Origin of the sequence: Bacteroides ovatus (assembly GCF_001314995.1) — a bacterium.
In the GTDB taxonomy this organism is placed as follows: Bacteria; Bacteroidota; Bacteroidia; order Bacteroidales; family Bacteroidaceae; genus Bacteroides; species Bacteroides ovatus.
This window is the reverse complement of record NZ_CP012938.1, coordinates 5,013,843-5,129,185: the sequence shown is the minus strand read 5'-3', so window position 1 is coordinate 5,129,185 and position 115,343 is coordinate 5,013,843. Positions and strand designations below refer to the sequence as shown.

67 protein-coding genes, 3 tRNA genes and 1 rRNA gene (1 of these 71 only partly in view) are annotated in these 115,343 nt (G+C 42.7%); 20 read left to right on the top strand and 51 right to left on the bottom strand.

What is annotated here, in order from left to right:
• Positions 1–53 precede the first annotated feature (53 nt).
• From Bovatus_RS19300 to Bovatus_RS19290, 3 genes are all read right to left on the bottom strand, one after another.
• Positions 54–127, bottom strand: a tRNA-Ala gene (locus tag Bovatus_RS19300).
• Between the two features lie 63 nt (positions 128–190).
• Positions 191–267, bottom strand: a tRNA-Ile gene (locus Bovatus_RS19295).
• Positions 268–452: 185 nt separating this feature from the next.
• Positions 453–1,981, bottom strand: a 16S ribosomal RNA gene (locus Bovatus_RS19290).
• Positions 1,982–3,312: 1,331 nt separating this feature from the next.
• Between Bovatus_RS19290 and Bovatus_RS19280 the strand changes: the two genes are divergently transcribed.
• From Bovatus_RS19280 to gldH, 5 genes are all read left to right on the top strand, one after another.
• Positions 3,313–3,825, top strand: coding sequence for a ferritin-like domain-containing protein (locus Bovatus_RS19280; RefSeq protein ID WP_004299950.1), 513 nt, complete (start codon positions 3,313–3,315; stop codon positions 3,823–3,825).
• Between the two features lie 187 nt (positions 3,826–4,012).
• Complete coding sequence (gene metF, locus Bovatus_RS19275) at positions 4,013–4,966, top strand: methylenetetrahydrofolate reductase [NAD(P)H] (protein WP_004299949.1); 954 nt, start codon at positions 4,013–4,015, stop codon at positions 4,964–4,966.
• Between the two features lies 1 nt (position 4,967).
• Positions 4,968–6,092, top strand: coding sequence for a DNA polymerase III subunit (locus Bovatus_RS19270; protein WP_004299948.1), 1,125 nt, complete (start codon positions 4,968–4,970; stop codon positions 6,090–6,092).
• 15 nt (positions 6,093–6,107) lie between these two features.
• On the top strand, positions 6,108–7,640 hold the full coding sequence (locus Bovatus_RS19265) for a PSP1 domain-containing protein (RefSeq protein ID WP_004299947.1): 1,533 nt from the start codon (positions 6,108–6,110) through the stop codon (positions 7,638–7,640).
• Positions 7,618–8,091: a gliding motility lipoprotein GldH gene (gene gldH, locus Bovatus_RS19260; protein ID WP_004299946.1), complete on the top strand. Its 474-nt coding sequence runs from the start codon at positions 7,618–7,620 to the stop codon at positions 8,089–8,091. The genes Bovatus_RS19265 and gldH overlap by 23 nt, the downstream gene beginning before the upstream one ends.
• A gap of 2 nt (positions 8,092–8,093) precedes the next feature.
• Here gldH and rodA read toward each other — a convergent pair whose 3' ends face one another.
• The 15 genes from rodA to Bovatus_RS19185 all read right to left on the bottom strand — a co-directional run bounded on the left by rodA (position 8,094) and on the right by Bovatus_RS19185 (position 33,823).
• Positions 8,094–9,551, bottom strand: a complete 1,458-nt coding sequence (gene rodA / locus Bovatus_RS19255; RefSeq protein WP_004299945.1) for a rod shape-determining protein RodA — start codon at positions 9,549–9,551, stop codon at positions 8,094–8,096.
• Complete coding sequence (gene mrdA, locus Bovatus_RS19250; protein WP_004299944.1) at positions 9,532–11,394, bottom strand: penicillin-binding protein 2; 1,863 nt, start codon at positions 11,392–11,394, stop codon at positions 9,532–9,534. Before mrdA ends, rodA begins: the two co-directional genes overlap by 20 nt.
• Before the next feature lie 2 nt (positions 11,395–11,396).
• On the bottom strand, positions 11,397–11,894 hold the full coding sequence (gene mreD, locus Bovatus_RS19245) for a rod shape-determining protein MreD (RefSeq protein ID WP_004299943.1): 498 nt from the start codon (positions 11,892–11,894) through the stop codon (positions 11,397–11,399).
• Positions 11,891–12,736 carry a rod shape-determining protein MreC gene (gene mreC, locus Bovatus_RS19240; RefSeq protein ID WP_004299942.1) on the bottom strand — a complete coding sequence of 282 codons (846 nt, stop codon included), beginning with the start codon at positions 12,734–12,736 and terminating at the stop codon, positions 11,891–11,893. Before mreC ends, mreD begins: the two co-directional genes overlap by 4 nt.
• Positions 12,737–12,743: 7 nt before the next feature.
• Positions 12,744–13,766 (bottom strand): rod shape-determining protein, encoded by a 1,023-nt coding sequence (locus Bovatus_RS19235; protein ID WP_004299941.1) that lies wholly within the window; start codon positions 13,764–13,766, stop codon positions 12,744–12,746.
• A gap of 126 nt (positions 13,767–13,892) precedes the next feature.
• On the bottom strand, positions 13,893–15,416 hold the full coding sequence (gene purH, locus Bovatus_RS19230) for a bifunctional phosphoribosylaminoimidazolecarboxamide formyltransferase/IMP cyclohydrolase (RefSeq protein ID WP_004299940.1): 1,524 nt from the start codon (positions 15,414–15,416) through the stop codon (positions 13,893–13,895).
• A gap of 151 nt (positions 15,417–15,567) precedes the next feature.
• On the bottom strand, positions 15,568–17,604 hold the full coding sequence (locus Bovatus_RS19225) for a M13 family metallopeptidase (protein WP_004299939.1): 2,037 nt from the start codon (positions 17,602–17,604) through the stop codon (positions 15,568–15,570).
• Between the two features lie 209 nt (positions 17,605–17,813).
• Positions 17,814–19,769, bottom strand: a complete 1,956-nt coding sequence (locus Bovatus_RS19220; RefSeq protein ID WP_004299938.1) for an ABC-F family ATP-binding cassette domain-containing protein — start codon at positions 19,767–19,769, stop codon at positions 17,814–17,816.
• Between the two features lie 142 nt (positions 19,770–19,911).
• On the bottom strand, positions 19,912–20,823 hold the full coding sequence (locus Bovatus_RS19215) for a nucleotidyltransferase family protein (RefSeq protein ID WP_004299937.1): 912 nt from the start codon (positions 20,821–20,823) through the stop codon (positions 19,912–19,914).
• 128 nt (positions 20,824–20,951) lie between these two features.
• Entirely contained in the window at positions 20,952–23,294 is a 2,343-nt protein-coding gene (gene tamL, locus Bovatus_RS19210) for a translocation and assembly module lipoprotein TamL (protein ID WP_004299936.1), read from the bottom strand.
• A 2-nt stretch (positions 23,295–23,296) separates the two neighbouring features.
• Positions 23,297–27,808, bottom strand: a complete 4,512-nt coding sequence (locus Bovatus_RS19205; protein WP_004299935.1) for a translocation/assembly module TamB domain-containing protein — start codon at positions 27,806–27,808, stop codon at positions 23,297–23,299.
• 114 nt (positions 27,809–27,922) lie between these two features.
• A complete protein-coding gene (locus Bovatus_RS19200) occupies positions 27,923–30,256 on the bottom strand; it encodes an ATP-binding response regulator (protein WP_004299934.1) in 2,334 nt (777 codons plus the stop codon).
• A gap of 40 nt (positions 30,257–30,296) precedes the next feature.
• Positions 30,297–31,655 (bottom strand): MATE family efflux transporter, encoded by a 1,359-nt coding sequence (locus tag Bovatus_RS19195; protein ID WP_004299933.1) that lies wholly within the window; start codon positions 31,653–31,655, stop codon positions 30,297–30,299.
• Between the two features lie 84 nt (positions 31,656–31,739).
• Positions 31,740–32,978: a M16 family metallopeptidase gene (locus Bovatus_RS19190; RefSeq protein WP_004299932.1), complete on the bottom strand. Its 1,239-nt coding sequence runs from the start codon at positions 32,976–32,978 to the stop codon at positions 31,740–31,742.
• A 5-nt stretch (positions 32,979–32,983) separates the two neighbouring features.
• Positions 32,984–33,823, bottom strand: coding sequence for a peptidylprolyl isomerase (locus tag Bovatus_RS19185; protein ID WP_004299931.1), 840 nt, complete (start codon positions 33,821–33,823; stop codon positions 32,984–32,986).
• Positions 33,824–33,910: 87 nt separating this feature from the next.
• Between Bovatus_RS19185 and Bovatus_RS19180 the strand changes: the two genes are divergently transcribed.
• Positions 33,911–35,284: a sigma-54-dependent transcriptional regulator gene (locus tag Bovatus_RS19180; protein ID WP_004299930.1), complete on the top strand. Its 1,374-nt coding sequence runs from the start codon at positions 33,911–33,913 to the stop codon at positions 35,282–35,284.
• Positions 35,285–35,971: 687 nt separating this feature from the next.
• Here Bovatus_RS19180 and Bovatus_RS19175 read toward each other — a convergent pair.
• A complete protein-coding gene (locus tag Bovatus_RS19175; RefSeq protein WP_004299929.1) occupies positions 35,972–40,078 on the bottom strand; it encodes a hybrid sensor histidine kinase/response regulator transcription factor in 4,107 nt (1,368 codons plus the stop codon).
• Between the two features lie 181 nt (positions 40,079–40,259).
• On the opposite strand from Bovatus_RS19175, the gene Bovatus_RS19170 reads away from it, so the two are divergent.
• The 3 genes from Bovatus_RS19170 to Bovatus_RS19160 are packed head-to-tail and all read left to right on the top strand — an operon-like array spanning position 40,260 to position 47,201.
• The gene (locus tag Bovatus_RS19170; RefSeq protein WP_004299928.1) at positions 40,260–41,966 is read left to right on the top strand and encodes a hypothetical protein; all 1,707 of its coding nucleotides are present in this window, start codon (positions 40,260–40,262) and stop codon (positions 41,964–41,966) included.
• A 41-nt stretch (positions 41,967–42,007) separates the two neighbouring features.
• Positions 42,008–45,268, top strand: coding sequence for a SusC/RagA family TonB-linked outer membrane protein (locus tag Bovatus_RS19165; RefSeq protein ID WP_004299927.1), 3,261 nt, complete (start codon positions 42,008–42,010; stop codon positions 45,266–45,268).
• A gap of 19 nt (positions 45,269–45,287) precedes the next feature.
• Positions 45,288–47,201: a RagB/SusD family nutrient uptake outer membrane protein gene (locus tag Bovatus_RS19160; protein WP_004299926.1), complete on the top strand. Its 1,914-nt coding sequence runs from the start codon at positions 45,288–45,290 to the stop codon at positions 47,199–47,201.
• A gap of 17 nt (positions 47,202–47,218) precedes the next feature.
• On the opposite strand, the gene Bovatus_RS25735 is transcribed toward Bovatus_RS19160, so the two are convergent.
• Positions 47,219–47,356 (bottom strand): hypothetical protein, encoded by a 138-nt coding sequence (locus Bovatus_RS25735; protein ID WP_224440872.1) that lies wholly within the window; start codon positions 47,354–47,356, stop codon positions 47,219–47,221.
• On the opposite strand from Bovatus_RS25735, the gene Bovatus_RS19155 reads away from it, so the two are divergent.
• The 5 genes from Bovatus_RS19155 (at position 47,301) to Bovatus_RS19135 (ending at position 54,297) form a co-directional block, all read left to right on the top strand.
• Complete coding sequence (locus Bovatus_RS19155) at positions 47,301–48,704, top strand: sulfatase family protein (RefSeq protein ID WP_224440868.1); 1,404 nt, start codon at positions 47,301–47,303, stop codon at positions 48,702–48,704. The genes Bovatus_RS25735 and Bovatus_RS19155 overlap by 56 nt on opposite strands.
• 12 nt (positions 48,705–48,716) lie before the next feature.
• Positions 48,717–50,099, top strand: coding sequence for an alpha-L-fucosidase (locus tag Bovatus_RS19150; RefSeq protein ID WP_004299923.1), 1,383 nt, complete (start codon positions 48,717–48,719; stop codon positions 50,097–50,099).
• A gap of 9 nt (positions 50,100–50,108) precedes the next feature.
• Positions 50,109–52,181 (top strand): Sip1-related alpha-galactosidase, encoded by a 2,073-nt coding sequence (locus Bovatus_RS19145; protein ID WP_004321038.1) that lies wholly within the window; start codon positions 50,109–50,111, stop codon positions 52,179–52,181.
• An 18-nt stretch (positions 52,182–52,199) separates the two neighbouring features.
• Positions 52,200–53,756, top strand: coding sequence for a sulfatase (locus Bovatus_RS19140; protein ID WP_004299921.1), 1,557 nt, complete (start codon positions 52,200–52,202; stop codon positions 53,754–53,756).
• 274 nt (positions 53,757–54,030) lie between these two features.
• The gene (locus Bovatus_RS19135) at positions 54,031–54,297 is read left to right on the top strand and encodes a hypothetical protein (RefSeq protein ID WP_004299920.1); all 267 of its coding nucleotides are present in this window, start codon (positions 54,031–54,033) and stop codon (positions 54,295–54,297) included.
• A 119-nt stretch (positions 54,298–54,416) separates the two neighbouring features.
• Here Bovatus_RS19135 and Bovatus_RS19130 read toward each other — a convergent pair whose 3' ends face one another.
• The 7 genes from Bovatus_RS19130 to Bovatus_RS19100 form a co-directional block, all read right to left on the bottom strand.
• Positions 54,417–55,982, bottom strand: coding sequence for a LamG domain-containing protein (locus tag Bovatus_RS19130; protein WP_004321034.1), 1,566 nt, complete (start codon positions 55,980–55,982; stop codon positions 54,417–54,419).
• A 36-nt stretch (positions 55,983–56,018) separates the two neighbouring features.
• Entirely contained in the window at positions 56,019–57,947 is a 1,929-nt protein-coding gene (locus Bovatus_RS19125) for a RagB/SusD family nutrient uptake outer membrane protein (RefSeq protein WP_004299918.1), read from the bottom strand.
• Positions 57,948–57,960: 13 nt separating this feature from the next.
• Positions 57,961–61,206: a SusC/RagA family TonB-linked outer membrane protein gene (locus Bovatus_RS19120; protein ID WP_004299917.1), complete on the bottom strand. Its 3,246-nt coding sequence runs from the start codon at positions 61,204–61,206 to the stop codon at positions 57,961–57,963.
• A gap of 36 nt (positions 61,207–61,242) precedes the next feature.
• A complete protein-coding gene (locus Bovatus_RS19115; RefSeq protein WP_004299916.1) occupies positions 61,243–62,634 on the bottom strand; it encodes a glycoside hydrolase family 76 protein in 1,392 nt (463 codons plus the stop codon).
• Between the two features lie 14 nt (positions 62,635–62,648).
• Positions 62,649–63,896, bottom strand: a complete 1,248-nt coding sequence (locus tag Bovatus_RS19110; RefSeq protein ID WP_004299915.1) for a SusE domain-containing protein — start codon at positions 63,894–63,896, stop codon at positions 62,649–62,651.
• An 18-nt stretch (positions 63,897–63,914) separates the two neighbouring features.
• On the bottom strand, positions 63,915–65,096 hold the full coding sequence (locus Bovatus_RS19105) for a LamG-like jellyroll fold domain-containing protein (RefSeq protein WP_004299914.1): 1,182 nt from the start codon (positions 65,094–65,096) through the stop codon (positions 63,915–63,917).
• Positions 65,097–65,284: 188 nt separating this feature from the next.
• Entirely contained in the window at positions 65,285–69,325 is a 4,041-nt protein-coding gene (locus Bovatus_RS19100) for a hybrid sensor histidine kinase/response regulator transcription factor (RefSeq protein ID WP_004299913.1), read from the bottom strand.
• 210 nt (positions 69,326–69,535) lie between these two features.
• Between Bovatus_RS19100 and Bovatus_RS19090 the strand changes: the two genes are divergently transcribed.
• The 5 genes from Bovatus_RS19090 to Bovatus_RS19070 all read left to right on the top strand — a co-directional run bounded on the left by Bovatus_RS19090 (position 69,536) and on the right by Bovatus_RS19070 (position 77,193).
• Positions 69,536–71,818, top strand: coding sequence for a GH92 family glycosyl hydrolase (locus Bovatus_RS19090; RefSeq protein ID WP_004299912.1), 2,283 nt, complete (start codon positions 69,536–69,538; stop codon positions 71,816–71,818).
• Positions 71,819–71,871: 53 nt separating this feature from the next.
• A complete protein-coding gene (locus Bovatus_RS19085; RefSeq protein ID WP_004299911.1) occupies positions 71,872–72,822 on the top strand; it encodes an endonuclease/exonuclease/phosphatase family protein in 951 nt (316 codons plus the stop codon).
• Between the two features lie 52 nt (positions 72,823–72,874).
• Positions 72,875–74,032 carry a glycoside hydrolase family 76 protein gene (locus Bovatus_RS19080; protein ID WP_052587971.1) on the top strand — a complete coding sequence of 386 codons (1,158 nt, stop codon included), beginning with the start codon at positions 72,875–72,877 and terminating at the stop codon, positions 74,030–74,032.
• A gap of 59 nt (positions 74,033–74,091) precedes the next feature.
• On the top strand, positions 74,092–75,537 hold the full coding sequence (locus tag Bovatus_RS19075) for a glycoside hydrolase family 125 protein (protein WP_004299909.1): 1,446 nt from the start codon (positions 74,092–74,094) through the stop codon (positions 75,535–75,537).
• 495 nt (positions 75,538–76,032) lie between these two features.
• Positions 76,033–77,193: a glycoside hydrolase family 130 protein gene (locus tag Bovatus_RS19070; RefSeq protein WP_004299907.1), complete on the top strand. Its 1,161-nt coding sequence runs from the start codon at positions 76,033–76,035 to the stop codon at positions 77,191–77,193.
• 301 nt (positions 77,194–77,494) lie between these two features.
• Here Bovatus_RS19070 and Bovatus_RS19065 read toward each other — a convergent pair whose 3' ends face one another.
• From Bovatus_RS19065 to Bovatus_RS19050, 4 genes are all read right to left on the bottom strand, one after another.
• Positions 77,495–79,765: a GH92 family glycosyl hydrolase gene (locus Bovatus_RS19065; RefSeq protein WP_004299906.1), complete on the bottom strand. Its 2,271-nt coding sequence runs from the start codon at positions 79,763–79,765 to the stop codon at positions 77,495–77,497.
• 219 nt (positions 79,766–79,984) lie between these two features.
• Positions 79,985–80,656 (bottom strand): RluA family pseudouridine synthase, encoded by a 672-nt coding sequence (locus Bovatus_RS19060; protein ID WP_004299905.1) that lies wholly within the window; start codon positions 80,654–80,656, stop codon positions 79,985–79,987.
• A gap of 9 nt (positions 80,657–80,665) precedes the next feature.
• The gene (gene fabG, locus Bovatus_RS19055; protein WP_004299904.1) at positions 80,666–81,412 is read right to left on the bottom strand and encodes a 3-oxoacyl-[acyl-carrier-protein] reductase; all 747 of its coding nucleotides are present in this window, start codon (positions 81,410–81,412) and stop codon (positions 80,666–80,668) included.
• A 16-nt stretch (positions 81,413–81,428) separates the two neighbouring features.
• A complete protein-coding gene (locus Bovatus_RS19050; protein ID WP_004299903.1) occupies positions 81,429–82,019 on the bottom strand; it encodes a TetR/AcrR family transcriptional regulator in 591 nt (196 codons plus the stop codon).
• 237 nt (positions 82,020–82,256) lie between these two features.
• On the opposite strand from Bovatus_RS19050, the gene Bovatus_RS19045 reads away from it, so the two are divergent.
• A tRNA-Met gene (locus Bovatus_RS19045) sits at positions 82,257–82,329 on the top strand.
• Positions 82,330–82,589: 260 nt separating this feature from the next.
• Here Bovatus_RS19045 and Bovatus_RS19040 read toward each other — a convergent pair.
• The 20 genes from Bovatus_RS19040 to Bovatus_RS18945 form a co-directional block, all read right to left on the bottom strand.
• Positions 82,590–83,387 (bottom strand): sialate O-acetylesterase, encoded by a 798-nt coding sequence (locus Bovatus_RS19040; protein ID WP_004299902.1) that lies wholly within the window; start codon positions 83,385–83,387, stop codon positions 82,590–82,592.
• Positions 83,388–83,404: 17 nt separating this feature from the next.
• Positions 83,405–86,080: a glycoside hydrolase family 2 TIM barrel-domain containing protein gene (locus tag Bovatus_RS19035; protein WP_004299901.1), complete on the bottom strand. Its 2,676-nt coding sequence runs from the start codon at positions 86,078–86,080 to the stop codon at positions 83,405–83,407.
• Positions 86,081–86,099: 19 nt separating this feature from the next.
• Entirely contained in the window at positions 86,100–88,457 is a 2,358-nt protein-coding gene (locus Bovatus_RS19030) for a glycoside hydrolase family 31 protein (protein ID WP_004322157.1), read from the bottom strand.
• Positions 88,458–88,465: 8 nt separating this feature from the next.
• A complete protein-coding gene (locus Bovatus_RS19025; protein ID WP_004299899.1) occupies positions 88,466–90,259 on the bottom strand; it encodes a glycoside hydrolase family 71/99-like protein in 1,794 nt (597 codons plus the stop codon).
• Between the two features lie 56 nt (positions 90,260–90,315).
• The gene (locus tag Bovatus_RS19020) at positions 90,316–91,329 is read right to left on the bottom strand and encodes a DUF6528 family protein (protein WP_004322159.1); all 1,014 of its coding nucleotides are present in this window, start codon (positions 91,327–91,329) and stop codon (positions 90,316–90,318) included.
• 57 nt (positions 91,330–91,386) lie between these two features.
• On the bottom strand, positions 91,387–92,514 hold the full coding sequence (locus tag Bovatus_RS19015) for a hypothetical protein (protein ID WP_004299897.1): 1,128 nt from the start codon (positions 92,512–92,514) through the stop codon (positions 91,387–91,389).
• 389 nt (positions 92,515–92,903) lie between these two features.
• On the bottom strand, positions 92,904–94,442 hold the full coding sequence (locus Bovatus_RS19010; RefSeq protein WP_004299895.1) for a hypothetical protein: 1,539 nt from the start codon (positions 94,440–94,442) through the stop codon (positions 92,904–92,906).
• A gap of 28 nt (positions 94,443–94,470) precedes the next feature.
• Positions 94,471–95,082 (bottom strand): fasciclin domain-containing protein, encoded by a 612-nt coding sequence (locus Bovatus_RS19005; protein ID WP_004310456.1) that lies wholly within the window; start codon positions 95,080–95,082, stop codon positions 94,471–94,473.
• 13 nt (positions 95,083–95,095) lie between these two features.
• The gene (locus tag Bovatus_RS19000) at positions 95,096–96,565 is read right to left on the bottom strand and encodes a RagB/SusD family nutrient uptake outer membrane protein (RefSeq protein ID WP_004299892.1); all 1,470 of its coding nucleotides are present in this window, start codon (positions 96,563–96,565) and stop codon (positions 95,096–95,098) included.
• Positions 96,566–96,578: 13 nt separating this feature from the next.
• The gene (locus tag Bovatus_RS18995; protein WP_004322162.1) at positions 96,579–99,716 is read right to left on the bottom strand and encodes a SusC/RagA family TonB-linked outer membrane protein; all 3,138 of its coding nucleotides are present in this window, start codon (positions 99,714–99,716) and stop codon (positions 96,579–96,581) included.
• 335 nt (positions 99,717–100,051) lie between these two features.
• Entirely contained in the window at positions 100,052–104,077 is a 4,026-nt protein-coding gene (locus Bovatus_RS18990; RefSeq protein ID WP_004299888.1) for a hybrid sensor histidine kinase/response regulator transcription factor, read from the bottom strand.
• A 108-nt stretch (positions 104,078–104,185) separates the two neighbouring features.
• A complete protein-coding gene (locus Bovatus_RS18985) occupies positions 104,186–105,085 on the bottom strand; it encodes an AraC family transcriptional regulator (RefSeq protein WP_004299886.1) in 900 nt (299 codons plus the stop codon).
• A 215-nt stretch (positions 105,086–105,300) separates the two neighbouring features.
• The gene (fucO, locus tag Bovatus_RS18980; protein ID WP_004299884.1) at positions 105,301–106,455 is read right to left on the bottom strand and encodes a lactaldehyde reductase; all 1,155 of its coding nucleotides are present in this window, start codon (positions 106,453–106,455) and stop codon (positions 105,301–105,303) included.
• Positions 106,456–106,474: 19 nt separating this feature from the next.
• Positions 106,475–107,284, bottom strand: coding sequence for a rhamnulose-1-phosphate aldolase (gene rhaD / locus Bovatus_RS18975; protein ID WP_004299882.1), 810 nt, complete (start codon positions 107,282–107,284; stop codon positions 106,475–106,477).
• A 92-nt stretch (positions 107,285–107,376) separates the two neighbouring features.
• Positions 107,377–108,396: an L-rhamnose/proton symporter RhaT gene (gene rhaT, locus Bovatus_RS18970; protein ID WP_004299877.1), complete on the bottom strand. Its 1,020-nt coding sequence runs from the start codon at positions 108,394–108,396 to the stop codon at positions 107,377–107,379.
• Positions 108,397–108,399: 3 nt separating this feature from the next.
• Positions 108,400–109,656: an L-rhamnose isomerase gene (locus tag Bovatus_RS18965; protein WP_004299875.1), complete on the bottom strand. Its 1,257-nt coding sequence runs from the start codon at positions 109,654–109,656 to the stop codon at positions 108,400–108,402.
• Positions 109,657–109,702: 46 nt separating this feature from the next.
• A complete protein-coding gene (gene rhaB, locus Bovatus_RS18960; protein WP_004299869.1) occupies positions 109,703–111,163 on the bottom strand; it encodes a rhamnulokinase in 1,461 nt (486 codons plus the stop codon).
• A 271-nt stretch (positions 111,164–111,434) separates the two neighbouring features.
• Positions 111,435–112,454, bottom strand: a complete 1,020-nt coding sequence (locus Bovatus_RS18955; RefSeq protein ID WP_004322169.1) for a phosphodiester glycosidase family protein — start codon at positions 112,452–112,454, stop codon at positions 111,435–111,437.
• Positions 112,455–112,498: 44 nt separating this feature from the next.
• On the bottom strand, positions 112,499–114,346 hold the full coding sequence (locus Bovatus_RS18950) for a phosphodiester glycosidase family protein (protein ID WP_224440823.1): 1,848 nt from the start codon (positions 114,344–114,346) through the stop codon (positions 112,499–112,501).
• Positions 114,347–114,370: 24 nt separating this feature from the next.
• On the bottom strand, positions 114,371–115,343 hold the 3' portion of the coding sequence (locus tag Bovatus_RS18945; protein WP_004299862.1) for a RagB/SusD family nutrient uptake outer membrane protein. It continues 779 nt past the right edge of the window; the window shows 973 of its 1,752 coding nt (coding positions 780–1,752); its start codon lies beyond the right edge, outside the window — the gene reads right to left on this strand; its stop codon occupies positions 114,371–114,373.

The following is a 115,343-nucleotide window of genomic DNA, read 5'->3' as shown; positions in this document are numbered from 1 at the left end:
AATTTTACTTTTTGTACATCATGTCAAAGATCGTTTCTCTTTTTCAGAGATAGTGGAGAATAACGGATTCGAACCGTTGACCCTCTGCGTGCAAGGCAGATGCTCTAGCCAGCTGAGCTAATCCCCCAAGAGGTTATTCAAGAATTTTGTTTTTTAGCTTTTAGCTTTCCCTGTTCCTCATTCTTGAGCTTGGTAGTCCCAGGCAGAGTTGAACTGCCGACCTCTACATTATCAGTGTAGCGCTCTAACCAACTGAGCTATAGGACTAGTTCAACCTTGTCTACCTTTCGTCTAGACTCGGCTTCTTTTTTCTCTTGTTTATCTCTATCTATACTTCTATAGATGGTTGATCTATATGTTATAAATAAACAAGTACCAGTAGTACAAAAAACAGAACCTTTAAAGTCTTTTAGTGGCTGCCACGTTTTGTGACAGTTACGGCATCGCTCCAGAAAGGAGGTGTTCCAGCCGCACCTTCCGGTACGGCTACCTTGTTACGACTTAGCCCCAATTACCAGTTTTACCCTAGGACGCTCCTTGCGGTTACGTACTTCAGGTACCCCCGGCTTTCATGGCTTGACGGGCGGTGTGTACAAGGCCCGGGAACGTATTCACCGCGCCATGGCTGATGCGCGATTACTAGCGAATCCAGCTTCACGAAGTCGGGTTGCAGACTTCGATCCGAACTGAGAGAGGTTTTTGGGATTAGCATCCTGTCACCAGGTAGCCGCCTTCTGTACCCCCCATTGTAACACGTGTGTAGCCCCGGACGTAAGGGCCGTGCTGATTTGACGTCATCCCCACCTTCCTCACATCTTACGACGGCAGTCTCTCTAGAGTCCTCAGCATAACCTGTTAGTAACTAAAGATAAGGGTTGCGCTCGTTATGGCACTTAAGCCGACACCTCACGGCACGAGCTGACGACAACCATGCAGCACCTTCACAACAGCCTTACGGCTATACTGTTTCCAATATATTCTGTTGCAATTTAAGCCCGGGTAAGGTTCCTCGCGTATCATCGAATTAAACCACATGTTCCTCCGCTTGTGCGGGCCCCCGTCAATTCCTTTGAGTTTCACCGTTGCCGGCGTACTCCCCAGGTGGAATACTTAATGCTTTCGCTTGGCCGCTTACTGTATATCGCAAACAGCGAGTATTCATCGTTTACTGTGTGGACTACCAGGGTATCTAATCCTGTTTGATACCCACACTTTCGAGCATCAGTGTCAGTAACAGTCTAGTGAGCTGCCTTCGCAATCGGAGTTCTTCGTGATATCTAAGCATTTCACCGCTACACCACGAATTCCGCCCACCTCTACTGTACTCAAGACTGCCAGTTTCAACTGCAATTTTACGGTTGAGCCGCAAACTTTCACAACTGACTTAACAATCCACCTACGCTCCCTTTAAACCCAATAAATCCGGATAACGCTCGGATCCTCCGTATTACCGCGGCTGCTGGCACGGAGTTAGCCGATCCTTATTCATATGGTACATACAAAATTCCACACGTGGAAAACTTTATTCCCATATAAAAGAAGTTTACGACCCATAGAGCCTTCATCCTTCACGCTACTTGGCTGGTTCAGGCTCTCGCCCATTGACCAATATTCCTCACTGCTGCCTCCCGTAGGAGTTTGGACCGTGTCTCAGTTCCAATGTGGGGGACCTTCCTCTCAGAACCCCTATCCATCGTAGTCTTGGTGGGCCGTTACCCCGCCAACAAACTAATGGAACGCATCCCCATCGATAACCGAAATTCTTTAATAAAAATATCATGCGATATTCGTATGCTATCCGGTATTAATCTTTCTTTCGAAAGGCTATTCCGGAGTTATCGGCAGGTTGGATACGTGTTACTCACCCGTGCGCCGGTCGCCATCTTCAGTTTGCAAGCAAACTAAAATGCTGCCCCTCGACTTGCATGTGTTAAGCCTGTAGCTAGCGTTCATCCTGAGCCAGGATCAAACTCTTCATTGTAAAAGTATTTTTTATCATCGGTTAAGATGACTTTTTTTGCTCTGTTCAGGACGCCGTAATTTTATTGACCTTATTCAAATACCTATTAGTCTTAATTGTATCACTACTTCATAAGACAAGTATTGACGGTTCTATTTTTTACTTGTACTACTTGTATTGTTTATCAATATTTCAAAGAACTAACGTGGCTTCCGCCGCGCCTGCTTTCTTTGCGAAAGCGGATGCAAAGATAAGGACTTTTTCAGATAACCTCCAAACTTTTTTCAAAGTTTTTTTGTTTTTATTTTCTGTGGCCTTCATCTTATAGCAGAATGTCAATCATTAGGCTCTGTCTCTCTAGCAAAGCGGGTGCAAAAGTAGACAACTTATCTATAACATCCAAATATATCTGACTATTTTTTCTAATTATTTTTTAGATATCCGCCCTAACTTACTGAATCATAACGATGTTGTAGAACATATTTTTCTTCATATATGTTACATCTATATGAAAACAGGCCGGAAATGGTACATTATTATATTACATACGCGCGTGTAGAGCAAATAACAAAAAGATATTCGCAAAGAGAGGGTAAAAAGAGAAGTACTCTTAAAGAAACAAACTAAAAAATAGATTTCTACAGGACAAGAACACATAAAAAAGTGAGAATAGCTATCTGTTATCACTCTACTTTAGTTTATAATTCGCTCCTACTAATCAATAAATAAATTACTATCCTAATTTCAGCATACAGGTATCTTTCTTTATAAGATATGCCACTTCATAGGCTTTCTTCTTATGTTCAATATCCATTTGCTTAGTAGTTGGCAAGGGCTCACTGCAGTGAACAAATAAGCTATCAGATGTAAACAAATAAGCTAACGATAGTAAACAAATTCGTTCACTGCAGTGAGCCGTTAAAAGACATTAGGGCTTATCAGAAGAATCACGAGGGATAAACATCTATTATATAAGGCATTGACGTCTATTGTATAGGAGAGTATAAGATAAAAGCGAATAGACAAGACACTTATTATAAACTGTTTAAGATAGAATCAGGACAAGACAGGGTGAGGGTAAAAAGTTACCCTCACCCTACTACCGCACTTACCCTCACACGTTGTAACCACGATGAATAAAGGAATTGAGCGAAGGTGTGAGGATGTGAGGGTAAAAGTGATACAAAAATTTAGTTGAAATGAAATATTAAAAGCATCCATGTTCTATTAAAAAAGAAGGAGCTGCACAGTGCAATGCATTCTTTCTGTTAAAACCTCCGGGATACTCAAACAAAAAGAACCTCCGTCTGTTACATTAGCGATTTAAACATAGTAACCTAAACTTTAAAATTATGGCTAGAGAAAGTGTAAAAATCCTACAAGGTAAATTAGATGTAGAAAGTTTAATTTCACAGTTGAACGCAGCATTGGCTGAAGAGTGGTTGGCATATTACCAATATTGGGTAGGTGCATTAGTAGTGGAAGGCGCCATGCGTGCCGACGTACAAGGTGAGTTCGAGGAACATGCCGAAGAAGAACGTAGACATGCACAGCTGCTTGCCGACCGTATCATCGAGCTGGAAGGGGTTCCGGTACTTGATCCGAAACAATGGTTCGAACTGGCAAGATGCAAATATGATGCTCCGCAAGGCTTCGATTCAGTCAGTTTGCTGAAGGATAATGTTGCTTCCGAACGCTGTGCCATTCTCCGTTATCAGGAAATTGCCGACTTTACTAACGGGAAAGATTTCACCACTTGTGATATCGCCAAACATATTCTTGCCGAAGAGGAAGAACATGAACAAGATTTACAAGATTATCTGACTGACATTGCCAGAATGAAGAAATCATTTCTCGAAAAGTAAATTCTAATTTAATAATGATTAGGTGAGAGAGGGTGCATCCGAAATACAGGATATGCCCTCTTTTATGTAATAGTACGATAAAAACCAAACTATTTTCAAACAAATCAAGAAGAAATCTTTCTTTTTTCGTATTTTTGTCCCAATATGCATGTTTAATCCAAGTAGATAACAACATCAACGAAAAGGAATGAAAGTAATTGATTTAATAAATAACAGTAAAGGTACAGCTTTTTCTTTCGAAATTCTCCCTCCTTTGAAGGGAACCGGAATCGAAAAGCTCTATCAGACAATCGACACTCTTCGAGAATTTGATCCGAAATATATCAATATCACCACGCATCGCAGCGAATATGTCTACAAAGATCTCGGCAACGGGCTCTTTCAGAGAAACCGCCTGAGAAGGCGTCCGGGAACAGTCGCTGTGGCGGCAGCCATTCAGAATAAATATAATATTACTGTGGTTCCTCATATCCTGTGCAGTGGTTTCACGCGTGAGGAGACCGAATATGTATTGCTGGATTTGCAATTTCTGAATATAACAGATTTGCTGGTACTCCGTGGAGACAAGGCTAAACATGAATCGGTATTTACTCCCGAAGGAGACGGATATCATCATGCGATTGAATTGCAGGAGCAGATTAATAATTTCAATAAGGGAATCTTCGTTGACGGTTCGGAGATGAAAGTCACCGCCAGTCCTTTCTCGTATGGTGTGGCGTGTTATCCGGAAAAGCATGAAGAATCTCCTAACATAGAGACAGATCTTTACTGGCTGAAAAAGAAGGTAGAAACTGGTGCAGAGTATGCTGTGACACAATTATTCTACGATAATAAGAAATATTTCGATTTTGTGGAGCAGGCTAAGGCAGCAGGTATCAACATTCCTATCATTCCGGGAATCAAGCCTTTCAAGAAAATCTCCCAACTAAGCATGATCCCCAAAACATTCAAGGTGGATTTACCGGAAGATCTGGTGAAAGAAGCATTGAAATGCAAGAATGATGCGGAAGCCGAACAGGTGGGTGTTGAATGGTGCGTGGCTCAATGCAAGGAGTTGATGGAACACGGAGTTCCGAGCATCCATTTCTATTCTATCGGAGCAGTAGACAGTATCAAGGAAATAGCCAAAATCATTTATTGATATGTTTTTCAGAGACGTAATCGGACAAGAAGAAATCAAGCAACGACTCATTCAGGAAGTGAACGAGGGGCGTATTCCACATGCCCAACTCATTTGCGGTCCCGAGGGAGTTGGTAAAATGCCATTGGCTATCGCATACGCACGCTACATCAGTTGCACCAATCGGGGCGAGGAAGATGCTTGCGGTGTCTGTCCGTCTTGTGTGAAATTCAATAAGCTGGTACATCCGGATGTGCATTTCGTATTCCCCATCGTGAAAAGTGCGAAAGGAAAGAAAGAAGTGTGCGATGATTATATTGCCGATTGGCGGCCATTCGTTATTAACAATCCTTATTTTAACCTCAACCATTGGTTGGGTGAAATGGACGCGGAGAACTCGCAAGCGCTGATTTATGCCAAAGAGAGCGATGAGATCCTGAAGAAGCTCAGTCTGAAATCCAGTGAAGGTGGATTTAAGATTACGATTGTATGGTTGCCGGAGAAAATGCACCCGGTATGCGCCAATAAGTTGCTGAAACTGCTTGAGGAGCCACCCGAAAAGACGATTTTTCTGTTGGTATCCGAAGCTCCGGACATGATTCTGCCTACCATTTTGAGCCGTACTCAACGTATGAATGTGCGGAAAATTGACGAAGCCAGCATCGACCGGGTATTGCAGAGTAAATATCATGTTCAGCCTGCGGATAGCATTTCGATTGCCCATCTGGCAAACGGAAATTTCGTCAAGGCACTCGAAACGATTCATCTGAATGAGGAAAATCAGTTATTCTTCGAGCTCTTCGTCAACCTGATGCGCTTGTCCTATCAACGGAAAATAAAGGAGATGAAGATGTGGAGCGAACAGGTGGCCAGCATGGGACGCGAACGCCAGAAAAACTTTCTGGAATATTGCCAGCGCATGATCCGCGAAAACTTTGTCTTTAACCTGCACCAGCGCAACCTAACGTATATGACCATTAATGAACAGAATTTTGCAACCCGCTTTGCGCCTTTTGTCAACGAACGTAACGTGATGGGCATCATGGACGAATTAAGCGAAGCGCAACTACATATAGAACAGAATGTAAATGCTAAAATGGTATTCTTCGACTTCTCGCTAAAGATGATTGTACTGTTGAAGCAATAATAAATATATAAACTTATGGAATATAAACTTCATAATGGAAGCGGTGGTCTTTGCTGCAAAGGATGCTCCCGACAAGATAAAAAGCTGAACACCTACGATTGGCTGGCGGACATTCCGGGCAATGCAGAAGAGAGTGACATGGTGGAAGTGCAATTCAAAAATACCCGGAAGGGATATTTTCGGAACAGCAACAAGATTAAACTGGAAAAAGGAGATGTAGTTGCCGTTGAAGCGGCTCCCGGCCATGACATCGGCGTGGTTACATTGACCGGCCGGCTCGTTCCCCTGCAAATGAAGAAAGCAAACTTCAAAGCAGATACGGAAATCAAGCGTGTCTATCGGAAAGCCAAGCCGGTAGATATGGAAAAGTTCAACGAAGCCAAAGCCAAAGAACACGCTACGATGATTCGTGCACGTCAGATTGCGTTGAATCTCAATCTGGATATGAAAATCGGAGACGTGGAGTATCAGGGGGATGGCAACAAAGCTATTTTCTACTATATTGCCGATGAGCGGGTAGACTTCCGGCAGCTGATTAAAGTATTGGCCGAAGCATTCCGCGTACGTATCGAAATGAAACAAATCGGTGCCCGTCAGGAAGCAGGACGCATCGGCGGAATCGGTCCTTGCGGACGCGAACTTTGCTGCGCTACATGGATGACGAGCTTCGTCTCTGTTTCTACCAGTGCAGCCCGTTTTCAGGATATCTCATTGAATCCGCAGAAACTTGCCGGACAGTGCGCTAAGCTGAAATGCTGTCTGAACTACGAGGTGGACTGTTATGTGGAAGCTCAAAAACGTCTCCCTTCAAGAGAGATAGAGTTGGAAACGAAAGATGGCACTTTCTATTTCTTCAAAGCGGATATTCTAAGCAATCAGGTTTCTTATTCTACGGATAAAAACTTCCCAGCCAATCTGGTCACTATCAGCGGCAAACGTGCGTTTGAAGTAATCTCCATGAATAAGAAAGGGATGAAACCGGACAGCTTGCTCGAAGAAGAAAAGAAACCGGAACCAAGAAAACCAGTTGATTTGCTGGAACAGGAAAGTGTTACCCGTTTCGACCGCAGCCGGAATAATAAAGAGAGCGGCAATAACGCTAACCGGAATAATAAAAAGAAGAAAAAAGGAAACAATAATAACGGAAACCGCCCGCAGCAGCAAGCAGAAGGCGGCAATCGTCCGCAACAACCTCAACGGGAGAATGAAAACCGCCCGCAACAGTCAGAAAACGGCAACAGAGGGGAAAGAGACAACCGCCCGAGAAATAACAATAACAACAACCGGAACAGAGGACAGAACCAGGGACGGAACAACGAAAACAGACGTCCGGAAAGAGGATCAAATCAGGAACGTCCACAAGGACAGGAACGGTCGAATCAGGAACGTCTGCAAGGTCAAGAACGTCCACAACAACAAGACCGTCAACGGGAACAGCAAGGACAGGAACGTCAAGAACGTCGTCCCAACCACGAGCGTCCTTCCAGACCGGAAAGAAATCAGAATCAGGAGAAACAGTCAACTAATGAAAAGCCTACTCAAGAATAGTATATTGAGTCTATTCAGCGCTTGCTTACTGACAGCCTGCAATGAACATACAGTGTATCACTCTTATCAATCCCTTCCCAACAAGGGATGGGGAAAGAGTGATACACTCTCTTTTCAGATTCCCATAACTGACAGCGTTCCCACTACTCTCCGGCTTTTTGCGGAAGTCCGCAACAGTATCGAATATCCTTATCATGACCTCCATTTATTTATCAGTCAGAATCTACAGGATTCTACGGTATGGCGCACTGATACCATTGCTTTCTGCCTGGCTGACTCTACCGGAAGATGGACGGGACACGGATGGGGAAGCATTTACCAATCGGAAACTTTTATTACATCTGTTCGCCCTTTACATCCTGCAAATTATACTATTAAAATTATGAGCGGAATGAAAGATGAAAAGTTACAAGGATTGAGCGATGTAGGTATCCGTATTGAGAAGCAGTAAGATTAGAGTCTTCTGCCACGTCCTGCATCAATGCGCAGGAAGATAAACAGCAATATCGTAAATCCCCATAAAGAAGAACCTCCATAGCTGAAGAAAGGCAATGGAATACCGATAACCGGAGTTAACCCCAGCACCATACCGATATTAATAAATAAGTGGAAAAGGAAAATACTGACAACCGAATATCCATAAACCCGCCCAAAGTTGGAAGTCTGCCGTTCGGACAGGAAGATTAATCGTAAGATCAAAATAAGGAAAGCCAACAGGACAGCAGCCGAACCGACAAATCCTTGCTCCTCACCCACTGTACAGAATATAAAGTCGGTATCCTGTTCGGGCACGTACTTTAATTTTGTTTGCGTACCATTCAGGAATCCTTTTCCTGTCAACCCACCGGAACCGATGGCAATCTTGGACTGATTCACGTTGTATCCGGCACCGGTCAAATCTTCTTCCAAACCGAGCACTACTTTGATACGGACTTGCTGGTGAGGTTCGAGCACATTATCAAATACATAGTTACTGGAATACAGGAAGCCGACAGAACCGATTGTAAACAGGGCAATCAGGAAATAAGTACGCTGCCGCTCACTTAATGCCAAATAAATCAGATAGCCTATCACCACAATACAAAGCGCCCATTGCACCCAAACGAGGCTAAAATGTACCCAATATTCGGATATTAAATAAGCAATCAATAATATAGCCAAACTTCCACCAATGATATTGCGGGTAGCAGACCATTTCTTGCGATATACCCACACCATACCACCGGCAAATAATAAGATCAATAGTAATACGATAAATTCTCCCAGTGGTGTAGGAGTATCGGCGATAAAGACTTCATCAAAACGGATGCCGACCACAAAGTAGATTACCGCACATACGCCCACAAAAAGCACTACTCCCGGCATTCCTTCACGATAAAGAACCAGAAAAAAAGCAAGATAAACCAATGCAGATCCTGTCTCCCGCTGCCCGATAATCAATAACATCGGGAGAAGAATGATGAATCCCAGAATAAAGGCACACTTTTCTTTCTTGATACTGAATGAATAAGAATTCATGTATTTAGCCAACGCCAAGGCCGTAGCGAACTTGGCAAACTCGGCGGGTTGCAGGCTCACAGGCCCCATGACAAGCCAAGAGCGTGATCCTTTGGTGTCCGGTGCTATGAAGATGGTAACAATGAGCAAGAGAATCATCCCCACATATATAATGTACGCGAACATATCATACATACGGTCTTCCAGCATCAACAGCACGAATCCGAGTCCGAAGGAACAGATAATCCACACGAACTGCTTGCCGGCACGGGTTGAGAAGTCGAGGAAGTCGCGTTCGCCATAGTCATAGCTGGCTCCGCAGACGCTAAACCATCCGCCAACAATCAGGAGCAGGTAAATAAAAATCGTTACCCAGTCCAGCGTTTTCCACAAACTATCGTTCCTCGTTACCATATAATATCACTCTGTTACTAAATTCTTCCGCCCTCAACTCGTTTTCCGGCGAGAGCTTGCCTTTCAAATACTGTTCCATCATCAGTGCGCCGAAAGGAACTCCATAAGTAGCCCCCCATCCGCCGTTCTCTACATAGACGGCAATAGCTATCTTCGGTTTGTTCATCGGCGCAAAGCCCATAAATACCGAGTGGTCGTGTCCGCGGTTCTGCGCAGTACCCGTTTTTCCACAGGCTTCCAAATCCGGAACCATCACTGACAGCATACGACAAGTTCCTCCGGTAGCTGCGCCACGCATCCCTTCTACGACTGATTCATAATGTCTTTTCTCAATAGTGGTATAGCGTGGTACGCGATAGATGCTGTCCAACTGATTATCTTGGATTTCCTTTACAATATGCGGTGTCACAAAGTATCCTCTGTTAGCTATGGTTGCTCCCAGGTTAGCAATCTGAAGGGGAGTGGATAGAATTTCCCCCTGTCCGATAGAGATACTGATTACTGTCAGTCCGTTCCAATGTCCGCGATAAGCTTTATCGTAGAACTGCGCATTCGGAATCAAGCCCCGTTTCTCTCCCGGCAAATCAACTCCCAGTTTGTAGCCAAATCCTTGCGAAACCATGTGGTCTTTCCAGACCGTAATGGCGTTTTGCGGCGAACCGTATTTACGATCGCCAAACATACGGAACAATCCCCAACAGAAATAGGAGTTGCACGATGTAGCAATAGCCGGAATCAATGGAATGGGAGATCCGTGAGAGTGGCAGCCTACTGTCAATCTTCCGTAATGGAACCCATGTGAACAAGGGAATGCCGGACTTTGTTCAGTGATAATTCCTTCTTGCAGGAACGTCAGTCCTTGCGCTGTCTTGAACGTAGATCCCGGAGGATACACTCCCATCAGGGCACGATTCAAAAGCGGTTTGGTCATATCACGTTGCAAGGCCAGATGATTCTTACCACGCTGGCGGCCAATCATCAAATGCGGGTCATAATTGGGAGAGGATACCAGACAAAGGATTTCTCCGGTTTCCGGTTCGATAGCCACAATACTTCCAATCTTATTCTTTAATAAACGTTCACCCAGCATCTGTAAGTCAATATCCAGACTCAATGTCAGGTTCTTGCCGGGAACGGAAGGACGGTCATATTCACCATCCATATAATGCCCTTGGATACGACCGTGTGCATCACGAAGCAGAATCTCAATTCCTTTCTCGCCACGAAGGTACTTTTCATACGATTTCTCGACTCCTAACTTGCCGACATAATCCCCACGGATGTAGTATCCTTCTTCATCCGCTTCCATTTCTTTTGCGGAGACTTCTCCTATATCTCCCAAAGCATGGGCGGCAGCATTGTACGAATATTGACGAATGGTACGCCGTTGGATATAAAAGCCACGAAACTTAAACAGCTTTTCCTGAAAGACACCACATTCTTCCGCCGAAAGTTGCGACATAAACAACTGGTTGGTATAGCGGGAATACCCCGGATTGCGGCGACGGTCTTTCATGTCGCTCATTATTTTGAGAAACTGCGCACGGGTGATATTCAGCGATTGGCATAAATCGAGTGTGTCCAGATTCTCTATTTCCTTTGGCACGATCGTTATGTCGTATGCCGGCTGGTTGAATACCAATAGTTTACCGGTCCGGTCATAAATAGCGCCACGCGAGGGGTATTGGATCTTATTCAGAAAAGCGTTACTGTCAGCATTCTTCTTGTAGTCATCGGTCGTGATCTGCAATACAAAAAGACGTATCAGATAAATCAAAACAATGGAGATAGCAATGCCTCCGATTACAAATTTGCGCTTCTCTAAGATATAATCTTTTGCCATCGTTACTTCTTAATCCCTTCTATAGCTATGATACAGGTTACAGTCAGAATAGTGCAAAGAAGCACTCGCAACAGTAACAGCCAAATGCTGGTAAATGAGAAGAACTCAATGGAGAGTAATGCCAGACTGTGCACAAAAACACTTGCAGTAGTATATTTTAAGAAAGGACTGATTCCCATCGTCTTGAAAGAGGGAATAAGGCTGTCCGGATTATCACGGGGCATGAACAGACGAAGCAAAGAGGGACGGAGAAAGGCAAGCAATACGGTAGCTGCCGCATTCATTCCCGGAGTATCGGAGAATATATCAATGGTCAGCCCGAAGAAAAAAGCCCACAACATCAGTTCATTCCGGGAAGTGCCGGAGCTGAATTTCAGAATAAAATAGATATAGAGAAAAGGAGTAGCATAGCCGGCAATATGTACACTATTAAGGATTAGCACCTGAAGAAGTACCAAGCCGATAAACCATCCGATTCTATGTATATAAGTAATAATCATTCTTTCATCACCTTATTTTCAAGTTTCTTCTGTTCTTCCTGACCTGTCCGGGCTACCACCCGAACGTCACTCAACTTACCGAAATCAGTAGCCAGCTTGATTTTCAACAGATAGGAAAGTCCGTCATTAGAGTCGGACATATCATCTACCGTCCCCACCATTATACCTTCGGGAAAGACAGTGGAGAAACCACTGGTAACGACTGTATCTCCCAAATTAAACTCTGCATGACGAGGCAAGTCTTTCAGATAAGCATAGCGCGAATCTCCATGTTCCCATTTCAGGTAGCCGAAATAATCACTGCCGATAATCTTGCAACTGATATTCGACTTGCTGTTCAGTACCGAAATCACCACCGAGTAGGAAGGAGATGTTTCATAAACAATCCCTACAATCCCATTACCGTCCACTACTCCCATTTCGGAGCGAATACCGGAAGAGGAACCTTTATCGAGCGTGATATAATTATCAACCAGATTCAAACTGTTCTTTATCACATGCGCTTTAAACAACTGATAATCCGCTTGCGGCACCTGCCGGATGCTGTTGATTGCCATAGAATCGAGCTGCTGCTCTCTCAATGCTTTTTCCAGATTAGTGATCTGTTGTTCGAGCACCATGTTGCGATCCAATAGATCTTCGTTGACTGATTTCAGATGAAAATAAGAGGAAATCCCTCCCGAAACTTCATAAACTGCCCCCACAACCGTATTGGCAGAAGTGAAGAATGCACTCTGCTGATAACGGTTGAACCGAAATAACAAAACAAAACTGGCTACCTCCAATAAGATGAAGAGGAACCAGTAATTGTATTTCAGAAGGAAGTTTAATAAATTCCTCATCCCCGGTTTATCTCATTAAGAAAGAGAAACGGTCTACGTTCTTCAATGCCACTCCTGTACCTTTGGCAACTGCATGCAAAGGATCTTCCGCAATATGGAAAGGAATGTTGATCTTATCGGTCAATCTCTTATCCAGTCCGCGAAGCAATGCACCACCTCCGGAGAGATAGATACCATTGTGCACAATATCAGCATACAGTTCAGGAGGTGTATTTTCCAATGCACTCAAGATAGCAGTTTCGATCTTTGAAATTGATTTCTCCAGACAGTGGGCTACTTCCTGGTAGCATACAGGCACCTCCATCGGAAGAGCCGTGATACGGTTCGGACCGTGAACGATATAATCTTCCGGAGCATCATCACCCAGTTCGGTTAAAGCAGCACCTACATTGATTTTGATACGTTCTGCCATACGCTCGCTGACTTTCACATTGTGCTGACGGCTCATATATTCGCGAATATCCTCTGTCAGGTCATCACCGGCTGTGCGGATGGAGTTGTTGGAAACGATACCTCCCAAAGAGATAACGGCAATTTCCGTAGATCCACCACCTATATCGACAATCATGTTTCCTTCCGGAGCTTCCACATCGATGCCGATACCGATTGCCGCAGCCATCGGCTCGAAAATCAAATAAACATCACGACCGCCGGCATGTTCCGCAGAGTCGCGGACAGCACGGAGTTCAACTTCCGTACTTCCCGAAGGAACGCCAATCACCATGCGAAGAGAAGGTGAAAACAAATGGTTGCGAGTATTCACCTGCTTTATCAAACCGCGCATCATCTGCTCGCAAGCATAGAAGTCGGCAATCACTCCGTCTCTCAACGGACGGATGGTACGTATGTTTTCGTGGGTTTTTTCATGCATCAACTTCGCCTTTTCCCCCACGGCAATCATCTTTTCTGTACGGCGATCCAGAGCTACAACCGAAGGCTCATCCACCACGATTTTTCCGTTCGTGATGATGATAGTATTGGCTGTGCCCAAGTCCATTGCTATCTCTTGTGTAAAAGAAAATAATCCCATTTTTTTATTTACTATTTGACAATTTACTATTTACTATTTGATACATACTTATTACTATCTGACAATCAAATCCATATTGCCGAACGGCTGAATAGTAAATTGTAAATTGTCAAATAGTAAATCGCTTTAGTGTTTAAAATGACGGATACCGGTAGTCACCATCGCCATACCGTGCTCATTGCAATAAGCAAAGGATAAATCGTCTTTTACCGAACCTCCCGGTTGGATAACAGCCGTAATACCTTCTTTATCTGCAATTTCCACACAGTCGGGGAACGGGAAGAAGGCATCGGAAGCCATTACTGCACCATTCAGGTCGAAGCCGAATGATTTGGCTTTTTCAATTGCTTGTTTCAATGCGTCTACACGTGAAGTCTGTCCTACACCGCTTGCAAGAAGTTGTTTATCCTTTGCCAATACGATGGCGTTGGATTTGCTGTTCTTTACAATTTTGTTGGCAAACAACATATCTTCCACTTCTTCCGGAGTAGGAGTTTTGTCTGTCACGGTTTTCAGGTCGGCTACCGTTTCAATATTAGTATCTTTATCCTGCACCAATACGCCATTCAGCAAAGCGCGGAATTGTTTCTTAGGCAATTTAGCTTCCTTACGAACGAGGATGATGCGGTTCTTTTTCTGTCCCAGGATTTCGAGTGCATCCACATCATAATCCGGCGCGATAATCACTTCAAAGAAAATCTTGTTGATTTCTTCCGCAGCTTCTTTGTCGATGACACCATTCGTAATCAATACACCGCCGAAAGCAGAAACCGGATCACCGGCCAATGCGTCTTTCCAAGCTTCCAAAACTGTAGCACGGGAAGCTAATCCGCAAGCGTTGTTGTGTTTCAGGATAGCGAAAGTGAGGTCATCGAATTCGTCGATCAGGTCAACGGCTGCGTTGATGTCGAGAAGATTGTTATAAGAGATTTCTTTTCCGTGAATCTGGTCGAACATTGCTTCCAGATTTCCGTAGAAATAACCTTTCTGATGTGGGTTCTCACCGTATCGAAGTTGCTTCTGGCTATTAACAGAGCAACGGAAAGCAGAACCTTCGCCGGCATCGAAATAGTTGAAAATAGCCGAATCGTAGTGAGAAGAAACGGCAAATGCTTCTTTAGCCATCCAGCGACGTTCTTCGAGTGAAGAAGTAGCGCCGTGTTCCATCAACATATCCAATAATGGTTTGTATTGAGCTTGAGAAGCTACGATGATTACATCGTTGTAGTTCTTGGCTGCAGCACGAATCAGTGAGATTCCGCCTATATCGATTTTTTCAATAATGTCTGCTTCAGATGCACCGGAAGCTACAGTAGCTTCGAACGGATACAAATCAACAATAACCAGATCTATCTCGGGAATTTCATATTTCTCAATCTGTTGCATATCCTGTTCCAGGCCGCGACGACAAAGAATACCTCCGAAAATTTTCGGATGTAATGTCTTTACTCTACCACCGAGAATAGAAGGATAAGTGGTCAAATCTTCCACTGCCTTGCAAGGATATCCCAATGATTCAATAAACTGACGAGTTCCGCCTGTTGACAAAAACTCTACTCCCTCTTCATGAAGTTTGGTAATAATTTCATCCAAACCTTCTTTATGGTATACAGATACCAATGCAGTTTTTATTCTTTTAGACTCTGACATTGAATTGCTTATTAAGTATTTGGTGTGCAAAGTTACGAAATATTGTTTATCGTACGTAATAAATAAGGTGTGAATTAATAAAAAAAAGCGTTGACTCTCCTCAACGGAAAATCAACGCCTCTTCGCATATATGTTCTCTATTCAAAAACTATTACCAGATAGATACTCGTTTTTCTTTAGGTACGAACATCGAATCCTGTTCGGTGATTTTGAATGCTTCATACCAATTCTGGATATGAGGAAGAGCACCGTCCACACGCCATTTGCCTAATGAGTGAGGATCAAGTTTGGTTAATCGGAGAATCTCTTCCGGACGGATATTTCCTGCCCACACATTAGCGTAAGCCAGGAAGAAACGTTGTTCCGGAGTAAATCCGTCAACAATTTCCAGCGGTGCGGCTTCTGTTGCATTCTTGAATGCCTGGAAAGAAACTTGCAAACCTCCGTGGTCGGCGATGTTCTCTCCAAGTGTCAGGCTACCGTTTGCGTGTACGCCCGGAGCAACTTCGATGCTATCAAAGAAGTTAACCATCACCTGTGCCCGTTCTTCGAACTTTTTAGCATCTTCTTCTGTCCACCAGTCTTTCAGGTTTCCGTCTTTGTCATATTGACGTCCCTGATCGTCAAATCCATGAGTCATTTCATGGCCGATTACCACGCCGATTGCACCGTAGTTCATAGCATCGTCCGCATTCATATCGAAGAACGGAGGTTGCAGGATAGCTGCCGGGAAGCAGATTTCATTGGTAGTCGGGTTATAATAAGCGTTCACTGTTTGAGGAGTCATCAACCATTCATCCTTGTCTACCGGTTTGCCGGCTTTGGCAATCATTTCGTTGTAATCCCATTCGTTGGCACGCTCGATATTTGCCCAGTAAGAATCATCTTTGATCTCCAGTGCGGAGTAATCTTTCCATTTATCAGGATAACCTATTTTTACATGGAAGGTTGCCAGTTTCTCCAACGCTTTTTCCTTGGTCGGTTCACTCATCCATTCCAAACCTTTAATACGTTCTCCCAAAGAAGTTTGCAGGTTCTTCACCAGTGTAACCATACGTTCTTTGGCAGCAGCCGGGAAGTACTTCTCTACATACATCTGTCCTACCACTTCGCCAAGTACACCATCTACGGTGCTCACGGAACGTTTCCAGCGAGGTTGCATTTCTTTCTTTCCAGACATTGTCCTACTGTAGAAGTCGAAGTTTTGTGCTTCAAAATCATCGCTTAGATAAGAAGCGGCAGCATCTATCAATCCCCATTGGAGGTACAATTTCTGATCGTCCAGTGATACGGTATTAATCACATCGGCTACTTCCTTCATGGCAGCAGGCTGACCTACGTTCACTTCTTCCAAATCTTTCAAACCGGAAACGGTGAAATAAGTATCCCAGTCAAAAGTAGGGAAGTTCTTTTTCAGCGTCGCCCTATCCATCTTGTTATAATTAGCATGAGGATCACGTAATTCCACTTGTGAACGAGCCGCTTTCGCCAAGCGAGTTTCGATGTTCATCACTGCTTTCACCGCTTTCTGTGCAGTAGCCTCATCATAACCTGCCAACTGGAACATTTTGGCGATATGTTCCTGATATTTATTACGGATATTTTTAGTCTGCTCGTCATTCTCCAGATAATAGTCACGCTGTCCCATTCCGATACCGCCTTGATAGGTCTGTACGATATTCATGGAACTGTTCATATCATCCGCACTTACAAACATGGTGAAGTAAGGACGGATGCCTTTCTTCTGGCTCTCTGCGATATATGCGTAGATTTCTCCTTTATCCTTGAGAGCGTCAATGGCTGCCAGTTCTGCTTTGATCGGAGCTACACCTTCCTGATTCAGCTTCACGCTATCCATTGCGATATTATAAAGATCACCTACTTTCTGCGCAGCACTGCCCGGTGCATTATCTTTCTTCGCTGCCAATTCGGCAATCAATGCTTTCAGTTGTTCACGACTGTTTTCGCGCAACATGTCGAATGTACCGAAACGTGAATACTCGTCTGTCAGCGGATGATCTTTCACCCAACCTCCACAGGCATATTGATAAAAACTTGTACCCGGCATAGCCGTGGTATCCAGATTAGCAAGGTCGATACCGGACGTCAGCACGGCCTCTTTCTTACTGTTACATCCTGTTGTCATAAGGCATACGGCAAGAATTGGTAAATACTTGGTTACTTTCATATTGTATAAATAATTAAATAGTCTCTCTAATCAACAATCATCCTACCCGCAGTCCGGCACCGAGGAAGAAGGTGACCGACACCGAGGAACGCCTCGTTCCTCAACGAGAAACACCTGTTTCGACACCGAGAAACAGATACCCGCCAGGAATACCTTCTACCGAGGTATAGCATTTCTCTCACATAGTGCCCGGAAGTATGCGTTTTGTTCTAGTTTTTCGCTTCTTCCAGTTCCATCGAAACCCGCTCCCACTCTTCAACAATGCCATCCAACTGTTGCTTCAGTTTTTGATGCCGTTCATAGAGCTGCATATCCGAAGCTCCTTCGGGAGTTGCCATCTTCGCTTCTACGATAGCAATCGCGGATTCGGTTTCCTCTATTGAAGCTTCACAGTCCGCCACCTGGCGTTCGAGTTTCTTAATCTTCTTATTAAGTTCTTTCTGGGCTTCGTAAGAGAGCTTATTCTCCGAAGGCTGAACGGTTTCAGGTTCATTACCTTTAGCTGAAGCCGTGGGAGAAGCCGACAATCCCGCTCCTTTCTGAAGCTCGTTCAAGCTATCTATCTTTTTCTTTTGCAAGAATTCATAGATACCTCCAAGATGTTCTTTTACAAGTCCACCACCGAACTCATATACTTTAGTCGCAAGTCCATCCAAAAAATCACGGTCGTGGCTGACAAGAATCACTGTTCCGTCAAATTCGCGGATAGCTTCCTTCAAAACATCTTTCGAACGCATATCCAAATGATTGGTCGGTTCGTCCAGAATCAGTAGATTTACGGGTTCCAGCAGAAGTTTAATCATCGCCAATCGCGTACGTTCTCCTCCGGAAAGGACTTTCACCTTTTTATCCGAAGCTTCGCCTCCAAACATGAAAGCTCCCAGTATATCACGTATCTTCAGACGGATATCTCCTGTCGCTACCCGGTCAATCGTATCGAATACAGTCAGGTTCTCATCCAACATTTGTGCCTGGTTCTGCGCAAAATAACCGATTTGTACATTATGTCCGATCGTTAGTTTGCCTTCGAAATCAATCTCGTCCATGATACATTTCACCAAGGTAGACTTACCCTCTCCGTTCTTCCCGACGAAAGCCACTTTCTCTCCCCTGTTGATAGTCAGGTTGACATCATGGAAAACGACATGGCTGCCATACGCTTTGCGTACATCCTCGCAAATCACGGGATAGTTTCCGCTACGACTGGCTGGAGGGAATTTTAAACGCAAGGCAGAATTATCTTCCTCGTCCACTTCGATGCGGTCTATCTTTTCCAGTTGCTTGATACGGCTTTGCACCTGTACGGCCTTCGTTGCTTTATAGCGGAAGCGTTCGATGAATTCTTCTGTATCCTGTATTTGTTTCTGCTGATTTTCGTAAGCACGGAGTTGCTGTTCACGGCGTTCTTTACGCAGGACTACAAACTCATCGTACTTCACTTTGTAGTCGTAAATCTGACCGCAAGTGATTTCGATGGTGCGGGTAGTTACGTTATTCAAGAAAGCACGGTCATGGCTGACTAATACGACTGCATTGGCACGTGTAGACAAAAAGTTTTCCAACCATTGGATACTTTCAATATCAAGGTGATTGGTCGGCTCATCGAGCAAAAGCACGTCCGGGCGTCGTAAAAGCAGTTTTGCCAATTCGATACGCATACGCCATCCACCGGAAAACTCCGAAGTAGGGCGTTCAAAATCTTCCCGGCTGAATCCCAATCCGAGAAGTGTCCGTTCGATTTCCGCCTGAAAGTTCGTACCGCCCATCATCAGAAACCGGTCGTTTTCATGCGTGAAACGGTCTATCAACTGATGATATTCTTCCGAATCGTAGTCTGTCCGTTCCGCCAGTTCCTGATTCATCCGTTCCAACTTCGCCTGAAGCTCAAATATATGTTCGAATGCCAGTTCTGCCTCTCCCATCACCGTCCGGTTGTCGGAAAGAATCATGACCTGTGGCAAATATCCGATGGTTACATCTTTCGGAGTAGCTACCACTCCGCGTGTCGGTGACTGCAAACCTGCCAATATCTTCAGCATGGTTGATTTGCCGGCACCATTTTTGCCGACCAATGCAATGCGGTCTTTCTTATTAATTACATAGCTGACGTCCTCAAAAAGCGGCGTCGCATTAAATTCTACTGATAATCCTTCTACTGAAATCACTTCTGCTTCTGATTTATAACATTTTGGACTGCAAAGATACTGAATATTTATTAGATACTACTTAGTATGATACGTTATGAAAAACAAAAAAAGCAGTCATTCTTATGAATGACTGCTTTCTATCTTAATCAATGGCTCTTCTTTAGAACAACTTAGCAGGATATTCACCGGCATCTACCAATGCCTGAATCTTGTCTACTACGCTCTGACGGTCTTCCGGATAAGTGACGCCGAACCACTTGCTGGTAGTATCCAGTACTTCAACAGTGGCAGTTCCGTCATTAATCAATTTATCTACCATCAATGGGATGAAGAACTCGCTCTTCAGGTTTTCCATATTCTTCGGATCGCTTAGGAAAGTCTTGAAGAATTCCTGGCTGTAAGCGAAGTAATCAGGAGTGAAGCCCCAGAAGTTCATACTTACCGGAGTCGTATCGGGAGTAGCCGTCCATTCGCCATCATCACCGATATATTTCACTTCACCGTCCAGACGTTGAATCTTCGTACGTTCTACTACAGATGTCAACAATCCTTTAGCATCTGTACTACAGATACCACGAGATACCGTACCGCTTTCGCTCAATGTATTTCCTACACGGAAACCTACCATCGAATAAACGTTCTTTGAATTTTCAGGAAGAGCAGAAAGGAATTTGCCCATTACCTGGAAAGAATCACGACCATAGAAGTCATCACAGTTGATCACTGCAAACGGTTCCTTAATCACATCAGCGCCCATCATTACTGCATGGTTAGTACCCCAAGGTTTGGTACGGTCTGCCGGGCAAGTAAAGCCTTCTGGAAGATCGTCGATTGATTGAAATACCAGTTCGCAAGGAATGTGACCTTCGTATTTGGAAATAATTTTATCACGGAAATCTTGTTCAAAATCTTTGCGGATTACAAATACAAGTTTGCCAAATCCGGCATTGATAGCATCATAGATTGAGTAATCCATAATAGTTTCGCCATTAGGACCCAGTCCGTCTAATTGCTTCAAGCCTCCATAACGGCTACCCATACCGGCTGCCAATAAGAATAAAGTTGGTTTCATAAATTGTGTAATATTAAAAGGTTAGTGATGTCAACGGCATCAGATTTCGTTGCAAAATTACAAAAATAGTTGAATCCAACAGGACAAATATCAATCATTATTTACCAAAATCGTACAAAAATCATTCATTAGAAGGGATAACCGATAGCAAAATGTATTCCCAGATTCTTCATAAAGGATCCTGTGACATTGTAATATCCGCTTCGTTCTGTATCGTAAGGCAGATGCAAAGGAATACCGAAATCAAGACGGAACACAAGAATATCCATATCATAACGAATACCGACACCGGTGCCCAAAGCGATCTGTTTCGGGAACGTTTTCAGTTCGAGTTGTGAATTGGGACGGGCCTCATCCTTGCGCATCAGCCAAACGTTTCCCGCATCCAGGAAAGTGGCTCCCCAAAAACTTTTAAAGATACGGAAACGGTATTCTACATTTGCCTCAAAACGGAAAGTCCCCGTCTGGTCGAGGTAAGAATAGCGGCTTTCTGCCGGATGGTATCCGCCCGGGCCGATGCTACGTACTGTGAAAGCGCGGATGCTGTTGGCACCACCCACATAGAATTGTTCGCTGTAAGGGGCTATCGTTGCATTACCGTAGGCGAAGAGAGCGCCCAAAGCTACACGGGAAGCAATCTTATTATTCTTGTCCATATTCCACAAATGGCGGAATTCCGTATTCAGTTTCATAAATTGAGCAAAAGGAACATTAAGCAAACGTTTGTCCTCTTTGCTGAAAGACTGACCGAAAGCACGGTAAATCACCGAGGTCAGGTTACCGGCAGAGGTTACAGTCGATTGCCACCAAATCGGATTTTTAATACCACGTGCGGAAGCATTATCATAGGTATAGGTATATTCCATTGCAGGAATAAACTGGTCTTTCAAACTGATATATAATGCAGGATTGGCATCGGTAATTTCCCTGAACTCTTCCGATTGGTGTTGAAGGACGTTGAATGTCAGTTTAAAAGGGGTGATACTATGCCGGCTTGTACGTGTCGGCTGGAAATCGTAGGTAGCATTTCCGCCGAATGACAACAGTTTATAATACCTGGCACGGTTCAACTGGTCGATGTATAGACGGAATGTAGTGGTAGCCGGGAAGTCAAACTCCCTTTTCCCCCAATGCGGGAAAACCACGCGCGGGAAAGTCAGAGAGGTAGAAACTCCCATCTCCCAGCTGTTCATCAAAGAGCTTTTTTCTCCTCCGCCGGTTTGCCATTCATAAGAGCCTTTCAGCTTCACGTTCCAGCTTTCGCCACCTCCGAATACATTGTTCCGAGTGACGCCGAATGATGCCCCGGGACCGGTTTGGTCGTTACTTTTGGTTACGACATTCAATTCCAGTTCGGCGTCCAGCGGCTTGGCAAATGTGGCCTGCATGGTTACGTTCAGCGTATCACAAACGGCTGTCGTATCTTTCGGGGCATATTGCAAATCCAGATAACTGAAGATTCCCAACTGGCTAAGTTTCTCCTGCACCTGCTCCTGTCGATACTGACTGTAAAGACGGGTGCGATTGGAAGCCCGCATCTGTGCATTCCGCACAAACTGTTGATAGTTCAACCAACGATAAAGCATATTCGGACGTACCTGCAATTTCTTATAATAATGTATATTCAGATTCTTATACATCATGCTGTCATTGGGCGCCTCACCATTCTTACCAAACAGGTAAACAGAGGCATCTCCTACATAGTAAGGACGTTGTGCCGCAGCGGGTAATCCCGGAACGGGAATCAGACGAAGGCTGATATGTCCACCGGGAACCAATGTCGTATCTGCCTGATAAGTCATATAATCGGGACGGAAGTAAAAATATCCCCGGTTACGCAACAGCGTACTGATACGGGTACGCTCTTCATCCAGATCGACCACGTTAAACTGCTCGCCGGGACTTATATAAGACATTCGACGTCCCCGTTCCATAATGCGCAACGTTTGAGGAGTGAAACGCTGATAATAAACCGTATCTATAAAATAAGGATTCTTCATGTCTACCGTATAAAGAATACTTGCTTTCAGGCTGTCTTTCTTATCGACCAATGTTTCATAAGTCACTTTCCCATTGAAGTAACCATAATCACGGAGTAAGTTTGTAGCCACCTTAATACGAACCTCCGGATTGACAGTAGAGATAAACACCGGAGGATTGGCAGCCAGGCGGTTGAACATCCACTTTCCAAATCCCTTTTTATATTTCACAAAGTCGTTATACATCCACATTTTAAAAGGAATAGGCAGAAGGCCTCCTAACATCTTTGTACTGGGAGTTTTGTCAAGAGCCGCATCAATCTCTGTTAAAGCCGTCTCTCCTACCGGTGTTGCCGACTTATTCTCTACCACCGTTTTTCCTCCTGTATAAAGTACCTCCCCTTCAGGCAGGTGTTTTGTCACCGAACAACCCGAAAATAAGATGATACCCATCAGGCAACTTGCTAATATGTTACTATATATACCTTTCATGTTTACTTCTTTTTCTTAAAGATGAACAGTTCGCTAAGTTTATCCAGCTTCTTGCGAAGTACCAGACCGACTCCGGTTTCCGTAATCTCGCCTTCGAGTACACTCTCGTAGTTTTTATCGTAGAACAGACGAACATAACGGGTTCCGGTTCTATCCAAACGATATTCCAGGGAGATGTTATCGATAAAGGATTCCGCATCATTCGTCGCATTCTCACCTGTAGAAACCTTACCTCCGATTACAATCTGGAAACGGTTGTTAAAGAGACGTTGTGAATAACGGAAACTGTAATCCGTACGCTTACCACCCGTATCCGACAAATCGTGATCTTCGATACCGACAGAAACACTGGCATTTTTCAAATTTCCCATCAATGAGTTGATTTGGCTGCTTAATACGGAGTTCAGTGCGGAACCCATATTCAGTTTACCCAATCCACCACCTCCGCCACCAATCGGTCCGGTGCCAAGATAGGTTTTCATAACCATAATATAGAGGGCTTGTTTACCTCTCTCTTCCGCCCCCATGGCTGTCAACTCGTTTTGTATGGTTGCATCTTCGGGAGCAGATACATCAAATGCAAAGGAAAGATTATCCAACCGGTTCTTGACAACAATGGACACATCGAAATTAACCGAACGCGTTCCGCCGTTCTCTCCTTCGGAAACAGAAGCACGGATACGATCGGTTGCTTTGAAGTTCAACATCGGGTCCATGGGGTTTCCTGTCCATTCCACATAGCTACCGTTATCGATAGCAAATTCTTTGGCAGCAATGACAGGTAAAGCATATTTCATCAAACCGCCGCTCAACGTATAGCGTCCGGTCAATGTCAGATCACCTTGCGGAGTATATTTCATAGAGAGGTCACCTCCCCCTTCCAGTTCGACACGATTGTCATTGCTTGCATCCAAATCGACTTTCAAACGGACGGATGGATCGATATGTACCATCATCACCATGTCCAACCCGCCTAAAGAAACAGTCGGCACTTCTTGTTGGACAACCGTAGTGGTGTCGCTAAACGAAGTAAAGGTTACCAGACTTCCCAAACGATCCTGTACCGTCAACGGCGAGTCGGTCAAGATATAGGAAACGTCTGTATTACCCAGCAGGCTCATGTTTCCACGCATGTTCAATCCATCCAACGGCCCTTTCACTGTTGCCCGGAAATCGGCAAAGACTTTTCCGTAGACCAGACTCTCACGAGTGCGTTTGGCATCCAGAAGCGTATAGTTCTGCGCCAGCAGATTCAGATTCGCCATCGGTCGGGACATATCCCTGAAATCAACATAACCGTCAATCGTGAATGGAGTTTTTCCTGTTGTATAGATAGCGAATTTATCAAATTCCAACCGATTATTCTTTATCTGTACCGGACGGTCGTCGAACCTGAAATTAGCACCATATTGGCGGGAAAGAACAGAAACGCTATCCAATATCAGTTCGCCATTTATCAAAGGCTGCTCGGTGCTACCCGCAATATTCAGATTACCATCCATATCACCGGCCAGCGTAGCCATTTTATCAGGAATAAATACGTTAGCTACACGTAGCGGGAAATGCTCCAGAGTAGCGTTTACTTCCAGACTGTCTTTTCCTGTCTGGGTTGGAACCAGCTTACCATCCGCCACCATCACTTCCACTTTGTCATGATTCAGATAGGCGTTCAGGTATTGTTTTCCCTGTTCGCCTGGCAGCCAGGTGGCTCCCACTGTCACGTCACCAATTCGTTGACGTTCATAAGTCAATTCATCAATAGCTGCTTCAACCGAAAGTTGAAGATCCTTTTCGGTCTGTACATAGTGCGCTTCCGCAGAGAATAAACCGGTTATTTCCGGGAAGTAAGGAAGTACACTGCTCAAATCAGCCAAACTGATTCTTCGGATTTCCACATCAATATTCTGTAGAGAAACGGTGTCTCCCCGTACAGAATGTACACGGAATCCCATTCCTTCGTCATCCCACATATCTACATTGGCGTATACACGCATATTCTTATGCACATAAATCCAATTATGATTTTCATTGAAATGAAACTTCTGGAAGGCGATTATCGGTTCTTCCGGAATCAAGGTGAGAGCCAGTCCATCGCCTTTTCCTTTGCCCTCGAACAAGGGACGTGCATTGACACCGAGTAATACTCCTGTTTCTCCTTTTCCATTCTTAAAGTCTACCAGCAATTCGGCATCCCGATCACGAATTTCTCCCGTCAGTGTGGTAGAGAAGGAGAATTGCGGATTCTTGGGACCGTTAATAACTCCGGCACGCAATTTCATGAGTGTGGTATCTTGTTTGACGGTAAAGAAGATGGTATCCAATTGCAAGGTATCTACTTTCAAGGCGTGGATAGCGGCTTTTCCATTAATTCCCCAGTTGGGAGCCGTTCCGAATTTCACTGAAGCGTCATGGTAAGCTATCTTCTTGGTAGCCAGGAAATATGCCAAAGGGTTCTCTTGTCCTGCGGAGAAAGAGAAAATAGCAGTTGGCAATGCTTTGCGTAATTCAGCGTGATTCAAGGCTTTCTCATCAATCTGCTTCATCAGTACATCCACAAAATGAGTGGACTGACAAATCAAAGGATTAACACCGGAACGTGCACTCAAATCGAGTTTCATATCTCCGGAGATTAAATGGGTAAATACGCGGTTCTGACGAGCCTCTGCCGAAAAATTGAAAGTCAGCGGACGCTTCATTGGCTCCGGCATGATTCCCAGTTCATGCAAATCCAGTTGGGTGACATCAATCGTTATTTTACCGTCGGGGTAGCTGTGTGCCAGATTGTATTCAGCATCCGTTGTCATTTTCAATAAAGCATTGTCACTTGTCAGATGTGCAGTGACCAATGCGCCTTTAAGTTCTCCCGTCAGATCAAGATTGGAAAGATGGTATTTAGCATAATGAAGCTGATCTAATGAAAGATTCAATTTGGCAAATGAATGGTAGGACATGACATCTAATCCACGACCATTAGCCGCAGCCGAAAGAGAAAGTTCATAGATAGAGTCTTTCGGGAGGAAACTATGAAGTTGCAGATTGTCTATTTTCAGATCAGCCTTATAGACTTCGGTAGTGGTATTTAAGGCTGCATTCACGTCCATAGCTCCTTGTCCTTCTTTCAAACGGAGATTTGCTTTATATTCAGGACCTTTGATATCCACTTTCGCCACCAGATTCATGCTGTCAGGAATGACAAGCGTACCATTAGGCGCTTCTCCCGACAGAGCGGTCAGGAAGTTCAGGTTTTGAGTAGTCATTTTCAGGCCGATGGTTCCGGTGCGTGTGAGGCTGTCGGTGAGGTTTTCCAAAAGGCCACCGCCCTCCAATGCAAAAGCACCCGGCAGGTCTACCGTGAAACGGGAAATCTGCATTTCTTTCAGATTGCCGTCCGTGCCGGCACGGATGACGAGCGGACGAAATGGATAGGCTTCTTTGAAGCTTTCGGGCAGACCGCCGGCAAACAGCATGACGTCTTCTTTGCCGATATAGGCATTGAGACGGGCGGATAAGCGTCCCGTAGTGGGGATATTGACCAGTTCCCAATAGGTATGGGCAGATAAATCGATTTCAGAATGGGGAGTGTTCAGTTTCAAACCAGGAACACAGATAACTGAATCATTGGAGTAGGCTCTACCCGTCAGGGAAGTGACGCTCAATCCGGAACGTTCGTTCATGGTAAACTCACGAATGACTGCGTTCATATCCCTCCCTTTATACAGCAAGGAATCCAGAGCGATGCGAATATCCCGGACGGCAATATGAGAAGCGTCGAAGCCCTCTGCCGGTTGAGCAGTTCCGGTATCATAGCTGACGGAGGTTCCCGATAATAAGAACTTCTTCAAGTCGTAGTACTGATTCTTCAAATCTGCTTGAGCATCATCGATGGCTGCTTCTCCAATATGGGCCGCCATACGCATGGAATCAGCAGGAAGTTGCATACTGAACGATACATTTTTCAATTTCAACTGATGAAGAGCTACTTTCCAGTTGATCGGAGCAGAAGCTGTGGTATCTTTGGGCGTAGTTGTGGTATCATTCATCAGTAGCTGCACGTGAGTGTCGGATAGTTCGACCTGATTGATTACCGCTAGTTCATTAGACAGATCGACGCCATGACTTTGCAGGAAGAAACGTCCCAAAACGCCTTTAATCTTCATTCCCTCCATCAAATCGGCTGAATTAACGGCTACCCGGCTCAAAGTGACTTCATCCACTTCTACTTTTCCTTTTATCAACGGCCATGCCTGTACACGAACATTGAGACTTTCCAAAGACAAAAGGGTATCCGGCTGTTGAATAACCTCCACGCCACGTACCAACAGATTAAGCGGGAAACGAAGGTCTATCCGCTCCACCTGAATCTGCATGCCGGTTGCTTTAGAAGCGTATGCAGTAACCTCCCGACGCAAAAGATTCTGAACGGGAGGAACATAAAGCAATACCATTAGTATTACAAAGAGTATTATAGGAGTAAGCAATATCCAGCTTACCCAACGTATCCATTTTCGTTTCATGTAAAATGTGTCAGTGTAAATAAGGTGACACAAAGTAAACAAATTATTTTGAAAAAAGGTTTGGGTAATAGTAAGAAAGATACAGATAGTAGCCAAGGAGTAGAAGAAAACGGCTTATTGGGTATTCTTCATTACCTCCAAATAATGCTCCGCTTCACTAATTATTTTACGGACAGCTTCTAATGTATTGAATGTTGTTTCTTCTATTTTTTCCGAAAATTCTTCTCCACGACAAGCCTCCAACCATTTTAACGGGGCGATAGTTTCCTCCGCTCCGATCATTGTGAAAAGAGGGAGAAGTTTATGCGCCATGGCAGCTATCCCGTCCACTTCTTTTTCATTCAATGCTTGTTGCATCCGTTCGACATTCTTGCCTGTCTCTTCAATAAAAGTGTGAATGATGGAGTATGCTGCTTCCGGATCATCTTCAGAATAAGCAGTCAGTGCAGAAAAGTTGATCCCGACAGTTCCCATATCTTCTGTTATATGCGCTTCATCGGCCGAAAGTTGACCTTCATTTACTGTTAGCAACAATTCCTTTACTGTAAACGGTTTATGCAAACAACCGGCAAAACCATGTTCATGTAAAGCGGCTTTATCCATTTCACTACGGGCAGTCACAGCAATAACAGGGATTGTTTTTGCTTGTGGTATATTAGAAGCCCGTAATAGTTTTACCAGCTCAAACCCGTTAATGGCAGGCATTTGTATATCTGTCAGCAATACATCGAAGACGGAAGAGCGAAGTTGTTCAATCAGCTGTTCCAGCTGTTCACAACATACGGCATCAATACCATGCTGTTTCAACATGGCAGCAGTCAGATTCAGCTGAATCTTATCGTCATCAATCAAAAGCACACGAATGACTTTCATGGGAGGAATGGCAACCGACTGTTTGGGAGCGTATGGACTTTCGTCCTCCGAAGATTCATTTTCCGGAGATTCGCTTTCCGCAATGGATTTACCTACCGGATAAAGAGGTAAAGTTACAGTAAAACAGCTCCCTTTTCCTAATGTGCTTTGCACGTCAATTGTTCCCTCAAGTAAGGTAACCAGCTTCTTCACAATAGACAATCCAAGCCCGAATCCTTCTTCCCCCTGTGCACCGGAAAGACGTGTAAACTCCTGGAAAATGCGTTCACGATCTTCTAACGCCATTCCTTTTCCTGTATCGGCTATGGCAATGGTTAACTTTGAAGAATCATAACCGGCTGTCAGACTGATCTCGCCTTTTTGAGTAAATTTTACGGCATTGGACAAAAGGTTATTCACAATTTGCCGGAGTCGCAAAGGATCACTGATATATCTTCCATTCAGTTCCGGGACAACGTGACATTGCAAGGCTAAACCTTTGGCAGCGGTCAAAGGTTCGAAACTGACATAAATTTCATCAAATAGCTGGGAAGGGTTAAAGGTTACGCGATTCACTTCCGCTTTATTGAGATCAAGCCGGTGGAAATCAAGCAAGTCACTAACTAACTTCAATAAATGTTCTGAAGAGCTTTTCATATTGTCGAGGTAGAATCGTTGCCGTTCATCTTCTGTCAATCGGGACAGAAGTTCGGTATATCCCATAATTGAGCCTAACGGAGCTTTAAAATCATGGGTAATGGCAAGCATTAATTTTTCACGGGCGATCAGCAAATCTTCCGCCCGTTTATTCGCCACCTCCAATTGCTGGCGGTAACGGTTGCTACGGGAAATATCCCGCATAATCAATATCAGGAAAAAAGCCGATAATAGTACGGCACCAACCGCGATACCGCCGATGATACGTGCCGACCGCATCCTCACTTCCTGCTGAAGTTCGGCATCCTGACGGGCACGCAAGGTCATTTCTTCCTCATACTGTTTAATCAAGCTATCCATCCGTGCCGTCAACTGCGTATTCATCCGCTGGTACTTTGTACTGGTACGTCGGATTGTTTTCCTCCGTTGCAACCGTTTTTCTTCGGTAGCCATGCGGATTTTCTGCTGAAGAGAATCTTTAGAAGTGGTCGGTTGGAGAATGGTATCAGTGGCTACTTCCAACGATGTATTTACTAATACGGCACTGTCTTGTTTAGAAGGGGAAAACACTTCGGCGAGTCGTTTGAAGAATCCCTTCTTTTTAGGAGTAGTGATTAACGAGTCACGTTTGGTGATGACCCGATGTTGTACCCGTTGCTGGGTAATCACAGAATCCTGTTCGGATATGATTTCTTCGATTTCCGAAGCAGAGAGAAGGCTGTCGTTTGCCTCACTTAGCACCCGCAACATCTGAATCGTGTTTTGATCTTTCTCATGGAGAAGGGTCAATAAACTGTCTGTTCTTAAATTCTGTTGATCGTCGGCGGCCGACAATGCTTCCATCTCACGATGTACAAACACCAGCGAGAAAAGGAGGATCGCCAGCAACAAAGTGTAACCGGCGGTTATTTTCAACTTTGTAAAACGGAAGGAAGCCATTGGGGTTAAGTATTAAGTTTTAATTATCAAGTATTTAGCATCAGGTTTTGGGGTGAGGTTCGGGGAGTTTCGTCATGTGATGAAAACGCCACCAAAGCATCAATCCTGCGCTCGTCAAACCAAAAGGAAATGCCATCCAGACACCTACTACTCCCCATCCCATGACAAAGCCGCAGAAATAACCTACAGGAAGAGAAATAATGAAATAGGCGACAAAGGCAATCACCATCATTAGTTTTACATCTGAAATTCCACGCAAAGCGTTGGCGAAAGTAATCTGCAGTCCGTCGCCAAACTGGTAAACGAGGAAAGGGAAGATTAGAGAGGTCACCATAGCAGCCACTTCCTGACTGTCGGTAAACCAGCCTCCCAAGTAATTCCGGCAAAGGAAGACAATCAAAGAAAGCACAACGCCCAATGTCATCATCAGATGAAAACCTGCATAGGCAGAACGACGTACATTGATGATGTCATTCTGACCTTTGAAGTTACTGACACGAACAGCCACAGCAGCACCCATACCGTAATACATCATAAATGTAAACTGCGAAATAGCCAGCATAACCTGATGAGAAGCCAGAGCGATAGTACCCAGCCAACCGATCATGATCGCACTTAGACTAAAAGAGGCTGTCTCCATTCCCATTTGAAAAGCAACCGGCCATCCAAGTCCATTCAAGCGTCCAAATACAGCTCGTGACCATCCCAAACGGAAAAAGCCAATCTTATAGCGGACAAAACGCGGACTACGCATAAAGATGATGATAAATATAATCACCATCACGATACGCGAGAACAGCGTGCTGACACCTGCTCCCAACAGACCTAACTCGGGCAATCCGAGCTTTCCATAAATCAGGATATAGTTTCCTATGATATTCAAGACATTTCCACCAAGCAATATCCACATAGCGGTTTTTGTATCCGTAATTCCGTCTGTAAACTGCTTGAATCCATTGAAAAGCATGACAAACACTAGTGAAGCGAGCAAAACAAGGTAATACGGTTTAATCAGGGGAATCAATTCTTCCGGCTGTCCGAGACGTTCTATATTTAGATAAAGAACAGTCATACAGACAGTCAGCAGCAATGCAACCATCAGGTTTGCCAGCAAACTGTTGCGTAAAGCCTGTCCCGCAGGGGCATACTGGCGGGTTCCATACAAACCTCCCACAATGGGAGTCAGCCCATACGAAAAACCCGTACTGAAAATAATCGCCAGATTGAACACATTATTGACGAAGGAAGCTGCTCCCAGCTCAATCGTACTATGATGCCCGATCATTAACGTATCCGCAAATCCAAGAACGATTACTCCTATTTGACCGATCACAATCGGCAGTCCGAGAAAAATTAGTGCTTTATAATGCTCTTTATATGTACTATAAATATGTCTCATTTACTTTTCCGTTACCTAAACGTATCTCCATTTTCAGGCAAAGGGACTTTCCCCTTTCACTGATAGATTATAAAAAGGGAGAATTTAATTTTGTTGTTTCTTATAATATAGTATTACTCCGTTCTCCTTACGGAAAGCAGATTGAGCTACCGCCCGCAATTGTTCAGCCGTGACAGACCGATAACGATCGACCTCTTTTTCCATGTCCTCCGCCCGGCCAAGCAATTCGTACCAAGCCAGGTTGGTTGCCACATTCAAATAATTGATGTTGCCGAATATCTGGGTGGACTCAAATTTGTTCTTCACTTTTTCCAGTTCCTGTTCGTCAACCAATTCTTGCTGCAACAGTTCCAGTTCTTCCCGCACTGCCGCTTCCGCCTGTTCCAGGGTGACACCTGCCGAAGGTTTACCACTAATATGGAATAACCCCGCATCTACACTGCCGGAAATATAAGCATCTATACTCGAAAATAATTGTTTCTGTTGTACCAAACGCTGGTTCAACCGGCTGGAACGTCCGTTGCTCAACACATCCGACAAAATATCAAATGCATAATAATCCGGATGGCAATGGGCAGGCATGTGGTATGCCATAAATAAAGAATCGAGAGGAACATTTCTCTCTACCGTCAGCCGCCGTTCTTCCGTCTGTTCCTGTTCTTGTGGCAGGTTCCGTTGAGGAACTTCCCGACGAGGAATAGAGCCGAACCATTTTTCCGTCAAAGCAACCGCTTCTTCGAAAGAGATATTGCCGGTTACAGCTAATATAGCATTATTAGGAGCATAAAAACGGAAAAAGAATGCCTTCACTTCTTCCAGCGTAGCATTGGCAATATGCGACAACTCTTTTCCGATAGTAGGCCATTGATAAGGATGCGTCTGATAAGCCAGAGGACGCAAAAGATGTCCGATATCCCCATAAGGCTGATTCAAACATCGCTGTTTGAATTCTTCCATTACTACTCCCCGCTGTACCTCCAGACTCCGTTCGCTAAAATCAAGACTCAACATCCGGTCAGATTCCAGCCAAAAGCCGGTTTCTACGTTCTGACGAGGTACAGTGAGGTAGTAATTGGTTATATCATTATTCGTCCAGGCATTATTCTCTCCACCCGCCAGTTGAAGCGGCATGTCATAATCGGGAATATTCACCGACCCTCCGAACATCAGATGTTCGAACAGATGGGCAAAACCAGTATGCTCGGGATCTTCGTCGCGAGCTCCCACATTATATAATATATTAAGGGCAACCATCTGTGTACTTTCGTCCTGCGAATGTACCAGACGTAACCCATTATCAAGAATATGCCTGTTGATTTTCATACGATTCAGTCAAGTATTGTCACCTTTGTTATCTTTACATCCTCTTCGGGACGGTCGCTACGGTCGGTTTTCACCTGCTGGATCTTATCCACAATATCCATTCCTTTCACTACTTCGCCGAACACAGTATATTCGCCATCCAGATGCGGAGTTCCTCCCACCGTTGTATAGGCTTCAATCTGTTCCGGAGTGAAATGAAATTCCGGTTGTTTGGCTGCCATTTCCTGTGCCTGCGCAAACAGTTTTTCCTGCAAATCATAAAGACCGTTTTCATCATTTGCTTTCCGCATCTTATAGATTTCCTTCATGTGTTTCTGTGCCAGTGTATTGAAAATAACATTTATCTTATTCTCATTCATCTGGCTTTCCATACCCAGCAAGGTAGAGTCGTTATACACTTTACCTGTCACTATATAGAACTGGCAACCGGAAGATTCTTTCTTCGGGTTCACGTTATCTCCCTGACGGGCAGCGGACAGGGCACCTTTTTTATGGAAATATTTAGGATATACAAATTCAGCGGGAACGGTATAACCTACGTCTCCGGTACCCAGCATTTTTCCTTTCGGCGCATTTTTTGAGTCCGGGTCACCGGCCTGAATCATAAAATCTTTGATAACACGGTGAAACAGTGTACCTTCATAAACTCCGTCCTTCACCAGTTTGATAAAATTATCACGATGTTTCGGTGTCTCATTGTATAGTTTCACCTCAATGTCTCCTAAAGTTGTTTCAATCTTTACCAACGTTTCTTTATCCATGTCTCCTCCTTTTTTTGTTCCGGTTTTGCAGGCAGTAAGTCCGCAAAACGATATGGTTAATACTATCAATAGAATCTTTTTCATAACACTTTTATTTAATTTAAGTTTGCAAATATACCACTTTCGCCTAAATCCTCTTACCTTTGTGACTTAAAAGAATCAAAACCTGACATGATGAGCTCCATATTGATCGTTGAAGATGATATCACTTTTGGAATGATGCTAAAAACCTGGCTAGGCAAAAAGGGCTTTGAAGTATCATCAGTGAGTAATATTGCCCGCGCCCGAAAACATATCGAAAGCCAAAACGTCGATCTGATTTTATCAGACCTGCGACTACCCGACCACGAAGGTATCGATCTGCTGAAATGGATGAATGAACAAGGCATGGACATTCCTTTAATCATCATGACTGGCTATGCGGATATACAATCCGCCGTACAGGCAATGAAACTGGGAGCACGTGATTATATAGCCAAACCGGTAAATCCGGAAGAATTACTGAAGAAAATTTCTGAATGTCTGCAGTCTGAAAAGAGTCCTGCTACTCATAACGTTGCTAAATCTTCTTCTAAAAAAGGTGCTTCTACTTCATCTAAAGATTCAACAGAAAATCATCGTGCTTATCTGGAAGGAGAAAGTGATGCAGCCAAACAGCTCTACAATTATGTAGGTCTGGTAGCTCCGACCAATATGTCCGTACTTATCAACGGTTCCAGCGGAACAGGAAAAGAGTATGTGGCGCACCGTATTCATCAACTTAGCAAACGAAACGATAAACCGTTTATTGCCGTAGATTGTGGTTCTATCCCCAAAGAACTGGCTGCTTCGGAGTTTTTCGGTCATGTGAAAGGTTCGTTTACAGGTGCTCTGACTGATAAAACGGGTGCTTTCGTTGCAGCCAACGGTGGTACTATCTTTCTGGATGAGATCGGAAACCTTAGTTATGAAGTGCAGATACAACTGCTTCGTGCCTTGCAAGAGAGAAAAATACGTCCGGTAGGTTCTACACAGGAAATATCGGTAGATATTCGTCTGGTGTCTGCCACCAATGAGAATCTGGAACAGGGTATTGAGAAAGGCACTTTCCGTGAAGACCTTTATCATCGTATCAATGAGTTTACTCTGCGGATGCCTGATTTGAAAGAGCGGAAAGAGGACATTCTACTCTTTGCCAATTTCTTCCTCGATCAAGCAAACAAAGAACTGGATAAACACCTGATTGGTTTTGACGCGAAAGCATCACAGGCTTTATTGAGTTATCATTGGCCGGGGAATTTGCGCCAAATGAAGAACATCGTCAAAAGAGCGACTTTATTGGCACAAAGCAGTTTCATTACTTTATTGGAATTGGGAACCGAGCTTTTAGAAACTCCTGCATCAAATAGTACCAGTATTGCACTACGCAACGAAGAAACCGAAAAAGAACATATTTTGGAGGCACTACGCCAAACCGGAAATAACAAGAGCAAAGCGGCACAATTACTGAACATTGACCGGAAGACATTATATAATAAACTGAAATTATATAATATAGACCTATAACAAGTTATAACTCTACAATTACTTAGTTTCTTTCTGTACGGATTTAAATTAAATACTACATAGTGAAAAAACATCTATCATAAGTATCATTCATTTTAATAATCATTTCATTATCAAAAGAATAAGAATGATAGATACCTTTTTAAAAAGCTATCTATCATGCTTTTACCAGCAAAAACAGGTTATCTATCATCAACAAAATAGCCGAATAAAAGTCCTATATGCATAAGATAGCTTGTTTTTATTGCAATGAACCTGTATAAATCCGATGATCGTGGCTTGATAATCCAACTTTAACGGTGATAAGTTTATAGCCCACGTATGCAGGCTGTACAGCCCACGCTTGTAAACCATACAGCCTACGTATGCGGGCTGTACAGCCTGCATACGTGGGCTATAGAAACATTACCGCTCCCAATAGATTATTAAGCTGTCAAATACAGGTTGTCATCCTATAAAACGTGCATTCTTATGCCTTTAAATGGGTAATCTCACCTAATACTACACTAAAATAGACAAAGTATAGGCATGATAGATAGCTGTTTTTTGCAATAAAACTATGATAGATACCTTTTTTAAAAGGTATCTATCATAGTTATTCTTCTGATAATAAAATGATTATTAAAATGAATGATACTTATGATAGATATTTTTTCACTATGTAGTATTTAATTTAAATCCGTACCGTTACGAGCTAAATGGAAACCTCGTAGGAGGTCCCATATATTTAGAAGGCGACACCCCGAAGTGTTCTGTAAAATGCTTGCGAAGCGTACGGCTATCCGAATAACCGACCATCTCCGTAATCTCCTGAATCGAGTACCGGTTTTCCAAAATCAACGAAGCGGCTTTACTGATACGAATACTCCGAATCATGTCTATCACAGACAAGTCACTACGCTGTTTTACTTTACGGTATAGTGTAGGCTGGCTCATGTTCAGTTGATCGGCCAGCATTTTGACATTGAAGTTTTCATTAGGAATATTCGTCTCTATAGCATGGATAAGTTGCAACAAAAAGGCGTCTTCCTGTTCCCCCTCTTCAGATTTCTGTTTCAGCATCAAAGCTTTGGTATAAATCCTCTTCAACTGTTCACGTTGCAAAATCAGGTTGTCGACTTTCGCTTTCAGGATTTCAGGATTAAAAGGCTTCATCATATAATCATCCGCCCCGCTACGCGAACCTTGCAGAACATCCACATCCTCTGCTTTAGCAGTCAGCATTAAAAAAGGAATATGTGCCGTTTCCTGCTGTGTACGAATCTCCCTGCAACAAGTAAAACCGTCTTTTACGGGCATCATCACATCGGAAATAATCAAATCGGGAAGCTTTTCTTTCGCCATGCGCACACCTTCCTCACCATTGCCGGCTTCATATACCGTATACTTGGAAATAAACAAGCTCCGAATGTATTCGCGAACATCTTCATTATCCTCTACAATCAGCAGACTCTTTTTAGCAGCCGTTTCCTGTGTGCTGTTTTCCGGTTTCAACGGAAATGGTTCCGGTTCATTATTTTGCGCCGTATACTCCTGTTGGCAATCAACCATTTCGTATGCATCTTTTGCAAAATGTTCTTTCCCGTCAGGAATATATAAAACAAATGTACTTCCTTCACCCGGCATACTTTCCAAAGTCACCAAGCCGTGATGCAAATCCATTGTATTTTTCACGATATGCAATCCGATCCCTATCTTTGTCGACATCTCCGGCACATTTTCTCCTGTAATGAATGATTCGAACACATGTTTCTGCAAATCCACCGGAATCCCTATTCCCGTATCAGAAACGGCTATCTGGCAATAACCTTGACCGTCTTTCCGGGTATGAGAAACAGACAGCAAGATACTGCCTCCCGGAGATGTATATTTAAATGAGTTAGAAAGAAGATTCTGTATGGCCGAAACTATTTTGACTCTATCTATCCAATACAGGAGCTTTCTTTCAGGCAAACTAACTTCAAAACGCAAGCCTCTGATCTCCGCCATTTGCCGGAATGGTTCCGACACGCTCTTTATCACTTCTACCAAATCGGCTTCGGACAATTGAAGTTTTACCATCCCGGCCTCTATTTTCTGTACATACAGCAGATGGTCTATCAGGGTATGTAATGAAGAGGCATTCTTATACATCACTTGGAGTTTCTTATAAAAGGTTTCCAAAGGATTACACTGCTTCATCAACTCCTGCAATGGAGCAAGAATCAAAGTCAGCGGAGTACGCAGTTCGTGGGCAACGCCCGTAAAAAAGTTCTCACGTTCCATACGCATCTGACGCTCTTTCTCACGTTCCAGATTGACTGTCAGCAATTCATGTTTCATCTGCATTTCACGTTCCAGACGCCGCTGCCGCACCCTTACCAACCGAACAAGATAAGCCACCGTTCCAATTACCACAAGTAGGATAAACAGCCGGAAAAGCGTTGTACGGCTCCAATGAGGGAGTATCTTTATCTTCAAAGCAGTTACCGCGCCTGTCTGTCCGTCCGGATAGATGTTTTTTACTTCAAATATATAATCTCCCTCAGGCAGGTTAGTGTACGAAGCCTTTTCTCCATCATCGGATATCAGCCAGTTCTCCTGATAGGGCAAAAGCCGGTAGTTATACTTCTGCTGTTCCTTAGAGTAAGACAGGTTGTTGAAAGTCAGGGAAAAGTCGCGGTTGTCATTATCCAATACAATTTTATTGATAAAAGAGACACCCTCGTTGAGTATGATCTGATTATTTATCTTTTTCCCTATTTCTACGGGACGGTTGTCAACCTCCAGTCCCGTTACCAATACCCGTTCATTGACAGGATAAGCATCCACGTCATCCGGATTAAAGTAAGTCATACTCTGATTATTCCCGAAGAACAACGTATTATTAGCAAACAAAACTGAACGGTTACTACCGGCAATATAATAATTATAAAAAAGATGCTGATGACGGCTATAACGGGAAATCCCCGAGTTGCTTCCGAGCCAGATATGCCCCTTGCCATCTTCCGTTATACAACCTATAAAGTTACTGCACAAGCCATCGGCCGTGGTATATAACTCACGAATTGAATCCTGCCGGGGAGAAAGAATAGCAAAGCCATCCATATAGCCTATATACAAGTTTCCATCCGAAGAAACTAACAATGAACGTACAGACCGGGATTCGACATTCTTTTTAGATTCATAACCAATCTTCGCAGAAATATCACCGGATGCGGAAACCGTAACCTTACATACTCCTTTATTACTCGTACCCAACCAAATAGCCCCGTCCTCCGCCTGAACAATAGCCCGTACAACTAGCTTTTCCTTGCTATTCAATTTCTGTTCAACCGGCAGACGCCTACAAACTCCCTTTTTAGGTTCAAAAAGCAAAAGCCCCTGTTCCGTACCGATCCAAAGGAATCCATGCGCATCCATATACAATGCCCAAACCCATGAAGTACTGACGTTGCCATCTATAATTAAAGTATAAACACTGAACTGGCGGGACTTTACATCATAAGCAACCAATTCACCGTTTTTATTTCCAAACCACAAATTACCTTTCGCATCTTTCAAAGAGCACAATACTGTTTCATCCGCATCTCCCGCAGCAGAATATACTGTGGAAAACTGTAGCCGCTTACCCGTTTCATAAGGTTCCATGCTTCGCATAATGCCTTTATGATAAGTAGCCAGCCATACAAAGCAATCATTGTCCATCGTTATACTGCAAATTTCATTATGCCTGTCCTGATAGAAACGGCTATAAAACTGCGACCGCAAGTCCGAACACATCACTCCGCCTCCGTTTGTCCCAATCCACAGAACTCCGTTCGGGTCATAATATGCTGAAATCATACGGGTTTCCAGATTTTGCTGAACTTGTGAGGCTGTATTATTATAAATCTCAGTAGTCAGTTTCTGCGGATGCTCCTTATCCGGCATCAATAAGGTATATCCACTCCAGGTCACCGCCAGATAGCGGTTGTTATCGATCGGTATGACCTGATAAACATCGGTATGGGAAAGCTGGTTCTCTTTTGCAGTTGCGTCATACGAAAGACGGTCGATCCGACGATTCTGTTTGTGATAACGAATGATTCCCCGGGAAATGGTGGATATCCAAACAATTTCATCTTTACATAATATAGATGTCACTCTTACAGGCTTTTCCGCTTCCAACAAAACTTTACTATACGACTGGGGATTATCAGGATGAAAGAGTAATAAATAGCCGGAATTGGTTGCCAGACATAATCCTCCCCCTTCATCAGAACAAATAGCGGAGAAGGATTCTCCCTTTTCAGATAATAACTTAAATTCCTTTTGAAGTTTTATATGAAGCGAACCCGGATACTCCGACTGAAGCGCATGTTCTTCCCATTGATACAACTGCAATTTATCTCCGGATATAGCCCAAAAAGAAGTATCGTCCACCGGCAATAAACGCAATGCCGACACTCCTTCTGTCTTTTGTTCCAAAACTGCAGGGATGAAGCATTCCTGTTTTCTATTGAAACAATAAAGCCGGCTTCCTGCAACAATTCCAAGATAATCTCCGGACAATTTCACTATTTCCTCCACCGGAATGGATGTCTCCAAAGGGCTGAAATTCTTAATCGCCTTGCCATCGTACCGACTTAAACCATTATTCGTTCCGAACCACATAAATCCGTCTTCATCCTTATATATACAAGTAACCGTATTGTCTACCAGTCCGTCCTGCATTGTCAGCAGATGAATATCCTTATCAAAGAATGCATAAGCAGAAGTCAAAGGATAACTACTGATAAACAATATGATTATGATTAGATTTAAGCTCCTCATTTTAGAATCAATTTAAAGCAAATAAACGAAATAAAGCTAAAACATACAAAGAAAGCAATAAGAAAATGGCAAATGAATTGAACATGTATGATGAATGAAAGAAGCATGTATGCCCGCAAAGTCCCAATTGACCTACCTTTGTGATACAATAACCTTATGTATAACTTCAAATAGAATCAATATGAAAACAAAACTCTACTTAATCTGCTTACTATTGGCTTCTTGCCAAAGTAATGAAATTGAGTTAAACAATATCATTCAACAAAAAAGAACGAGTGATAGTGAACTTGCCAAAGGAAACATATTTCCTCTATCTAAAGAATACAAAGACAATAGCCCCACTACAAGAAATGGCACAACCTTTGAAGCTGATTGGGAAAATCATAGCAGTGTTACACTAGCCAGCGGAAATGTAGTTAATTTACCTTGGAGCAGTGTAACAGATGGCAATATACCTGTCAATATAGCATTTGATATCAAAAAAGAAGATGGATGGGAAATGATTTTTCATAGTTTTAAAGCATCAGAAGGTGCCCAAAATAATAGAAACTACATGATATTTCACAACCTTAGAACTGGAATACTAAAAACCTTTTACTATCTGGAGAATAACAATTACTCAAATAATACAGGTACATGGAATATTGATTTCACTCCTTCACGTTATTGGCTAAATCACACAGGGGAAGTATCTGTTCCAACTGCATTAGGAAAAGTAAATTATTGGGCTAGTACAAATCTTATTAGTTTAGAGAATAAGGGTTTTCAAATGGGATGGAATTGTTTCCAAGTGCAGCTAGCATATGACCCTGAAGATAATACTAATCAAATATTCACAATCAATTCAAATATTTTAAATACTACAAATGTGAACTTATTTGGAGAGGAACAAAGTTATTCTAACGGAGCAATTTTAAGTCATGGTAGTTCTAATCCTTTATCTAGCTTATCACAGAATATCACTAGTTTTGTTGGAAAAGAAGCTGAAAAATGGATTAATGACAAAGTAAATAAAGATTCTAAAGAAAATGCTCCCACTTCAAAAGGGATAATAGGGATTGTCGGCGGAGCACTTATCAAAGCAGGAGTTAACAAAATATTTAACCATTTTACTGCTTCTGCCAGCAAAATTACGACAACAACCAGTGATTTACAATTCACAACTAAGGGAACAAGTAAAGTAACCGGCACGTTCACATTCAATGGAACCAGTCCTATCTTAGGACTTAGAATACCATTTAATAAAGATAAAGTTGGGGAATTAGGAAATTGGAATATAACAGAGACGCCTATTATTTACATGGATCCACTTGGTGATATATTTGGTACAATTGATTTATCATCTTATAATGGTGATAAGGCATTTAGATTTAGATACAGAGGAATCAGCAAATATGGTTATAATTTGATTATAAATCCCAAATTGGAGAATCACATCATAAAAAAATGGGTTGATTGTGACGTAATAAATTACGGTAATAAAAGTAATAAAACTCCTACTAATCCTTTCTCTAATTTTGATTATGGAGAATTGGGACGTACCTATAGTATGATGTACGATGGTCGTTATAAATACATTTTCGATTATAAGGATGGGGACTATATACGCATTGACAGCCTACGGCCCAGTCTTACAGCATACAACTTTTATTACGGACCACTTAGTCCAATTCTTCTACCAAAAGCTGATACTTATGAAGATTTTTACTTTGACGCAACTAAAATCTTTTTAAGAATGACATTAAACATGATAACTGAGTTTGAAGGAAAAAGAGATACAACAATCTCTACACATACCTATATACCTAGAATAGAATGGGATCCTAAACTTTATGATTTATACCAAGGTAGTAAATATGATTATAAAGCGACACAGGGTACTTATTAGATATTTATAAAAACTTTATGTTTAACTTTAAATAAAATGCAATGAGAAAATTAACAGTATTATTCATTATGTTATTGCTGGGTATTCATATGATGTATGCACAACAATTGAGCATTAAGGGTACCGTTACGGACAAAAGGCTCAACGACCCTATCATCGGAGCCAGCGTATTAGTAGAAGGAACTTCGAATGGGACTATTACCGATATGGACGGTAACTTCTCTCTAAAAAACGTGTCTAAAGGCAATGTACTGGTAGTATCATATATAGGATACCAACCACAACGTCTAACGATAGACGATAATCAAACTACTTTCAGAATCATGCTAACGGAAGATACACAAACGTTGGATGAAGTGGTTGTAGTAGGATTCGGTACGCAAAAGAAAGTGAATCTAACAGGAGCGGTAGCTACCGTAGATACCAAGACTCTCGAATCAAGACCTGTCACTTCCGTATCGCAAGCCCTGCAAGGCGTTATGCCCGGACTGAATATTGATATAAATGACAAAGGTGGACGCCTGGACTATAGCCCTAGCATGAATATCCGTGGCGCAGGAAATCTGGGAACAGGTTCCAGTGCTTCACCACTCGTATTAATCGACGGAGCAGAAGGAGATATCAATTCTCTTAATCCACAGGATATTGCTAATATCTCCGTACTGAAAGATGCTGCCGCTTCTTCTATCTACGGTTCCCGAGCTCCCTTCGGTGTGATATTAATCACTACTAAATCCGGAGAGGCCGGAAAGACAACTATCCAATATTCTGATAACTTCCGCTGGTCCCGTCCAACCAATATACCGGACATGCTTGATTCGTATCGCTTCACCAAATATTTCAATGCAGCAAAAGCAAACAGTGGAAGCACCGCTACATTCCTATTTAGTAATGAAACCATTGACCGCATCCAAAAGTATATGGCTGGCGAATATCCATACACATCTGATCCAAATGGTAGGCAAGGTTCAACAGACTTTTTTGCATTTAATATGGACTCTAACGACAATCAAAATTGGCCGCGAAACTTCATAGACAAAACATCTTTTGGCCAAGAACATAACTTAAGTATTTCTGGTGGAAGCGAAAAAGTAAAATATTATATTTCAGGAGCTTTTCTCTCACAAGAAGGACAAATGAATTATTCTGATGAGAAAAAGAAGCGTTATAATATTAGTGGAAAGGTCAACGGACAAGTGACTAAGTGGCTAAATCTTGATTTCAATGCCCGTTTTATCCGTGAAGATATCAGTATGCCTACTTTCATGAAACTTTATGGTGACCGTTTTTTTTCTGAAACGACTAAATTGTATCCCACAATGCCGTTATATGATAACAATGGACATTATACTCGTAACCCTAAATTAATGCAGCTAACTTCCGGTGGACGTTCTAACTCAAGTAAAGACACCTACTTTACTCAAGGCGGTTTCCATTTAACTCCAATCAAAGGTTTAGGCATTCACGGACAAGCTACATTACGCACTGAAAGCTACCGGCATCAATACAACGTCAACAAAGTATATCTTTATACTTATGACAATCAGCCAGTAGAAGAAGCATGGCTGGGAGGAGATCCTGATTTGGCTGCCGGAAAGACATTTGTACAAAGCGAAACGCAACAGACATCCATGATGACCACTGCATTATACGCTGACTACGAACATTCATGGAATAAACACAATTTCAAAGCAACTGCAGGTATGAATTCCGAGTATTATTATATTAATAATCTGGAAGGCAAACGTTACGATGTTGTTAACGAAAAAGTTCCGAGTATTAACACTGCTACAGGTACAAGTAACCTGAAAGCGTATTCAAAAGAATGGGCAACAATGGGATACTTTGCGCGTGTCAATTACGATTATGACGGAAAATATTTATTGGAGGCAAATATTCGAAGGGACGCCACCTCACGCTTCCGTGGCGATGAACGTTGGGGAACTTTTCCTTCTGTTTCTGTAGGATGGAATATTGCCCGAGAACAGTTTTGGGAACCAATACAGGATTATGTAAACCTATTTAAAGTTCGCTTTTCTTATGGTAGTCTAGGAAACCAGAATGCAGATAATTATTATCCCACTTATTCTATCCAAAATATTACAGTAGGCAGTGTCGATGAAGGAGGACGTTGGCTACTCGAACAAGCCAATAAATCGAGCATTGCATCTTCCCCAGGACTCGTAAGTTCCCTACTTACATGGGAACGTGTCACCAGCTATAATATAGGCATAGACTTTGGAGCATTCAACAACCGACTGACCGGCTATGCAGAATACTATATTCGTGATACAAAGGACATGGTAGGACCTGCAGAAGAAATATCTCCTATTGTAGGTGCTTCAGCGCCAAAACTCAATAACACAGCTCTAAGAACCAAAGGTTGGGAATTACAAGTAAATTGGCAAGATAGAATAGGGCAAGTCGGCTATAGAGTATCTCTCAACTTATCTGATGCACAAACTGAAGTGACAGAATACCCCAATCTTGACAAAACATTTTTTACTAAAGATTCTGACGGAAATATTGTAGATAATTATTGGAAAGGGAAAAAACTTGGAGAAATATGGGGATTTAAAACCGTTGGCATGGCAAAAACAGATCAGGAAATTCAAGATTATATTGCTATCCATGATCAAAGCAGATTACCTAATATTGGCAATAATATTTGGAAGGCCGGAGATATTATGTATGCCAATCTTGATGACAATCCAGCAATTGAAAAAGGGACTTCAGCAAGCGATCCGAAAGACCTTTGCATTATAGGCAACAGTACGCCACGCTATCGCTTCGGAATCACATTGGGAGCTGACTATAAAGGCTTCGACATTAGTCTAATGTTCCAAGGAGTAGCCAAACGAGACATATGGGTGGGGGGAGACGACAAAACCGCAACCCAAAAAGGTATGATATTTTGGGGAATCAACGGAGGACAATGGGATTCTACAGGATATGAAGAACATTGGGACTTTTTCCGCCCCGAAGGTGATGAGTTAGGTGCCAACTTAAATGCCTATTATCCACGCCCAATCATAGATAGCAAGCAGAACCAACAAGTGCAAAGCCGCTATTTACAGAATGCAGCATATATCCGTCTGAAAAACCTACAAATCGGATACACTTTACCCAAAACATTGACACAAAAAATCAACTTGCAGAAAGTGCGTGTATTTTTCTCTGGGGATAATCTTTGGACAGGAAGTAAAATGAGTAAGAATTTTGACCCAGAACTACTCTATCAAAATGGTATGACCTATCCGATAAGTTATACATTATCTTGTGGAATCAATATTACATTATAAACCTTAAAACAGACTGATTATGAAACTTAAATATATCCTATTACCATTTATAGCAACTGCATTTACAATTAGTTCATGCAGCGATTTCCTCGACAGGAAACCATTGACTGATAATGTAGATGATGGATTCTTCACAGAGCCCATACAACTTCAAGCATATTGTAACAAAAAATACGAATTACTACCTGATTACAAAGATATCAACCTTTTTACTGAAGACCAAAAAAGCGATAATCAAGCAGGTGACGATCCGGAAGATCTATTCCTTCCACAGCGAATCAAAGTGGCAAGCGATGGAAGTTATAACCGACAAGAACATTTACGCGACTGTAACCACTTCCTACATTATACTCTTGAAAATGTAGAAAACGGGACACTTGAAGATAATAAAGAAACACAGCAATATATAGGAGAAATGTTTTTCTTCCGTGCTTATATCTATTTCGAATATCTAAGAAAATTTGGTGACTTCCCCATAATCAAAGATGAACTAATCGCTGACAACTATGCTGCTAATGTAGAAGCTAACAAACGTAAACCCCGTAACGAAGTCGCACGTTTCATTCTAGGAGACTTGGACGAAGCTATCAACCGATTACTTCCACGCAGCAATACATTAACCAAACATCGGTTGAATCAAGAATCAGCGTTACTTTTCAAATCCCGCGTTGCCTTATATGAGGCTAGTTGGGAAACCTACCATCAAGGAACAGCACGTGTTCCGGGAGGTCCGGGATGGCCAGGAGGCACTTTCAGCGACAATCTGGATACAGAAATAAATTTCTTCCTGTCTCAGGCCATGAAAGCAGCCCAACCAGTAGCAGAGGCCTTTTACGAAGTAATCACAGATGACATTAATGATTACATGAACATGTTCAACCAATACGATTTATCTGCTAACAAGGAAGTATTATTGTGGCGCATGTATAGTGCAGATGCCAAAGTAAATAGCTTAATAGAAGGCAACTATCATAGCATAAACACTGAAGGCTGTCTAGGAATTGGAGGAGGATATACCCGTTCTATGGTAGAAACATTTCTTACTAAAAACGGACTTCCAATCTATGCTTCAAACGACCAGTATGAAGGCGACAACAACATTGAAAGCGTAATGAAGAATCGAGATTTGCGTTTAGTGGAGTCAACCTTTAAACCTGGTGATTTAGTATACCGAGGTGCAACTCTAAGCGAGAACAGAGTGATGATATTTGCCAATTTACTCCAAGCATATCAAAATTTAAGTAAAACAGCCACAGGTTACGTAGTGCGGAAGGGATGGAGAGATAGCAATGTAGCTCCAACAGACAATTCACCTCTAGCTTACATGATATTCAGAGCATCGGAGGCTTTTCTCAATTATATGGAAGCAGACTGTATGAAAAACGGTGGTAACTCAATAGATGCAAACAGTCAAAAATACTGGAAAGCATTAAGAAAACGCGCAGGAGTATCTGATAATTACCAACTCACCATAGACAATACCGATTTGAATAAAGAAAATGACTTAGCCGTGTGGTCAGGAAATAAACAAATCAGTAAAATGCTATATAATATCCGACGCGAACGTCGATGCGAATTTATAGCAGAAGGCATGCGTAAGGACGATTTATTTAGATGGCGTTCGTTGGATAAAATGAAGGATTATACAGTTGAAGGATTTAACTGGGAAAAATACAAGGAACAAATATATTACAAAGAACAAATAAGAGGAGGACTAGATATAGCTGAAACAAAATACTTACAGCCACATGCTAAAAACGCATTAACTATCGCCAACGGTGGCTATAACTTTGAAGAGGCTAACTATCTCACCCCGATTTCTTATGACGTTTTCCGTATGTCAACCCCAGTGAAAGGAGGAGATCCAACCACTTCGGTAGTATATCAGAATCCGGGATGGCCGATAGGCTCCAATCTCTATGCTAATAAATAGGTATTCAACATAATCCATTAGAAATTAAAAGCTATTTTTGTATTCATGAATACTACCCCAAGAATGATATACCACCGGACATGGATAATCGGAGCAGCAATCGCTGCTCCGGTTCTTCCAGTCTTATCACAAACATCTCCCAACCTAGTTTTCATTATGGCCGATCAATACCGCGGAGACGCTATCGGTTGCATAGGCAAAGAACTGGTAAAAACTCCCTGCCTGGACAAACTTGCTTCCGAAGGAGTCTTGTTTACCAATGCCGTCAGCAGCTATCCCGTTTCGTCACCGGCACGAGCCATGTTAATGACAGGGATGTATCCCATTCACAATAAAGTGACAGGCAATTGCAATTCGCAAACAGCCCCCTATGGAGTAGAGCTTTCACAAGACGCCCGCTGCTGGAGTGATGTATTGAAAGACATGAATTATCAGACCGGATATATCGGCAAATGGCATCTGGATTCTCCATATAAACCTTATGTGGATACTTATAATAATAGAGGAAAAGTAGCATGGAACGAATGGTGTCCGCCCGAACGCCGTCACGGATTCGAACATTGGATAGCTTACGGAACGTATGACTATCATTTGAAACCAATGTATTGGAATACGACCGCTCCCCGTGACAGTTTCTATTATGTAAACCAATGGGGACCTGCCTATGAAGCTGACAAGGCAATCGAATATATCCAATTACAAAAGAACAAGCAACAACCTTTTGCACTGGTCGTTTCGATGAATCCGCCGCATACGGGATACGAACTGGTGCCGGACAATTACAAAGCCATATACAAAGATCTGGATGTAGAAGCACTCTGCGCCAACCGACCGGACATTCCTGCTAAAGGAACAACAATGGGAGACTATTTTAGAAACAACATCCGTAACTACTATGCCTGCATCACGGGTGTAGATGAGAATGTAGGGCGTATCATTGACGAACTAAAAAGAAATGGACTTTTTGACAATACAATCGTAGTCTTTACTTCCGACCACGGTATTTGTATGGGTGCCCACGAAAATGCAGGTAAAGATATTTTCTACGAAGAAGCAATGCGCATCCCTATGATTATTTCATGGCCGGAACGGATAAAGCCACGCAAAGAAGAGAATCTGATGATTGGCTTTGCCGACCTGTATCCTTCTCTCCTATCCTTGATGGGATTCCGGAAAGAAATCCCCGAAACTGTGCAGACGTTCGACCTGTCCCGTGAGATTCTCGGCTGCAGCAAACGGGAAGTCGTACAGCCATACTACTATGTGCAGTTTGACAATCATGCCACCGGATATCGGGGGCTGCGCACAAAGGCTCATACTTTTGTAGTACATGCCACCAATGGCGTAATAGATGACACAATTCTTTTTGACCGGACAAAAGACCCGCATCAAATGAATAATATCGCCAAACAACATCCCCGGCTAGTCCGGAAGTTCTGCAAACAACTGAAAGACTGGCTCACCCAAACCGATGACCCATTTGCAAATTATATAAAACCATAATAAATAAACACCATGAGAAAATTTTATTATCTTTCCCTCTTTCTCTTCTGTTCCGTTTGCAGTTTTGCACAACAACAAGATATTCCTGTCCCTAAGCCACATCAATTGAAATGGCATGAAGCCGAATTGGGAGCCGTGTTTCACTACGACTTGCATGTCTTTGACGGTATCCGCTACGGACAAGGCAACAATCGCATCAATCCTATTGAAGATTACAACATATTCAACCCGACAGAACTAAATACCGACCAATGGGTAGAAGCCGCAAAAGCTGCCGGATGCAAGTTTGCCGTACTGACAGCCACCCATGAAACCGGATTCGGACTCTGGCAAAGCGATGTCAACCCCTACTGCCTGAAAGCTGTGAAATGGAGAGACGGAAAAGGAGATATAGTCCGCGATTTCGTCAATTCCTGCCGCAAATACGGTATTCAACCGGGCATTTACGTAGGTATCCGGTGGAATTCCCTGCTAGGCATTCACAACTTCAAAGCTGAAGGTGAGGGTGAATTTGCCCGGAACCGTCAGGCTTGGTATAAACGCCTGTGCGAAAAGATGGTTACAGAACTTTGCACACGTTATGGTGACCTATATATGATATGGTTTGACGGCGGAGCTGATGATCCGCATGGTGACGGTCCCGATGTAGAACCAATCGTAAACAAATACCAACCGGAGTGTCTTTTCTATCATAATATCGACCGTGCCGACTTCCGTTGGGGAGGCTCGGAAACGGGTACGGTGGAATATCCCTGCTGGTCTACCTTTCCAGTTCCCTGTTCACATCATAAACGTATTGAAAGTAACACCGACCAATTAGAGTTGTTAAAACATGGTGATAAAGACGGTAAGTATTGGGTTCCTGCCATGGCGGACACACCACTAAGAGGAGCAAACGGACGTCACGAATGGTTTTGGGAACCGGATGACGAGAATAACATTTATCCGTTGGACGTCCTGATGGATAAATATGAAAAGTCCGTAGGACGAAATGCCACCCTTATCCTCGGATTGACTCCTGACCCCACCGGGCTTATCCCTACAGGAGACGCACAACGACTGAAAGAGATGGGAGAAGAAATAAATCGTCGGTTCTCTTCACCGGTAGCACATACTTCGGGGCAAAAGAAAAGTCTGACTCTGAACCTCGGAAAGAAACAAACCGTAAATTACTGTATCATCCAGGAAAATATAAAAAACGGTGAACGTATCCGCCAATATAAGATAGAAGCAAAAATAAATGGGAAGTGGCAAACTATCCGCACCGGGGAATCTGTAGGACACAAGCGTATCGAAAAGTTTGAGCTGGTAGAAGCATCCGCGTTAAGGTTTACTGTTCTTGGTTCTATCGCACTGCCGGACATTATCAATTTCAGTGCATTTAATGTCAAATAATACAAGAGTATGGGAAGAATAATCCACATCTGTGTATGTATTTTCGCTAGCATTCTGGCAACCACAGCAATGCTTGCTCAAAATCCGTTCACTTACTATAAAGGAAAAGGATACGAAGACATTGCAGCTTACCGGATGAAAAAAGTTATCGACCTGAACACCTATATTCCATCCGCCCCCATCTTATACGAACAATCAGTACCCGAACATCAAAATACACTTTCGTATAAAGTTGCACTGCCTCCGTATCTTTGTGGAGCATTCTTCAGCCGTGACTCCCGCACCGACGATCATCAATGGCCCAATAATACCAACCGGTTGCTCCCCTGGATGTTCGTCCGGTTGCAGGAGCTTACCCGGGATAACTATCCGGGCATCCCTTCCAACTCCCAACCTTCCACGCTGGGAGACGCCTTGCTTCTTCAACTCTCTAACGGCGAGTATTTGTTTGTTAAAGCCGTTGCAGGAGACAATAGCCTGAGTTGGCTTCAAGTCAATGCCGACGGAACACTTACACTTTATATCTCTACACTTGGAGAAGACCATTTAACGGGAAAAGTACCTCTCCTTCTAACTCAAAGGTCACAATCTGTATATGATGTATTTGGCAACGCCTATAATGCGTTGATTGCAGATAAAAAGGTATCTTCCTTAAAAAGAAGAGTAGATAAAGAATACTTCGAGGCATTCGATTATCTGGGATGGTGCACTTGGGAACATTATCATTATGATATTGACGAGACTAAAATATTAAATGACATGAATGCTATTGAAGCATCCGGCATCCCCGTACGTTATGTCTTGATTGATGACGGACACATAGCCAATGAAGACCGCCAGTTGACCAGCCTGACTCCGAACAAGCAACGTTTTCCCAATGGTTGGACCCGCATCATGAAGCGGAAACAAACAGATAAAATCAAATGGATAGGATTATGGTACGCCCTTTCAGGCTATTGGGCGGGAATTTCTGCCAGTAATGACTTTCCTCCCAAAGTCCGGCAGGTATTGTATTCCTACAACGGCAGCCTGCTGCCCGGTACAAGCGCCACTAACATCGATACCTTTTACGAATATTTTGTCAATACGATGAAAAAGAACGGATTTGATTTTCTGAAAATAGATAATCAATCTTTCACTCTTCCACTTTATATGGGTAATACACAGGTTATCCGACAGGCTAAAGACTGTAACCGTGCGTTGGAACGTCAAACCGACAAAGCACAGATAGGCTTAATGAATTGTATGGCACAGAATATAATAAACACAGACAATACATTACATAGCGCCGTTACCCGTGTCAGCATTGACTACAAAAAGTATGATGAAAACATGGCAAAATCACATCTGTTCCAGTCATACACCAATACACTTCTGCTGGGACAGACTGTTTGGCCGGATCATGACATGTTTCATTCCTCTGATACGATTTGTGGTAGCTTGATGGCACGTTCCAAGGCTATTTCCGGCGGACCCGTTTATTTATCCGATTCTCCAAGTGACTTTATTCCGGACAACATACTACCTCTCATTGATGAATCAGGAAAAATATTCCGCCCTTCCGCACCGGCAATCCCAACTCTGGAATCTATTCTGACTAATCCTTTGCAAAGTGGTAAAGACTACCGGGTATCAGCACCTACAGGAGACGAGGCCGTTTCTATTATTTGCTATAACCTCAATACTTCTCCCATCCATAAAGAAGTGAAAACATTCGTGAGCCCTAAAGACTACCTTGTCCCGAAAAGGACAACCGGTTATTTTCCTGCTGATAGTATATTGGTATTCAACTGGAAAAAACAAACAGCTGAAATACTGGCTACAGATAAAGAAATGAAATTAAAAGGCTTTACAGACTGTTTATTCCACCTTTGTCCTATCCGACAAGGTTGGGGAATAATCGGAATACAGGAAAAATATTTATCACCTGCTACCGTACAGCTACTTTCCCGTACCAATGAAACACTGACATTAAATGTTCTTTGTGCAGGGACGCTAAGGATATGGGTGGAATCCCAGGGGAAACAGGAACTGCGGAGTATCCTGATAAAAAAGCCTGGTAAAATTGAAATCAGTAAATAACACTTAATAATTACCCCCATGAATAAAAAGAAACTATTCCCCCTCGCACTTGTGCCGCTCGCTGCAACTGCTTTGCAAGCACAAAGTAAAGTACAGACGGAACTGACGGGCAAACGTCCCAACATCATTCTCTTTATGGTAGATGATATGGGATGGCAAGACACCTCTCTCCCATTCTGGACGCAAAAGACACACTATAACGAATTGTACGAGACGCCTAATATGGAACGTCTTGCCCGGCAAGGTATGATGTTTACCCAAGCGTATGCAAGCAGTATCAGTTCTCCTTCCAGATGCAGCCTCCTCACCGGAGCTAACGCAGCGCGTCACCGGGTAACCAACTGGACACTCAAAAAAAGCACTATGACAGACCGCAAAGATAAGCTGCTTACTGTACCGGAATGGAATTATAATGGTATCAGCCAAGTACCCGGCACTAACAATACCTTTGTAGGAACTTCTTTCGTACAAATCCTAAAAGATAGCGGTTATCACACCATCCATTGCGGAAAAGCCCATTTCGGTGCCATAGATACTCCGGGAGAAGATCCGCATCACTGGGGATTCGAAGTAAATATTGCCGGACACGCTGCCGGCGGACTCGCCAGCTATCTCGGCGAAGAGAACTACGGACATACCAAAGACGGGAAACCGATTTCACTGATGGCTGTCCCCGGACTCGAAAAATACTGGGGTACGGAGACTTTTGTAACCGAAGCGCTGACTTTGGAAGCCATTAAAGCACTGGATAAAGCAAAGAAATACAACCAACCTTTCTATCTGTATATGGCTCAATATGCTATCCACATACCGCTTAACAAGGATAAACGTTTCTATGATAAATACAAGAAGAAAGGAATGACCGACCACGAAGCAGCTTATGCCACCCTTATCGAAGGAATGGACAAAAGTCTTGGTGACTTAATGAACTGGCTGGAAAAGAACGGAGAAGCCAATAACACTATCATCATCTTTATGAGCGATAACGGAGGACTTGCATCCGAATCGGGATGGCGTGACGGCAAACTGCATACACAGAATTATCCTTTAAATAGCGGCAAAGGTTCTACTTACGAAGGAGGTATCCGCGAACCTTTGATTGTCAGTTGGCCGGGCGTAGTGGCTCCGGACAGCAAATGTGACAAGTATCTACTGATAGAAGATTTCTACCCTACGATCCTCGAAATGGCAGGAATCAAAAAATACAAAACAGTTCAGCCGATAGACGGTATCAGTTTCGTCCCTCTGTTGAAACAGACGGGCAATCCTTCTAAAGGCCGGAGCCTTTTCTGGAATATGCCTAACAACTGGGGAAATGACGGTCCCGGAATCAACTTTAATTGTGCCGTTCGAAACGGTGACTGGAAATTGATTTATTACTATGGAACAGGCAAGAAAGAGTTATTCAACATACCTGATGATATAGGAGAAAGCAACGACCTTAGTGCACAGCATCCGGACATCGTGAAGAAACTTTCTAAAGAGCTGGGCAACTTTCTAAGAAAAGTAGATGCACAACGACCGACTTTCAAAGCGACAGGTAAACCTTGTCCCTGGCCGGATGAAATTAAGTAAATAGATTACCTAAATAAAAGAACTGTGGCGGGGAGTGTGGAATAATTCCACACTCCCCGCCACAGTTTCCACACACTCCACACATACTTCCCCACTATCCTAATTGGCATCATCTTCCTCATTCCCTTATTTATCAATCACTTATCATACATTATCTAATTTTGGCACGCGCTTTGATCTTTAATTAGACGTTAGCGAAAAGCAATAACCGATTCCTTAACACAAAGGTAGAGAATTGAAAACATATGTCTAATAATCATTAAAGCAAACGATTATGAAAAAATTAGTATTAGTAGTAGCAATGTTTATGTTTGTTTGTGGTGGTTCATTCCTTGTAAAGGCTCAGAGTTCTGCAGAAGCTGTGACAGCCCCGACAGAAATCAATGCAACAGTTGTCAATGATACAGTAGTAAAAGATACTGTAACTAAAGAAGACGCGCCTGCAAAGGCATCACTGGTTGCACTCGCCGCCAATGTCAATGATACAGTTGTCACAGACACTACATCAAAAGACAAACCGGCTGAGCCTGTCAAGGAATAACCTTGCCAACAACATGCAGGACATAGTCTGCCGAAGAATAGTAAGCACACTACAAAAAAAGCCATCCCTACTTTCGTCTATTCCGGGGATGGCTTTTTTATTATCCTATCTTCTTACAATTATTCTGTAGGAGTACTTGTTTCCAATATCGGATCTGTTTTCCAACTTGAAACAATATTTGCCGCCTCTGCTTCGAAGCTCTTTCCTGCCAAGGACACAAATGTCTTGGTATTACCATTTCCATTATTGAATAACCAATTAGCTACCATTCCATCCTTATCCTCACTCAACAACTTGCCGCTCTGCTCGGAGATCTGTTGATCCGACAAGGCTTTTGTCCAAATACGGGCATAACTGATAGCTCCGTTCAACCGGCGTTTACCATCAGACTGGCCGATGTAGAAATCAGAAGTAAGATTGATCTCTTTCAAATCATCCGGCGTACCGTTTGATAATTGAAGCGTTTCTCTGACACCATTTACATACAATGCAATCCGTTCGCTTCCGCTCTTACTATTATCCAATACCACAGCCACATCATACCACTTATTGGTTTCTATCTTAGTAGAGCCCTCATAGCGAATACTACCTTTATCATCTGCAGCAAGCTGAAGGAAACGTTCTTCATCATTGCTTCCTCCCTTATGCACGTCGACACGCAGCAGGAATTTCTTCTCTATACCCATCACCGTATTAATCCGGGCATTTCCATTGTCATTGCCATTCAACGACTCAATATTGAAACGAGCCTCAAATGTGATCGTACTCAAATTCTTTAGCGATTCATCTGCCGTACCATTATATTCAAACGGTACTTTAAAGTAATTACCGCTACCTAGGTTCGCTACTTTATCTGCCTGTACCACCGTAACGGTCAGACTTAATTCCTGTTCCGCTTCGTCTCTGACAAACACGGTAGTGATACCCGCTTTTTTACCTATTAAATTGAAACGAGTGTCATCCACCTGCTGAATAGCTACAATCTCTTCATCCTCTGCTGTCAGACTATAACCTCCGTTCCCTTTTTCTACCGTAATCATGATCTTATTGTTGACTCCCACTCTCGGTGTCAGGTTGGAGACATCGATAGAAATCGGATTTACCGTCACCTGAACCACTGCCTGTTTTCCTTTATGGTCTGTAAAAGTCACTGTTGTATGTCCGTTCTTCAAACCTGTCAAAGTATAGAAAGGACGGAACTGATCTGTATTAACCATGCTGACAACCGTTTCATCCTCCACCTCATAAGACAATTCATCATTGCTGGAAAAGTTTCCCATGCTAACAATCAGTTGCTTTTCACCGGCAACTTCCAAGATCACCTCCGGTTCATTCACTTCCAATTCAAATACACCTACATTCACAGAAATATTGGCAACTACTCCTTCTCCATCCATTACTTCGACGGTAGTGGCCCCATTCTGTGAGCCACTTTTTACAGTTATCAATTCGCCGGAAACGGTAGCCGTTGCAATGGCAGTGTTGAAACTTCTCACGGTATAGTTTCCGTTTCCAACCACTACATTCACTTTGGCTTCCTCATTCTGCCCGATACGTATTACCGGTTTGTTCACAATCAACTCTATCAAGTCTTTAGCCACATCGTCATCGTCATCACAACCTGTAACGGCAAACGATAATACCGACAAAAGCAACAGACACATATATGTATAGATTCGTTTCATCTGATTTTCTTTTTAAAGTTATACATTCCTACCGGTTTACCATCCGGGATTTTGTTCAATGGTCGGTGTCTTCTGCAACTCACTCTGGCGAATCGGGAACAGATAATGCTGAATAGAGAACGTACGTTCTTCCACGCAGAAACGCTCCATTCTATATTTCACACCGTCAACCGTAATGGCCCCATTCTCATCCTGCACCGGACGCATTCCGTTAATCATTCGCTGGCAACGGGGCAATGCACCGTTATTGGCAGCCCAGTATTTCTGTGTACGTTTTGAATTGTCACTCCCGCTCGATTTCCAAAGGCTTTCCTTTGCTAGCTCTTCCTTACTGGTGGGTTCCAAATACAAGCGGCAAGTCCACGGACGTTTTCCCTCATAAAAAAGTTCCACGCGACGTTCGCGCTGAATGTATTCACGCATCAACTGTTGATTAGTCTTTACTTCCGGCGGCATCGGTTTCATAAAAGAACGTTCACGAACCGTATTCACCAATTTATAAGCTTCATCGATATCCTCGCCCAATTCATTACAAGCCTCTGCATAAATATAAATAAACTCCGGAAGACGCCAGATGGCGGGCGCATTGATACTGAAGTTACCGGATTTGTTCCATGACTCCTGTTGGAATTTACGTAAATAATAACCGGTAGTAGTTGCATTGGTAGCACCAATCTTATCGGAACCACTCGCCGTATTGATCGTTTTCGACTCGTTCTTATTATTACGGTAAGGAGCTCCGTGATAAATTACATCGCGATAGAAACGCGGGTCACGAGTACCTTTCACATACGGATTAGTATCATCATAGCCACCTTTGCGGGCTTCTGCCGAATATACCGGATAGCCATAATCACCTACGATATATTCGTATTCATCCACTTGTTCCTGCACCGGTTGCTGGCGCGAACTTCCCTCACGGCTGGGCGGATAAATATCACCCTGCCATGCCTGATCCTTGCTCTTCGTCATAAAGAACACATACTCATTGGCAAAGGCATCCATATCATAAAACATATCCCACAAACGAGCATATACACGGCTGTCATTCAGATTACCGTCAGCCGGATCCTTGAAATCATTTGCATCATGTTTCGTATAGAGAGAATAACGCTTGGTTCCGCCGACTTCGAAATCCAGAACGGCTTTAGCCGCTTCTTTGGCTTTTCTCCAACGAGTAGCATCATAAGCATACTCATTTTCAAACACACGACGCAAGTTGTATCCATATTGAGAAGCACCGTTCCACAACGGAGTAGCCGCTACCCAGCGAACAAAAGAAATCAATCCCAGACAGGCTCCCTTATCCACACGACCAAAATTCTCGGAAGTTTTCACATATTTATTAGGAACCATGCCATAAGCAGTTTGCGCATCTGTCACAATCTTTTCAACCATCGAATGAACAGATTCTTTCTTGAAGTCCATATTATCTCCGGCATTAATCACACGGTCAATATAAGGAGCTTCGCCATACATACGCAATAACAGCATGTGGAAATAACCACGCATGAAATACATCTCACCGATACGGTTGCGAAGATCACCATCCTGCTGTGGGTTGTCGGGCGTATTATACTTCTGTACATTTTCTATAATCAGGTTCGCTTTACGGATTCCTTCATAGAGAGCTTCCCAATATTGCCCTACACTACCGGGCAAAGAATTCGGGTTCCAGGCACCGTTATTGAAGTTATTCGTAATGTTTCCCTCTACGTTGGTTCCTTCACATTCGTCCGTAATGGCACTGTTGCTGAAGTGCTCAAAGAACACCAGCGGACGGTCTGCTTTCTTTGCAGCCGCGTATACGTCGGAAACCAGTCCGTTCACTTTTTCGTAACGGGCAAAAACGTCCGCTTCCGTAATATTATCATCATCGTCCCGATCCAGGTAATCGCTACATGAAGTAAAGACCAACGGCAGGACCAATAAAGCAATTGCTGAAAATCTATATAACTTTTTCATATTTCTATCTTATTTAGAATGTTATATCAATACCAAAATTGAATACCTTTTGAATAGGATACCAGGAAGCTCCGTCTCCGGATTTCGTTTCCGGATCTATATCCACATCACCCAGTTTATCAAAAGTCAACAGATTCAGACCTTGTACATAGATACGTGCCTGTTGCACATGGAATTTACGTAATAATTTGGGTGATACATTGTAACCAATTTCCACATTCTTAAGACGCAGGTAGGAAGCATCATACAAAAACAAACTACTGTTTCCATTCTTGTTGTTATCATGTGTTCCATAATGCAATGCCGGATATTTGGCAGTAGCAGCCGTTTCCGGTGTCCAACGGTCCAGATGCATTTTCTTCACACGTCCGATCTTATCTTGTTCAAATTGCGGGAAGTCAAATACAGCAGCCCCATTCAACAGAATAGATGATTTTGTCGCACCTTGCAATAATACACTAAAATCAAAGTTCTTATACTGGAAACCGAAAGGAATACCGAACATCAGTTCCGGACTACGCGGATTTCCCATTGCTGTACGGTCTTCATCATCAATCACTCCGTTACGATCCAAATCCTTATAAACAACATCTCCCGGAATTAATTGTCCCCACGGCTGATAACCGATCTTGTTCAAACGGTCAGCCTCTTCCTGATCGGCTACAAAATGATCGAACACATAGACGAAGTTTTCGTATAAACGTTTACCGGTTTCTTTACGCCAGGAGTTCTTGCGGGCAACTTCCGCTTTATATTCCAAACGGTTGCGGGAGAAAGTCAGGTTCGGACGAATATAGTAACGGAAATCCTTTCCAATCTTATCATTCCAGCTCAATTCGATATCCACACCGCGGTTGCTTACTTCACCCAGATTCTGTAAAGCTGCATCTTTACCTACAATATCCGGATATCCCATGATACCGTCACTATTCATATCTGTAATAATGTCAAAACGATATTCATAAAATGCATCTATCGTCAATGCCAAACGTTGGTTCAGGGTAGTAAAGTCGATACCGACATTCAGTTTACGGGCTTTCTCCCAAGTCAGATTCGCATTAGCCAGATTACCTTCGGAAGTACCGCCTACATTCGTACCAAAGTTATTACCGAAATCATAACCGCTGCCACCACCGTAGAAAGCCAGATATGGGAAACGGCTGCTGACGTTGTCACTACCTACCAAACCATAGGAGGCTCTTACTTTCAGGAAGTCAATCCAGGAAGCCTTTTTCATAAATTCCTCTTCAGAGACTACCCAACCGATTGAACCAGCTGGGAAGAACCCGTAACGTTTGCCCGGAGCGAAGTTTTCGGAACCATTGTAACCGAAGTTAAATTCCATCAGATACTTCTGATTATAATAATAAGCAAAGCGTCCGGTGATACCCTGGCTATGATAAGCCAGTTCATTGTTAACAGTACGGTTACCACGGTTTGCCAATAACATGGCGGTCACTTCGTGGCGGTTGCTAAACAAACGGTTGTAATCCAAACGTGCCTGTATATAAGTACGTCCGTCAGAAGCGTTATGACTGAATCCGTTGCCAATAGTCTGGTCAATATCATATTTGTTACCCGTTTTGTAAGCACCCGTATAGTGTCCGCCTGCCATATAAGCATCCGAACCTTCGATCGGCATAAACGTCGCATATTTCGGATATTCACGATAACCGTCTTTGTAAGTATCCAGTTTACGATTAATCCAGCGTCCTTCAGAAGCATCATAAGAGAACATCACTTCCGCTTTTAATCCTTTCGTCAGAAATTCCATATCCAGATTCATGGCAAAACTACCATTCAGATACGTGTTCTTTTCATTCAGATAACCGGTACGGCTCAATTCACCCAGAAGATTGTAACGGTAGATATTGTCACCATAAAGCATTCCACGAGGATTTTGCTGAATGTATTCCTCATTCTGCGGATGCGCATTTTCTTCCACCAGGATGGGCAGATATGGAGGCTGGGTAGCACAGATGGTCATCAGGCGACCGGCTGTTGTACCCGGTGCATTACGGTCGGTAATACGGGCCCCCAAATCCAAACGGGTACTCAAATAACGATTAATGTTGATATCGATGTTCGAACGGAAGTTGTAACGGGTGAACTTGGTTTGCGAGTCATATTCACCGGCATTCGAATATTTGTAGTTACCGCCTTGTGAAAAGTAATTGGCCAATACATAATAACGTACCTTGTCCGTACCTCCACGAATGGAGAGGCTGACATCTTCCTGCAAACCGGGTTTGAAGGCAAAATCATAATAATCCCAGTCATATCCCAAACCATCGGAGTTGTCTCCTTTCGCACGGCGGAAATTGTCAATCGCCTGTTGAGAGAAAAGGTTCAAACTGCTGATGTCTGCGCCCGTCATCTTGGCATCGTTCAATCTGGCTTCATTATATAAAGTTGCATAATCGGCAGAGCCTAAATATTCGGGGAAACCGATCGGCTGGTTAATACCAATAGAGGCTTTCAGGTTCACGGTTGCCTTTTCCGCTGCCTTACCACGTTTGGTAGTAATAACGATTACACCATTTGCACCACGGATACCATAAGCGGCAGTGGCGGAAGCATCTTTCAGGATAGTGAATGTTTCAATTTCATCCGGTGCGAGGTAACTCATGTCACGTTCGATTCCATCGACAATGACAATGGCACTCTGGTTACCGTAAGTTGCCTTACCACGGATAAACAATTCACTTTGATCCACACCCGGTTCACCACCCGCATACTGGTTTACAATCAACCCCGGCAGACGTCCGGCAAGCGCATTGTTGATATTGGCAGTAGGACTTTGCGTCAGATCTTTTGTCGTGATGGTAGCAACAGAACCGATCATCGTTTCTTTACGTTGTTTGGTATAACCTACCACAACCACTTCCTGCAAGGCTTTCGTATCTTCCTGTAGTAAGACAGTCAGTTCCTTCTTTGCACCGGGAACAATTTCCTGTGGCTGGTAACCCAGGTAAGAAAACACCAACGGAGCTTCCGCATAAGGCAGCTTCAATGTAAACTTACCATCCATATCGGTAATCGTACCTGCATTGGCCACCCCTTTCACGACAACAGACACACCGATCAACGGGTCATTTGTCGTCTTGTCCAATACCGTACCCGACACTGTTATTTTATTACTTTGTGTGGCCTGCACCTTTGCCGTTCTTCCCGTTTGCGCCACACCCTGCAAAGGTATACCTGCAAGAAGAGTGCAAGAAACAGCCACCAGACAAATATTTCTTTTTATATGTATCATCTTTCTTTTCGATTTTCTATGTGTAATAAATCAATCTTATTCCTCTGCTTTCTTACCGAAATCCGGTCCGACCCAGTTGGCCTTTTCCGTTGCTTTACCTTGCACCCAGTCTTCATAACGGGCACGGATTTCAATCATTGTTGCTCCCGGGACTTCCGCATTCAAGGAGATTGTCAGGCGATCTTCCCTGTTATCGCGATTACCAAAGGTCGGTGCTTTTGCCCAGTCGTACTCCCACACATAATAGCCTTCGGGATGAGCCAACGTCCAAAGCACATCAGAACAGCTGCGCAATGCAGCGATAAACTTATTCTTGGTCTTTTCCGGATAAAGGCTGTTAGTCGGCTGTTTCACCATATCCAGGAAGTAACGAACAAATATTCCACGGAATAAAAGATTATCTCCCGAATTTCCTTCACCACTGAATACCGGATAGTTGGAATCCATCTTCTTATTCACTTGGTAAGAGCCGAAAGCAACCGCATTACGAAGATATTCATCCTCACCTGTAGCGTTGTACAGCTCCAGGGCAGCCGCCATAAATGTTCCCTGATTATAAGACAAGGCTACTTTATCAGGATCTCCCGGTGTTCCGTCATCTTTAATACTAAGATTATCATATACCTGTCCGGTGGAAATATCACACAGATAAGCCGTCATCCAGTTGTATACCTCTTTGGCGAAGTTCAGGTAATAAGCAGCCTGCTCTTCCCAGCCATCTTTAGCCTCCTTAACGGTAAGTTGATACAATTTCATAGCCAGAAGGCAACCGGGACCATTGGAACAAGACATACGTGAAGCCGGCGCATCCGTTTTCCATGCCATTCCTCCTACCCCTTTATAGTCATTCTTCGCTCCCTTGATATGGTTCCACATCTTCATCAACGCACTGTAGTAATCCTGATCGCCAGTCAATTCATAAACCCGCAGACAAGACAGTGCCATCCATTCCATATCATCATAGAAGTTATTCCAGAAGTCTTTGCCACCATAACCGCAATGTTCATTCCAGTCATCAAAAGCCGGCAGGAAAGGTTTCATGATGTTTTCATACAAATGAGCTTGATATTCGGGATTGTTTGCGTGACGGATATAAGCATCGATCACGATGTCCAATGCATGTCCCTGCGACCATCCGCCGCTACCGCCCGTGCTTGCCGGTTCTCCGGTTTCCGGTGTATTCGGTTTTTCCCAGTAAATGCTTCCGCAAAAGGTATCCCGTCCGCTGGCATTCTCATAGAAATATTTGATATAAGTTCCCGTACTTTTGTCGGCTGCATCTGTCCAGTTCACATCCGACACATATTCACCGGATGAATTACCTTTGTAGATGTCTCCCAGATCGCCGTCGTCACAAGCTGTAAATATTGCCAGTGCACCACTTAACAACAAAGCTCTTTTTGATAATGATACTATATAGTTCTTCATATTATTATTCAGTTTTAATCTTCATTCGTTTCCGAAGCTACCCAACGGTGGGTGTACGTTCCAAACTCAGCATTGAAATAGAGGGTTACATCGGTTTTCACCGTAGCATAATAGACATTTCCCTGCTTTTCGCCCCATTGCAGTAATTCGTCGCAGAAACGGAAACTGTAATCCCATGGATCTGTGCCCAATGCCAGTTGATATAAATTATAATAGCTGTTGTCGGTAGTCAGATTCGGTTGCCCTTTATCTTTCTCCTTATGTCCCCAACGGTAGGTTGTTCCGTTGATTTCCATCTTAAAGCTATGACGGGTTTCACCGCTTCCTGCCCAACTTTCCGTTTGTTTCCGGGCAGTATAATTCTTCACACCCCATTTGCCATATCCCAGATAGTTGAAATCCTGTCTATACCCACCCGAATGGTTATAAAGATATACAGCTCCTATTTCATCGTAACTGATCGTTTGTTCACCCATATTGATGGTAATCCGGTAGATGCCTGATTGAGGAACCGTAACTGTATAGTCTTCACCATCATTACGCTCACGCAACACTCCGTTGTCGTCTACATAATAATAGCATTTGCGACCTTCTACAGTAGACATAAATATAAATGGCTGGTCGGCTTTCAATTGAGTGAAAGTCTGATAGATTCCTTCATTCTGACGGAGCATTTGTTGTGCTTCCGCTTCATCACCATCATCTTCCGTGCCCACGCCAGTGATATAAACCGGCTCGTTTTCAGAAGGCATATCATCAATGCCGTCCATCATAAAAATTACGAAATAACCTTCCAGACTACTAAGAGCCTGATCCAATCCGCAATAAGCACGCACCTTCCAACGCAGTGTGCCGTTGGTATTGCAACGGAATTTAGCCAGTTTACCTATTGTGTTTGCCTGATAATGGGTTAAAGTCAACTGCGATTCCAAACCGTTATTGTCAGAAAAGATCGTTTCTACCGGTTTGGTAAAGTCTCCCCCGATCGTATCAATCAATACTTCATAACGATATACTGTATTTCCGTGTTTCTCGGTAGGCGTCCATTTCAGAACAATATCCGTCAACGAAGCACCCGAAAGTACTACTCGCTCGCCACTAGCCATTGCATCCATTGTTCTAACAGGTTCAGGCGGAACAATCGGTTCATAATCATCCGGATCAAATCCCGGATTCAGTTTATTGTCACAAGCCGTCAGTCCGATAAGAAAAAACAGCAGGGCAAATTTGATTAGTTTTTTTGTTATCATATTGTTTCTCATATTATTATATTCCTAGTTTTAGTATGAATGAGGACATTCAATTGGTTCAAAGCGGCTCTTATCTCCATTATAAGTTGCAGGAAGTTCCGCTCCCCAGGCAGGTTTATTTTCGCTTATATTCTGCAAACAAACTTGCGCATCCAATCCGCTGCCGCCATTTCCCCAATTTTCAAAAACTGTAGTACCTCCGACACCTTTCGAGAATACCCAATATCCCATCAAGTCAGAGTGTTCTTCTGCATTAAGGATTTTGCACATATTCGCTTTAATTTCACTTTCGTCCAACGCTCTCTTCCACATCCGTGCCTGATAAACTTTGCAATATCCTACCCGATATGAATCTCCGGAACGTCCAATCAACAGTGCTTTATCATTTCCACCTACATCTGTCAGATTGAGAGATGAATTAGGGGCACAATCCTCATAAGAGTTATCTGCAGGAGTCAACGTTTCTCTCACCCCGTTTATATACATTTTATAAGCCTCTTTAGTACTTGATTTCGTTCCATCATATACAATGGCTATATGATACCATTTACCCGGAGTCTTACGTCCACCTTCCGAATCATCGCAATAAATAGTTTGCTGACTACGGAAACGGGGATCACTCTTACCATTCTTATCTGTTATCGTAATATTTACCGGATCGGCTCCAGTCTCGAACTTGGCAGTCAACGGAATAACTTGTCCGGATAGTTCACCCACTTCCAAAAACTTATCAGCACCTTCCGGTATGGAAATCTGATAATCTCCGTTACCGGTCAAAATCTTCACCAGTCTCTTTTCACCGATAAAAAGGTCAAAACCTTCTTCCGGTGCATCTACCGTCAAATCCCAGAGTTTTGCTACCCGAACCAGCACTCTAGCCACTTTCTTACGTCCATCTACTATTAATATAGTAGTTTCCGTACGGTTATTTTCTTCCAACTGGCTATTTTCGGTAGCTTTAATAGTCACCTTATTACCATTGATTGTAGCCGTCGCCACGTTTTCATCAAATGGCTTCACATAATAATCGCCATTACCGGAGGTGATACTCACCGTAATTTCGTCTCCTTGTAGTAGTGTCACCGAATTATTATCGACAACCAGATCTGTTGCCGGTTTCACTTCCTGTTCTTCTTTATCATCACTGCACGATACCATAAAAAATGGAATGGTCAATGCTGAAAGAAATAAAAAACTAAGTTTCCTTTTCATTAGATTAAAGATTAATAAATTAATACTTTTCAAGTTTATCTACTTAAAAACTTCGATGAGACAAAGATAAAATCACTAAACTCTACCAAAAGAAAATTAACTATCCTTTTTTACCTTTTGGCACGGATATTTACTATATTAACACGGATATTTACTTCTTCTTTTTCTTTAAAAATTCCCGCCACAGGCTACTGCTGAACCTCTTCCAAATGTTTCATCCGAAACTCTTTTGGCGTGCACTCATACTTTTCACGGAACACCTTAAAGAAAGTAACTTTGTTCGAGAATCCCGAATCGAATACAATTTCATCAATCGTCTTTTTAGTGGTCAGCAATAAATCTTTCGCTATGTGCAAACGACATTCCTTAATCAGATCGGTCGGGCTATCCTCTCCTATCTCTTCCATCTTCCGATAAAGACTCCGGGGACTGATTGCCAGTCGATCGGCGATATAACGCGGAGTCAAATCTTTGTTCGTTATATTATCATTGATAATCTTCAAAACCGACTGAAGGAACTTCTTCGACTCTTTATGCGTCAACTTCCCGTCCGACTTTTCAAAAGAACTGATCGGCGAACTGAAATAATTTTTCAACACCTCTTTCCGTTCTATCACCTGACAGACAGAGATACGAAGATACTCCGCACTAAACGGTTTTGTGATATACATTTCCGCACCGGCAGAAAGGGCTTCCATCTGTTGTTCCATCTCGTGCCGTCCGGAAACCACAATAATAGGAATATGCGCCGTCTCTTTCACCGATTTAATCCGCCTGGTCAGTTCAATGCCACCCATTCCCGGCATCATGACATCACAGATAATCACATTCGGATAAACCTCATTCATCACCTGATCCAGCCGTTCAGGATCTTGCAAGGTTACCACATTGAAGTCAGCCGAGAAGATTTCTCCAATAAACCATAGCATTTCGATTTCATCATCGACAACCAAAAGCGTAGGACGCATCTTATCAAACTCATACTGGGGAAGTTTCAGTATCGATTGAGTATCTATCTTAGGGATGTATTCCGCTGTGAGCCGCTTGGTTTCCGACACTCCGGTAGTCAGTTTCACGACCGGCAAGGTTAGTGTAAACATCACCCATCCGTCAGGAGTATTTTCCACTTTCAACGTACCATTCAGCAACTTTGCCATATTATAAGAGATGGCTAGCCCCAGTCCGTTCCGTGAAAAGTTCTTTTCATCCTGATTCTCGAAATTATCCAAAATGGCATACCGATTAAAAATATACTGAAAATCCTTTTCCTTGATGGTACTTCCTTCATTTGCTACACGAAGAGCCAGCATATTTTCCCGGCTCGTATCCACTTCAATCTTGATACTCTGTCCGTCGGGAGTATATTTAAAGGCATTAGAAATCAGATTAATAATAATTGTATTCAGGAATCCTTTGTCCGAGTTCCACATCACCTGCTCGGGTATCTTGCTCAAGAAAGTGATGTTTCTGGATTTAGCCATTTCAACAAACGTTTTGGCTATTCCTTTCACAATGGAAGACACATTCAATGACTCAACCCGCACTTCCCTGTTTCCCGTTTCAATCCGACGGAATTCGATCAACTCATGAATCAGGTTGTTGAGACGCTCCGCATTCGTCTGAATCATCTGTACGTAGTCCACGACAAATTTACTAAGTCCCTTCGATGAAAGGATTCGTCCGCAAGGACCATAAATCAAAGTCAGCGGAGTACAAAATTCATGTGCGATATTAGTAAAGAAACGAAGTTTGGACTCAAAGACATTCTTTTGATGGCGTTTCTCTATCTCGTTCAGCAATTCCTGCTTTTTACGTTTGGAGCGCAGGATAAAGGAACGTATCAGCAAGGCTGCCAGTAAAAGCAGACACAGGGCATAAATCAAATAAGCCCACCAGGAAGCATACCACGGATCACCTATACGAATCACCAGAGAATAGACATCACTCTCTTTATCAAAAACACTATTGTAATATTTCACCAGTAAGGTATATTCGCCGGGAGCCATATTCGTAAAAGAGACTCCGCTTTCCGAACCATTGTTTACCCATTGGTCACTCAATCCTTTCAGTTTATAGAAATAGGTACAGTTATTACCATTCAGATAATCCACAGAGGCAAATGAAACAGAAAAGAAATTCTGGTCATACTGCAAATTCAAGACTTCAGTTTCTTTTTTCCGGGTGAGAAATTCGCCCAGATTGTATTGTTCACCGAAGATAGACAGCTTATCAAAATAAACAGGAGGCATATAAAGCTGCTCCGGACGGCCATCCGCCCGGATAGCTACGACTCCATTGATTCCGCCAAAGAACAGAGTACCAGTCTGGGAATCCCGAAAAGCGGCTCCGTCACTAAACTCTACCACCTTTAAACCATCTCCAAAACCGTATGAACGAAAGACATTCCTTTTCGTATCGAAATTGATTAATCCAAGATTGGTGCTCAACCAGAAGTCGTCGGACGAGTTTCTAAGAATTGCATGAATGGTATTATTCAGGAAACCATTCTTGGCATTGAAGAGCTGATAAGAGGTTTCCGATGTGTACTTTATCAATCCGTAGCTCGTTCCGAAAAGATAGTTATTGCTGCTGTCTTTACTGATAGCGAGAATATTATTCAGGGTCATGTTTTCGTATTTGTGAGTAGACACCGGTTCCAGGCCATTCGTCGTTTCGTTATAGCGGAATACCCCATATCCTTTATTGCCAAACAACAGGTTGGCTTCATTCTCCGCATAAATAGTAAAGAAATAGTTCGATCCCAGTTCGCCGTCATTGATGATGTAACGTTGCGCATCCACAATCACCGGATTGTCCGGTGTTCCGGCAATACGAGCTTTCACCACTCCCATGCCGACACTCGCCAGCCACAGTTCGGAATCTGCTGTTTCGTAAATGTCATGGATGTATTTGAAATCTTCGTTACCGATCCGTATTGGTATACTCTTGATACGTTTTTCCCGATATGAATAATAAGTTAATCCTTCTTCGTCTCCTATCCAAAGCAAATTCCGGTGGCTCTTGGCAAAACAATAAACGGCATTACTACTCAAAGCACTATTAGAGGTAGTCAACACCTCCGCCCGACAGTCGGAGATGTTTTTATCGAATTCGTAATCATAGATTTTAAGAATTCCGTTTCCTTTGGTTCCCACCCAGAAAGTACGTTCATCATCAAGATAGATGGCACGCACGGGGCGTTCTATTTTCTCGGTATAATTGCTAAGCACCATTGATTTGATAGAATAAAGCGGGTTCGAATAAAGATAAACACCCTGCCCGTCGGTACCAATCCAAACAACATCCTGAAAACGGTCTTTCTTGAGACAGAATACACCGCTGTTGATAGGTAACGACTGAATTTGATAATGATTCGTCTCCTTCTGTTTCTCCAACAGCAGAATACCATCCATCAAAAAGCCCACAAAATAGCTGTTATGATAATGAACGATGGAAGAAATTTTGCCACGTTCCTGTATTTCTTTACCTAGATTGGCAATAAACTCATTCTTCTGGGTCGGAATATGGAAAGCATAGAAATTAAATTCCTTGTCTATGTAATAAAGAGATTGCTCGTCATTGAAACAATAAATCAAGGAAGTCTGATAAATCAGGTTCGTTTTCTGGGGTAACAGGGTGATATCTCCCGATGCGGCTTCCTGCTGTATATCATAACAGCGGTTATATCCTTTCATGACTACCCACATCCGGTTGTTACCGTCGATAAAGAAGTTTACGATATCGGAAATCGGGATTCCCGTGATATTGATTTTCTTGAAGACTCCTTCTTTTTTATGATAATAATAAATGCAGTTACTATCCTGGATAATGAACAGATTACCATGACTATCCTTATTCATAAAGAAGAGTTTCTGAAATTCATTATAGTGAGTGATTGTATTGGTTTTCCGGTTCAAACGGTTCAGCCCATAGTAGGTTTGAATCCAGTAAATATCTTCGCCCGTATACACAATATTGTCAATCAGATTACCAGATAAGTAATCCTCCTTGTCACGAGTCTTAAATTCCTCAATCTCCTGTCCATCATAAATATTCAGCCCGTCGCAGGTCCCAATCCACATCAATCCACGCTCATCCTGGCACAGAGATGTAATCGAACTATTAGACATATACTCTTTATCTGCAACTTGCTTCAAATTATAAGCATAAGCGTTATGTATCAACAGATTAAGAAAAAAGAATAGAATAAAAACCGACTGTTTTCCCATAGTGTATTATTCTTAGATTTGCTATATGACAAAGGTAAACAAAAAAACATTCCGAGCTTTTTTTTGGCCGGAATATAAGTAAAGTTCCGTGCCAGAGTAGTTAACTTCAGCGACAAGAGGCGATTTAGCCCCTCTATTACTAGAAGCACATTCCTTTTCTCCCTATTTTCGTCGTAGAAATTATTTTCAAATCAATAAATTCATTTGTTCATGAAAACACATTTTTCATTTAAACACTTGCTATTTCTTGGAGGTGCCGTGTTGTACAGCCTGCAATCTTCTGCCGTTAAGAATCCGGTAGACTATGTCAGCACACTGGTGGGCACTCAATCCAAGTTTGAACTGTCTACCGGAAACACGTATCCGGCTACGGCATTGCCGTGGGGAATGAATTTCTGGACACCGCAGACCGGTAAAATGGGAGACGGTTGGGCGTACACGTATGATGCCGACAAAATCCGGGGATTCAAACAAACACATCAGCCCAGTCCCTGGATGAACGACTACGGGCAGTTTGCCATCATGCCTATCACCGGCGGACTGGTATTCGATCAAGACCGACGTGCCAGTTGGTTCTCTCACAAAGCGGAAGTTGCCAAACCTTATTATTATAAGGTATACCTTGCCGACCATGATGTAACAACCGAGCTTGCTCCTACGGAGCGTGCCGTCATGTTCCGTTTCACGTATCCGGAGACAAAGAATGCCTACGTGATTGTAGACGCTTTCGACAAAGGTTCTTATGTGAAAGTGATTCCGGAAGAAAACAAGATTATCGGCTATTCAACCAAGAATAGCGGCGGTGTGCCGGAAAACTTCAAAAACTATTTCGTGATTCAATTCGACAAACCGTTCACATTCGTTTCCACAGTTTTCGAAAACAACATTCTTCCGAATGAAACAGAAGCAAAAGGAAACCACACAGGGGCCGTGATCGGATTCGCCACGAAAAAGGGAGAAATCGTACACGCACGTGTTGCTTCCTCCTTTATCAGCCCCGAACAGGCGGAGTTGAATCTCAAAGAGCTTGGCAAAAACAGTTTCGACCAACTGGTAGCGAACGGAAGAGAGATTTGGAACCGTGAAATGAGTAAAATAGAGATAGAAGACGATAATATCGATAATTTACGCACCTTCTATTCCTGTTTATACCGTTCCATGCTTTTTCCACGCAGTTTCTACGAGATAGATGCTAAGGGACAAGTCATGCATTACAGCCCCTACAACGGCGAAGTGCGTCCCGGTTATATGTTTACCGACACCGGATTCTGGGACACGTTCCGCTGCCTGTTCCCTTTCCTCAACCTGATGTATCCGTCAATGAATCAAAAGATGCAGGAGGGACTAGTAAATACTTACAAGGAAAGCGGTTTCCTGCCGGAATGGGCCAGCCCGGGACATCGGGATTGTATGGTAGGCAACAACTCGGCTTCCGTAGTGGCCGACGCTTACATCAAAGGATTGCGAGGATATGATATCGAAACTCTTTGGGAAGCATTGAAGCATGGAGCAAATGCACATCTTCGCGGGACTGCTTCGGGGCGTCTCGGTTACGAGTCTTACAACCAACTGGGATATGTTGCCAACAATATCGGCATAGGACAAAACGTTGCACGTACACTGGAGTATGCATATAACGACTGGGCAATTTATACATTAGGCAAGAAACTCGGTAAACCGGAGAGCGAAATCGACATTTATAAGAAACACGCGCTGAACTACAAAAATGTCTATCATCCGGAACGCAAACTGATGGTTGGCAAAGACAACAAAGGCGTATTCAATCCGAATTTCGATGCAGTGGACTGGAGCGGTGAATTTTGCGAAGGGAATAGCTGGCACTGGAGCTTCTGCGTATTCCACGACCCGCAAGGACTTATCAACCTGATGGGAGGCAAGAAAGAATTCAACGCGATGATGGATTCCGTCTTTGTCATCCCGGGTAAACTGGGAATGGAAAGCCGCGGCATGATTCACGAAATGCGTGAAATGCAAGTAATGAACATGGGGCAATATGCGCACGGCAACCAGCCTATTCAGCACATGGTATATCTCTACAACTATTCGAGCGAGCCCTGGAAAGCCCAATACTGGATACGTGAGATTATGAACAAGCTATATACCGCCGGTCCCGACGGTTATTGCGGTGACGAAGACAACGGACAGACTTCCGCCTGGTATGTATTCTCCGCACTCGGTTTCTATCCGGTTTGCCCGGGAACGGATGAATATATCATAGGAACCCCGCTTTTCAAATCAGCGAAGTTACATCTGGAGAACGGAAAGACCATCACAATCAAGGCAGATAACAACCAGCTTGACAACCGCTACATCAAGGAAATGAAAGTAAACGGGAAATCACAAACCCGTAATTTCCTTACACATGACCAGCTGATTAAAGGTGCTAATATTCAATTTCAAATGAGCCCCGTACCCAATAAACAACGGGGAACCACAGAAAAAGATGTACCTTACTCTCTTTCGTTTGAATAAAATATTGTACTTTTGGAGATCAATGAATTATCTACCAAACAAACTATAAAAACATGAAACTGAAAAACCTTTTACTAATTGCCCTTGTTGCGATCGTCTTTTGCGGTTGTCAAAGTAACTATCAGCCTACTTCTATCACCGTTGCCTCCTACAATTTGAGAAACGCCAACGGTGGCGATTCAATCAACGGAAACGGTTGGGGACAACGTTATCCGGTCATTGCCCAAATAGTGCAATACCACGATTTCGATATTTTCGGCACGCAGGAGTGCTTTATTCATCAACTGAAAGATATGAAAGAAGCATTACCCGGTTATGATTATATCGGTGTAGGTCGCGACGACGGCAAAGAGAAAGGTGAACATTCTGCTATTTTCTATCGCACAGACAAGTTTGACGTGATAGAGAAAGGTGATTTTTGGTTGTCGGAAACTCCCGACGTGCCGAGCAAAGGATGGGATGCCGTGTTGCCGCGTATTTGCAGTTGGGGACACTTCAAATGCAAAGATACCGGCTTCGAATTCCTTTTCTTCAACCTGCACATGGACCATATCGGCAAGAAAGCACGCGTGGAAAGTGCGTTCCTCGTACAGGACAAGATGAAAGAACTTGGCAAAGGCAAAGAGCTTCCGGCTATCCTGACGGGAGACTTCAATGTCGACCAGACCCACCAGTCTTATGATGCTTTTGTGAGCAAAGGGGTGTTGTGCGACTCTTACGAGAAGGCCGGCTTCCGCTATGCTATCAACGGCACGTTCAACAACTTCGACCCGAACAGCTTTACGGAAAGCCGTATCGACCATATATTCGTTTCTCCGTCTTTCCAAGTGAAAAGATATGGTGTGCTGACTGATACTTACCGCAGCATCGTAGGCAAGGGAGAAAAGAAGCAGGCGAACGATTGCCCGGAAGAAATCGACATCAAGACTTATCAGGCGCGCACTCCTTCAGACCATTTCCCCGTAAAGGTGGAACTGGAGTTCGACCAGCGTCAGCAGAAATAATCTTTGTATCTAGTTATAACCTGAAAGTTTCACCACACAACCCGATATTCCTATGAGAAATATATGTTTTGTAGCCTGTATGTTATTTTGCCTTACCTCCGCAGTGGGAAAGACACCGGGAAATACCCGTTATCTTTCTATTGCCGACTCGATTCTATCTAATGTATTGAATCTCTATCAGACGAATGACGGACTACTAACAGAAACGTATCCTGTCAATCCCGACCAAAAAATTACTTATCTGGCGGGCGGAACGCAGCAGAACGGAACGCTGAAGGCTTCTTTTCTATGGCCGTATTCCGGGATGATGTCGGGTTGTGTGGCTTTATACAAAGCGACCGGAAACAAGAAGTACAAAAAGATTCTCGAGAAAAGAATTCTACCGGGAATGGAGCAGTATTGGGATAACAGTCGCTTGCCGGCCTGTTATCAGTCATACCCCACCAAGTACGGGCAGCACGGACGTTATTATGACGATAACATCTGGATTGCACTGGATTACTGCGATTATTACCAACTGACTCACAAGCCTGCATCTTTGGAAAAAGCCGTTGCATTGTATCAATATATCTACAGTGGATGGAGCGATGAGATAGGCGGTGGCATCTTTTGGTGTGAACAGCAGAAGGAAGCGAAGCATACTTGTTCCAATGCACCGTCTACTGTGCTCGGTGTCAAGTTGTACCGGCTGACGAAGGATGCCAAATACCTCGAAAAAGCAAAAGAGACGTATGCCTGGACGAAAAAGCATCTGTGCGACCCTACCGACCATCTTTACTGGGATAACATCAACCTGAAAGGGAAAGTTTCCAAAGAGAAGTACGCCTACAACAGTGGACAGATGATTCAGGCGGGTGTATTGCTCTATGAGGAAACGGGAGATGAGCAGTATTTGCACGATGCACAGCAAACAGCCGCAGGAACAGATGCCTTTTTCCGCACAAAAGCCGACAAGAAAGACCCGACTGTCAAAGTGCATAAAGACATGGCCTGGTTTAACGTGATCTTATTCAGAGGACTGAAAGCTCTGTATAAGATTGACAAGAATCCGGCGTATGTCAATGCGATGGTGGAAAATGCGCTTCACGCCTGGGAAAACTACCGGGATGAAAACGGATTATTAGGCAGGGATTGGTCGGGACACAACAAGGAACAGTATAAATGGCTGCTCGACAATGCCTGTCTTATTGAATTCTTTGCAGAGATTTAACACTTCTTCTCCGCAACACTTTCATAATCAATACTAATCAACAAAAAAAGACTATTACCATGAATATAACTAAAGCCTTTTGTTTGTCCATAGCACTCTTGGGCGCTAGCAATATGCAGGCTATAACGAACAGTGATTTTGTCATCCAACAAGATAATACCAAAATCAACAACTATCAGACGAACCGTCCGGAAACATCGAAACGTCTGTTTGTCTCACAAGCTGTGGAACAACAGATTGCGCATATCAAGCAACTGCTGACGAATGCCCGCTTAGCATGGATGTTCGAAAACTGTTTCCCGAACACACTGGATACTACTGTTCATTTTGACGGTAAAGACGATACGTTTGTTTATACAGGTGACATCCACGCCATGTGGTTGCGCGATTCGGGTGCACAAGTATGGCCTTACGTGCAACTCGCCAACAAAGACGCAGAACTGAAAAAAATGCTCGCCGGCGTTATCAAACGTCAGTTCAAGTGTATCAATATCGACCCGTATGCCAATGCTTTCAACATGAATTCCGAAGGCGGCGAATGGATGAGCGACCTTACGGACATGAAGCCCGAACTGCACGAACGCAAATGGGAAATCGACTCGCTCTGTTATCCTATCCGTCTCGCTTATCATTACTGGAAGACGACGGGAGATGCCAGTATATTCTCCGACGAATGGCTTACAGCCATCGCCAAGGTTCTGAAAACGTTTAAGGAACAGCAACGAAAAGAAGATCCGAAAGGTCCTTATCGTTTCCAACGTAAAACGGAACGTGCACTCGATACGATGACCAACGACGGCTGGGGTAATCCTGTAAAGCCGGTCGGACTGATTGCTTCTGCTTTCCGTCCTTCGGATGATGCTACAACTTTCCAGTTCCTCGTTCCATCCAACTTCTTTGCTGTAACTTCATTGCGCAAAGCTGCCGAAATTCTGAATACAGTCAACAAGAAACCTGATTTAGCTAAAGAATGTACTACACTGTCGAACGAAGTGGAAGCAGCCCTGAAAAAATATGCGGTTTACAATCATCCGAAATATGGCAAAATCTATGCTTTCGAAGTGGATGGTTTCGGCAACCAACTGTTAATGGATGATGCCAATGTGCCGAGTCTCATTGCCCTGCCTTATCTTGGAGATGTGAAAGTGAACGATCCTATTTATCAGAATACCCGTAAGTTTGTATGGAGCGAAGATAATCCTTACTTCTTCAAAGGTACTGCCGGTGAAGGAATTGGCGGTCCGCACATCGGATATGATATGATTTGGCCCATGAGTATTATGATGAAAGCATTCACCAGTCAAAACGACGCAGAAATCAAGACCTGTATCAAAATGCTGATGGATACGGATGCCGGAACAGGGTTCATGCATGAATCTTTCCACAAGAACGACCCGAAAAACTTTACTCGTTCCTGGTTTGCATGGCAAAATACGCTGTTCGGAGAACTAATCCTAAAACTCGTGAATGAAGGAAAGGTAGACTTGCTGAATAGTATCCAATAGTCTTCTATTATGTTTTTATTGTATTCCCGCTTATGAGATAACTGTTTCTAACCTTGAAGCCTACGCTTCCAAAGTAGTTTCAAGGTTGAAGAACTTTAGTTTCAGGCCTTTGAAACCATAGTTTCAAGTAAGTGAAACTAGAGTTTCTCACCGATGAAACTAAAGTTTCCCACTGACGAAACAGAAGTTTCAAGCAATAGAACTTTTAGTTTCAAGTACTGAAACTCTCTCTTCTGTAATAGTCTGATAATCCTTGAATACCGCTCCGGATAGAGAAATAAGTACCCACATAGCAGAGAAACAATAAAATCCTTGCTTTCAACAAAGTGACAGCAAAGTTGTCGTCACCTTGCCGTCACATCATGCTGTCACACTGCAGTATATTTATAATCAATCATTTATGCCCAATCAGGTGACAGATGACAGCATTTTATTTATTTTCCAATTTATATGTAGGGAGTATATGACTCCTAAAAAATAAATGACCCATATAATATGAACAATATGAAATCAACTTTTTTATTCCTACTTACTACAACCATGATGACCTGTACTGCCTACGGACAGTCTTCCAATCATAAAGAGAACAAATTACCCGATTGGGCTTTCGGTGGTTTTGAACGTCCAAAGAATGTCAATCCGGTAATATCTCCTATAGAAAACACCAAGTTTTACTGTCCATTGACCAAAGATTCTATTGCGTGGGAATCGAACGATACATTCAATCCGGCTGCTACACTCTACAATGGTGAGATTGTCGTGTTATACCGTGCAGAGGATAAATCAGGTGTCGGTATCGGACACAGGACTTCTCGCCTCGGTTATGCCACTTCTACCGACGGCACACATTTCCAACGGGAAAAGACTCCTGTATTCTATCCGGATAATGATTCACAAAAAGAGTTGGAATGGCCCGGCGGCTGCGAAGACCCACGAATTGCCGTAACCGATGACGGATTATATGTAATGATGTACACCCAATGGAATCGCCATGTACCTCGCCTGGCAGTAGCGACCTCCCGCAACCTAAAAGACTGGACAAAACACGGTCCTGCTTTTGCCAAAGCATTTGATGGAAAGTTCTTCAACTTGGGTTGTAAGTCCGGCTCTATCCTGACCGAAGTTGTTAAAGGGAAACAGGTTATCAAGAAAGTCAACGGGAAATACTTTATGTACTGGGGAGAGGAGCATGTATTCGCAGCTACTTCCGATGACTTAATCCACTGGACACCGATTGTCAACATTGACGGTTCCCTAAAGAAGCTGTTTTCTCCCCGTGACGGCTACTTCGACAGCCATCTCACCGAATGTGGGCCTCCAGCTATCTACACTCCGAAAGGAATTGTCCTTCTTTATAATGGTAAGAACCATTCAGGAAGAGGTGACAAACGCTATACCGCCAATGTCTATGCTGCCGGACAAGCACTCTTCGACGCCAATGATCCTACCCGCTTTATCACCCGTCTCGATGAACCGTTCTTCCGTCCGATGGATAGCTTTGAAAAGAGTGGGCAATATGTGGATGGAACCGTATTTATAGAAGGAATGGTCTACTTCAAAAACAAATGGTATTTGTATTATGGTTGTGCTGACTCCAAAGTAGGAGTAGCCGTTTATGATCCGAAACGACCGGCAAAAGCTGATCCGCTTCCATAGTTATAAAAATAGTCTTGATTACATTCTTTTTTAAAGGAAAGATGTAATCAGGACTAACTTATTTCTTAAAACTATATTCCCCAAAACGGCTGAAAACAGTAAGTTCTTGTTAAGGATTTGCTTTTCAGCCGTTTCTAGTATAAAATAAAGCTTTCCGAAGCAGAATTAAATGCTACAATCGGAAAGCCTTATAATACCTATTGAAAACTGAATTGAATATTGAGAACCAGCTTTATTCTTTCATTGTCGGAGGCTTCTTCCTCCTTTCAACAATTAGCTGTCTTTTATAAGTAAGCCATCTTTATCCATTTATCTTATTCAAAACAACCGGTCTGTTTGCCGGAGCCTTACCAAAATTCTTATTAGGCTTTTTCCCCATTACAAACTTCAATGTGCTGCCATTTATTATATCCTGATAAGTGATATAACTCTTATCATAAGGCTTGCCATTCAAATACACTTTCTGGATATAGATATTTTCTTTGCTGTTATTGGGTGCTTCTACAGTAAAAGTGTTACCACCACGTACCTTCACTTCTACTTTCTTAAAACAAGGGCTACCGAAAACAAATACACCATCCGACGGGTTCACCTGATAGAGTCCCATAGATGAAAGAAGATACCAGGCAGACATTTGGCCACAATCCTCATTACCGATGATACCGTCCGGCTGGTCTGTGTAAAAATCGCTCATGATAAAACGAACCTTTTCCGCCGTTTTCCATTGTTCACCGGCATACGCATAAAGATAAGCAACATGATGGCTAGGTTCATTTCCATGTGCATATTGTCCGATCAATCCGGTTATGTCGCTCGATGCTTCTTCCCCCATACTGTCGGTATTGGTAAAGAAACCATCAAGCTTCGTTGTAAAAGGTTTGTCACCTCCAAACAAGGCAATCAGCCCATAGGGGTCTTGTGGAGCAAAGAAAGTATATTGCCATCCGTTTCCTTCACAGAAATCTCCAACAGTATGGATGGAACGTGCCGGATCGTAAGGAGTACGCCAAGAGCCGTCTTCCAGTTTCGGACGAATGAAATGGATAGAAGAATCAAAATAGTTCTTGTAATAATGAGCACGTTTTGAGAATGTTTCAGCATCTTCTGTCTTTCCCATCTTACGTGCCATAGCGGCAATTCCCCAGTCGTCCACTGCATACTCCATGGCTATGGAAGTAGCTTCATGAACTTTGTCGGCAGGGATATAGCCTTTTTTGACTACATAAGGTACTCCTTTCTGCTTTTCATAAGTAGCTGTAGCTATCATTGCTTGCAATGCTTCTTCCGCATCGAACCCGGTAAATCCTTTCAGATATGCATCGGCAATCACCGGCACGGAGCTATACCCCGGCATCTGATCGGTCTCTCCACTCATCAAAGGCCAGATAGGGAGTTTGTCCTGCTGACGATAGATGGAAATCATCGAATTGACTACATGGTCAACCATTTCAGGTTGAGTAATAGTCATCAAAGGATTTAATGCACGGTAGGTATCCCATAAAGAAAGAGTCGTATAGTTGGCTTTCTTCGGGTCTGTGTAAATCATGTCATTCATCCCTCTATACTCTCCATTCACATCGCAAAAAAGCGTAGGGGCAATCATAGTATGATAATGGGCGGTATAGAATACACGTTTGGAAGCCTCATCATCAGTCTCTACTGTCATCTTCTCCAGTTGCTTATTCCATCGGTCGGCACTCATATCCACCACCTTATCAAAATCCCAGTGAGTAAGTTCGGATTGCAGGTTCATCGCTGCGTTGTCACAGCTGACAGAAGAAAGGGCGACTTTTATCTTCACTTCCTTCACGTTACCAAAAGTGAGGACACTCTTCACCGATGCCACTTTCAGTTGGTCCCAAGGTTGCGGGTTATTATCATCATAGGCAGTAAACTGCTCTATCTTCTTATCACTTTTCAACACAAAATAAACTTTGCGGGAAGGACTCCAGCCTCTCACATAACGATAACCCTCTACTGTATAATCATCTACCTTACGGATATAGCTGTCGTAAGCATTCGATCCGTTTCCTTCACGTAAGTCGATTAATATGGAAGCCGGTTTTCCTTCAGGATAAGTATAACGATGGAAGCCTACACGATCTGTAGCTGTCAACTCGGCTTTGATATTGTAACGGTCGAGAAGCAAAGAGTAATATTCGGGACGGGCGATTTCATTCGCATGAGAATATCTGGAAGCATACCCATCACGTATATCATCCTGATTGCCTCTGGGAGTACGGATCTCATTCAATGGCATGATGAGAATATCACATAAGTCAGTACAGCCCGTACCGCTCAAATGGGTATGTGAAAAGCCAATTAAAATACTATCGGAATAATGATAACCCGAGCACCAGTCCCAACCTTTATGGATATTAGTAGGACCCAGCTGTACCATTCCATACGGAACACTCGTCCCAACAAAGACGTGTCCATGATAACCGGATCCGATATACGGATCGACGTACTGCAATAATCCTTCACTTTTTGAATAGTTCTGTTGCGCTACTCCATTTCCCGCTGCAAGCAAGACACAAGAAGTAAGTGCAAGTAGTTTAAATGCCTTCATTCGTATTTTTCTTTGGTATGATTGAAAATTATAGTTAGCGAATGATGCAAATATACTACCTATTTAGGAATTAACTAACTGTCGCTAGAGTTTACAAGAAAAATGGCAGGCAGGTTTACTCTTTTGGCAAGTTCCAACCACAGATTTACACGGTTTTCCACAGAAAAACTGCGTACCGTCTACTAAATAACATAATAAATGAATCTGTGGAAATCCGTGTTAATCTATGGCGAATCCTTTCCATAAATTCCCTTCGGGAAGAGGAGCTTCAAGCTCTATCAGTTCTTTTGAGACAGGATGTATGAACCGTACTCTCCGGGCATGCAGACAAATGCTCCCATCCGGATTGGAGCGTGGAGAGCCATATTTCAAATCTCCCTTGATAGGGCATCCCATTTTTGCCAGCTGACAACGAATCTGATGATGACGTCCGGTTTTTAAATCGACTTCGAGCAAATAGTAATTCTCCGAATGACCGATCAACCGGTAATGCAAGATCGCTTTCTTGCTGTTCGGCACTTCTTTGTCGTATGCATAACTTTTGTTCTGCTTTTCATTACGTACAAGAAAATGTACCAGTTCACCTTCCGGTTCTTGCGGAGCATTTTTCACAACCGCCCAATAAGTCTTTTTCACCTCACTGGTGCGAAACATTTCGTTGAGCCTTGTTAATGCCTTACTCGTTTTGGCAAAAATAACAAGACCGCTTACGGGGCGGTCCAGCCGGTGTGTCACACCGAGGAAAACATTTCCGGGTTTCTGATACTTCTCTTTCAGATACTGTTTCACAGTCTCCGAAAGCGGCGTATCCCCCGTCTTGTCTGCCTGGACAATCTCGGAAGCGGTCTTGTTGACTACAATGATATGGTTGTCTTCGTATACAACAGTCATTCTGTTCGATTACATATTCATACCACCATCTACCTGAATCACCTGACCTGACACATAAGAAGACATATCAGAAGCCAGGAAGGTAGCGATGTTTGCCACATCTTCAGGAGTACCACCACGACGCAAAGGAATTTTCTTTGCCCATTCAGCTCTTACTTCGTCAGAAAGAGCAGCTGTCATGTCTGTCAGGATGAATCCCGGAGCGATAGCGTTGGCACGGATGCCGCGAGAGCCCAACTCTTGTGCGATAGACTTAGCCAATGCAATCATACCTGCTTTGGAAGCAGCATAGTTAGCCTGTCCTGCATTTCCGTGAACACCTACAACAGAGGCCATATTGATAATGCTACCAGCTTTTTGACGCATCATGATAGGTGTACAAGCATGGATGAAGTTAAATGCAGACTTCAGGTTCACGTTGATTACCATATCCCATTGCTGTTCGCTCATGCGCATCATCAAACCGTCACGAGTGATACCGGCATTGTTTACCAATATATCGATCCGTCCGAAGTCCTTGTGGATTTCTTCAACGACCTTTGCAGTATCTTCAAAGTTAGCAGCGTTAGAAGCATAACCTTTGGCTTTCACGCCCATTGCTTCAAGTTCCTTTGCTGTATTTTCTGCATTTTCGTCAATGACAAGGTCAGTAAATGCGATGTTTGCACCTTCGGCAGCAAACTTAAGAGCGATAGCCTTACCAATACCGCGAGCAGCACCGGTCACAATGGCTGTTTTTCCGTCTAATAATCCCATACTAAAAGTTATTTAATTAAATTTCTGTTCTATGCAGTGCGCCAAACACAATGTTGGACACATATCTATTTCTCGTATCTTCATCCAGATGTGCACCTATATGGCCACGAATGTAAGGAACTTCAATTCCTTTCACACAATAATGTATCAAGTCGGCAGTCATCTCCACATCGTCAATATGGAAAACTCCTTTTGCCTGTCCTTCTAGAAGAACAGCTTTAAAGAGCTGGACTTCCTTTGCATCAAACTTCTTGCGAACTTTTTCCACCCGCCATATATCACGGAAGAAATAAGCACGCAATGTTCCGTTTCGATAGACCACTTCTTTTACCGCGTCCAACCGGGTATATATCATCTCCAACAATTTCTCGTCCGGTGAGATATTTTTCTCGGCCACCCGCTTCATCATATCCGACAGAATATCCAATTCCGATTCCACAACAGCCAAATAAATTTCATCCTTACTTTTAAAATAAGTATAGAGCGTTCGTCTACCTTTTTTAGAAGCAAGAGCGATATCATTCATAGTTGTGTTTTCTACTCCCATCTTCGCAAAAAGCTGACGGGCTACATCTACTAATTTGGCTTTTGTCTTGGATACGGTCATAGGTTACAAATTGCACATTGCTGAATATTTTGAGCAAAAGTAATTCTTTTCTTTAGACCATACAAGAAAATAGAGAGAATATTAACATTTGTATATTAATAGGTGCTAAGAAAAAGTTTCATCATTATTTCATTCATTCTCAACCAAATAAGAAAAAAGTGATGATTTATTCGAAAAATATTCGGCTAATTATTTGTTTGTTTCAAAAAAAGCCGTACCTTTGCACCCGTTAAACATCGCGGAGTGGAGCAGTTGGTAGCTCGTTGGGCTCATAACCCAAAGGTCATTCGTTCGAGTCGGATCTCCGCAACTAAAGATAAGAAGAATCGCAGAAATGCGGTTCTTCTTTTTTATGACGACTCTTCTTTACTGACTTTATTCACAACCTAATTTCAGTTATCAACAAGGATATCAACAAAGTTATCAACAGGTTAATTTGCTTATAATAAAGCAATTAACTATATAGATTCCTTTTCTATCAACAAGGCAGTATTTAGTTATTCACCATACAAAAGCCGGCTGATCCCTCATGAATCAGCCGGCTTTTATGTTCCTTCGAAAAAGGGTATCCTATTGATGTTTATAAAACTTCAGTATCTTTTTCGCATAACGTTTTCCTAATAACAGTTGTGCTTCCGTATTAAAATGAGGGTCTTTCTCATCTTTATACCATCCCAATCCTTTCGATGATACCCAATCGGAATAGGGAATAAATGAAGAAACTTTTTTAATCATCTGATTAAAGGGGACTGTACCTGCTTCTCTTTTCGTCCAGTTCCATTGAGAAATCTGTCCTACAACAACCGGTAGATTCGGCATGCCCAGATCTTCCCGCAAGTCTTTCACCAAAGAAATCAGTTTCTGTTTATACGCTTCCGGATTCGAACAATCGGCTTCTCCCTGATGCCAAAGGATTGCTTTCAAAACACCTCCCTGCTTCATTGCAATCCGAACCCGGGAAAGAGCTTCTTCATAATATCCGTCTTTACTCCCTTTTAGCCAGGAGTTGATGGATGAGCCTCCACGCGCATTTACTACCAGTCCGACAGGACGTTTCGTTTGTCGGGCCATCTCTTTAGCAAAGCCGTAAGCCGGTCCCAAACGCTGCATTGACAAATCTTTCCGAACTGTAGAATAACGATTGAGAGGATTTACTGCCGGTTCAAAATTCCCCTTATCATTCAATAGATACACATTTTGGAGGGTATCCATGACTTCCGGAGTTAATGTTGCACGCCCCGCCATGTTGGATTGTCCGATGCATACATACAAGTCAAAAGAAGACGGAACATTCTCCTTTACATTCCCGGCAAAAGCAAATAAAGATTGCAGGAGGAGAAAAGACAGTAAATAAATAGACCTAAGCATATTGACAGTGTTTATGATTAATAGTTTCTATAAATACGGATAGCGTTCAGAATAGGTTCTCCTTCTTTTTTATGAAAGTCAACACTCAATCCTTTTCCATCCTTCACCGTTACTACAAATTTCTTGATAACAGCACGGGCATATCCGTAATCACGAGCTATGTTGAAATCATCCAAAACAGTCGTTCCATTCATTGAAATTCCGAAGCTACGGTTTCCGGCAAACGTCTGTTCCGAGTCAGCTCCCAGATTATAAACCAACGCTTCCCGCTCTTTGTCCGACTCCAATTCTGCCCAGTACAAATATACGGAATATTCTCCATTCGGTACATCAGCTTTAAAAGATTTTATTCCAACACGTTGAGTCTGGAAGATTGGATTCATATCCGTTCCCAGAATGTCAATATCCGAACCAAGCATACTGCCGAATCCTGTTTTACGACGATAAGAAGTTCCGCCTACAAATCCCCAGCTACCGGGCTTATACTCCTGCTCGGGAATCCATGCTACATTTGCTGTACGGTCTTCAAAATATCTCGGAGAACCCAACATTACATTTATTTCCGTAAATGGAATTGCTTCGTCTTTCAACTGTGAGCCTACCAACTGGAACTGAATCCGGAGCATATCCCGCAATTTGCTATCACCAGCCACAGCAACCGCTTCCAGGAGATTCTCCCCACCAACGAACGGTACATCGAACAAAGCATAATTATCTTCCACCTTTTTCTTTCCCAGACTCTTGTTATTCACAAACAGCTCTACTTCTTCCGCATTAGAGAATACAGGGACGGATTGAATACATTCTTTCTGCGCCGTATTCACCACTCCCCCACGGCTTTTCCACTCCCGATTACCAATGACAAGTATCGGACGACGTGACAAGGCTGTCTTATAGAACCAATAAACATCTTTCTTCTCCCTGTTTAACCCGACAACGCCTTTATTGTTTACATGAGGAACAGCATCTACACGGGATTCGGAATAAAAATCATTCAGATTCCACAGACTGGAACCGGCTATAAACGGACGTTTCATCATTTCACGGAGATAATGTTTATGATACACCAAACCATATTCCTGTGAGAAGTCGAAACGTTCCGGCTGGTAGGAATGAAGTCCCGGATCTACTCCCGGTCCATATTCCGTAACCATCAGTACTTTTCCTTTGTATACCTTATGAGCACGATCAAGCAAACGTTGAAACTCATTAATATCCGGTTCATACCAGCCCTGATACAGGTTCCATCCCTGAATCATCGGGATTTCGGTCAGATGGGCGTCTTCGTAATATTGAGGCATATTATGATAAGCCATCATGGTATATCTTGAAGGATCTTCCTCGCGGATGGTCGCTTCCAAGGCACGGGCTACTTTTTCAGTAAAGCGGTAGTAATCTTCCAATTGCTTGCCTTCGGTATAAGGGCGACGCAGAAAAATCTCATTCATATACCCCCAAATCATAACAGAAGGACGGTTGAAATCCTGACGTACCATTTCTTTAGCCATCTCAACGGAGTTCTGCAAAAACTCTTCAGTTTCCGTAACAGCATTGACAACGGGGATTTCAACCGAAGTCACAATACCCAGTTTATCACACATTTCCATGATTACAGGATCTTGGGGATAATGTGACACACGCAGGAAGTTCCCTCCCATCTCTTTCAACAGTAGTACATCCTGTACATGCAACTCGTCGCGCAAGGCATTTCCTTTCTGAAAATAATCCTGATGCCGGGCAGTTCCGATTAGTTTACGTCCTTTGCCATTCAGGAAAAAGCCCTTTTCCGAATCAAATTTAAACCAGCGCAAGCCTAACGGATTCACCACTTCATCCAGCAAAGTACCCTTTTTCTTATCGAGAATACGCGTATATACCATATACCGATAAGGATCGTCTATATCCCACAAACGGGGCGAATCTATTTTTATCTTTTTAGAGATGTCTGTCTTTGTTTCACCGGATGCCAGCTTTATTTCCGCATGAGTCTTTTTCACTTCCTTACCATCCGCATCGCAGATTACATTTTCCACCCTGATTTCTGCAGGTTGGAGTGTATTATTCGTCAGTAATGTAGTAATTTCTACCGAGGCTGCGGAGTTGTTCACTTCGGGTGTACGGATATAAACTCCTGACGAAGCATAATCATTCGTTGCAATGTGCACCGGATTCATAAACTGCAGATAGACATCCCGGTAGATACCGCCAAAGAAAGTAAAATCGGCAGATAAGGGAGGAATATTCGGATTATAGACATTGTTCACATAAATGGTAAACAGGTTTTCCTGTCCATAACGCAAATGGGAAGTGATGTCAAAACAGAAACGGGTATACCCTCCTTTGTGTTCTCCCACGAACTGACCGTTCAGATAGAATCGTACTTCCTGATTGGCTCCTTCAAAATAGATCACTGCCTGACGTCCCTCCTGGCTTTTATCTACAAACAATTGTTTCCGGTACCAAGCCGGTCCCCGATAAAATCCCGGAGTTTCGTCGTCTGCATCTTTATTATTCCATGTATGAGGTATATTGACCGTCTCCCAAGAAGAGTCGTCACAGCCGGCCAGCTGCGCTTCAAACGGAGATCCTTTTGTAAATTTCCATCCGTCGTTGATTGTGTATACCACACGCTGTTGCGCCTGTGCCCATCCCACAATAAACAATAGAATAAAAATATAGAGAAACTTCTTCATAATCGATATATACTTATAATTAAAACTTTATTTTCACTTCTCTACCTGTGTAGACGCACTCTTTGCTATCAAGAGCTGCACCTTCAGGCAGATATAATTTCACATGCATTTTTATTTGTTCCGGCATACCGGGATAAGTTCCCTCACGCAGTCCAATAGTCAATGTCCGTTCCGAATCTTTCCATTGCATCGGCACTTTCGAACATACGCCCTCTTCATAGCGGTAGGAATCACCTTCATCCTCATACCATAAAAAAGCAGCATCCGCTCCTCCATAGATACGCAATTCCAGTTCACGATCGGGATATTCCATCGCATATTGTTTCACTTCTGCCAAAGGCAAGATAGAACCAGCCTTCACATAGAGCGGAAGTATGTCGAGGATATTTGTCTGCATTTGTTCTCTTCCTCCTTCAAAAGCTTCTCCGGTCCAGAAGTCATACCAATATTTACCGCTGTGTTCCGGCAGATAAATACAGATGTTCTTTTCTTCCGATTGCGGATGAAATACCGGACGCACCAATAAGGAAGTACCGAACATATAGGCATTATCAATATCAAATGTCCGGGTATCTGTTGTGAAATCCATTGCCAAACCTCTCAACATGGTATAATTATTGGCGGTTACCTGATGGGACATTGAGTAAATGTATGGCAACAGACGGTAGCGCAGATGGATATACTTCACTTGATTATCATAAGATAATGTCCCCTCTTCACCGAATTGCCAAATTTCACGCGGCACATTCGTACCGTGAGCACGGAAGATAGGAGTAAATGCGCTAAACTGGAACCAACGGGAATATAACTCTTTATAATCATTACTTTTCAGTCCGTCGGGATATTTTGCATCCCGTTCTGTGACAAAGAATCCTCCCGTATCGGAAGTCCAATACGGAATACCGGACATAGACAAATTTAAGCCGGCAACCAGTTGTTTGTGCATATTCTCCCATGAAGCCGAAACGTCACCCGACCATACGGCTGTACCATAATGCTGTTGCGAGGCAAAGGCGGAACGAGTTAGGATAAATATACGCTTCTGATCGCTCTCGGCGCGCAGGCGTTGATAGAAGTCCTTTAGCATTTCTAAAGAATAAGTGTTCAGATAACGGTGGAAGCTACCCAGATAAGTATTACCAGCTGATTTGGTCTTTTCTTCCTGCTTCAACTGTGTGAATCCATCCCGGAAAGATGGTTCCGTTGCATCCATCCACCAAGCATCCACACCCATATCATAGAGTCCTTTCTTGAGGTATTGCCAGAAAATATCCCTCGCGGCAGGATTGTAGGCATCAAAAACCTTATAACCTGCCCATGTAGGTTCACTAAACAATGCACCGATAGAATCCAAAGACTGATAGACAGCCGTTTCCGGTCCGAATCCGGGCCATACGGAAAGCATAAAATGAACATGGTCCTGTTGATGCAGTTCATCAATAACTTGACGGGGATGATTAAAGTTTGCCGGATGGAAGGTCAGGCTGTTCCAATGAGGTTTGTCTCCCCAATATTCCCAGTCCTGCACAATGTTATCCAACGGAATTCCCCGTTTACGGTATTCTTTAACGACTGCCTTCAATTCATCGAACGACTTATATCGTTCTTTGGACTGCCAGAAGCCATACACCCATTTTCCAAACATCGGCACGTCCCCCGTCAATTCCCGATAACCGGCAACGACTTCGTCCATATTCTTGCCATAGACAAAATAATAGTCGGAGGCATCACCTACTTCGGAAGTAAATGAGTAGCCCTCCTTCGTATCTTCAAACTTCGTAGAAGAATAATTATCCCATAAGACACCATATCCGTTGGTCGAAATAAGGAACGGATTGACAATATCCATATTGGCCTGTAACAGAAGTACGGATTTCCCCCGGTAGTTCATGATTCCATTCTGATACTGTCCCAGTCCGTAAATGGCCTCATCCTCGGTAGGAACAAAGCATTGAGTGACTTCGAGACATTGTTCACCTCCGGCAACCGAACGTTTGAAGTTCCGTGCCTTTCTATCCCCTTTCTCTTTTAGTAATAACTTACCTGTGGATGTTTCCTGAAAAATGAAAGCCGCATCTGCCTTATCAAAAACTACGGAAAGTTCACGGGTGCGAAAGAGCAGCTTCTGTCCCGTATCTTCCCATTTATAATCTTTGAAAGCCGGCTTTTCCGAATCAACCACCAATCTTTTTGTTACCAGCGTATCACCTTCGGGAAAAGACAGAATCCGCACGCACCCCGCCGACATAAACTCGACCCGATATTGAATACTGTCAGATACGAAAGCACATCCCCTGTCATCTTCATGGACCGGAGAGGAACATCCGAAGCAGGATAGTACAGATAAAACTAATAACCAATTATTTAAACTCTTCATCCATGCATTTATTTGACTGTGTAGATCGTATAGCCCAATGACAAATTACGGACTACGACATTTCCTTTTAAATAGAAAGTAGGCATATTGAATCCATTCACGATATTATCCTTATACAATTCTACTTTTGCGCTTTTCCATTCACCCGTGTTGTCGGTACGTATCCGGGACACAATTTTAAACGGTTCTTTCGGTTCACGCAGCGTAGACGAACGTATAAAAAGGGATTCATTTCCTTTGTCCAAATACTCAAAATAAAGATAGCCTACATAGTTATTCATTTGTAGTTTGGAAACCAGCTCTTTTGGCAAAGAAATAGAGAGGGTTTCTTCGGCACTGTAACCACCGGATTTTCGCTTTCCCTGAATCTTCATGTCCGACTCACGCAAACGCATCATCTCAACCGCCAAAGCGGATTTTGCCGTCTTGACATCATTTTCTATTTGTGACAACAAGCCTATTGCCACCGGATAACGTCCCTGGCTAATCAACAATGCTGCCTTATCGAGCGAACGTTGACAAGCGGATACGTCCATCTTCGTCTTTTCCAGGAAACGGGCTTCTTTTCGCAGCCGGAAAAGCATTAAAGGTAAGGTTAATCCACGCTCGTCCGCCTGTTCGTCTTTGAATTCCGCCGCATACTTTAAAGTCGTACGTAGTTCACGGTCACCGTTTTCAATGGTCGGCTCTATTTCGTGTCCTTCGGTATAGTCACTCCACGAAGCGATAAACATCATGTCCAGGCTGTCCTTCTCTGCCATACAGAACTTCCACATACTTTGATAAGTTTCTCCATTGTTACGTGGGATATAATAGAAGTGTCCACGTCCCCAGCCCGCACATCCCCGGTTATCCATTCCCGGCATGGCAAATCCCGACTTAATGGTATAAGCAGGATTGTTACTATGCCAAATTGAATCACGGAAAGGTTTCATAAACTCGATAACATCATCCTGAGTGGCGTAATTATCCCATTCGGCATGTGCCTGATCTCTTGTACGGACACGGGCAGGAAGCCATGCAGTCGGTATTTCTCCCACTTCTTTCCAGGTATCCATTTCATCGCTACGAGTGACGGGGATATATTTATCATTTTCCAGTTTTCCCCAATCTGCCCAACGGCGTAAAGCAACCGGTTGCTTCATTCCTTGCGGTAATTTCGCCAATGATAATACTTTCTTATATTCATCCACTTTCGCTCCGGGACCGAAATGATAAAAAACAGGCATTCCCTTCACCATAGGAGCTGTAGGACCGGTAAAGACGCTATCCACCAGATATTGGTAACATTTGGCCATGTATTCGGTCTTTGCCTCACGGGTATTGATTTCCGGATAAAGTTTAGTAATCCAGTCATAATACAACCAACCGTCGCACCAGTTTACGCCGATTTCAAAGTCATACTTTGCTGCCACTTTCTGCATCTCACGCAGCAAGATGTCATTTTCGTGAGGCTTGAATCCCCATTCGATAAAGAATCCATCTATCTTAGCCGCTTTTGCCGACAATATCTGATATTCGATATAATCGGGATCGAGATTGGACTGCATTCCGACTTGGGGATAAGCCACTGCCGCTATCTCATGCCGTCCTTCGCTGTCTATCAGATCGGCATTATAACACAGCGACTTCCTTCCGGTACTTGATTTTTCCGTATTGGCATACATCTCCCAACGCCCCAGCTTTCCGTCATGCTGCCGGGTATAGCGCACTCCGTGAAAGTCGGCATACACTTTCTTTCCATTCTGCGCCAAGGCCGGTAATGCGATAGATACCAATAAAAAAAGAAGAAGTTTCCTCATTGTTCCAAACTTAATTATTCAACTTATGTACTTAATCAATCTTCCACCATACTTAATCAGTCCTCACTCAACACGAAATCATGCTTTTCCGGATAACTGAAAAGATTGTCTATCATCCAACGGCCTTTATAAATCTTGGCTTCGTCCATTTTGAAAAGTTCTTCTCCCTTCTCATTTACAAGTCCTTCTGCCCACCACTCTTCAGTCGGTTTCAGCATCAGGATTCCGTCCGGTCCGTTGCAGATGCTTTTTATATCGGCTATGCTGTAAACTTTCTCGCAAGTAGGTTCGGTAGAGTCATTAGTCGTAGCGTCGGTAACTCCAGTCAAATCAAACTTATAGACAGCCGAAGCAGCAGTAAGCCATAATTTATCTTCTTCACCATATACCGGGAACAAATCATGCCCACCCGATTCATTGCTGAATGTATAAAGGGTAGTCTGATTTATTAACTTGGGATTACTCCGGTTGCCATCGTACTTAAAACGGAATAATGCAGTCACTCCCTCTTTTTTGGTAGCTGTAGCATAAAGATACGATCTTTTCTTATCCCAAACAACATTATGCGCATTACCCAACTTCACCGTATTAGCTTTTGCTCCCAATACCTTAACCGTGTCAACCACAAAGGTATTGATTTCACCGGATTTAGATTCTGCCGTCACGATATTTCCATCGGGCAATACCTCCGCAGAGTGGGGATTCTGTCCGCAATTTGCGTAGAACATTAATTTATGATCGGACAAACGGATTAAAGCCACAGCTCCGCCGGAGGCAGTCATCAAGATATAGCGTCTATTGAAAACCGGTTTTACTTCACTCGGATTGACAAACCAACCCTGCTGTGCAGCAGGAACACAGGCAGTATAAGGATCCCAACTCCAAATATTGCGGTGCGTCTCCGCATCTCTGATGACAATAGCCCGTCTGGATTGTTCCGCCAGTACATAAGCCTTTTCCGGAAGTTGAAAGATTTCATTTTTTACTACAGGAGCGGCATCATCATCGGAACATGCTCCCAAAGCTATATTAAATCCTAAAAGGATTGCAAATAAACTAAACTTCTTCATGGTCATAACTATTTTAATTCTAAATATTCAATTTGTCTATTTAAAGTTTCCGTCAATCTATTGAACCGATTTTATATCGTAATAATCGATCAATGAATGAACTGAAAGATTCAACTGCCGCATCTGCGACAGAAAAGATTCATAAGGTTCGTATTCGATGGAAACCACTCCTTTATTAGAAGCTTTTCCGTTAGAATCGTAACCATCATTATACTCAAAATGTACCCAGCCTACACAGTTTCGAGTTTCAAGCAAACGAAGACAGAAGTTCTGATAAAACTCACCTCTATTTTTTTGTGTATGCACCAACCAGCCACCTCCTTCAGTATTAGCATATCCAGTTCCCTGATAACTGGCAAATGGCAATTCATTGTCAAGATAGAAACCTATAAAATGCCGGTCACCGGCAAATAAAGCTGACTTCTCTTGTACGAGACGATCTATGTACGTAGCAAATGTGGGTTCAAAAAGAAGAACTAAGCGATTATATTTGTCATCATCAAACGCGTAGCCCAAATTCTTACTCATATCCCACATAAAGGTACGAAGCAGATACAGATTCTCTGCATAAGCAATCTTTTGCGTCTTAGGGGTCAACAAGTTACCACGTACTGCAGCAGGAAATACTTCAATACGGTTCGAGCCATACGAAATATAGTTTATATGATTGTCTGCTAACAGTTTGCCAGTCTCTTCACTCCATCGCGCCTCACTACCGTATCGAGTACCGAAAGCCTTCTTATGAGCAGTAGATTCTCCCGGACGAACATGCTGAATTCCATGAATGATAACAGCTCCATTATCCGGATCGAGCAAATAAGAACGGCCTCCACAATTAGCCACTCGGAAAAAGCCTTCTTTTCCAACCACAGATGAAGGTTGTAAACCGATTCGTCCTCCCCATGCAGTCCGGCTATAATCCGAAGAGGGAGTATACCAATTCATATTATCAATGGTACGTGTTTCCCTTGAATCTGCCGTTGTCCATGCCTGGAAAGTTCCGTTCTGCCACTTCCGGTATTCTACATTCATAAAAGTATATTCATCTTTTTCCAAAGGAGTATCTTCTCCTTCCGGTTTCAAAGGTTCTATTTCGTTGGAAGAGGAGGAACAGCTAAGCGTCAACTGCATCAGTCCGACCAAAGATAAAAAGAGGAAATATCTATATATTATATGTTTTCTCATATTACTTTCAGCTACTGCACATTATTACTTAACCATCGTATTTGTTATCAATCGCATCTTTCGTATACTCTATCTACTGTTCACCGGGATAGCTGTTAATAACTCTCGCGTCGGCTATTAATAGAAAAGTTATCCTCCACTAGGAGAGAACTTCCTTCCCCCTTGTTGCAAACTTCTTTTATCCTTATTATAAACTATAAACGCAAGCTTTGTTTTTATAATTGCAAGTTTTGTTTTTATAAACGCAACTTGCATTTATAAAAACGTAAGCTTCGTTTATAGTTTGTATCGGACAGAGAGAAACTTTACTCCCAATGAAAGGGAAGTTTAGTCTTAATAGAAAAGAAGTTTTCTATTAAGACTTCAGGCGGTAGGTAATACTACCCTGCTTACTTCTTCTTAGGGAATTTGATTTCAACAGTTGCTATCTGTTTGGTCGTATTATTATCCATCTTACCGGAGACATCAAGAACTTTCATGACACCATATCTTTCTCCACCAGCACTTGAATTACCACTAGTCTTAAATCCAATCACACTACCGACAAAGTTATCAATTGTCATATACACTTTCTGATCGGCACTTCCGGCCAAATATTCATTCTTAATAGAGGAACGAGAAGCCGTATCGTAATCAAAGCCTGCCGGGAATAACACAAATTTTGTCATATTCTTAGCCGGCAGATTGCTCAAGGACTTTCCGCCCGATCCTTTATACAGACTATTCTTGCTATCTACATTCTCCATCGAATAGAAACGGAAAGAAAGAACACTATTAGCAGAATTTATAAAGAACTTTATATCAACATTCTTAGCGCTTTCCACACTGGAAATAGCTTCATCTACCGAATACGTTTTCATATCATTCAACGAAATCAGAGCGAACGGTTCGGCATTGGCCAATACATGACTGCCAACCTTAAGTTGGACAACTTCCATATTCACATAGGTCTTTACGATCCCTATAACTTCCTTGCCTTCCCGACCATCAGAAACAACCACCTTGAGTTGAGATGTTTCTTCTGTCAATTGCACCTTAGGGGTATAATCAAAATTCTTGTTATCGCCCACTATCTGCTCATGGAAAATTTCTGTACTTACTCCATTCTCCACCCGGAAGATAGCTACCTGTTTTACACCGCGAACGGATTCGATGTGCATCGGAACTTCCGTATCTACTCCTTCATCAGTAGTAATTAGCTCTTTACCCAAGGTCAATACAGGAACCGGAACTGTCTTATATGACACCTGCAAAGTAGAAATTGTGATATTACCATAGATATCTTCCGCTTTCACTTTAAAACCCTTATCGCCTTCTTTATATTCTATCAGTTCATCGTGCTCATACGTTTTGTCGCCATTCAGCACATCTCCGCCTTTCGGTGTTTGTCCGTCGGCAGAGACTAAGAATCTTTCTACTTTCTTCAAACCAGCTTCCGAAACAATTTTAAAAGTGGTACGAGGCATTACCGGATTTTCATCCATCTCATCATATACAATCTCTTCCGGATCGAATGTAATGACAGGACGTGCCATTACATCGGTAACAGCAATTGGTAAAGTCCCACTCGTAACATGATTCAGTTTATCCGTAGCTTCAATGATAAAAGCTTCATAATTTGCATTGTACTCCAAGTTTTCAGACAAGCTGTAAGAGTTGGGGTTAAAAAAGTCGGTTACAGTTTTATATTCTGTCACTCCCTCTACCGTCTGCAATTTCATTGTCACGCTCTGAAGCCCTGCCTGTGATTTAATAACAGCCACTACCGGCAGATTGTCTACTTTATTCAAATCAACGTCCAGCTGCTCCATAGGAAAATTAATCACAGGAGCTGCTGCATTAGGATCCAGTCCATCATTATCGTCGCCACAGGCAGCAAAGCCCAAGCAAAGTCCTAATATTAATAAGGTATATATTTTACGAATCATAATTAGTTCTCTTTTTAATTAACTGTGGTTATTTGGAATATTTGCAATAGTTCTCAAATATATGAATCACACCGTTTGTCGGCAGAATATTGCTAGTCTTAGCTTGCCGTTGCGGAGATTTTCCGTTGCTTCCGGTCTGATTTACCAGAATCTTACCTACTGCAGCCTGCCATGGATTTTTCCATACAGACATTGTCATCAATCCAGTCTCACCTTTCAGCATAGTCAAGACGAACATCGGTTCTACCTGCAATTGCCCATAAGAACTATATTCTCCATCTACAATATGATAAAGCAACATATTCTTCACCTTTTCTTTATCACAATCTGTAATGGAAGCTACGCCTGCAAATTCATTCTCCCGATAAAGCTGCATACCGGCATTATTCAAAGCCAGAAAAGTATATTTATTATCAGTCTGGGTATAATAGTCCTTCAAACCTGTATACTCGATAGCTGCTATCAACTCCGAGAACATATCTTTGTGATCCTGAAAATATTCCCATGCTGTCACTTTTACATACGGATCATCCACCGAAGGCTCATAATCATAGTTCTTTTGCAAGTCCAGGTCACAACCGGTCAATGCCAAAATTGTCCAACAAAAGAAAAGAGTCTTATATAATATTGTCTTTTTCATTGCTTCTACCTTTTTAGTTGTTAGTATTACCATAATACGTATTCTGCACAATCTTCGGATTTTCCAAAATATGTGAATAATGGATCGGGAAAAGTTCATTGCCGTCCTGCTCCATACCGTTAATAGGTTTCATCACTTCCTTCCACTTTCCGGTACGCAACAAATCAAACCAACGGCGTCCTTCACCGGCTAACTCCACCTGACGTTCACGCAAGATATAATTGACTACCTCTTCTTCTGAAGCAAAATCATTTTCAGTCAGTGTATTCAATCCGGCACGGTCACGTACAGTTTTTACTAAATCCAAAGCTTCCCCCCATTTTCCCTGATGAGCACGAGCTTCAGCTTGCAACAACATCATATCTGTGTAACGATAGATTGGATAGGCTACTTCGCATGTCTTATTCAAAGAGTTACTGATGTCACCTGCCATATATTTACGCAATTCATTTCCATTTTGGTAATTCTTCACTGTATAATCTTTACGTAAATCACCTTTCATATCCTTTTCATCAAAGATACTCATAAACTTATCAGATATGACTGCCGCACGATTCCCTGAACCGGAAAACCATTGATACATATAACTGTAACCATTCGTGCCGACTTCATCCATATTGAAATGAACAAGAAAAATAAACTCTCTGGAGTTATACTCATCATTTTCCGGTGTATCATCGGAAGGTTTATTAGTCAGCTCTTCCGTAAACATAGTATGCCAAGTAGCAATGCTAGGTTCGAAGTCTACAAAACGACCGCCTTTTTTGGAAGCAATAGTTGCCATCTTATCGATGGTCTGGTCAGCCAGATTATATTCTTTAGTCCACATATAAGCATCCGCCATGATGGCCCATACGCCACAGATAGAAATGCGTTTACGTTCGTAATTCTTGTTACGGTTTATCAGTCCTTCCGCTTTCTTCAGGTCCGGAAGAATGACATGTTCCAAAATGTAGTTTTTATCCGTACGCTCTTTGTAGATGGCCTCCGAATACTTTTCAGTAGGTTCTATAAACAAAGGTACGTCTCCCCAAACACGGATAGCATAGAAGTAGGCCAAAGCACGCAATGCATAAGCTTGTCCGAGATAGTCATTTCGGTCTGCCACATCAGGCATACTGATATTAGGAATATATTTAATAGCCAGATTTGCTTGGTTAATCATCTGATACAGAGTCGTCCACTTTGCACATTTCTCATCCGTAGACATCAGGTTGTTGATAACACGTGCCTGATCGGCCATTACCGGTGCTCCGGGAGCTACATTATCCGAACGGAACTCACCCCAATAGAAATAGTTCTCCCGTAAAGTGGAACGTAACAATCCATAGATTTCATTTATACCTGCCTTAGCGTCACGGGCAGTCTGCCACATGTCACCTGCCGGAATTTCACTTACCGGTTCCTCATTCAGAAAGTCTGAACAGCTATTCAATGATAGAGCCAGGCATACAGCTCCAACAAAATATTTTATATTCTTCATACGATATCTTCAATTAAAAGTTTGCAGAAAAACCAATACCATATTCTCTCTTTCTCGGATAACGGTAAGAGTCTTTACCTACCTGCAGAGGATTGTTGGTAGAGAATTCAGGATCGAATCCCGAATAGTTGGTCCATGTCAAAGCGTTGTTTACAAAAGCGTAGATATTTATATTCTTCAACATCAGCTTCTTTATCCAGTTTTCAGGAAGATCGTATGCTACACGTATGTTCTGTAAACGAATAAATGAAGCATCTTCCAGATAGAACGAGTTACCCATACGGGCATTGTTGTAATCATCATTATACGGACGCGGATAGATTGCCTGGTCACCCGGATGCAACCACATATTATGGATGACTTCCGGTGAAGGAGTAGTTCCGGTGTATTTGAACATATTACGATTATGTTCGGCTGCATTATAAATCTGTCCTCCCAATGAATAATAGAATCCTAAGTATAAACTCAAATTCTTCCAAGTCACCGTTGTATTCAAACCACCAGTTACATCAGGCATGGCATTACCGATCACCATACGGTCATTATCATCAATCACACCATCACGGGCTCCTTCCGGTTCTTCCCAGTTGTAATCTCCACCACGGAACGGTTTGCCGTTCGGCAACGTCTTCTGACGAATATTACCTGTATATTCTTTTCCATCCAACAAATATTTGTACTGAAATACACCATTCTCAAACACCGGAGTCAGTTGTTCCCATTTATCAGTGAAAGCATTCGATTCGTCGTATGCAAAGACACCGGCGCTTTTAAATCCGTAGAAGTCACCCACACGGCCACCTTCCTGCATCCACCAGATATCACCTTCCATATATGCCTTACCTTCAGACAGCTTCTCAATACGGTTGATGTTTCTGGAGATATTGAAAGAAGCATTCCACTTCCAGTCCTTCGTGCGGATAATATCACCGGTAACAGCTATTTCAAAGCCTCGGTTACTCATTTCACCGACATTGGTTTTCATATATGCAAAACCAGATTCTTTAGGCAATTGGTAGTTTGCCAGCAAACCGTCTGTATATTTATCGTAATAATCGGCAGTGACTGTCAAACGGCTATTCCAGAAATTCAAGTCCAGACCAAGGTTGAATTGTTTAGTTTCCTCCCATTTCAGATTGTCTTTACCGATACGAGTCGGAATAACGCCACCCACTCCGTCATAAATAGAATTCGGAGAATAAGAGTAGATATAGTCGTAATTGCCGATTGCTTCGTTACCCGTGATACCGAAACTTGCACGGATCTTACCATCTTCGAGAAACTTTTTCGAAAATTTCATGAATTTCTCATCCGAGAAGCGCCATCCCACAGATACGGAAGGGAAATTACCCCATTTGTTCTCTTTGGCAAAACGAGAAGAACCGTCACGACGCATAATGGCATTGAGCAAATATCTTCCTTTATAATCATAAGTCACACGGGCAAAAATGGAAGCCATAGAGTGATTGCTTAATGTGGAGCCTGTAGATGACAAATCTAGGTTTGCGGCAAAAGCATTCATTGTATAGATAAAATCTGTAGACGAGTTTATCCCCACAAATGTTTCGTTTTCATAACGCCACTGCTGTGCACTAACACCTACCATGGCCGTAAAATTATGATCTTTTATTTTGCGTGCATAAGTAAGGATGTCTTCATTCATCCAGTTCCAGTTCAGGTAATTATAAGAATAACCTTTATTCTGTTTCTGCCATTCATCGGTGATAAGACTCGGTTCGAGTTTTTTGCGTTTATCCAGATAGAAGTTGGCATTAATATTAGCTCTAAACTTCAAATACTTGTTGAATTTGATTTCAAAGAACTGGAAGAAGTTAGCCTTATAAGAATCAGTAAAGTCGGTGGTATAATTGACCTGCGCAATAGGGTTCTTCTGACCGTTAAACACTCCGACCAAAGAGCCATCCGGATAATAAGTATTGAAATAAGGACGACGAGTCAACACTGCGCTCAATAAAGTACCTTCATTCAGACCTTTCTTTTTAGAATAAGTCAAAGAAATACGGCTACCCATATTCATCCAGTCTGTCGGTGAATAATCGGAGTTGATACGAGTATTTAATCTCTGGAAACCTGTATTGGAAATAATACCTTTCTCATTATAATAACCGGTATTGATGAAATATTTCAGTTTCTTTGTACCACCACCTACACTGATATCCACCTGATCTTTTTGTGCAGTGCTTGTAATCATGTCCAGATAATCGTTATCCACATTAAAGAAAGAGTTCAACGGATCATTCAGTATATCACTACTTTCATCCGGATTACCTCCGCCGTATGTTTCAAAATACTCTTTACGATACTGGTCGTACAACAAACGTTCTTTACGGTTTGCTTGTGGAACCTTGTGAGACAATGTACCCCACGAGTGATTATACTTGATATCAATACGGGCTTTACCTTCCTGCCCACTTTTGGTAGTGATAATAATCACACCGTTCGCCGAACGGGAACCGTAGATAGCTGCAGAAGCGGCATCCTTCAAAATCTCCATAGAAGTAATATCATTGGTATTGATACCATCGATACTTTCCAAAGGAACACCATCTACAATATAAAGAGGAGTCACACCTTCGGCAGAGAACGTGGAAGTACCACGAATTTTGATAGAAGAAGATTCACCGGGCTGTCCGGAACCGGACACCACCTGTACACCGGCAGTAGTACCTTGCAGTGCTTCAAAAACATTAGTAGCCATTTTTTGCTCAATGGCCTCGCTTGAGATGGAAGTAATAGCTCCTGTTACATCACGCTTTTTCATCGTACCGTAACCCACTACCACTACTTCGTCCAATAACTTAGAGTTCTCTTCAAGCGTAATATTCATTGTTTTATCTTTCACTACCACATCTTTAGGGGTATATCCCATGAATGATACAGTCAAAGTAACTCCCTTCTTCGAAACATTCAATGAGAAATTACCATCTAAATCTGTAATTGTTCCATTAGATGTTCCCTTTTCCATCACATTGGCGCCAGGCAAAGGAAATCCTGTTTTATCCACAATAACTCCCTTCACTGCAAACCCGCCTTGAGCATAAGCCGGATTGACAAGGAAAAAGAGACTCAAGGAAATCAAAAGGAACGACTGAAGCAACCGCACTTTTGTCCTACTCTGCAAATTTTTCATAACTAGAATAAAATTAAATTGGTTAATTATCAAGGTTTTACTCACTACTTAATTAATTGGGAAAAATATATTGATTCTCTCCAATAAAATGCTATCTTTTATTTACTACATGGATATTTGTCTTTCATAATACTACACAATAATTATTATATTAGAATAAAGATTACACAGTACCCGGTCTACCAAATGAAAGTGTGTGCGGACACACCTAACCAAAGAAAACTCAAGTACAAGCTGGCATTATCCAACGCCACAAAAGTATCGCATTTGAATATATTGCACCCTATCGAATTGTTCGTTTTATCTAGTCTAAAAATCCAGATGACTTATTTTAATCACTTCACAGAGGGTTCGGAGGAGGTATTATGAGCTTTTCGGTATTGCGTAGGAGCAATATCAAAAAGTTCTTTAAAACATTTATTGAAGTATTGAGGATTTCCAAATCCTAACCGGTAAGCAATATCCGATATATTCATTTCCGGAGAATTCTGCAGAAAATATGCCGCTTTTTTCAGACGCAGATTCATGATAAAATTATTTGGCGTACTTCCCGTGATACCTTTTATCTTCTGGAATAAGACAGTACGTCCCACCCCCATCTCACGTGAGAAGACATCTACACTGAATTCGGGATTTTCCATATTATCTTCCACTACCTGCGTCGCTTGTTCGATAAACCTCTGATCGAGTTCATTCGTTGCAATCTTCTCCGCTTTGCTATCCAGCTGATGGGCATATTTATTCTGTAAAAGTCTGCGGGTATTAATCAGATTATTGCATTGCATCACCAGCCGCCGCATATTAAACGGCTTCACCACATAAATATCCGCTCCAATTCTCAATCCTTCCAACTCACGTTCGGGCGCACTAAGGGCAGTCAGAAGAACGACAGGGATATGACAAGTTTCAATATTGTTCTTAATTTTGGCACACAATTCCGTTCCGGGCATTCCGGGCATCATAATATCCGAAATAACCAGATCAGGCTGCATCATTTTTACTTTTTCATACCCTTCCTCACCATCACTTGCAGTTTCAACCGTGTACAATGGAGAAAAGATATCTACAAGGATATTTCTGATTTCTTCATTATCATCAATAACCAACAGCTTGCAGTCAGTAGTCCCACTCTCACTTTGAGCCGTCTGTACCTCCTTAACCAATAGTTCTTTATCTTCCGAATAATAAATATATTCCTTATCCTGCTCCGGTTCAATCCGGGAAACAGAAGAATCAAAGTGAGCATCTCCTTTCTTCAGAGTGACCTTAAAGCATGAACCTTTCCCCAACTGGCTTTCTACAGTTATATCTCCCTGATGAGCTTTCACAATTCCCTGACTTAAAGCCAGCCCGATACCCGTTCCTCCATACTGTCCGATATTCTCGGCCTGATAGAACCGCTCGAATATCTTCACGTAATCTTCCTCGGATATTCCTGCCCCATTGTCTGAAACGGAAAACATACATTCATCCGCTCCATCAGCCAATTCCATACTGATACTTCCACCGTCTGAAGTATATTTAAAAGCATTCGACAGCAGGTTATTAACCACTTTCTGCAATTGCATACGATCTCCCCACACGAGGCATTGCTCACAGTCAGCATGCAAAACAAACGAAATATTCCTGTTAGCTGCCAATTCTTTGAACAATACATAATGCTCTTTGAGTAAAGAATATAAATCAAATTGAGAAACTTTCAGTTTCAAAAGTCCCTGCTCCTGTTTCCGGAAATCAAGCAACTCCGTTATCAATGATTTCAGGTTACCGGCATTTTTATGTATATTCAGTAATTTCGAATAAGCATACGTAGACAACTTACCGGAATTCAACAACAGATCAACCTGCCCCAGGATAAGGGTAATAGGGGTTCTGATTTCATGTGAGATATTAGTGAAGAAACGCAGTTTGGATTGGTTCATTTCTTCAATATATTGTTTCTCACGAAGTTCAAAATCCAATGATGTTTTCAAGAACAGCCGAATTCTATATTCTCTCACCACAAAGAATAGAATCGTCAGAATCACACACACATAAATAGTATAAGCCCACCAGGTGGCATAAAAAGGTGGCGTGATCGTTATATGAAGAGATCTGATTACTTCCGGAAAGTTCTTCAGTCTGATCTCAAAAACATAATCGCCCGGAGATATATTTGTATAGGTAATATCATTCCCCAAACGATTCTCACTCCATTCGTCATTAGAACCTATCAACCGGTATTCTACCTCACCACCGCCAATATGCAGAAAGTTGTCTGTCGAGAAACCGATAGAAAACACATTCTGCAAATAATTCAATTTAATCCGGTCGGTATAGGCAAAGGACTTATTTAGGATGCCGGTTTGATCGCCTGTGGTAATCTCTTTATTATTGACATACAAATGCGCCAACTCCAAATCATATATTTTCGGAGGATAGGACAAACTACTTTCACGAATGGCAACCAGTCCGGTAGCTCCTCCCATATAAATATCATGATTGCGGGATACATGCATGGATTTCCTATTAACAAGAGTCAGCGGAAATCCTGTTTTAGAATTGAAGTTTATCACTTTCCCGTCTTTCTGTTCTAACACAGACAATCCATGTCCGGTACCAATCAATAAATTCCCGGAAGGAGTTTCGCCCAACACTCTGATATTTTCTCCCGATAATACGCTTTCAGGAGTATGCAAACGAAACAATCGCTCTTTCTTATCCAACAAGAAAAGCCCGTTGCCATGTGTTCCGACCCAAATGTTTCCCTTTCGATCCTCATAGATGACATTGACCAGCTCTTTTTGAGATCTGACCTGCTTCTTCAGACTTATCCTATACGTTTCAAACCATCCTTTATCAATCACATAAGCTACACAACCATCATCGGAAGCAAACCATAGCCGGTTTTTCGAATCAAGCAACAAAGTGTTATAATTATGTGTAAACAACTCCTTTTGATGAAACAACACTTCAGTTTTTAAGGTCTGTTTATCCAGACTAACAACTGCAGATGTTGTACCTACATACAATTTACGAGGAGTGTCGGCCAAGGCAAACAGAGCTTCTCCCACACTTTCCTCTCCGAGCGGTTCGAGGTCATATATATCATTCCGATAGTTATCAAGATGAAAACAGTTGACCCTGTTTGTAAAGTCAGCGGCAATCCACAAGCAGTTATTAGCCTCATCAAAAACGACATCTTTCAGATAATCCGTACTAAAATGATATCCGGTATGCGCATTAAAATGCTTGAATGTTCCTTGTTCCGGTTGATATAAATCCAGTCCTCCACCTTCTGTGCAAATCCATATATTTCCGGATTTATCTTCTGCCATAGCACCCACCACCGGAAAAGACAATCCGGTATCCGAAGCATGATAATGTACAAAATGTTGATATTCCGGTGAGAAGAAATTCACGCCGCCCCAATAAGTCCCCACCCAGACAGTTCCTTGTTTGTCCGTATAAAGAGAAGTCACCGAACGATTGGACATAGCCCCCACCCGGTTAGGATCCGCCTGATAATGAAATATTTTCCCGGTAGCCACCTCAATCTTACTCAATCCGCTTCTGTAACCTACCCATATATTCCCTTCCAAATCCTGACATAGCGCTCTTGCCATATCATCCCGGACCGTGTAAACACTCTTGTTGTTATAATCATAATGATGTATGACTGCACCTTGAGGTGAAAAACAGAAAACACCATGATCCTGCGAACCAACCCAAATATTCTGATCGTTACTTTTTATCAGTTTCATCACCTTGATTCCGGGCAAATAAAGCGACATCAATCCACAAGTATCCACACGCATCACCCCGCCATCTTTCAAAGCAACCCAAAGATTTCCTTCCGAACCTTCTACCATTGTCGGCCCGGTGTCCGGCAAATGTACCTCCGCATACATTGGCTTCACGGAACGGGTATTCTTATCATACAAGAAGAGTTTTCCCCCTTCTGCAATCCACACTCCCAACTTTCCTTTGGCAAGAGTGGAAGGAGAAGACACCGGAAGAATATAATATTTCTCCGTTTCAAGGTCGAACTGGAAAAGTCCGGTAGAAGTCAAGAGAAAAAGACTCCCCTGGCCGTCCTCCACCATCTGGGTGACATATAGATTACCATAACTGATGGAATCGTTATGAAAATGATTAAAGACTTTAATATGATTGCCATCGAAACAATTCAGACCATCCAGTGTGGCAATCCATATACGCGACTTCTCATCCTGACAAATATCGCTCACCGTTATTTGCGACAATCCATCCTCCACACCCAATGTTCTGAACTTATATTCCTGTGATTGAAGAGGAGATATAAATCCTAAAAGAGATAACAGAATAAGAAAATGGATCTTAGATAGTTTTTGTCCGCGCATATCAAGAATGATGGTTTATAGCACATTATCTTCGCCACAAAAGTAACAGTTTTTATGATATTCCCAAAATCAGAGCCAAATAACTAATAGATATGGACTTCATCCTATTCATTCTTCCCGCCCGAACGAACGATACTCCAACGGAGTAAGTCCCGTACGTTTCTTGAAGAAAGAGAAAAAATATTCGGTTGACTGGAAACCTAGAAAAAAAGAAATCTCTTTTACTGACTGGGAAGTTCCCACCAGCATTTGTTTAGCTTTACGAAGTTTCAATTCCTGGAAATATTTAGCCGGAGCATAACCTGTATACTCCTTAAAAACACGTCGAAACCATGAATAACTAATATTGAGTCGCATAGCCAACTCTTCCGGGTCCACATTGCCGGAAACATTTTCATTCATAATGATTTTTGCCTGTTCGATCTTCTGATCCACATCACTCATCTCGAAAACCTTATTTTTGGAGACGGAAAGAATCATCCCTATCATGTGGAGCACAATCCCGGAAAGATATTGTTGCGCGGAAATCTTATCCGCTTCGGCTACGGCAAGAGCACGGGAGAATAATGAGACTAACTCTTCATTAAGGCCTATTTCCAGTATTTGCTGTTCCTGCGACAAAAAAGCATCATCAACAATGGCGTCTATCATAGGCCCCTCGAAACCGATATAATATTCCCTCCAACCAGTCTGCCGCAACGGGCGATAAGTATGCCATTGTCCGGGAAACAATACCATCAACCGACCTTTACAAACTTGCTTTTCAGAGGTAGAATCAGATGAAAACAAACCACGCCCCTTGGTGATATATACCAATTGATACTCACGAAGCACTCTTCCTTTTTCTGCATTAAAGAAGTAACCGGAAGGATGCTCTTTCAACGGATAAGGTGAATCGGGAGGAATGGATTGATAACCGACAGTATTTACCCATAGCCCGAATTTACGGTCCATGTCATTTACAATCAGATATTTAAATTCTAATCCCAAACTATTATCCTCGATCATACCGATGTGTTTTCATGTAATTGAGTTGGACAAAAATAGGAATTATTTTCAGAAAACACACGCAAGGGTATAAAAAAACATCCGGTTGTAGTAAGGAAACACCACAAATTGCACGGATTAACACAGAATCTTGATATAGAAAATCAATAATTCAAGATTGAATCTGTGCTAATCCGTGTAATCTGTGGTGAAAAGAACTTCCGCAAAAACTAACTTTAGAAAGCTTTGCGATATAGAGCTTCGATATCTGCTACCGAAGTAGGACGAGGATTACCGCCTGTACAAACATCATTGAAAGCAGCTACAGCCAGTGCAGGAATATCTTCTTCCTTCACATTGATTTCATGTAATTTTTGCGGTATATTGATACTGGCAGAAAGTGCTTTCACTGCCTCAACAGCCGCTTTTACTCCCTCGGCTTCACTCATTCCGGTAGTGTCCACTCCCATTGCTTTCGCAATATGGATATATTTCGGAGCTGCCGGAGATTCAGCATTGTATTCCATCACATACGGCAACAATAAGGCATTGGCTACCCCATGAGGAGTATCATAGAATGCACCTAACGGATGCGCCATCGAGTGAACAATTCCTAAACCGACATTCGAGAATCCCATACCGGCAATATATTGTGCCTGTGACATTGCTTCGCGGGCTGCCACATCTTTACCATTATCCACAGCTGCTTTCAAGTTTTGAGCAATCATTTCAATGGCTTTCAATTCGAACATATCGCTCATAACCCAGGCACCCGGAGTGATATAACTTTCGATGGCATGAGTCAAAGCATCCATACCGGTAGCTGCAGTCAATCCTTTTGGCATTGAGTACATCAGTTCAGGGTCTACGATAGCTACGGCAGGAATGTCGTTCGGATCTACGCAAACCATTTTCTTGCGGGCATCTTCATCAATAATCACATAATTGATCGTTACCTCGGCAGCTGTTCCGGCAGTAGTAGGCAGCGCGAAAGTAGGCACCGCTTTGTGTTTGGTATCGGCTACCCCTTCCAGAGATTTCACGTCTGCAAAATCCGGATTGTTCACAACAATACCGATTCCCTTGGCAGTATCAATGGAAGAACCGCCGCCCAAAGCAACGATAAAATCGGCTCCGGAAGCTTTGTATGCCGCCACACCGTTTTGTACATTTGCAATCGTAGGGTTCGCTTTTACATCACTATAAAGTTCGTAAGGAATCTGATTTTCATCAAATACTTTAATGATTTCGGCAGCCACCCCAAACTTGATAAGATCTTTATCCGTTACAAAAAAGGCTTTCTTAAAGCCACGTCTGGCTGCTTCCACAGCAATGACACTACGGCATCCGGCACCGAAGTAAGAAGTTTCGTTTAAAATAATGCGATTCATAATTGTGCTATTTGTTGTTTTATTTAGGAAGATTGAAAGCAACTGACATTTCTTTCATCTGTTCCTGACTCATACCATCCGGTTCGAAGCCCATATTTTTAGCTGCGATATAAATCAGAGCCGACTTATTGAGTACATCAATCTGATCGAATGCCTGCATCGCATCGCAATCCACTGCAAATACACCATGTTTCTCCCACATCACCACATCGTAATCCTGCAATTCTTTGATGGTAGCTTCAGCCAATTCCACCGAGCTAGGTAATTTATAAGGAATGATACCCAAACCACGCGGGCAGAATGCCTTTGTTTCAGGAATCATACTCCACAACAGATTGGTAGCCACATCTTTTTCCAGAAATTTCGGACAATGTGTCATGGCAATCAGTTCAATCGGGTGTGTGTGTACAGATGCTTTATAAGGAGAGTTTTTGCTCAACAGGTCATTGTGTACGCTCAAGTGAGAAGGCAATTCCGATGTCGGGGCTACGGCTTCATCCGCAATAATCACATAGCTGGCACAGTCATCCAGAATACGGATTACCGAACCATTTTCCATCGGCCAGCGGGCTAAATCACGCATGCGTTTATTAGTTCCCTTGCAGTAGAAATAGCAGCCTTTCAGATAAGGAAGAGTCACACCGATAGACTTTACTTCGCTGATCGGCTTCATCTGACGGATTTCATCGTCTACAAACTCTGTGATATTAACAGTTATATTACCACCATTACGTTCAGCCCATCCTTTCTGCCACAAGTATCCGGCAACTTCTGCTACCTTGTTTACTTCTTTGGCAAGTGCCGGACGATTCTCTAAAATTGATTTCATTATATATATATTTTAATTAGGCACGGATTACACGGATTTTGCCGCAAGTTATAAAAAAACTGCATAACCCGTGTAATCCGTTCTTGATTTTTTTAAAACAAATTTGGGAACACTAAAGAGAAGATAAGGACGATCAGACCAGCTATCAGCACAGTTATGGTCTTGTTTGATACCCCTTTCCATTCTTTCAGAATTATTCCCCAAACATTACTAAAGGTTACGTTCAATGCCATCAGAATACACCAGGAGAAAGCCAGTAACACCGGGCTTTCGGTGAGGAAGCTCTTACCCATTTCCAATCCGAAAAACTGCATATACCATAGTACACCAGCCAACGCACAGAACACTAGATTATTGCCCCATACTTTTCCTTTAGCATAGTCACCCATCGATTTATTAGCTACATTCTGTTGCAAACAGTAAGCTGCATTTGTCAGGAAGCCTCCAAGCGTAACCAGAAAGATAACCGGAAGACCGGCATAAAGTCCTTCCACTCCACCAGCCAAAGCGGCTTCTTTGATAGGTGTTCCTGCATCCAGTCCCAAAGCAAAGCAGGCACTCATGACACCAGCCAAAAGTGCAACCAGTAACCCTTTTGTCAATGCAAAGTCTTTTACGGCAGCACGTTTTTCTTCTTCACTCATGTTTTGCGCACGCAAGCTACCGGCATACCCGATAATAGCAATACCTGCCAACGTGATGCAAACACCCAACAAAAGAATCAGCCCGTTACCTTCAAACAAGTTTGTACCGGCAAAAAGAGCCGGAAGAAGGGTACCGAAACCGGCACAAGTACCCAGTGAGATACTCTGTCCGAGCGCAACACCCAAATAGCGCATGGAAAGTCCGAAAGTCAATCCTCCTACTCCCCACAATATACCATAAAAGATGCTCATTCCAGCACCTCCTGCTCCCCACAAGTCGAACAAACTGCTCTCTTGGGGTACACCCAGTAGTGAACCCAGGAACGGGAACACTAACCAGGCAAATACACCTTGTATTAACCAGAAGCTTTCCCAGCTCCATTCTTTTACCTTTTTGATAGGTACATAAGAACTGGACTGGCAAAAGCTACCGATGGCTATAATCAATAAGCCGATTAAGATTTCCATAACTTATCGTTTAGAAGTTACTTCGGCTTCGTACTTTTCTATTTCTGCGATGAAATCTTCACCAACAGGAACATTGTTCTTCAAGCAGAACATATCCCAAACTGCATTCCAAGGAAGAGCCTTTTCTTCTTCAAGCAAAGCCAGACGTTGGAATCCCTGTCCGTTTGCTTCGTATTCACGCAACTTGGCAATCGGTTCGAGCAGAGCACGAGTCATACATTTCTGTGCAGCACGGCTACCGATTACGTATGCACCAATACGGTTGATAGATGCATCGAAATAGTCAAGACCATAATGTACACGATCCAGAGCACCGCAACGAACGATTTCGCTGAACAGTTCCATAGTCGGGTCATCCATGATAGTTACGTGGTCTGAATCCCAACGAACCGGACGGCTTACGTGCAACATCAATTCAGGAACATAAAGCAATAATGAAGATACTTTATCAGCTACACTTTCTGTCGGATGGAAGTGACCGGTATCCAAAGTAATCATCTTATTGCGAGAAGCACCGTAACCGATATAGAAGTCGTTAGAACCTACCGTGTAGCTTTCCAGGCCGATACCGAACACCTTAGATTCGATACAATCTTTCATATTCTTATATTCGGTAGCGAAAATCTGATCCAAAGAATCTTTCAACAACGCACGATATTTCATTCGGTTTACAGTGATATCCTTGCTTCCGTCATGCACCCAAAGGTTCATGATACATGGATCGCCCTGTGCCTTACCCATTTCTTCTGCAACTGCACGACAACGTTTGGTATGTTCAATCCAGAACTGACGGATACCTTCATCAGGATTAGAAAGTGACAAGTCACCTGATTTCGGATGAGAGAAAGAAGTAGAGTTGAAGTCAAGTTTCATGTTATGTTCTTTACCCCATTCTATCCAACTCTTGAAATGTTCCGGTTCCACTTGGTCACGGTCTACCACCTTACCTTGGAAATCTCCATAGATTTCATGCAAGTTCAAACGATGAGTCCCCGGGATATAAGAAGCAGCTTTCAAGATGTCAGCACGCAGTTCATCAATGTTACGAGCTTTGCCCGGATAATTACCGGTTGCCTGGATACCTCCGGTCAATGAACCGGCCTGTACTTCAAATCCTGCAACGTCATCAGCCTGCCAGCAGTGAAGTGACAGATGAAAATCCTGCATAGTTTTCAATACTTTTTCGGTGTCTACACCTACTGCTGCATAACGTTCCACAGCAATTTCATACGCTTTCTGAATCAGTTCTTCTTTTTTCATGATATTCTATTAGTTTTAAAAATGATTATTCTGTCGATCGTTCTATTTATTTCCGAACGCAATTTTTAAAATGGATATAAGCCGCGTCCCAAACTTCCGTATCTTGCGGCTGATAAGTTTTCAACGGGATAGAGCGGTTGATTAACTGGCGCATACCGGCAACATCCGTTGCTTCACCTGCTGCCATTGCCTGAATCATCACATTACCGATGGCTGTTGCTTCAGATGGACCGGCTACCACAGGAATTCCTATCGCATTGGCAGTAAACTGGTTCAGCAAATCATTCCGGCTACCTCCGCCAATCACGTGCAATGTTTCAATCGGACGGGGAGAAAGTGAACGCAAATTCTCCAACACCTGGCGATAACGCAAAGCCAAACTTTCAAAGATGCAACGCACTACTTGTCCGCGTTTCTCGGGAACCGACTGTCCGGTAGCCCGGCAATATTCTGTAATAGCTTTTTCCATGTCCGCAGGATTCGCGAAACAGTCATCATCCGGATTAATCAGACTACGGAACGGTTCACAAGCATCCGCCTCACTGATTAATTCAGGATAACTTGTATCTCCCCAATTCAGACGGCAACGTTCCAGCAACCACATTCCACAGATATTCTTCAATAGACGGATAGTTCCTTCCACACCACCTTCATTGGTAAAGTTCAACGCTTCCGTTTCAGCATTAATCACCGGAGCATCCGTTTCAACTCCCATCAGTGACCAGGTTCCGCTACTCAAATAAGCAAAGTTGCGATCCAATGCCGGAACGGCAGCAACAGCAGAACCGGTATCATGGCCGGCTACCGCAATCACAGGAATTGCACCCAGTCCGGTTATCTTTTGCACTTCTTCCGTCAATACTCCCACCTTTTCACCCGGGAATACAAAACGGCCGAAATTCTTCTCACTCAATCCTACCGCTTTCAGCAACTCCGGCTCCAAACGTCGTGTCTGTGCATTCACCAGCTGGGCTGTCGAAGCAATCGTATATTCCGTCACCATCTCTCCGGTAAGCATATAACTCAACGCATCCGGCATAAACAGAATTTTATCTGCCGCCTCCAACGCACTGTCGTGATTGCGACGTAAAGTATCTAATTGGAAAAGTGAATTAAAATTCATAATCTGAATACCCGTTTTACCATACACTTTGCTACGGGAAATACGGGAGAAAAGAGCCTCCGGTGCTCCTACTGTATGCGGGTCACGATATGCATAAGGCTGGCGAAGCAAGTTACCGTCTTTTCCGACACATACAAAATCCACTCCCCAGGTATCGATACCGATAGAAGCAATGGACTCTCCACGGTGAGCAACCAACTTCAACCCGTCAAGAATATGACGATATAATGCATAAATATCCCAATAGAAATGTCCACCTACTTCAACCAGGTGGTTAGGAAAGCGATTAATCTCTTCCAGATTTAATCCGCCTTCAATGAAAGTTCCTAAGATTGTACGGCCGCTCGTTGCGCCCAGGTCGACTGCAAAAAAGTTTTGTTTCATGGTATTCTGTCTATATATTTAAGGTATCCATTTACCTACATGGCAAAGATAGGCGATTCCCTCCTCCTTTTCCTTATGTATTTTGATTGAAAGGGTATACATTTTGACACAAAAGACAAAAGACACAATACAATTGCAAATATAAACAGATTCACATTTTCCCTACACCTCTGTATAGGTACTAATAAACGGTATAAAGCCATCTTTGCTAAATGGATTTATACCGTTTACAATATATAAAATACCTATTTTATGATGAAATGATTAAGATCTACTTTCTTTTTACTATAATATGAGTTGTTACACGACGTTGTCCATAGTGGTTAAAGACTCCATTATCAGTAGGATAATTGACAACATCTGTTTTTGCCGCTCCTTTCCCCTTCACATACATAGTAGTAGATCCACCACCATCCATATTAAGTGCATATTGAGGATTGAAATGCTTTTTGAGGAATAAGGTTACTTCTTTTGCGCTCATACCTTCCGCCTTACCAGCCCAGCGCCCATCAATAGTGACTAACAACAAATCTTTATCCTCTGTCACAGCAACCACCGTACGAGGATGACGTACTCCTTGATGTCTGCGATAATCTTCATAGTCAAAAGACTCCAATTGTTCCATAGTATAATTACCAACAAAAGTTTCACCTAACGGATTGTAATCGTCAATCAGTGTGGGGGCACTAGCTAACAAATACTTTGCAGAATGTTGTTTATATGTATCAATTGCAGCCTTTCCATTTCTGCCGCCATATATAATTCCAATATCAGATTTTCCATCCGAATAAAGCGCACCATCATGTTTCCAGTATCGTAAATGTCCCTCCGGTAGTGTCACTTCAGAGATATTAGTTCCATTGATACGAATATAAATAGCTTCCTGTTCATACCCACCATTAATACCACCAATAGCCCCACGTACTTGTGCTGTAGTTGAAAGAGAATCTCCATTATTATATGTAAATTCAACTTTGTACTTATTGGAAAGTAAATCAATTTCCAGCACATTTACAATCTGTTGAGCCTTACTCACATCGTCATACCGTTCATAGTTATAATAAATAAAACCATCATCGATAGAATCAATTTTCCATTCATCTTGGACATTCTTCTGTAGAGTCGGAACTTTTACAACGGAAGGGTTGTCCGGTTCGTCCGGTTCATTTGGTGTTACCGGCTCTGTAACATCCGGTGTTTTGGGGTCATCATTGATCCCATCACTTCCACAAGCGACAACTAGACAAAAAAATACGGATAAAAAAGCAATTGTTAACTTCGTAAACTTCATAATATAATTTTTTAAATAAACATATAGATTCCCTATTCGTATCATTACTTATCATTAAAAGATTTCAATAATGGAGTTACGCCTGAAAGATCCCATATATCTGTAGACCAACCTATTTTCTTAGCAGCATCTACACTATTTTCCGTAGTAATACCATGGCAAATTGCAGTTTTATTGTTACCCCAATCATAAGTTCCGGCAGTATTAGCATCGGCCCCCGTCATACCTTTGTTGGGTCCCCATGCGATAATCATATCTTTTTTCGCATAACAATCCGTAGCCTTCGTATAGGTATTTGACTGCCATCCAATAACACGTCCTGATACAGGTTCACCATCAATCTGTTCATTCCAAGCGATACAACCTTTTATTGTAGGATTATTGCCATTAAGTCCTCCGGCAATACCACCTGCATTTCCTGTACTATAAAGAGTTCCTGTCGCAAAACAGTTTTCAACAACTACAGCATTCCTTGGTTCAGCAACAATACCACCGGCACGAGAAGCCCCGATTACTTTTACATCTGCATAACAATTCCGTACAGTACCTTTAGCAAAAATGCCACCAATACCACCCACTTGCTGTATGCCACTTACAGTACCAGACACATATACATTTTCAATCAAACACTCCAAAGCATTTGTTCCCAAATAACCGGCAACAATACCCGTACAAGAAGAACCATATCCAATAACTTCCGCATTTTCAAAGCGCACATTACGACATGAACCATTCATTACCCCAAAGAAACTGGCGTACCGAGAACTGATCTCACAATGTAAATTTCTAATCGTATGTCCCTTACCATCAAAATGAATCTTTATATCAAAACGGTCAACAGGCTCACCCGTATTCAGCGGTTTCCAGTCAATGCCAGTCATATCAACATCATTCGTCATTTCGAAATAATAAGTTTTATCAAGTTCTACAACAGACATCATGTTCCTCATATGATTCCTATTGCTAATCAAATAAGGATTATCAACCGTTCCATCACCACCGTCAAATAAAGAAGAAGCTGCAACATAGATCACAGTAGACACTGTACCTTCGCCTTCATGATCATACTGTCCATTTCCAACCGGATGATTCACTACGCCTTTACCTGATGTCCATAGCGTGGAAGAACTTCCGTCAGCCAAACAAACCGCATTCTTCATCCCCAATGTTTTGGCAATAAAAGCTGCCTCCTCAAGTGTTGCACCATCAGCATTTCCCGTTATAGCACCATCAATAGTAAGCAGCATCATTTTTCCCTGAGCAGTTATCCCAATCACAGACCGAGCCATACGTTGTGTATAAATAGCATCTTGAGGAAACGAACACACTTTCCCTTCCATAAGTAACATTGGACCTGATGCTAAAGCTGATTCATATTCATCTTCCACATCCGTATAATCTGAAAACGTACAAGACTTCACATCTACAGAACCTTCCGCATCAATAGCAATCACTCCGTTCACTTTACTGGCAGATTCGATCGTAGACGCAACCTTCACCACCTTATCCACCATAGTAAATGTAGACGGATTTCCGGAAATAGAATAACTGCCATTGATAGCAAACAATGCTTTTTTATCTTTAGCAATCATACTAGTTTTGGCAGGAGTATCACATACAGCAACTCTGGTAGAAAACATAGTCGTCGGATATACCACATAAGAAACGCTTTGGGTAGTCCCCCACATGCTCGCTTGTGCCGTACAAACAGCTGCCCCGTTACCTAAATCCGTTTTTTCCCAAGATGCTCTCATAAGAGCCAATGAATCCACATCCCATTTAATTTCTTGGTTGAAATCTTTTTTCAACATTTCGCTATAATCTGAATTATCTCCAGAGTCACTACAACTATAGACTAACGCCAATAGAAAAGACATATATAAATATTTCATTTTCATTATTTTCTCCATTTAAAATTAAAAAATAAGTCCATCATTCCAACCCGGGTTCTGCGTTAATGCTCCATTTGTTAAAACACGATCCTTTGTTGGTATCGGGTACAAGTAATCCTTGTCCTCATTCCATACTCTTTTGATACTTTGATGAATAATCAAATTACCACTTGTCTCATGATCCAAGCTAAGTTCACCACCTATCTCAAACTGATCTACACAAGAAGAGTTTCCTTTATCAGTACTCAAATACAGATAAACATCATTCGTTCCATCACCGTCCAAATCATATTCACCCGGACCGGGAAAATAAATACCAAGAAATGGTTTTTCAAATATTTTACCTTCCTTCCAACGCATGATATCATAATATCTAAAGCCTTCCATTACCAGTTCTATAGCGCGTTCACGTCTAATTTCAAGGATAATCCCCTGATTATCGTCACTTTCCACGTGCGGATACCACTCCTTCAAATAAGGGTCCGGATTAGCATTTGCTGTTGCCATTAATAAATTCGGCATATTTACACGAGCCCTTAGCTTATTAATTGTTTTATTCAAATCATCCTGAGTCAATGTCCCCAATTCTGCTTTTGCTTCCGCACAATTCAAATAAACTTCGGCTGTACGAAACAATGGCAAATCAGATTCAGAAGACATATCATATTTAACTCCACAATCGTACTTCTTCAGATGATACCCTAATTTTGCCAACTTAAAGTTTGGCAGATATTTTTTCCCGTCATCACGTACATATCCTGCTGCACGAATCGTTTGTGTCAGACGCGGATCACGGTTTTTCATCTCTTCCACAAATCCAATAGTCTCATAATTACTCTTATCTGTAAAACGAGAACCATCTTTCATCAGATAAGAATTAACAAAACGCTTTGTCACACCTGAATTTGCCTCACCAGGAGAATTGCAAAATGCCTGTACAATATTAGTCAATCCCAAAGCTGCATTGTAATCTTTCGCCAGGATTATTTCCGTGGGT

Excerpts from the sequence above, each read along its gene's own strand:
- Bovatus_RS19280 (WP_004299950.1), top strand. The coding sequence starts at position 3,313 with ATGGCTAGAGAAAGTGTAAAAATCCTACAAGGTAAATTAGATGTAGAA.
- metF (WP_004299949.1), top strand. The coding sequence starts at position 4,013 with ATGAAAGTAATTGATTTAATAAATAACAGTAAAGGTACAGCTTTTTCT.
- Bovatus_RS19270 (WP_004299948.1), top strand. The coding sequence starts at position 4,968 with ATGTTTTTCAGAGACGTAATCGGACAAGAAGAAATCAAGCAACGACTC.
- Bovatus_RS19265 (WP_004299947.1), top strand. The coding sequence starts at position 6,108 with ATGGAATATAAACTTCATAATGGAAGCGGTGGTCTTTGCTGCAAAGGA.
- gldH (WP_004299946.1), top strand. The coding sequence starts at position 7,618 with ATGAAAAGCCTACTCAAGAATAGTATATTGAGTCTATTCAGCGCTTGC.
- rodA (WP_004299945.1), bottom strand. The coding sequence starts at position 9,551 with ATGGTAACGAGGAACGATAGTTTGTGGAAAACGCTGGACTGGGTAACG.
- mrdA (WP_004299944.1), bottom strand. The coding sequence starts at position 11,394 with ATGGCAAAAGATTATATCTTAGAGAAGCGCAAATTTGTAATCGGAGGC.
- mreD (WP_004299943.1), bottom strand. The coding sequence starts at position 11,894 with ATGATTATTACTTATATACATAGAATCGGATGGTTTATCGGCTTGGTA.
- mreC (WP_004299942.1), bottom strand. The coding sequence starts at position 12,736 with ATGAGGAATTTATTAAACTTCCTTCTGAAATACAATTACTGGTTCCTC.
- Bovatus_RS19235 (WP_004299941.1), bottom strand. The coding sequence starts at position 13,766 with ATGGGATTATTTTCTTTTACACAAGAGATAGCAATGGACTTGGGCACA.
- purH (WP_004299940.1), bottom strand. The coding sequence starts at position 15,416 with ATGTCAGAGTCTAAAAGAATAAAAACTGCATTGGTATCTGTATACCAT.
- Bovatus_RS19225 (WP_004299939.1), bottom strand. The coding sequence starts at position 17,604 with ATGAAAGTAACCAAGTATTTACCAATTCTTGCCGTATGCCTTATGACA.
- Bovatus_RS19215 (WP_004299937.1), bottom strand. The coding sequence starts at position 20,823 with ATGAAACCAACTTTATTCTTATTGGCAGCCGGTATGGGTAGCCGTTAT.
- tamL (WP_004299936.1), bottom strand. The coding sequence starts at position 23,294 with ATGAAAGGTATATATAGTAACATATTAGCAAGTTGCCTGATGGGTATC.
- Bovatus_RS19205 (WP_004299935.1), bottom strand. The coding sequence starts at position 27,808 with ATGAAACGAAAATGGATACGTTGGGTAAGCTGGATATTGCTTACTCCT.
- Bovatus_RS19200 (WP_004299934.1), bottom strand. The coding sequence starts at position 30,256 with ATGGCTTCCTTCCGTTTTACAAAGTTGAAAATAACCGCCGGTTACACT.
- Bovatus_RS19195 (WP_004299933.1), bottom strand. The coding sequence starts at position 31,655 with ATGAGACATATTTATAGTACATATAAAGAGCATTATAAAGCACTAATT.
- Bovatus_RS19190 (WP_004299932.1), bottom strand. The coding sequence starts at position 32,978 with ATGAAAATCAACAGGCATATTCTTGATAATGGGTTACGTCTGGTACAT.
- Bovatus_RS19185 (WP_004299931.1), bottom strand. The coding sequence starts at position 33,823 with ATGAAAAAGATTCTATTGATAGTATTAACCATATCGTTTTGCGGACTT.
- Bovatus_RS19180 (WP_004299930.1), top strand. The coding sequence starts at position 33,911 with ATGATGAGCTCCATATTGATCGTTGAAGATGATATCACTTTTGGAATG.
- Bovatus_RS19175 (WP_004299929.1), bottom strand. The coding sequence starts at position 40,078 with ATGAGGAGCTTAAATCTAATCATAATCATATTGTTTATCAGTAGTTAT.
- Bovatus_RS19170 (WP_004299928.1), top strand. The coding sequence starts at position 40,260 with ATGAAAACAAAACTCTACTTAATCTGCTTACTATTGGCTTCTTGCCAA.
- Bovatus_RS19165 (WP_004299927.1), top strand. The coding sequence starts at position 42,008 with ATGAGAAAATTAACAGTATTATTCATTATGTTATTGCTGGGTATTCAT.
- Bovatus_RS19160 (WP_004299926.1), top strand. The coding sequence starts at position 45,288 with ATGAAACTTAAATATATCCTATTACCATTTATAGCAACTGCATTTACA.
- Bovatus_RS25735 (WP_224440872.1), bottom strand. The coding sequence starts at position 47,356 with ATGAAAACTAGGTTGGGAGATGTTTGTGATAAGACTGGAAGAACCGGA.
- Bovatus_RS19150 (WP_004299923.1), top strand. The coding sequence starts at position 48,717 with ATGAGAAAATTTTATTATCTTTCCCTCTTTCTCTTCTGTTCCGTTTGC.
- Bovatus_RS19145 (WP_004321038.1), top strand. The coding sequence starts at position 50,109 with ATGGGAAGAATAATCCACATCTGTGTATGTATTTTCGCTAGCATTCTG.
- Bovatus_RS19140 (WP_004299921.1), top strand. The coding sequence starts at position 52,200 with ATGAATAAAAAGAAACTATTCCCCCTCGCACTTGTGCCGCTCGCTGCA.
- Bovatus_RS19135 (WP_004299920.1), top strand. The coding sequence starts at position 54,031 with ATGAAAAAATTAGTATTAGTAGTAGCAATGTTTATGTTTGTTTGTGGT.
- Bovatus_RS19130 (WP_004321034.1), bottom strand. The coding sequence starts at position 55,982 with ATGAAACGAATCTATACATATATGTGTCTGTTGCTTTTGTCGGTATTA.
- Bovatus_RS19125 (WP_004299918.1), bottom strand. The coding sequence starts at position 57,947 with ATGAAAAAGTTATATAGATTTTCAGCAATTGCTTTATTGGTCCTGCCG.
- Bovatus_RS19120 (WP_004299917.1), bottom strand. The coding sequence starts at position 61,206 with ATGATACATATAAAAAGAAATATTTGTCTGGTGGCTGTTTCTTGCACT.
- Bovatus_RS19115 (WP_004299916.1), bottom strand. The coding sequence starts at position 62,634 with ATGAAGAACTATATAGTATCATTATCAAAAAGAGCTTTGTTGTTAAGT.
- Bovatus_RS19110 (WP_004299915.1), bottom strand. The coding sequence starts at position 63,896 with ATGAGAAACAATATGATAACAAAAAAACTAATCAAATTTGCCCTGCTG.
- Bovatus_RS19105 (WP_004299914.1), bottom strand. The coding sequence starts at position 65,096 with ATGAAAAGGAAACTTAGTTTTTTATTTCTTTCAGCATTGACCATTCCA.
- Bovatus_RS19100 (WP_004299913.1), bottom strand. The coding sequence starts at position 69,325 with ATGGGAAAACAGTCGGTTTTTATTCTATTCTTTTTTCTTAATCTGTTG.
- Bovatus_RS19090 (WP_004299912.1), top strand. The coding sequence starts at position 69,536 with ATGAAAACACATTTTTCATTTAAACACTTGCTATTTCTTGGAGGTGCC.
- Bovatus_RS19085 (WP_004299911.1), top strand. The coding sequence starts at position 71,872 with ATGAAACTGAAAAACCTTTTACTAATTGCCCTTGTTGCGATCGTCTTT.
- Bovatus_RS19080 (WP_052587971.1), top strand. The coding sequence starts at position 72,875 with ATGAGAAATATATGTTTTGTAGCCTGTATGTTATTTTGCCTTACCTCC.
- Bovatus_RS19075 (WP_004299909.1), top strand. The coding sequence starts at position 74,092 with ATGAATATAACTAAAGCCTTTTGTTTGTCCATAGCACTCTTGGGCGCT.
- Bovatus_RS19070 (WP_004299907.1), top strand. The coding sequence starts at position 76,033 with ATGAACAATATGAAATCAACTTTTTTATTCCTACTTACTACAACCATG.
- Bovatus_RS19065 (WP_004299906.1), bottom strand. The coding sequence starts at position 79,765 with ATGAAGGCATTTAAACTACTTGCACTTACTTCTTGTGTCTTGCTTGCA.
- Bovatus_RS19060 (WP_004299905.1), bottom strand. The coding sequence starts at position 80,656 with ATGACTGTTGTATACGAAGACAACCATATCATTGTAGTCAACAAGACC.
- fabG (WP_004299904.1), bottom strand. The coding sequence starts at position 81,412 with ATGGGATTATTAGACGGAAAAACAGCCATTGTGACCGGTGCTGCTCGC.
- Bovatus_RS19050 (WP_004299903.1), bottom strand. The coding sequence starts at position 82,019 with ATGACCGTATCCAAGACAAAAGCCAAATTAGTAGATGTAGCCCGTCAG.
- Bovatus_RS19040 (WP_004299902.1), bottom strand. The coding sequence starts at position 83,387 with ATGCTTAGGTCTATTTATTTACTGTCTTTTCTCCTCCTGCAATCTTTA.
- Bovatus_RS19035 (WP_004299901.1), bottom strand. The coding sequence starts at position 86,080 with ATGAAGAAGTTTCTCTATATTTTTATTCTATTGTTTATTGTGGGATGG.
- Bovatus_RS19030 (WP_004322157.1), bottom strand. The coding sequence starts at position 88,457 with ATGAAGAGTTTAAATAATTGGTTATTAGTTTTATCTGTACTATCCTGC.
- Bovatus_RS19025 (WP_004299899.1), bottom strand. The coding sequence starts at position 90,259 with ATGAGGAAACTTCTTCTTTTTTTATTGGTATCTATCGCATTACCGGCC.
- Bovatus_RS19020 (WP_004322159.1), bottom strand. The coding sequence starts at position 91,329 with ATGAAGAAGTTTAGTTTATTTGCAATCCTTTTAGGATTTAATATAGCT.
- Bovatus_RS19015 (WP_004299897.1), bottom strand. The coding sequence starts at position 92,514 with ATGAGAAAACATATAATATATAGATATTTCCTCTTTTTATCTTTGGTC.
- Bovatus_RS19010 (WP_004299895.1), bottom strand. The coding sequence starts at position 94,442 with ATGATTCGTAAAATATATACCTTATTAATATTAGGACTTTGCTTGGGC.
- Bovatus_RS19005 (WP_004310456.1), bottom strand. The coding sequence starts at position 95,082 with ATGAAAAAGACAATATTATATAAGACTCTTTTCTTTTGTTGGACAATT.
- Bovatus_RS19000 (WP_004299892.1), bottom strand. The coding sequence starts at position 96,565 with ATGAAGAATATAAAATATTTTGTTGGAGCTGTATGCCTGGCTCTATCA.
- Bovatus_RS18995 (WP_004322162.1), bottom strand. The coding sequence starts at position 99,716 with ATGAAAAATTTGCAGAGTAGGACAAAAGTGCGGTTGCTTCAGTCGTTC.
- Bovatus_RS18990 (WP_004299888.1), bottom strand. The coding sequence starts at position 104,077 with ATGCGCGGACAAAAACTATCTAAGATCCATTTTCTTATTCTGTTATCT.
- Bovatus_RS18985 (WP_004299886.1), bottom strand. The coding sequence starts at position 105,085 with ATGATCGAGGATAATAGTTTGGGATTAGAATTTAAATATCTGATTGTA.
- fucO (WP_004299884.1), bottom strand. The coding sequence starts at position 106,455 with ATGAATCGCATTATTTTAAACGAAACTTCTTACTTCGGTGCCGGATGC.
- rhaD (WP_004299882.1), bottom strand. The coding sequence starts at position 107,284 with ATGAAATCAATTTTAGAGAATCGTCCGGCACTTGCCAAAGAAGTAAAC.
- rhaT (WP_004299877.1), bottom strand. The coding sequence starts at position 108,396 with ATGGAAATCTTAATCGGCTTATTGATTATAGCCATCGGTAGCTTTTGC.
- Bovatus_RS18965 (WP_004299875.1), bottom strand. The coding sequence starts at position 109,656 with ATGAAAAAAGAAGAACTGATTCAGAAAGCGTATGAAATTGCTGTGGAA.
- rhaB (WP_004299869.1), bottom strand. The coding sequence starts at position 111,163 with ATGAAACAAAACTTTTTTGCAGTCGACCTGGGCGCAACGAGCGGCCGT.
- Bovatus_RS18955 (WP_004322169.1), bottom strand. The coding sequence starts at position 112,454 with ATGAAGTTTACGAAGTTAACAATTGCTTTTTTATCCGTATTTTTTTGT.
- Bovatus_RS18950 (WP_224440823.1), bottom strand. The coding sequence starts at position 114,346 with ATGAAATATTTATATATGTCTTTTCTATTGGCGTTAGTCTATAGTTGT.